Here is a 115,343-nt window from a genome sequence, read left to right on the forward strand (position 1 = left end):
CCTGAATGAGGTTCTCGGTCTCAGTATCGATGTTGGCCGTAGCCTCATCAAGCACTAGTACCTTAGGGTCGGTCACCACGGTCCGGGCAAAGGAGATCAGCTGCCGCTGACCAGAACTAAACTGGCTGCCACCTTCAATCACCTTGGCGTGGTAGCCGCCCGGTAACTGTTCAATAAAACCGTCCGCCTGCACAAACTTAGCAGCGGCTTCAACCTGGGCGTCAGTAATATCTTTGTTATACAGACGAATGTTGCTACTAATATCACCATAAAACATAAACGAATCCTGCAGTACCAGCCCAATTTTGCGCCGCAGTTCCGCGGCCGGGTAGTCCCGAATATCCACGTCGTCAATCAAGACCTGACCCTGACCGAACTCGTAGAAGCGCATCATGACGTTAATAATGGAGCTCTTCCCGCTACCGGTATGTCCAACCAGGGCACTGTTTCACCGGGATTGGCCACAAAGCTAATGTCATGCAAAATTTCGTGTTCACCGTCATAAGCAAAGCTGACATGGCGGAATTCAATTTTGCCCTGCTGCATGACCGCGTGCGCACCAGGATTTTGTGCCGGGGCGTACTCCTTACTATCCAGGATGTGGAAGATACGGCTGCCCGCAACCACCCCATCCTGCAGGAAGGTCAGGTTATCCATCATGTTGGTCATCGGGTTAAAGAAGTTCTGCACGTAAGTGGTAAACGCGTAGACCATTCCTGCAGCCACAAAGCTGTGCAACGAGGTGACCCCAAATGCGGCCAGTACCACCACCAACGCCAGGCTGTACAGAAAACTGATCATGGAGCCGAGGAACACACTGTTGGTACGGATCATCATCCGCCGCGAACGCAAGTAATCCGAGTTGATTTCTTCAAATTCATCGCTGATCCGGTGCTCTTGCCGGAATTGCTGAATAATCTGAATACCCTCAATTGATTCATTGAGCTTAGTGTTCAGTTCTGATAACCGTTCCCGCATGTGCCGGTAAACGCGGCTGGCAAAGTGATTGTAGTACCACACCACAAACATCAGGATGGGCAAAAAAAATCAGTACGAGAGCCGCTACTTTGGGGGCCATCACCATCATCGTGACAAACGAAGTGACGATGCTGGTCAAACCCACGAGTACCGTCAGCCAAACGTTCGCAAAATCTGCAAAGGTCATCGTGTCATTAGTCACCCGTGATACGATCGAACCGGCAGGCGTCTGGTCAAAGTAACGCATGCCCAACTGGTGCAGCTTGGCGAACAGTTGCCGCCGGGCATCTTCTAGGCCCCGCTCACTGCCCATTTGAAACAGAAACGACTGGAAAAACTGGGTGAAGGCTTGATAATCGTGCCCATACCGTAGAGGCTTGCTACTCCCAGAATAACGGCCGTGGTCGCGGACATGTTCCGCAAGTAGCGGTCCATGTATTCTTGCAGAATGAACGGCAAGGCAATATTCATGGCGGACATGCCAATCACACCGACGATGGCGCACCCAAACTGCCGCTTGTACGGTTTGGCGTACGTAAACATTCGGCGAATTATTTTAAATTGTTCCCGCGCGGGGATACTTTGCGACCATGCCGACTGGTATTGATCCTTATCCGGCATCAGTGTCACCCCCTTCAACCTTGTTCGCTAATTGTTGCAACGACCACATTTGTGCGTACCAACCGTGGTTAGCTAGCAGCTGTGCGTGCGTCCCCCGCTCGATAATGCGCCCACCGTCCATGACAATGATTTGGTCGGCGTGCATCACGGAGCTGAGGCGGTGCGCCGCAATGATTGTGGTCTTGTTTGCCCGGTCCGTCTGCATGTGGTCCAGAATTTCTTCCTCCGTACGCGCATCGACCGCCGACAGCGCATCATCAAGGATCAGCAATTCGGGCCAGCCAATAACGGCCCGGGCGATGGCCAAACGCTGTTTTTGCCCACCGGATAGGCTGACCCCATGTTCACCAACCACCGTGTGGTAACCCTCCGGAAAGCCCAGAATGTCATCGTGCACCGCGCTAGTACGCGCCGCTGCTTCTACCGCCGCCGCACTCTCGTTGTAAGCACTGAAGCGGATATTATTCCCCACGGTGGTGGAGAACAGGAAGTTGTCCTGCGGTACGTAGCCGATAGCGTCCAACAATGCGTCCAGTGAGTAAGCCCGAATATCGTGGCCACCAAACTCGATCACGCCATCATAGTGGTCAAATTCGCGCATCAAGAGCTTAAAAATCGTACTCTTGCCTGCACCAACACGCCCAACAATCCCCAACGTCTGGCCAGCGTGCAGCGTAAAGTGTACGTCAACCAACGCGGCGTGATCATCACCGGGGTAAGTAAATTTGTTGATGGCATAGCGGATGTCGCCCGCGGCCGGCGTCGTGATTGGCTGCGGTGCTTCCACCACGGCACTCTTTTCCGCCAGCAACTTTTCTACGCGGTCATAACTGGCGTTCCCCCGCTCCAGAATGTTGAACAGGCGGCCAATGGCAAACATGGGCCAGACCAACGCGGCGACGTACGCCACGAAGGAGACCAACTGGCCGATGGTGATCTGCCGCTGCATGACGAGATAGCCACCAAACACAATCGTAATCAGGTACGTGATACCCATGATCAACGTCGTGGTGGGATCAAACAACGCGTCGATCATGTTCACGCGCCGGTTGATTTTGATCGTCCGGTCAACGATGTTATTAAAGTCCTCAGTGTCCTCTTTGTCCTGGCCAAACGTTTTGATGACCTTGATGCCCGTCACCGATTCCTGGGTCTTGTCGTTCAACCGGGAAAAAGCCGCCTGCGACTCAATAAAGGCGTCGTGTAGGCGCCGCCCCAGTTTCCGGGCCATCACGGCCAGTAATGGCATCGGCAAAATCGCCACCAGGGTCAGGCGCCAATCAACGACCAGTACCATCGCGATCAAAGTCGTACCCCCGGTCAAGAACGAGTCAAAGAGGGTCAGGATACCACCACCAGCAACGTTTTGAATCGCGTTCAGGTCGTTGGTTGCGTGGGCCATCAAGTCCCCCGTGCGGTGACGCTGATAAAACGTCGTGTCCATCCGCATAAAGTGCCAAAACAAGCGCGTCCGCAATGTCCGCTCCAGTGTGGCCGCCCCACCCCAGATGTGGGTCCGCCAACCATACCGAAAGAGGAACTGCAGGATGGCGGCAACCAGCAAGACACCCAGCCATAGTAGTAATTTGGCCGCCGTGACGGTGTGATCGTTCATCGCGTCAACCATGGTCCCAATAATTTTCGGTGGCACCAGGTTCATGAGTGAGGTCATAAACAGGGCCAGAATACCCACTGCGTAGTTACGTCGCTGTGCGCGGAAAAACCACCCCAAGCGTTTAAAGATACCCAACTGCATCAACTCCTCTCCATCACGTACATCAATTAAGCAAGTGTATAGCGGGTTAAAAATAAATTCAAGACTTAAAACAAAATTAAAATGTCATTAGTTTTTGGTCACGGGCCCACACGTCAATCCGTTTGGGCGAGCCATAGCCCCAACCGCCACCCTACTGCCGCCGGCGTATAATGAGGGTGCGGACGTTAGTTGCACCACTAGAGGAGGCCACCATGATGTTCTCATTACAAAACGCCATTGATCAGGCTAATCACGTGTGTTTTATGACCGGGGCCGGCGTTTCGACTGCTTCGGGGATTCCCGATTTTAGGTCCCCCACCGGCATCTACAGCCAACACCCGGAATATTCCTTGTCGGCTGATAATCTGCGGGACCATCCGGCCGCTTTTCACGACTTCATGATCCACCACATGTACTACCCCCAAGCCCAGCCAAACATCATTCACCGCCAGATGGCGGCTATTACCAACCGTAAAGGCACGGTCGTGACGCAAAACATTGACGGGCTCGATCGGCAAGCCGGGACCAAGCACCTGGTCGAATTTCATGGGAACGAATACGACCTGTACTGCACCCAGTGCGGTCAGCCGTTCACACTGGCGGAGTACCAGCAAAGTTATATTCACCAAACGGACCACGGCCTGATTCGTCCCCGGATCGTGTTGTACGGCGAACCCATTGACGAACAGGTGGTACAAGCTGCCATCCAGGCTATTACCGCTGCCGACCTCATTGTGGTTGTCGGCACCAGTCTGGCAGTGTACCCGTTTGCCGGATTGATTCAATACGCTGGCGCTAACGCGGTCATTGCCGCGGTCAACCGCACGCCATTGCCCTTGCCAGCGGGTGGGCACATGATTATCGGCGACGCCACTGAGGTGTTTGCCGCCCTGCAGTGACCCCCACGACCCACAAAAAGGCGCTGATTATTCCTCACGGAATCGTCAGCGCCTTTGCTTGTTCATGATGCGGTACCAGACTACTTGTTGCTACGCTTTTGCGCCTGCTTCATCTGGTTCATCATCTGGTTGAGCTTCTTGGCGGATGGCTTCTGCCCCATCTGCATCATCATGGTGCGCATCATTTCTTCGTTAATTGGCGGGTTGTCCTGGAAGTACTTCTTCATATACGCACGCGCACCGAAGAAACCACCAATCAAACCAACAATAGCACCAATAACAATTCCTAAGATCAACATACCAATCATGCCGGTAAATCCTCCCCACAGTCGATGAATGACTTAAGCTTACCATAGTTGGGCCCAAGTTTGACCAAAAAAAAGGCGACCGGAACGGTCGCCTCGAAACAGCTTTAACGACGCTTTTCGCGAATACGAGCTGCCTTCCCACGCAGTGCGCGCAGGTAGTAAAGCTTGGCGCGACGGACGGCACCGTGACGAACAACCTCAATCTTCTCAACCCGTGGTGAGTGGAGTGGGAAAGTACGTTCAACGCCGACCCCGTTTGAAATCTTACGCACCGTGTAAGTAGCGGAGATACCAACGCCGTGGCGCTTAATAACGACACCTTCAAACAGTTGGATACGTTCGCGGTCGCCTTCGACGATCCGGGCGTAAACACGCAACGTGTCACCAGGACGGAAGTCAGGAACGTCATCCCGCAACTGGGACTTAGTAATATCACTAATCAATTGATTCATAGTTCTTTCTCCTTTGCCGACATTCAATAACCACCCTCTGTGACCAGCGGAATATCGTTGTTAGTGGCGTACCACAATGGTTAAGTCTACCATCTGCATCCGCGGCTGTAAAGGGGCACACCTTGGCAAATACCCCTAGACCTCCGGATGAACATCATCATGAGTATCATCGCTGGCTTGCAGCCGGGCCGCCGCCTGTTTGGTGGCTTCTTCACCACGCACCTCACGCAGCAACTTCTGCGCCTCCGTGCTTAGCGTCAACCCCGTGAGTAGGTCTGGCCGTCGTAAGTATGTCCGGCGTAAACTCTCCTTCAGTCGCCACCGGTTAATTAACTGGTGGTTACCATTTTGCAAGACTTCAGGCACACGCATGCCCCGGTATTCCGCCGGTCGCGTGTACTGGGGATATTCCAGTAACCCATTTTGGAAACTATCGGTTTCGGGGGACACGGAGTTGCCCAAAACCCCGGGCACAAGGCGCGCTGTGGCGTCAATCATGGCCATCGACGCAATTTCGCCGCCCGTGAGCACAAAGTCGCCGAGTGAGAACTCGTCGGTCACGAGCGTCCGGATACGCTCATCGTACCCTTCATAATGCCCACAAATAAAGACCAGGTGTTGCTCATGTGCCAAATCATCGGCGGCAGCTGGTTGAACTGCTTACCCGCTGGATCGAGCAGGATGACCCGTTTAGGGCCCGAATCCTGCGCGTTCACCGCGTCCATGGCCTCAAACAGTGGGTCGGGCTTGAGTAACATCCCGGCACCCCCACCATAAGGCGTATCGTCCACGTGCTGATGCTTATCGTGCGTATACTGCCGAAAGTTGATCAAGTTCAAGTCAAGCAACCCGTCCTCCACGGCTTTGCCAATAAGCGATTGCGTCAACGGGGCAAACATCTCGGGAAATAGCGTTAGTACATCAATTTGCATCTTCTGGATCCAACCCTTCTGGTACGTCAACAATGACCTGTTGGTGCGTCAAATCAACGTTCAACATCACCGAGTGCAGGTATGGTAACAACAAGTCTTGGTGCCCGGGACGATCCACCACCCACACATCGTTGGCACCAGGACTGAGAATTTCTCGCACGGTACCAATGGTGTGGCCGTCAGTATCAACGACGGTTAGACCAATCACATCTTTGTACATAAACTCATCGTCTTCGAGCTCAACGTCAGGCGTGCCAGTAGCCCCCAGCATGGCGCCTTTGAACGGCAGCACCTGGTTGATATCGTCGTAGCCCCGGAACGTCAATAACGGCAACCCTTTGTGAATGCGGACGCTGGCAATCGTCACCGTCACCGGCGGGGTGGTCAAAACTACCAACTCAGCGCCTGCAGCAAAACGTTGGGCGGCAAAGTCGGTGTTGGGCATCACCTTCACCTCACCACGGATTCCGTGGGTATTGACAATTTTACCTACGTGTAAGTATGCAGACATATTTTCTCCTCGTCACCAAAGTGGTGAAAAAGGGGCCAGGACATTGTCCCGACCCCACTGTATCAGTTTACATGCGCTCTATGCATCGACCACGTTAAGCCGTACCCGTTTAGAATACGGACTCTTAGCGGCATACACCACCGTGCGAATAGCACGAATAACCTGGCCACCGCGACCAATCACGGCACCAATATCGTGGGCATCCACGGTGAGGTCAAACACCATAAACCGTTCTTCTTCACGTCGCGTGATCTGAACCGCATCGGGATTGTGCACCAGCGGTACAACTAAATCACGGATCAACGATTCAATTGAGACCATGATTACTTACTGTAGCGTGCTTCGTGATACTTCTTCATGATACCCTGGGCGGACAGCAAAGTCCGAACAGTATCTGAAGGCTGAGCACCCTTCTGCAGCCAGTTGAAGACAGAGTCTTCGTCCAACTTAACCGTAACGGGTTCAGTCAATGGGTTGTAGTAACCAACCTCTTCGATGAACCGGCCGTCACGAGGTGAGCGGCTGTCGGAAACGACGATACGGTAGAATGGGTTCTTCTTGGAACCCATGCGCTTCAAGCGAATCTTTACAGACATGTGTATTATCCTCCTACTAATTCTTAACAAGCAATAGTGTACCAGACGTAGAGAACGGTGTAAAGGTTTTTTTTCTTTACGGCAGAAAATGACGCCCCGCGGGAAGAACGCGAGAACGTAAGTGCAGGCTAGTGAGAGGCCCACACTTGCTTGCCTGACTGCCTGGCAGGCTTGGTACGTGTCAAGCATATATTCTCTCGGCTCGTGGGGCCGGTGGGCACACTAGGACTTGTGATGCTTGATCTTGAGGCGCTTCTGCTTGCGTTTTTTTTCTGCTTTTTGACCATCGACCGCATGGCCATCTTGCCAATGCGGCCGCGGATGCCGCCGCCCATCAGCTGGTCCATGCCGCCCATGTTCCCCTTGCTCATCTTATTCATCATGTCGCGGGCCTGTTTGAACTGCTTGATCATGCGGTTCACTTCCAACACCGGCCGCCCAGAACCAGCAGCAATACGGCGCCGCCGTGACGGGTTGAGAATGTCTGGGTGCGTCCGTTCCTGCTCGGTCATGGAATACACGATGGCTTTCATGTGATCCATATCTTTGGTGTCCACGTGCATGTTCTTGATCTGGGGGTTGTTGGCCATACCGGGGATCATCTTCATGATGTCCTCAATGCCACCCATTTGCTGGACTTGATTCATCTGGTCGATGAAATCATTAAAGTCAAAGGTGTTGGCCTGAATCTTTTCCGCCACCTCGGCGGCCTGCTTTTCATCAAAGTTCTTCTGGGCCTTGTCGATCAGGGTGAGCATGTCCCCCATGCCCAGAATCCGGTTAGCCATGCGGTCCGGATAGAAGACGTCCAGCGCGTCCATTTTTTTCACCCTGACCAATAAACTTAATTGGCTTGCCGGTAACCGACCGGATGGACAGCGCAGCACCACCACGGGTGTCACCATCCAACTTGGTCAGCACGACCCCCGTGATATCTAGTTGGTCGTTGAAACCCTGGGCCACGTCCACTGCGGCTTGCCCGGTCATTGCGTCAACGGTCAGTAAGATTTCGTTGGGGTGCGCGATTTCCTTGATGTCCTGCAATTCCTGCATCAACTTGGCGTCAATTTGCAACCGCCCAGCCGTATCAATCAACACATAATCATTATGGTTCGCCGCTGCTTGGGCCATCCCCTGCCGCACGATTTCGCGGGGATCAGTGTCCGTGCCCATTTCAAAGACAGGTGCCCCAACCGACGCGCCTACTACCTGTAACTGCTTAATGGCAGCCGGACGGTACACGTCGGCGGCAATCAGCAACGGCCGTGCGTGGTCATTTTCCTGCAAATACTTGGCCAATTTACCGACCGTAGTCGTTTTACCAGCACCTTGCAGCCCTGCCATCATGATCACAGTGGGAATATGCGGGGCTTTATTGAGGGGTACCGCGGATTCCCCCATCGTCTTGACCAATTCGTCATTGACGATTTTGATGATTTGTTGGGCTGGCGTTAAGCTTTCCAGCACCTCCGTGCCCACTGCCTTGGTCCGCACTTCCTTTACGAAGTCCTTGACCACCTTGAAGTTAACGTCGGCTTCAAGCAAGGCCAACCGAATTTCGCGCATGGCATCACGCACGTCACTTTCGGACACCTTACCCTTGCGCCGTAACTTACTAAAGGCATTTTGTAACCGTTCCGTTAAACCTTCAAAAGCCATAGTCTTCCCCTTTTATTCTTCAGCCACACGGTTTTCAACCCGTGCGAGTAATTGTTGTAACTCCTGATCGTCCGCATAGTGACTGCGAACATAGGCGCCGAGCGCATCTACGGCCGCGTTTTGCGCTTCAAAGTCGGCCAGCATGTGTAGCTGCCGCTCGTACTCTTCCAATGCAGCGGCACTGCGCCGAATGTTATCGTACACCGCCTGACGACTAACGCCGAACTCCTCCGCAATTTCGCCGAGGGAATAGTCATCGCCGTAATACAGCTCAAGGTACTCTTGCTGCTTGGCCGTTAACAACCCGTGATAAAAATCGAATAGGCTGTTCATCCGGTTAGTTTTAGCTAGTTCCACGCTTCTCAGCCCCTTTTTGTACTTATACAATTCTACCGACGGGGGCGACGACTTGCAAGCGCGAAAGTTCACGTGGGTCCGCACACCAAAAAAAACGCAACTGACCACAGTCAGTTGCGTCACAATTAAAATCGCATTAATCCATCAGCTGGCGGCCATGTTTCTTAGCCTCATAGCGCGCAATCATCGGCATCACGAACCCTAAACCAAACAGCACCACGACGGAAACGCAGTTCATCAACAGTTGGTGGGTAAACGCGTGGGTGCCCCACGCAGCCTCTTGCGGCATAAAGCCATTGTCGCACACACAAAGGTGAACAACAGGCACCAGCCACCAACCAGCATGGCGCCGGGCTTGTTCTTAATGAACGTGTACCCCGACTGGAACTTGTCCGCTTGAGCTCGTAGCGCCAGGAAGGCGAAGAACACCCAGCAAGTTTTGTATGGCGATACGATTCCGTTCAGGTTGAGTAACCAGTTAAAGATGGTGTTGATGTTGGGCAAGGTGCTACTCAACAATAAGAGGAACAGACACAGCTCGCCGTAAAGATGTAAGAATGAATGGGCCGGCCTTGACGGTTCTTTTTGAGTAACCACTGCGGCATGAACCGCGCGGCGGTATCTGCCGACAGCACCCGGCTGGCCGCGTCGATCAGCACCGCCAGTTGGGCCAACATGAACACCAATTGCGTCCCCGCAAACATGTACATGAACAGGTTGCCAACGCCCCATTGTTCACCCAGGTAGTGGAAGGCATAGTAGGAACCGTTCATCTTCAAGTCGTTGGGAAGGTGGTTGGCATCGAAGTACACCCCGAGTGCCAGCGACCCAAAGATGATGAGGAATCCCGTCATGATGGCCAGCATCCACATGGCTTTGGGAAACTCCTTCTTCGGGTTGCGTACTTGCTGAATGTACGTCGCCCCTAATTCCGCCCCCGAAGTAGCAAAAATCAGCAACCCCGTGGTGGAGAAGTAGTGCGTGGAGAAATGTGGCTTGTACGCACTCAGATCAAACAAGTTGCTGGCTGGGTGGTAGCCTTTGGCAATTCCTGCCGCGGCAAGCGCCACGAACAGCACGGCCATCAAGAACATGGCAGCCCCGCCAATCAGCGACATCACTTCCATCGACCGGCTGAACACATTCTCCAAAATAATGAAAATCAAAATTACCAGGAAGGTGAAAATACCGAACCACAACGTCGACATGTGTTTGTCCAGCGTGTTGTTACCCAATACCAACCAGGAGATCGCCACGATGACCGAGTTGGAAACATCAATCAGGTACGGTAGCGTACTGGACCAATACATCCAACTAACGACGTAGCCCAGCGTGTCCCCAGAAGTGTGGCGCACCCACGTGGCCAGGCCACCACCATCTTGGGTAAAGGTAGTCCCAATCTGAGCGGAAATCAGCGCGTAGGGGATAATGTACGCTAGTAGCAAAAAGATCCAGGAAAAAAAATGACCGACAGTCCCTGATTCTGGAACGGGTACAAAATATTTTCGAACCCGATTACCGTCACAAAGACCAGTAAGCCTAGTACTGGCCACGCCATATACTTTTGGCGTGGTTGACCCAACATTGGTGCATCTTGCATAATATCTTAACCTCGTATTCTCAAATGCTCGTCAACACGACCAACATTTACGCACACGGCGGCTTATTGTGAAAATATCCGTAACTTATATTCACTTCGCTCACCTAAATATGTATTCTAGTGGTTGTATAGCATCCAGCGACCACAAACCGTATCACTGCTGCCACAAATTCAATCATTATCCGATAACCGTCATATTATACCCGAATTTTATACTACAGTATATATTTTCTGAAAGGTCCTGATTAATTTATGTATCTCAAGCTTGGAATTACCGCCGCCGCGGCGCAACAAGCCCCGCAAATTACCGGCACACCCCTGCACGACCTGGTGCCTGGCGCCATAGGGGCGGCCATCATTACCGACGATGACCGCGAAGCGTGGGCCCAGCTAACCGCCACGGCCCTCCCCATCCCCACCTTTGTACTCGGCACACACGACCTTGGTGATCCCCACAACCTGCAAGTGACCCCGGTTGCCGTCAACCAACTCACCATGGCAGCCGTAACCGCGGCGGCGGAGAAATACGAAGCCGCCCAGGTGCCGCCGTTTCTGCATGACTTGCTGCAGTTTAGTCACGCCAACCCCACAACCTTTGCTACCCCGGGACACCACGCGGGCCACTACGACGACCTCGCGCCGGCCGGTTACCTCTTTCACCAGGCATACGGCGACACCTTCTTCGCCAGCGACACCAGTGATGTGGTCACCGCGCTGGGCGACATGCTCACCCACGGTGGCACCCCACTCGCCGCGGAGCAGGCCGCCGCTAAGCTGTTCCATGCCGACAAGACCTACTTCGTCACGAATGGCACCACTGGCAGCAACAACATTGTCGCGAGTGCCGCCCTGCAACCAGGTGATCTGGTGCTATTCGACCGCAACAACCACAAATCCTTTTATAACGGGGCGTTGGTCCTTAACGGCGCCATCCCGGTCTACCTCGACACTCTGCGCACCAGTCAGGGACTGATTGGTCCCGTCGATTTGAGTACGGTAACCACGGAGAGTTTACGGGCGGCGGTACGCAAAGTTGCCCCGGAAAAGGCCAACCGCGCGCGCCCATTCCGGCTGGCAGTCTTGGAATTGGAAACCTTCGACGGCATCGTGCCCGACGTCCGCATGCTCCTCGACCAGTTTGGGCCGCTGTGTGATTACATCGCCTTTGACGCGGCCTGGGGTGGCTACGAGCCGTTCATCCCGGCCATGCGCCCTACCGACCCCCTCCAGTTGGAACTAGGTCCGGATGACCCGGGTATTTTCGTTACCCAATCAGTCCACAAGCAACAGTCCGGGCTAGCCCAAACCTCCCAGATCCACAAAAAGGACCATCACATTAAGGGTCAGGCCCGCTACATCAGCCACGCACAGTTTAACCACGCGTACCTTAAACACGTGACCACGAGTTACTCCTACCCCGTGTACGCCTCGCTGGCCGTGAACGTTGCCCTCAACGCAGGCGACCACGGCCAAGCCATTTGGCAGCGGGCCGTTATCGACGCGCAGCAATTTCGTCGCGATCTGCAATCTACGCGCCTATTCTGCGCCCTTAATGCTCCTAGCTTGCTGACCACGCCCGACGACCAAGCCGTCACGGACCCGGCAGTGTGGGCGTTGGCCCCCAACGACGACTGGCACGGTATGCACCAACTACGACCCGGCCAGGCTACCTGGATGCCGGCAAAGTCACGATTACATTGCCGCACACCCATGAACTGGGGGTGTCGGGCTGGGTGCTGGACCGATACTTGCTCGACCACAACATCGTGCCTGAAAAAGCGGACCCAAACTCCGTCTTGTTCCTGGTTACCCCAGGTAGTGGGCATAAGGACTGGCAGCAACTGCTCACCGTTTTGCGCCAATTTGAAGACGACTACTTTGCTGACCGGACCGTGGCTAGCGTGCTTCCCCAATTGGTGGCCGAAACCGGTGACCGGTACGCCAACATGACCTTGCGGCAACTCGCCCAGGAGCTATCCGACTACTTTAACGACCACCACCTTGCAGCTCAACAAGCCGTGCTATTTCAGGGTAGCAATAATCATGACAGCCCGCTGCGGGCCGCGGACGCTGATGCCGCGTTTATGCGGGGTAACTTTGAGACCATCCCCCTGCAATCGGCGGTGGGTCGCATTGCCGTCGAGGGTGCACTACCATACCCACCCGGCATTTTCGTCGTGGTTCCCGGCGAGACCTGGACTGCCGCAGCGGTGCACTACTTTACCACGCTCTACGGCGCCGTGGCACGATTCCCCGGATTCACTCCGGAAATTCAGGGCGTGACCGTCGCTGCCGACGGTACCCCGATGGTCCATGTCGTCCGTCATTAAATAAACCGTCAGCACAGCAAAGGCCCGGTGAGACTGCCACTACATGGTGGCGACCTCACCGGGCCTTTGTGAAACTAATGCAACTAACTGAAACTGATTAGAACACGGATTGCAGTGTGGAAACAATCAACCACACGTTCAGAATCGTGAGCACGATCGCGATGGTCCAGGCCGTGTACTTGACCCAGGCACGGTTGGCGAACTGCCCCATGATTTTTTTTATCACTGGTGAACAGCACCAACGGCACGATGGCAAACGGTAACGCCACACTGAGAAAGACTTGCGAAATGGTCAGCAGACTTTCGATCTTCGCCTCATTACCATGATAGATAAACGCGAAGATCAACACTGGTGTGATGGACAGCAGCCGGGTCAGCAAGCGTTGCGCCCACAGCGGCATCTTCAGGTGAATGAATCCTTCCATGATGATCTGTCCGGACAACGTCCCGGTAATGGTGGAACTTTGACCTGATGACAACAGGGCCACGGCGAACAGCATGCTGAGCACCGGACTGGCAATGGCACCCACGATCTGCGGGTTATTCAGGGCGTGAAACAAGTCCACGAACCGGCCCAAGTGACTGTTAGTCCCAAAGAACAATGCGGCACCCAGGATGAGCAGTAAACAGTTCACGATAAATGCTACCGTCAACTGTATGTTGGAGTCAGTCACCGTGAAACGAATCGACCGCGCGACGTGTTGCGGGTTACTCCGGTCGATCTCCCGCGTTTGGGAAATTGACGAACCCAGGTACAGGTTATGCGGCATCACGGTTGCACCCACAATCCCCAGTGCCAGGTACAACATGGAGGAATGGGTCACGATGTTGGGATCTGGAATGTACCCGCGGAGAATGCCGCCGATGCTTGGCTGCGACAATAGTACTTCGTAGGTAAAGACGAAGAGAATCACCGCCACCAGGGTCGCAACGATCGCTTCGATCTTACGAAAGCCCAACTTCATCAGTAACAGAAGAATCAGCACGTCCAGCGACGTAATGGCAATACCAATAATTAACGGGATATTGAACAACAACTTAATAGCAATCCCAGAACCGATAATTTCCGCCATATCGGTCGCCATGATGGCTAATTCCGTGACGATCCACAAGAAGATGCCCATACCCTTTGACGTCCGCTCACGGGTCATCTGGGCCAAGTCCTTACCGGTCACGATACCTAACCGGGCCGCCATGGCTTGGAGCAACATCGCAATCAAACTAGAAATCAGGATTACAGATAACAGTGTGTACTTGTAACTAGCACCACCGGCAATCGACGTAATCCAGTTCCCGGGATCCATGTACCCGACGGCCACCAAGGCTCCCGGACCAATGTATGCTAGTAAGGTCTTCCAGTACCCACCATCCATGGGTACGTTAACGGAACCATTAACTTCCGCCAAACTCTTTGACGACTCCGTAGTTTCGGTCGCAAAGTGGACACGCTTGTCGTTCACCTGCTTGTGCTGACGAGCTTTTGATTCATTTTTCAAAATGGTTCCCTCTTTTCTATTGGCTTAGAATTGAGTGCCCCGTTTGGGCGATTCATCGGTGTAGCGGCAAGTATTGCTACACCTACCAACGGATAAACATTATAACATCTCGAGAACTTAGGCAACCCTGATTTCTAGTATTTTCAACTGATTGGACGAGAAACAACCCACAATCAGGCCATTACGTGACATTTGGGGAGTAGTTGTCGCACTTAATCAGTCCCTCTGCCGGTCGGTTAGTGCTAATTAATGCCGGGAGGTTTGCCTATGACTGATTTACGCACACAACGCACCAACCGGTTGATTGAAACCGCCTTTGTGGACCTGGTCAACCAAACCGGATTTGACCACATCACGATCACGCAACTGGCGCATACCGCCCATGTCAACCGCCAAACCCTTTACCGTCATTACGCGGACAAATACGCGCTGGCTGAACATTTAGTGCGTCAAACCGTCGTTGAATTTGATCGTGCCATTTCTGCACGGTTACAGTTATCCGCCAACCACGACCATGACCAACAAAAGTCGTTGCGGGTCGTGAGCAACCTCGTGCACACTTACGTGGCTGCCCACACACCACTGTTAACGGCACTAATGACCCTCCGCGGATCCTCACTGGACTTCCGGGACCGCCTCCAACGCCAAATTGAACACCGTTACCGGCAATACTTTGCTGATGTGACCCCTGACCAGGAAGATTTGGCCATCCAGGCCAGCCTGTTCAACGCCCTAATACTGGGCACGTTGGATTTTATCCTTACCCATCAAAAAAATGCCCACCGCCGCGCGGATGTTGCGCAATATTCAGCAGATCAGTGCCACCCTGTTCTAAAACGCGCGATGTCCGTAAAAGTTACCGCGTAAACCCCTCGAACCCCAAGACCAAATCTGGGCCTTGCGGCTCCAGCGCCTGACGTTTTTGCTTTTGACCGCGGGCTCGGCTCCCTACCAAAACAGCGTGCTTCCTTCGGGAAACACGCTGTTTGTGTGTCTAGTGTTGATCAAAGAAGGTGCTCTGCGCCGCACCAATTGTCGCTAGCTTAACGTGGGCGTACGTTAAGCCCCCCTGCAAGTAGATCGTATACGGCGGCCGAATGGGCCCATCACCAGAAAATTCGATCGTAGCGCCTTGCACGAAGGACCCACCGGCCATAATCACTTCGTCCTCGTAGCCAGCCATCCGCTCTGGAATCGGCGTGACGAAGGAATCCACCGGCGAGTTAGCCTGAATCGCCTCGGCAAAGTGCACCATGTCTTCACGGTTACCAAAGTTAACGGTCTGCACGATGTCTGTTCGCGGCGCATCCCACGTTGGGCTGACGCTCATGCCTAGCGCGGCAAACAAAGCTGCCTCAAAGATGGCGCCCTTAATGGCATTACCCGTGGTTTGTGGGGCAATGAAGAACCCTTGGTACATATCGGGTAAGGCCGACACCGTGGCCCCCTCCGCAGCGCCTAACCCCGGCACCGTGAAGCGGTAACTAACTTTTTCCACCAGGTCGGCATCCCCGACGATGTACCCACCGGTCTTAGCCATGCCCCCACCCGCGTTCTTAAATAAGGACCCGGCCATGAGGTTGGCCCCAACTTGTAGAGGCTCCACCGTCTCGGAAAATTCGCCATAAGCATTGTCAACAAAAATGGTCACGTCTGGTGCGACGGCCCGTACCGCGTCGATCATGGCTTTGATCTTAGCAATAGTGAAGGAATCCCGCGTCGCGTACCCGCGTGAGCGCTGAATGGCCACCACCGTAGTTTTGGGGGTCACGCGCCGCTGCACGGCGGGAATGTCAACCTCGCCGTTCGGCAGCAGGTCTACGTAATCTACCCCAATACCATATTCTTTCGGAGTACCCACACCGTTGCCCGCGAGCCCCAGCACTTCCTGCAAGGTGTCGTAGGGCTTGCCGGTGATGTAAACAATTTCATCACCGGGCCGGACGAGCCCTAACAACGACACCCCAATGGCATGCGTACCCGAGACGATTTGTGGCCGAACAATAGCATCCTCACCACCGAGCACGTCAGCATAAATGCTTTCCAATACGTCACGGCCCTCGTCACTGTGCCCGTAACCAGTCGAACCGGTCAAGTAACTTTCCGCCACGTGGTGCTTGCGGAAGCTTTGCAATACTTTGTTCTGGTTCTCGACAATTTGGTCATCAATGGCCGCCAACCGGGGTGCAATTTGCGCATCCACCTGGTCCACCAACGCCACTAACTTCGGGTCAAACTGATCCCGCCAACTCATTTTTCTACCTCACTTACCTTCTACCTGATCCGTCGCCGCCGTCTCGTCTGCCGGTGGCGCGTCAATCAAGCCCTTAAACAGTCCGTAAACAAACTTCGTAGGGTCAAAGTCAGCGAGGTCATCCATACCTTCACCGAGGCCAACAAGCTTAACGGGTACGTGCAACTCGTTCCGTACCGCCAACACGATGCCACCCTTACCGGAACCATCGAGTTTGGTCAGTACAATCCCCGTCATGTCGGTCGTCTTGTTAAACTGTTTGGCTTGGGACAAGGCGTTTTGTCCCGTCGTAGCGTCGACCACCAGCAAAACTTCCTGCGGTGCGTCGGGTAATTCGCGCTGAATGACCCGCTTCATTTTGGCTAGCTCGGTCATCAAGTTGACTTTGTTCTGCAACCGCCCGGCGGTATCCACAATCAGGACGTCAAAGTTTTCGTCCTTGGCCTTCTTCACCGCGTCAAAGACGACGGCCGACGGATCACCGCCTGCTGGGCCAGCTACCACCGGCACGTGGTCACGCTCGCCCCAAACCTGTAACTGTTCGATGGCGCCAGCCCGAAAGGTGTCACCCGCCGCCAAAAGGACGGAGTGACCCTCCCGTTGTAGCCGGTTCGCTAACTTACCAATGGTAGTCGTTTTGCCGGCCCCGTTCACGCCGACGAATAAGAACACGGTCGGGCCCTGGCCCTCAGGGGCAAAGTGGAGACTGTTATCCTCGTCCACACCAGCCTCGTCGTACAGGTCAACCAGCTTCTGCACAATGACCTGCACAACCAGTTTGGGATCACGCGCATTCTTTAACTTCACTTCTTCGCGAAGTTCATCCGTTAGGCGCACCGCGGTGTCAAAGCCGACGTCCGCCTCAATTAGCGTATCCTCGAGGTCATCAAAGAAATCTTCGTCCACCGTCCGAAAATTTGCGAACAGCGCGTTTAGCCGGTCACCAAAGCTTTGCCGGCTCTTGGTGAGCGCTTCATCATACTTCGCCGTTTCGGCAGTTTCTTCCTTGCCGGAAAAAGCGGCCTTAATTCGATCAAATAATCCCATCACACACACTCCTTTGCTTCCGGCCTACTCACACTTGCGCATCCATCCGTACGCACAGGAACCTAACCGGCCTGATGCTCAGCACCAACGGCCGCCGCCGCATCATCCAGGCTCACTGAAACCATCCGGGATACGCCTGACTCCTGCATGGTCACCCCGTAAAGGATGTCAGCAGCCGCCATGGTCCCACGCCGGTGGGTAATAACGATAAACTGGGTGTTACTCGAGTAATGCCGTAAGAAATCGCCAAAGCGGTCCACGTTAGCTTCATCCAAACTAGCCTCAACCTCATCCAGCACAGAAAACGGTACCGGCCGGACCTTGATGATGGCAAACAATAACGTGATGGCGGTCAACGCCCGCTCACCACCGGACAGCAACGACAACCGCGTATGGTTCTTCCCCGGCGGCTGGGCCACGATTTCGATGCCCGTCGTTAACAGGTGTTCCGGGTCCGTCAGTTGCAATTCAGCATGTCCACCGCCAAACATCTGCGGGAAGATCTCACTGAACGCCGTACTCGTCGCTTCAAACACCGCGGTAAAGCGTTCCTGAACCTCTTTGTCCAGCTCACCCATGGTGTTCAATAACTGTGCTTTGGCGTCTTCTAGGTCATTCTGTTGCGCCGTGAGGAAGTCATAACGTTCCTTGACCTCCTGGTACTCGTCGATGGCGTTCATGTTGACGGGCCCCAGTTCGTCTAAGCCCCGTTTCAATAGTTTCAGCTGACTTTGCAGTTCAGGAATTCCCACCGGATCCGCCGGCACGGCCGCAATAGCCGCCTCGTACGTGGTCTGATACTCTTCGCTTAACGTGGATAATGCGGTATCCAGGTGCATCTTCAACTGGTTAAGCTGGACCGACTGGGTCTCACTGGTGGCCATGACTTCCTGCCGCTCATTGTACGCCGTCGTGATGCTGGCGGAAACCCGACTCAATTCGGTCCGGGCCGTAGCTTTCTGTTGGTTTAACTTAGCCTGTTGTTCTTGCAGTTGCTGAATGTCACGTGCCAGTTGCGCCAGCGTGGCCCCACGTTGTTCCTTTTCCTGTGCAGTTTCATTCGCGGCCTTTTCAATGGCGGCGATGCGTTGCTCCAGACGGTTAGCGGTCGTTACGGCCGTGCGTTCTGCCTCCTGCCACTGCGCTAACTGGGCAGCAGCGGTCTTCGCAGCTTCCTGCTTGACGGCCAGTGCCGTTTTGAGTTGCGTCAGCCGCTCTTGGTGATCGGCCGCCCGGCTGTTTTGATCCGCCAAAGCGGCACGCAGATCCGTCATGGTTTGTTGCAGCTCGGCCAAGTGCTGCTGAATAGTGTCACCCTGTGCCGTCAACTCGGCTTGACGGTGCGCGTAATCATCCTCATCCTGCGGGAGGTTGACCCGCAGCGCCGCCACCTGTTGCCGCAGCTGCGTAACCTGCTGCGCCACTAGCTGACTGTCTGCCTGCGCACTGTGGGTCTGGTCGCGCATTGTCGTGAGGTGATCACTAGCAGCACGTAACGTGGCGTCTGCCGCGGTGCTTTGCTGCTCAAGTTGAGCCAAGGTTGCACGTTCTTCATCCAGTTTGGTAGCCATTGCCGCTAACTGCTTGTGTAGCCGCTGTGCTTCCTGTGTGCGCGCTAGCGGCGAACTACTCCCCCTGTGTTGCGCCCCACCTGACATCGAACCACCAGCATTAAGGATATCCCCGTCGAGGTCACCAGCCGGTAACGGTGGTGCAAGCTGTTGGCAATGGGCACCGCATTATCCAGGTTGTCGACCACAATTAGCGTGCCAATTAAGCTGGCAATCACGTTGGTTAAATGCTGATCGAAGCCAACCAGGTCGATACCCACACCAATAAAACCTCGTTGCCCAGCCACCTGATTGCGAATACTTTGCGGTAGCTACGCGGGCGAATCACATCCGCCGGCAGGAAAGTCGCCCGCCCGGCGCGCCGTTGCTTCAAAAAGCTAATGGCGCGCTTGGCGGCACCTTGATTCGCCGTCACGATTGCCTGCAAACTGCCCCCAATGGCCTGATCAAAGGCGACCTGGTACCGTTCAGGAATTTTGAGCAGTTCCGCCACGGCCCCAACGACCCCGGGTAACTTGCCCTTATTCTTCAACACCGTCCGCACCCCGGAATAAAAGCCCGCGTAGTCATCGTTCAGTTCCTTGAGCGTTTTGTAGCGCGCGCTGGCCTGGGTATACGCCTGACTGTGCTCCATTAGTTGCTGGTTAAGGCGCTGATATTGTTCCTGATCATCACTGAGTGCGGTTTCCGCTGCCCGCACCGCGGCTGTAGCCTGATTCTGCTCGGCCTGGGCTGCTTTGAGGGCGGCATCCGCAGTTTCCTGCTTGGCGGTCAACTGCTTGATTTGCGCATTCAACTCTGCCAACCGGCTTTGGGTCGCCGCTTGTTGGCTCGCTGCCAACTGAGCCTCTTTGGATAGCGCCGCAATTGCATTACGGTTATTGGCTTGTTGCTGCAACGTATCAATGTAATTTTGTTGCGTTGTCTCCAGCTGAGCATTGAGCTCCGCCGGCGTGCTGGCGGCTTGTTCTACAGTCCGCAACTGCGCCCGGGTCGTCTTAATAGCCTGCGCCAGCTCGTCTTGCTGCTGCTTCACGTCCTGGAGGTGTTGCTGGGCGTCCTGTTGGTCCGCTTGGGCTTGCGCCAGTCGTTCCCGCAGATCGGCCAATCGTGACGTGGCATTTTGCACCCGCTCGTTGCTGACGTCCTCTTCACCATTAAGGCTTTGCTGCTTCATGGACTTTGCGAGCAGGTCGTCGTTGACCTGGGCCAACTGATGATCGAGGTCCGCCGCTGCTTTGGTTCGGCGATCCGAATCAGCTTCCAAGCCCTTAATCTTGCCGTTCAGTTCCTCAATGCGCCGCTTAGTGGCCTTAGCCGCGGTTTGCACTTCCCGTTGCTGGGCGACCATGCTTTGCACCTGCCGTGCCAGTAACTGCTGGTGTAACTGCGCGTACTCTGTGGACTGGCGCTGGTACTCCCGCGCCATGGAACTCTGTTCCGCGAGGGGTTCCAGCCGTACCGCAAGTTCATGCACAATATCGTGCACCCGGTCCAGGTTATCGTCGGTTTCGTCCAGTTGAGCCTGGGCCTTGGCCTTCTGGTTCTTGTACTTCAGTACCCCGGCAGCCTCTTCAAAGATGCCGCGCCGGTCTTCGGGTTTGCTGTTAAAGATTGCTTCAACCCGCCCTTGGGAAATGAACGCAAAAGAGTCGCGCCCCAGTCCACTATCCATGAACAAGGTCACGATATCTTTGAGCCGCACTTGCTGGTTGTTCAATAAGAATTCACTGTCACCATTACGGAAAAGGCGCCGGGTCACACTGACCTGGCTTGGTTGTTGCTCCAGGTACCCGTCGTCGTTATTGAAGACCATCGTTACTTCCGCCCGGTTCAGTGCCGGGCGCGTGTCGGTGCCGGCAAAGATGACGTCACCCATGCGCTCACCACGCAGGCTCTTGGCACTTTGCTCCCCGAGCACCCAGCGAATGGCTTCCGTAATGTTACTCTTACCACTACCATTGGGGCCCACGACCCCGGTCAACCCGGGATCAAATTTAATTTGGGTTTTATCCGCAAATGATTTAAAACCATTGATTGTCAGTTCCTGCAGGTACATCCAACTACTCCTCGGGCCAACCTAACGCTACGCTAAGGTTGCTAACGCGCGGTGGGCCGCATCTTGTTCCGCATGCTTCTTGCTGGTACCCGTTCCCCGGCCCAACTCGCGTCCGTCAGCAGTGACGGCCACGGTAAACAAGCGTTGATTATTTGCTGCATCCTCTTCGGATAAGAGGTTATACTCGATATCGACATCACCACCACGCTGCAGGCGTTCTTGCAACTTGGTCTTGAAGTCCCGCGTATCCTCAAACTCGCCCGCGTCGATGTGTGGCCAGATAATTTGCTCACAAAACTTGATTACGGCTTGGCGTCCTTGATCCAAAAACAACGCGCCACAAAAGGCCTCAAATAAATCTTCAAGCAAGGTATCCCGCTGCCGCGCACCGGCGTTTTCCTCACCGTGCCCCAGGCGGATGTAACGGTCAAAGTGGGCCTCACGGGAAAAACGCGCAAAGCTCCGGGTCTGTACCGCTGCAGCCCGCATCCGGGTCAACTTACCTTCGGGCACATCGGGGTACTTTTTGAACAGGTACTCCGACACGGTCAGTTCCAACACGGCATCACCAAGAAACTCTAACCGTTCGTTGTCGTGCACCCCTAATTCACGGTGCTCATTAGCATAACTTGAGTGGGTAAACGCCTCCTCAAGGATCTCAACGTGATCAAAATCGATGCCAAAACGACTATGTAATTCACGCGTAAACTCTATCGCGACCATACGTTGCCTCCTCCAATACTGTTTCTCATTATACTAAATATCACCCGTAACTAAAAGGTTGCGGACGCGCTGTCGCAACTCCACCAGGTCTAGGCAAAAAAGATGGCCGGATTCCAAAGAATCCGGCCATTGATTGCATGCTTAATTTATTTATCCGACTGGTGCGCGGCGATGTAATCGACCGCATCCCCGACCGTCTGGATTTGCTCAGCGTCCTCATCCGGAATCTCGGCGTTAAACGTATCTTCTAACTCCAAGACAAACTCCACGATGTCAATTGAATCGGCATCCAGGTCGCGCTTAAAGTTTAAGTCACGGGTAATAGTACCCGGCTGTAACTGAAAGTGGTCCTGCAATAACGATGAGATCTGGTCAAAAATTTCTTGTTCGCTCACGGTAAACCTCCTCACTAATTACCGAACCACTATATTCTAAAAATTCCCGGATGTCCATAACTTTTCCACGACAACGCCGAAATTACTTCTCTTCGGGCACTGCAATTTTGTGCGCATCAAAATACTGCACAAACTTCGTAATGGTCTGCTTAGAAACCATGTCTGCCACCTGCTTGATGGTGTAGTACACCGTCCGGACGTCCGCTGCCCCATGTGCCTTCACCACCGGCGCCTGGAGGCCGAGTAGTACCGCACCACCATACCGTGAAGCGTCAAACTTGTCCGCAACCCCGCGGATCTCGTTTCGGAGCAACAAACCACCCACTTTGCCCTTGACCCCACTATTCATGATGGTGTCCTTGAGCGCGTGCAACAGCGTGTGGGCCGTCCCCTCAACCGCTTTGAGGCCGCATTGCCCGTAAAACCGTCAGTCACGACCACGTCGGCCACGCCGTCCAACAGGCCCGTGGCTTCCACGTTACCGACAAAGTTTAGCCCGGACGCTTCCGTCAACAACTGGTAAGCCGCCTGGTGCAACTCATCACCCTTGTGGGGCTCGGTGCCGTTGTTGAGCAATCCGACCCGCGGGTTAGGGATTCCGCGCACATCCTTCGCGTAGAAATTCCCCATAACCGCGTACTGGTATAGGTGTACCGGGCGGTTATCCGCATTGGCGCCGACATCCAGCATCACGAAGCCATGATCGTTAGTAGCTGCCGGCAAAGTCGGCATGAGCCCCGGCCGGTCAACGCCCTTAATACGCCCAACGATAAACAGTCCCGCGGCTAACAGCGCTCCCGTGCTCCCCAGGGACAACAAAGCGTCCGCCTCGCCGTCTTTGACTGCCCGCGCGGCCCGCACCATGGACGCATCCTTTTTGCGCCGGATGGCCTGCACTGGTGCCTCGTTACCGGAAATTTCCTCCGTGGTCGGCACCAGGGTGATGCGCTCGTCGTTTTGGATCAGGGGACGCACCCGCGCCTCGTCACCAAACAGCAAAAATTCCAGCTGCGAATCTTCGTCCCGGGCCCGTTCGACACCCGCAACGACTACGTCAGGGGCGTTGTCACCGCCCATTGCGTCAACAGCAATTTTCATCGAATTATCCTCCTAATTAAGGCTCTCGGCTTGGGCCAAACGCCTGTGCACATATGTGGCCAGCGTCACGTTTGCGGGCGCCTGTAAGTCTGGATCGGCGGCAAAAATCGCGGCCGCGACCTTATTAGCCGTATCCAAAATGTTGAAGTCACCCACGGGTCCCCCAACCGAAAGTCAGGTAACCCCGACTGCTTAGCACCAAAGATATCACCTTGGCCCCGCAGTTCAAGGTCCCGCTGTGCTACTTTGAACCCGTCATTGGTGGCCACCATCGTCTCCATCCGGCTCACCCCGGTATCGTTCTTGGGGTCGGCCACCAGGATACAGGTCGCCTGTTTATCACCACGGCCGACCGCCCGCGTAACTGGTGCAATTGTGCCAAGCCGAACCGGTCCGCGTCCAGAATCAGCATCATCGTGGCGTTGGGAACGTCCACACCGACTTCAATGACAGTCGTGGACACGAGCACGGCGGTCTTGCCCGACGCAAAGTCGCGCATGATCGTGTCCTTTTCGTCCGGTTTCATTTGCCCATGCAGTAAGGCGACCGTGGCTTTACCCGCAAAGGTCTGCTGCATATCCGCGTACACCGCTTCGGCGTTCTTGAGGTCCACCGCTTCGGATTCTGCAATCAACGGCGTGATGACGAACGCCTGGCCACCAGCCGCGACCGCAGCCGCGACCATGCGGACCGCCCGTGGCTGTTGCTGCTTGTGCAACCACAGCGTTTTAACCGGTAGTCGGCCGGCGGGCATTTCGTCAATCGTTGACACGTCCATCTCACCGTACGCCGTGATGGCGAGTGTCCGCGGAATGGGCGTGGCAGTCATCGATAACACGTCTGGTTTGAGTCCCTTAGCCCGCAAAATTTCCCGTTGCTTCACCCCAAAACGGTGCTGCTCGTCAATAATGGCGAAACCAAGAGCGTTGAAGTCCACCCCTTTTTGAATCAGGGCGTGCGTCCCAATCACAATGTCCAGGGCGCCAGACCGCAATCGGGCCAGAATGTCCTTCCGGTCGGCCGCACTGGTGGCCCCCGTTAGCAACGCCACACTCACGTGCTGTGGGGCAAACAGGCGACTCAACTTGGCGTAATGTTGTTCCGCCAACACTTCCGTAGGGACCATTAAGGCGGCTTGAAAATGGGCCGTCACCGCCGCGTACATACAGATCGCCGCAACGATGGTTTTCCCACTACCAACGTCCCCCTGCAAAAGCCGGTTCATATGCTTCGTACTCCGCATATCCGCGCAAATTTCGTTGACCACCCGTTTTTGCGCGTTCGTCAAAGTAAACGGCAAGGTACGGATGAAGGCCCGCACCCGCTGGTTATCAAACGGAATGCGTAAGCCGTTAACCTGCGCCGTATCGCGCTGCTTAATGGCCTGTAATTGCGCCTCAAACAGGAAAAATTCCCGAAAAATGGCGGAGCGTCGTGCTGCGGTCGCCTCCGCCGGGTTGGCGGGAAAGTGCATTTGCCGCACCAGTTCCCGGTCCGTCAGTAACTGCAACCGCTGACGGTATTGCTCGGGTACCACCGAATGAATCTCGTCCGCGTAGTGATCAAACGCCGTTTTAATGGCGCTCACCAAAAATTTCTGGTGCACCGACTGACTCAACGGGTAAATGGCGGCCATTGAGGGCGCATCCTGGTCCTGCGTGGCCACTAGCCGCATGGCCGTTAAGGCGTTCCGACCCGCATTCCACTTACCATAAATAGCCGCTTCCTGTCCCCGATGGAACCGATCCTTCAACCAGGGTTGGTTGAAAAAAAGACACCAGGATCACGGTCCGGTCGACCTGGAGCCGAATGGTCACCCGCACCTTATGGGGACCAAACCGTGCAATAACGGGATCCGTGACCACCGTTCCTTTGACCGTCAGCTTTTCACCGTCCACCGCGGTTGCGAGGTCCCGCTCCTGCAGATCGTCATAACGAAAGGGAAAATAAAAAAAGCAGGTCGCCGACCGTGACGATACCGAGATCCGCCAGGGCCGCGACCCGTTTAGGGCCAACACCAGGCAGAACTCCGACCGTATCGCTAAGTGGCATGGTCAACGCCTCCTTTCTTACCTACTGCCAGCGTGGCAATAGGGTGTTATCATCAAAAAAATGGCTGGTGCTAGTCCTGCTACTCGACGGAAATCAAGTATGGGTACAGCGGCTGGCCCCCGTCGTGGATCTCCACTTCAAGGTCATCGTGCGCGTTTAAAATCGCTGCTTCAATCGCCTCAGCCTCCGCTTCTGATCCTTCGGTGCCGACAATCAACGTGATGATCTCAGCATCTTCGTCAAGCATGGCTTCAATCGTATCAACCGTCGTCTGTTGCCGGTCCTGCCCATCCACCTTGATGTCACCATCAATGAGGCCGATCCAATCTCCGTTGTGAATTGCCAAGCCCCCAATATTGCTATCACGAATCGACTGGGTAATTTCACCACTAACCACGTTGCCGAGCGCTTCGGTCATCGCCGCGGCGTTCTCAGCGAGGCTCCGCTCCGGGTTATATTCCAGCAAGGAGGTCAGGCCCTGGTTGACCGTCTTACTCTTTACGACGGCCACATCCACACTGGCTTCCTTCGCGGCCGCATCGGCAGCCATGAAGATGTTCCCATTGTTAGGCAATACGATTACGCGCTTAGCGTGGGCCTGCTTAATGGCTTCCAAGATGTCGTTGGTACTTGGGTTCATCGTCTGCCCACCGGACAGCACGTACGTAACTCCAAGACTCTTGAACAATTTGGCGAGTCCGTCCCCAGAAGCAATGGCCACCACCCCAAAGTCGGCCAGCGGCTTGGCTGCTTCCGCCTCCGCATTATCACGTTCAATAATGCTTTGGTGCTGCAGGCGCATGTTATCGATCTTGATTTTATCCAAACTACCAAACTGCGCACCATAACGGAACACTGCCCCGGGGTGCTCAGTGTGGACATGCACCTTGACCACTTCGTCATCGGCAATTACCAACAGGGAATCACCGTAATCAGCCAAGTAGTTGCGGAATGCATCATAATCAAACTTTTTGGTGGCACCGTTTTGGCCCAAGCCCACCATCATCTCGGTACAGTAGCCGTAGACGATGTCATCGGGGTTCAGTTGGGTTTGCGCATCAACCGCATTGACCATCTCCGACATTTCGTTATCATCAGGCACGTAATTTTCATCCGCCTGTTCACCTGCCAGTCCGGCACGGAACCCTTCGTACAAGAAGGTCAGTCCCTGGCCACCAGAATCAACGACCCCCACCTGCTTTAAAACGGGGAGCTGGTCGGGCGTCTTTTTCAGTGCAACTTTGGCTGCATCGACCACGCTCGTCATGACTTCCAATGTATCGGTGGTAGTCTTGGCAGACTTCAACCCCGCCTTGGCTGCTTTGCGGGCCACGGTGAGAATCGTCCCTTCAACAGGCTTCATGACGGCGTTATAGGCCGTCTCGACCCCACCAGCAAAAGCATCAGCCAGATCCTGGGCATTGAGCGTCGACTTGTGAGCAACGCTCTTCGCAAAACCGCGGAACAACTGCGAGCTAATAACCCCCGAGTTACCCCTGGCGCCCATCAAGAGCCCCTTACCCAAATGCTGCGCAAGGCTCCCACGGACGTATCGTCACTTTCCAGGACGGCCTTCGCCCCGCTTTGGAACGTCAGGTTCATGTTCGTCCCGGTATCCCCATCAGGAACGGGAAATACATTTAACGAGTTAACGAACTGTGCATTTTTATTGATCCGGTGCGCTGCGGCACGAATCATGTTTTGAAATTCGGTTGCAGAAATTTCCGTGACTGTCACAAATAGTTCCTCCCTAAAAGGCCCCCACATGTTTGGGGGTCATATAGCAACAAACGCCGGCCAACGCAAAAAGCGCACTGACGGCGGCGTCGGTGCTGTTAGTCTTCGCCAATTACCCGGACGCCCTGCACGATAACCGTGACGGCGTGCGCGGTGAGGCCAAGCATGCTCTCCAAATTGTACTTTACTTTGTCCTGCACGTTGCGGCAGACCTCAGAAATCTTAGTACCATAACCAACGATAATGTTGACCTCAATGGTCACCCCATTATCCTCCTGGCGAACGACCACCCCACGGGAATAGTTCTCCCGGTTGAGAATTTCGTTCAGGTTGTCCCGAATCTGGTTCTTGCTGGCCATGCCCACCACCCCAAAAATCTCGGTAGCTGCACCGCCGACAACCGTCGCGATAACGGCATTGTCAATGTCGATAACGCCGTACTTGGTCTTAATCTTAACCGCCATGATTTGCCTCCTCAATGAGCTGGTTCATAATTAGTGGGTACCTAGAATGGGCCCACTAGGACCATTAGTCCGTTGCATAGATTTTAGCATAGCCCAGTAACTAAGGAAAGTTTGCAGGTGTCAATGATTATTACTTTACAAAACCCTTGCAATGCCCGCCCCGCTATGATAACCTAATTTTTGTGAATAAATCGGGCAGACGTCCGATGAAGCAAGGAGGTCATACTTTGGCAGTTGATGTAATTACCGGCCGTCACACCCAGTTCGGCAACAAGCGCTCACACGCGCTGAACAGTTCTCGTCGCTCCTGGAAAGCAAACCTGCAGAAGGTACGCATTCTGGTTGACGGCAAGCCAAAGCGTGTGTGGGTTTCTGCTCGCGCCCTGAAGTCTGGAAAAGTGACTCGCGTATAAAACCAACGATGAAGGTGCTGCGAAAGCGGCGCTTTTTTTTGTTGCGTAGCGAGTAGACTAGCCTAGAGGCGCAGTCCGCTAACTCGCGGTCGCCAAAACAAACACAACTTTGCACAACACAATGGCCCTGACGACATCCCGTCGTCAGGGCCATTCTTGTCTACTTAACTAATTATCAACTTGCTGTCCGTGGTGATCGCGGCTATAAATAATGGCCACCACCCCACGCGCACACTGCACGGTCATGGGCGCAGCCCCCACAAATTCGTTGGAGGCAAAGCTGACCGGACTATCACCATCATAGTGGGCCAGCTGGTACTTGGCCCCGGTAATGTTCAGATCGCGTACCGCCGTCAAACTGGCTACGCCCACATACCGGTACCCGGTCCGCGGCAAGACCGTCAACGGTTGCCCACCATCCAGGTACTGGACGTAGTTATCCCGGTCGATCAGATGCATACGCCGAATAAACGGACGAAAACGTCGCTCGGTCGGCAACCAATAATTCGCCAATGCGTGATCCAACCGGCCACCAGTTGCACCGTAAAGGAACACCTCGTCTGCGTGCATGACCATCAAGCCATGCTGGAGTGCCAACTGGGTATCCGTATCATCTTTTTCCGGTTGGTGCCGCTCCACTGTGCCCATGGCGGTTTTGACCCGGGTAAACTCCGCTGCGGTGAGTGAATCAAAGTCACCCACCACGTATGCTGGCCGCATGCCAGCGTCCAATAACGTGAGCGTACCACGTCAATGGCCACCCATTGACCGGGTACTTGCGTCCAGTCCGTCGGCAACAACGCCCGGGGGCCACCAGCCATGAAGTTTAACCGCATTATTCAGCCTCCGCCGCCAACTTTTGCAGGTGGTGTAGGTTATCCGCAGGGTTACCACCATTGTAAACGGCTGACCCCGCTACGGCGATATCCACCCCGTGCTTGGCGGCCAACTTAATGGTTCCCGGGTTAACGCCGCCATCGATCTCGATGCCGAAGTTCAACGATTCATCACGGTCACGAATCGTGGCCAGCTCGTCGGTCTTTTCCAGCATTTCGGGGATAAACTCCTGCCCGCCAAAGCCAGGGTCAACGGTCATCACCAGCACCTGTTTAACGATGGGCAACACCATGTCAATTGCATCGACCGAGGTGCCCGGGTTGATCACAACGCCCGGATCCATCCCCGTTTGTTTGATCAACGATAACGCCCGGTGAATGTGCGGCGTGGCTTCGAGGTGCACCAGCAACATGTCCGCCCCCGCGTCGGCAAAGGTGCTGACCCATTCTTCAGGGTGCTGCACCATCAAGTGTACTTCGAGGGGCAAGGTAGTTTCTTGCCGCAAGACCGAGACAATTTGCGGGCCAAAACTCAGGTTGGGCACAAAGCGGCCGTCCATCACGTCAATATGTATGCGGTCCGCGCCCGCCTTTTCGACCGCATCGACGGCCCGCGCCAAATGGCCAAAATCCGCGCTTAAAATTGATGGTGCAAGTTGCATAACAATCAACTCCCGTTTCCAATCAAGATTTATTATACTCATCATACACAAATGGCGGCGTAGTTGAAAGGGCTTCACCCATCATCTCGCCGCCGTGTTGGTGAGGACGCCGCTGCCGCTTTTAACCGCAGGGTTACGCTCTCTATCCAAAACGAGCTCCACCCCACAAAAGCTAGCGCGTAAACCACTCGCCCCCAAAGGCTAAAACCGGCCTTTGCGGGCAAGCGCCTTACGCTTCCGCTTTTAACCGTGGGGTTACGCTCTCTCTATCCAAAACGAGCTCCACCCCACAAAAGCTAGCGCGTAAACCACTCGCCCCCAAAGGCTAAAACCGGCCTTTGCGGGCAAGCGCCTTACGCTTCCGCTTTTAACCGCGGGGTTACGCTCTCTACCTTTTTTTTCTTATCATACACCGGCTTCCGCGCCGCTAGCTCGGCGTGGAACTGGCAATAATTATCATAACGACTTTGCATGATCTGCCCAGCCGCCACCGCGGCCTTAACCGCGCAGTGCGGCTCCTGCAAATGCTGACAGCCACGAAACTTGCAGTCACCGGCAACCGCCACAAATTCCGGGAAACGGTCCCGCAACGCGTCCGTTTCCACATCCAACAGTTCTAACGAGGAAAAACCTGGCGTGTCCGCCACCAACCACCATACGCCCGATACAGGGTCGTCTTGCGGGTCGTGTGCTTGCCGCGATTCAAACTCTTGGAAATTGCCGCCGTCGCTAACGACAGGTCTGGTACGAGGTGATTCAACAGGGTCGACTTGCCAGCGCCGGTCTGGCCCGTAAAGATGGTCAGACGTCCATTCAGGACCGACCTTAACGCTTCGAGATCAGCCGCACCAAACGGCTGGCGGGGTAAGTGAACCTGATAACCAATGCGCTCGTAACCGTTCATCACTGCTTGCAAACGCGCAAACGCCGTGTCATCCAACAAATCCGTCTTGGTAACCGTAATCACGCCTGCAATCCGTTGCCCGGCTAAGTACACCAGGAACCGGTCCAGCAAGTTCGTCGCAAAGGTCGGTTCAGCCGCAGCCGTAATTACCATGGCCTGATCCACATTGGCCACGGGTGGCCGCACCAACGCGTTCCGCCGTGGTAACACGCGCGTGAGGTAGCCCAGCTCGCCGTTATCCGGCGCCGGAGTGAACTCCACAAAATCTCCTGCAATTGGAGAAACCTTCTTCTGCCGTAAATTGCCGGCCGCCCGCGTCCTAATGACCTGGTCGCCCACCGCAATATCGTAATAGCCGCTGAGCAGCTGAATGACTTGTCCCTGCAAAAATTACCTCCAAAAGTAACGATCAACTTTAACGACTAGTTACTACTGTTGTTGGAACTGGCCGTCTGCGCCGAGGAAGCAGTACTTGAACTCTGAGCGCTTGGCGCAACCGCCGGGGTCGATGAGCTGGCCGCTCGTTGCGTCGACGACGAGGAACTACTGCTACTACTCTTCGTCGACGAGCTACTACTGCTGCTTTCTTTGCTCTCATTGTTATGATTATGCTCATCCGGCTGGGTGGTAGTTGTGGTCTGCGTACTGCTACGCCCAACACTGACGTATACCGTCAGTGTGCTGCCCCGCTTAACCTTTTCGCCGGCCTCAATACCCTGCGACGTAATACGTCCGTATGCCATGCTGCCAGTATCATCGTCATTTTGGCTGAGCATGATGTCATGGTCAGCGGCCCACGCTTCCGCAGTACTGAGATTCTTACCCACAAAGTTAGGGATTTTCACCAACCGGGTCTTCTTGGCCACGGTCAAAGTGATGGTGGTCTTCTTCGGGTTCACCTTGGTCCCGGCAGCAAGATCCTGTTTCAGGATAGTGCCAGTAGCCTTGGAACTCGACTTGACCTTCTTCACCACCGTAAAGCCGGCCCGCTTGAGGTCGTCACGTACTTCGTCGTAGCTGTCACCCTTGTAGTCGCGTACGGTAAATCGGGATGAACCCTTACTGATGACCAGGTTCACGGATGAATCTTCCTTGACGCTACTGCCCTTAGTGGGGTCCGTCAATATGACGTGCCCCTTAGTCACAGAACTAGACGCCTGATACTTAGTATCCCCAATCTTCAAGTGGGCTGCTTGTAGCTTGTTGGTGGCAACGGCCACGGTCTCATCCGTGACGTCGGGTACCGTGGCATCACCCTTGCCAAAGACCGCGATCATCCCCGCAATTAGGGCAATCAACACCACGGCTAAGCCACCAATAATCAGCGCCCGCCGACGCCGTGGATGACGTTTTTTTTGTGGGCTGCTGGTCCGCTTTTTTTGTCCGCATCTTCCCGCGATGGATGGTCTTCCTGATCACCGGCCGCAGCAGCTGCCGCAATGGCAGCCGACTTCACCGCCGGATCGATACGCTTCGTCGCCGCTAAACTATCGTTGTTACCTTCAGGCACGAACCGTGGCTCGTTGGCCCGACTCGCATCCAATGACGTGGCCAGGTCACTAGCCATGGCCGCGGCGCTCGGGTAGCGCTGTTGCGGATCCTTAGCCGTCGCCTTCAGCACCACGTTTTCCAGTGCCTGGGGGATTCGGGGGTCAAAATCACGAACAAACGGAATGTCTTCCTGAAAGTGTTTCAACGCAATGGTGACGGCCGAGTCGCCTTCAAACGGCACTGAACCCGTCAACATTTCGTACAAAATCACACCTAGGGAGTAGATATCACTCTGCTTGGTGGGGAGCGAACCGCGCGCTTGCTCTGGTGACATATAGTGCACGGAGCCCAACAGCGAGTTGGTTTGCGTGACCGCCGTTTCAGACAACGCCACGGCAATGCCGAAGTCGGCAATTTTTACGTTACCATCGCGATCCACCATAATGTTTTGGGGCTTGAGGTCACGGTGAATGATGTTGTGCTCGTGGGCCGTTTCAATGGCACCAAGCACCTGGGTCATCATCGCCACAACCTTCGTGTAGGGAATGGGGAAGTGTTCCACAATGTATTGTTTGAGGTTTTTACCGTCAACGTACTCCATAACTAGGTATTGCTGGCCCTCAAACTCACCCACGTCATAGATACTAACAATGTTAGGGTGTGATAGTTCCAAAGTCGCCATGGCTTCACGCCGGAAGCGCCGCGCTGCGTCCGGGTCACTTTGCAGGTCTAGGCGCAGAACCTTGACCGCCACGTCACGATCCAAGATTAAATCGTGCGCTAAATAGACGTTCGCCATGCCACCCTCACCGAGGGTCTTAAACAATTGGTAGCGTCCGTCCAGCGTCATCCCTGGCTCAATCATCACCGTCACCCCCCTCATTGTTGTAAATCAATAGTGCGGTCACGTTATCCGGACCACCGGCCTCATTGGCCGCTTGCACCAACAGTTTGGCTTTGGTAGCTAACGTCTCCTTCGCCCCCATAATGGCGGCCAGTTGGTCGTCCTCCACGGTCTTAGTCAGACCATCAGAGCACAACAAGAGCATATCGTTAGCTTCCATATCGTAAATGGTCACGTCGGCATCTACATCCGGCGCGATACCTAACGACCGCGTAATGACGTTCTTACGGGGAAAATTCTTGGCCTCTTCGGGGGTCAGGTCCCCACTTTTAACCAACTCGTTGACCAGACTATGGTCCTCCGTAATTTGCATCAACCGCCCGTGCCGGTACAGGTAGGCGCGCGAATCGCCAATGTTGGCGATCACAAAGCGGTGACCAATCATCAGGGCAGCCACGATGGTCGTGCCCATCCCGGTCAAGTCCTTAAACTGCTGACCGCGGGCGAGAATCTGCTCGTTTTCCTTCTGCAGTTCATACATTAACCATTTCACGACGGTTTCCGCATCGCTGCTCTCGGTCTTTTCAAAGGCATAGCCAATGTGAGAGACCGCCATTTCACTGGCAACATCCCCACCTTGGTGGCCACCCATCCCGTCGGCAACAATAGCTAACGTCGCGTGACTGTGGTTATGAAAAAGGCCAACGTAGTCCTGGTTATTAGGCCGTACCCGACCGACATCCGTTTGGTAGGCAAATTTCATTGCTTGCTGTTCTCCTTACTCCACGCGTTCCAGGCAAGCAATGAAAAAGCCATCGCTGCCATAATCATGTGGCAAAATCTGCAGGGCCGGGGCCGCGTGGTTATGGGTCACCGGGGCTAAAGTCGGTACCGCCACCTGACGGAATCCGCCGTGCCGCTGCAAAAAGGCTGCCACCACGTCCTGATTCTCTTCATGAGTAATTGTACACGTACTGTAGGTCAACCGGCCACCAACTTTGACCGCCGGGGCCACGGCGTCCAGAATACCGGCCTGTACGCGTGCGAGGTTCTGCACGTCATCAATCGTTTTATCATACTTAATCTCGGGCTTGCGGCGCATCAGCCCCAGACCCGAACATGGCGCGTCCACCAGTACCTTGTCAAACGATTGCTCACCAAACGTTGTCACCGCCTGACGCGCATCCAACGTTCGGGCCGAAACGCGGTCAGCAAGGCGCATACGCGTGGCGTTTTGCTCAATCAACCGCACCTTGTGGGGGTGTAAGTCTAAGGCCGTCACGTGCCCGCCAGCTGCGGGGTCCAGCCATTCCGCAATGTGCGTCGTTTTGCCACCCGGAGCCGCGCACGCGTCTAAAACCTGGTCACCCGGTTGTAACGCTAAACTGGGAGCGACTAGCTGAGAACTTTCGTCCTGCATGGTCAACAGGCCGTCCGCAAACTCCGGCGTACCCGCGAGGTGGCCACCTGGGGCAACCACCCCACTAGTAGCAAGGGTGCTCGGCCGCACGTCAGGGAACCGATCCTGTAACCGCGTTACTAACGCCTCCCGCGTCGTCAGGGTCCGGTTGACCCGGGCCGACGCGTGCGGCGCGGAATTAATGCTGTTCAACAGGGCAGTTGCTTCCAGTTCACCCCACTGGTCGAACAACTTTTGCACCAGCCACGTTGGTACGGAGGCCGCCACGGATAACCGCTTCACGGGATCCTGGATGGCGCTGACGTCCCGCAACCCTTTGCGCTGAATGTTACGCAAAATGGCCGTCACGAACTTGGCAATGCCCGTGTGGCCCTTCAGCTTGGCGATTTCGGTGCTATCAAAGAAGATGGCCCGTTCCGGCACCTTATCCAGGTAGTGCATCTGGTACACCGCGGTCCGCAGCAATTGGCGCACCCACGGGTCCAGCTCCCGGCGCCCCACAAATGGCGCCAGGTAGTAGTCTAACGTCAGTTGGTGCTGAATGACCCCGTAAACGATGTTGGTCAACAGTGCCGCGTCCCGGTCCGCCAGGTGGCCCTGCCGAATGGTGCTATCAACCGTCAAGTTGGAGTAGCCACCGCGGCCACCCACTCGACTCAACACCTCTACCGCCAGCAGGCGCACATTATTCTTCTCCATTAGTTATCACCTGTGCGCCAACTTCCAGCTGACGTCCCGTTCCGTTCATGTACGCACTAATTGGCTGCCGCGCTTTACCCGCCGGTTGCAGTGTGTTGATCTGTAACGTGGTACCCTTACCAGCAGCCAGCACTAGACGCTTTTTGCCCAGTGCGACCACGGTGCCAGGTGCTTGGGTAGTCGTGTCCGCTAACGGCGTGACGTCCCACAGCTTGACGCGCTGGCCGTTGAGCCTGACCCAACCACCAACATGTGGCCGTAAACCGCGCACCCACTGGTCCACCTGGGTGGCAGGTAGGGTCAAGTCAAGGTGTTCCTGGTCCTTGGTAATGTTGGGTGCAAAGGTGACCTGGTCGGGATCTTGCGGCGTCAAGGTCGCCGTCCCGTCGATAATGTGCGGTAAAGTTTGCAACAATAAGTCACGACCCAGAAGGCTGAGCCGGTCAAATGCCGTGCCGGTATCGTCCGCACGCGTTAAGGATAAGGCCGCCTGGGCGTACATCCCCCCGGCGTCCATCTGCTTCACCATTTGGATGATAGTGACCCCGGTCTCCGCGTCACCGTTGATGATGGCGTACTGAATTGGCGCCCCACCCCGGTACTTCGGCAACAGGCTGCCATGCACGTTGACCGCCGTAACTTTGGCCGCGTTCAAAAACTTGGTGGGCAAAAACTGGCCGTAAGCGGCAGTGACAATCAAGTCAGGGGCCAACGCGATCAGTTGGTCCAATTCCGGGCTGCCACTGAGTTTAGCCGGCTGAAACACCGGAATGCCCAGTGCCGTCGCCGCTACTTTGACCGGTGACTGGTGCAACGTGTGCTTACGCCCGACCGGCTTGTCCGGTTGGGTCACCACGGCTAGTAGGTCATAGTCCGCCTCCACTAACGCGTGCAGGATTGGGACTGCAAACTGCGGGGTACCCATAAAAATGATTGATGTCATGCACAATCCTCCATAACTTTCATTATTACTAAAATACTAAACAAAGCTCAACGGTTCACGGTCAAAGGCAATCTGGAAGACGTTGCGACTCCCAACCTGGGTGGTCGTTAATAACCGTTCCAGGGTCTCGTGCAACTGGGGTTCTTTTTTTATACTTAATCACAATTTGATAATAATAACGCCGCTTCAAGCGGGCAATCGCCCCGCGCGTCGGGCCTAACATTACGGCCTGATCCGACAATGACTGTTTGAGTTCCGCAGCCAACTGGTAAATGGCTTTGGCCGCCAGTCGGTCTTCAGGGTGACTCACCGTCAGCTTAAACGTGAAGTAGTACGGCGGGTAACCGGAACGGTGCCGAATGCCCATCTCGGTGACAAAGAAGCGCTCGTAATCGTGATGGCGCGCTAGCTGAATGGCGTAGTGGTCCGGGTTATAGGTTTGCACGATAACCGCCCCCGCCTTATCGGCGCGTCCGGCCCGGCCACTGACCTGGGTCAGCAACTGGAAGGTGCGCTCACTAGCCGAAAATCGGGTAACCCTAATGACGTATCCGCATTGATGACCCCAACCAGCGTGACGTCCGGGAAGTCGAGACCCTTAGCAATCATTTGGGTGCCAAGCAAAATATCTGCTTGGTGCTGACCAAACGCCTTCAGAATCTTGGCGTGCCCACCCTTGCGGCGGGTCGTATCAACGTCCATCCGCAGCACTCGCGCCTCTGGCAGAATCTGGTGCAACGTCTGTTCAACTTTTTCCGTCCCGGTGCCGTAATAACGGATGCGCCGTGACCCGCAACTTGGGCACACCGTGGGCACGGCTTCCTCATGCCCACAATAGTGGCACCGCAGTGTATGCGAGTCGAGGTGCAACGTGAGCGAAATGTCGCAATTGGGACACTTAGCCACGTAGCCACACTCCCGACACATCACAAAGGAAGAAAAGCCCCGCCGGTTCAACATCAAGACACTCTGTTCGTGCCGATCCAACCGCGTGCGCAAGGCGTTAAGTAACACGGTCGAAAAATCACCAGACGCAGAGTCCAACTGTGCCGAACGCATATCTACCACCTGGACGGGTGGTAACGGCCGCTGATTAGCGCGTTCCGGCATGAGCAGGTACGTGTACACTCCTTTGGCTGCCCGAGCCCGCGATTCCAAGCTGGGCGTAGCCGATCCCAACAGGACGGGCGCATGGTTATAAGCGCCCCGCCACTGCAAGACATCACGCGCATGGTACCGCGGGGCATCATCCTGCTTATAACTGGTTTCGTGTTCCTCATCCATGATCAACAAACCAATGTTGGTCAGCGGGGCAAAAGCTGCCGAGCGGGCACCCACGACCACGCGGGCCTCGCCGCGTTCGATGCGGCGCCACTCGTCAAAGCGTTCCCCATCGGATAACGCGGAGTGCAACACCGCCACGTCTGCACCAAAGCGGCCCTTTACGTTCCGGACCATCTGCGGCGTCAACGCAATTTCGGGAATCAACATCAACGCGTTACGGCCCCGGGCCAACGTGGCCGCAATGGCCTGCAAGTAGACTTCCGTTTTGCCCGAACCCGTGACCCCCTCAAGCAAAAAGGTCCGGTCCTGCTCCGCCGTGATTGCCGGAATCAGTGCGTCCAGTGCCCGTTGTTGTTGCGGTGTCGGCGTCAGTGGTTGCGTGCGCGCCTGGGCGTCTAGCTGGGCGTATGGCCGCCGGTAAAACTCCCGGGATTCGATGCGCAACCAGCCCTGTTTGGCCCCCGCAGTGACGGTTGCCCGGTCAAAGGAATCTGGTCCAACCACGGCGTGTAAGCGCGGTTCATCGTGGCTAGCTGCCCACTGGGCGAGGGCCGTCAGCAACTTGATTCGCCGGGTGGCGTTACGTCGTTGTTGCTCTGCTAACGTAGTGTACTCATCTGGGGCCAATAGCGGCACAATAAAGTCCTCCGTGGCTACGTGCCCGCGACTTCCCACGGTCTTAGCCCCGTTAGCGAGCCACTTGGTATCCGCGTGCAACGCACTAGGCAACATGGCCTGTAAACAGGTGATCCAAAACGCGAAGGTATCGTCCGCCAGCCACCGCGATAACGCCAGCAACTCGGCGTCTAAAATCGGGTGGTCATCCAGGACCCGCAGTACGGGCTTCAATTCACCATCAAAGTCCTGCTGGTCCGTGGTCGCTACGATCACACCCATTACTTCACGCGTGCCCTTACCAAAGCTGACCACCACCCGCACGCCGGGTACCGCTTGGTCAACCATATCCGCGGGGATCGCGTAATCGTAAGGCTGATTTGTTTGCATTGTAGGCACATCCACCACTACTTTAGCCACCGTGGCCACACTGATCCCCCCTCGTCTTGTCATGCTCACATTATACCAAATCTTAGTACTGATTATGCCGACCACCACCGCAAAACGGCGGCCAGTCAAGCAATAAAAAAAGGATGTAACTAACGTCACATCCCCAACCGGACCGCAGCGCAAGCGCCACGGTCGCCTTCATTAACTTCTAAATTAATGTTCGTCGTGACCAGCATCGTCATTAGCGTCATCACGCAGTTCTTGCTGGTGTTCCAACCGCTCGGCGTCACGCTCGAGCAACTTGGAGTCGGGATCGATCACCACGTCACCCGCAGCAATTTCTTCCAGGGCCTGACCCACAGTTCGTGGTGACTGGTATTCAGCCAGCATCCGTAACGAACCAGCTTCCAGCTGGTGTGCACGCTTCGAAGCCAGTACGGCCAACGAGTAACGTGATGGCACGTTGGCCAGCAGCTTATCAATTGATGGGTAAACAATCATATCTTCGTTCTCCTTTAATCGCCCGAGGTAGCTTTCTTTATCATATTAGCATACTTTTCGGCCACGCGCTGAACGCGTAAGTGTTCACTCTGAATAATGTGCTCAATCCGGTCAACCGCCAGCGGCACTTCGTCGTTCACGACCGCGTAATCGTAATTTTGCATCATTTTGAGTTCGTCGACGGCTTTGTTGACCCGCTTCTGGATCGTAACGGCATCATCAGTCCCGCGACCAACCAGCCGGTGACGTAATTCGTTGAGGTCGGGTGGCGTGAGGAAGATGAAGACGGCGTCCGGGCACTTGGCCCGGACCTGCATTGCCCCTTTGACCTCAATTTCTAGCAGCACGTCCTGACCAGCATCCAGCTGTTCGTTAACGTAGTGTAGCGGCGTGCCGTAGTAGTTGTCGACGTACTGTGCGTACTCCAGCATCCCACCATTGGCGATTTCCTCTTCAAACTGTTCCTTGGTGCGGAAATAATAGTCGACCCCATCAACTTCACCGGGGCGCATCTTCCGCGTCGTCATGGACACCGAATAATGGAAATCCCGGTAACCTGATTTCAGCATTGCTTGACGTACAGTACCTTTACCGACCCCGGACGGGCCTGACAGCACAATGAGCATACCGCGTTCGCTCATGTCTCATCCTCCCAAATTCTACACATAAAATTATAGCCTCTATTGTGCCGCTTTTAGCCCAATAAATCAAGCATTACGCCCATGGTTGGGCGTATATTGGCGCCAAAAACAACAGCGCTGACCAAATTTTTGGTGCCCGTGGGTTGCAAAAGCGAACGGATGTTCGTATAATATGAATTGCAAACAAACGTTCGGAGGCGGACAATTATGGACATGATGAAAACAATGGGCACCTGGGAACGGCTCGGCCACTCCCTTGCCGACACGTACCACCAACTTTTTGACCTTGATTTTGATCAGCCATTACCCACAATGCCAACCAGCCAGGTGCAGTTGTTCACCGCTCAGGCCCTGACCAACCACTACCTGGTCGCTCTGCGCCTGCGTGCCGTTGACCGCCCCGTGGTGGGCCACCTACAGCGGCACCTGGATCACCACCGCCTCCTGCTCACGGAATTCAACAGCAATGTGGTGCGCATCGTCGACCCACGCGACTGCACCTATATCCAACGGGTGCAGTAGCCAGCACTGGACGTTCAACCGCTGACAACCCAGCATTAAAGACAATTAGGCCCCAAACCACTACGGTGAAAGTCATTTTCATCATAGTGGTTTGGGGCCTAATTTACGCTACCCGTCTAGTTGACTACGCGTTTGCTCCGCTAGTTGCAGGAGTTCCTGGGCGTGCTCCCGGGTGAGCTGCGTTACCGCCGTCCCAGCTAACATGCGCGCCAGCTCATCCACGCGTTCGCGCTCACTCAACCGAGCCACCGTGGTCATCGTCCGCCCATGGTGGACCGACTTAACAATCTTGAACTCGTGATCAGCCATCGCCGCTACCTGTGGCAGGTGCGTGATGCACAGCACCTGCGAGTGGCTAGCAATACTACTAATCTTGTTGGCAATGGCCTGCGCCACCCGCCCAGACACGCCAGTATCAACTTCATCAAAGATGATGCTCGTCACGCCATCAGACTCGGCCAAAATCGTCTTAATGGCCAACAAGATCCGCGACAGTTCACCGCCACTGGCGATGCGGGCCAACGGCTGCGCTCGCTCACCGGGGTTAGTCTGAATGTAAAATTCGACGACATCAACCCCATTAGGCGTGAACGCGTCGGGAGCGTGATCGGCAAAGTGGACGCTGAATACGGTCTTGGCCATGTACAACGCCTGCAGTTGTTGGTGCACCGCGGTGGTCAACTTTTGCGCAACCTGCTGCCGTACCTGCGTCAGTTGTTGGCCCAGTTTAACCAACTGGTCGTACAATTTTTGCACGCGGCCGTCAAGACCCTCAGCGTCCGAAGTCGTGGCTTCCATGGTGGCTAATTCCTTGTGAGCCCGCTGACCGTACGCCAAAATCTCGTCCACCGAATCACCGTACTTACGCTTCAACTGCTGAATCAACGCTAACCGTTCCTCAATTTCATTGAGACGGTTTTCGTCCCACTCCAACCCGTCAATTTCTTTGGACAGGTCCGCCTGCGCGTCCTGTAGTGAGTAATAGGCATCACTAATCGTCTCGCTCAGCGACCGGTATTCGTCCCCCAAATCGGCGATGCTTTCCAGTTGCTGCATGGCTTCACCCAGCGCGTCCACCGGGTTGTACTCACCATTATCAAACACGTCGTAAGCCGCGGCCAGGGCGTTTTGAATGCGCTGAAAGTTGGCCAAGCGCTCACGTTCGGATTCCAACTCGTCTTCTTCACCACTGTGCAAGTCGGCTGCGTCGATCTCTTGGACCTGAAACTTTAACATATCCAACCGCTGGGCCCATTCCTGCTCGTTTTGCTGCTTCTGACGCAACGTTGACAACGATTGCTGGTAGTCCCGATATGTGTGCCGATACTGCTGCAACAAATCGTGTACAGCCCCATCGGCATACTGGTCCAACATCCCCAAGTGCTTTTCGGGATGGTTTAATTCTTGGTGCTCATTTTGCCCGTGAATATCCACGAGCGTTTCACCCACGGAGCGGAGGTTGCCCGTGGTGACGATCTTACCGTTAATGCGGCACACGCTCCGCCCCGCACGCGTTAGGTCACGTTCGAGCAGAACCTGCCCGTCATCCGGCGCCAAACCTAAAGCCGCCAGGGCAGCGATGGTGTTATGGTTGTCCCCCACCAAGAACTGCCCTTGCAACGTTGCTTTGTCCGCACCGGTACGAATAAACTCGCTGGAACCGCGCGACCCCGCCAGTAGCGAGACCGCGTCAATGATGATCGACTTCCCCGCCCCGGTTTCACCCGTAAGCGCGGTCATCCCGGTCTCAAAGCTCAGGTCCAGTGACTCAATAATTGCAAAATCACGAATAGAAAGTTCCTGTAACATGGTTTCACCCCACCATATCTTGCAAGGTATCAGCTAGCTGTTCGGCCGCCACGTCACTCCGGCAGATAATGAGGATACTAGCGTCGGCTGGAATCATGGCAAAGATACGCCCGTCAGTCTGCGCCGCTAACAGCGTCGCCACCGCCGGCCCGGACCCCGGTACCAACTGCAAATTAACGAATTTATCCAGAACATCGATACTAGCGTACACACCCCGCAGCGTCCGTTCCAACTTCTCCGTGGGCGAAGCTTGTTGCGCGGGCGGTAGGCTGTACCGGTACCGGCCGTTAGCGACTGGCACCTTGACCAACTGCATGTCCTTGATGTCGCGCGACACTGTCGCCTGCGTGACCTGCACACCCGCGTCGGCCAACAGGTCAACTAACTGACCCTGCGTTTCGACCGCGTACGAATTTAATATCGTTTTGATGATATCCTGGCGTGCTTGCTTGTGCATGGCGGTGTCCCCCAAATGAATTAATAATTTACGTACATTATACCAGTCAATGGTGCAGCTTGCGCCACCACCACGCTAGGATTTCAGTTCGGCGTACGCCGCGTCGATCACCTGGTCTACATCGACCGTGGGCTCAATATGGGCGTCCGTCGCGTTAACCTCGTTACGCAGGTGGACGAGGAACTCAATATTGCCACCGCCACCAGTAATTGGTGAGAAGTCGAGGCCTAAAACTGAGTAACCATTCTCTGCCGCAAAGTTGACGATCCGCGTCACCACGTCATGGTGAACCTGCCGATCACGCACAATGCCATGCTTACCCACGTTTTCCGGACCCGCCTCAAACTGGGGCTTGATGAGCATCACGGCGTGCCCGCCCGGCACCAAGATGGGCCGCAGTGGCGGCAAAATTAGCCGCAACGAAATAAACGATACGTCAGTCACCGCAAATTCTACCGGACCATACTGGAAATCATTAGGCTTGCAGTAACGGAAGTTAACCTGTTCCATCACGTGCACCCGCGGGTCGGAGCGTAACTGCCACACTAACTGGTTCGTCCCCACGTCCAGGGCGTAGACCTGCTTGGCCCCATTTTGAAGGCAAACGTCAGTAAAGCACCCGTACTCGAACCAATGTCGAGCACCGTGGTATCGGTGACGTCAATGTTAAAGACCTTGAGGGCCTTGGCGAGCTTGAGCCCGCCCCGACTCACGTAGGGCAACTTCTTCCCCTTGGCGTGTAGTTGGGTATCGGCATCAATTTTGGTGCCGGCTTTGTCCAGCCGCTCATTATTTTGGTCGTAGACCTCACCGGCCATAATCGCGCGCTTCGCCTGTTCCCGGGAAGTAAACAGTCCCTGAGCTACAGCCAGCACGTCAACTCGTTCTTTCATTACGTTCACCTAGCCTAACATTGCTACAATATCGATTAATAGGGGGGCCGGAACGGATAGGCGGTCCAGCGCACGCCGCGCCGCCTGTAACTGCTCGGTCAAGGCCGCCTGGGCCCCCGCTAAGCCCAACAGGCTAACGTACGTGTTTTTACCGGCAGCCGCATCCTGACCCGCCGTTTTACCAAGTTCCGCCGACGACTTCGTGGCATCATTAATGTCATCACGAATTTGAAACGCCAGTCCAAACGCCGTGGCAAAGTCATCCAGGGCCTCAGTATCGCCATCACTGACTGTCGCAACCGTGGCGCCCATACGGACCGCAGCCAGTAACAACGCTCCCGTTTTGTGGGCGTGCATGCGCACCAGCTCGCCCCGCGTCAATGGGGTGCTACTACCGGTGGCCGCAATGTCCATCATCTGCCCCGCCACCATGCCACGAGAACCAGCACCAACCGCCAGCTGGGCGGTCAACGCACTGCGTACCGCCGCTGGTAACGATGCCCCCGCAACCAAGGCAAAAGCATCCGTCAGTAATGCATCACCCGCGAGGATGGCCGTGGCCTCATCAAACTGGATGTGGTTCGCCGGTTGCCCGCGGCGCAACTGGGCGTCATCCATGGCCGGTAAATCGTCATGAATCAATGAATACGTGTGGACGTATTCAATTGCCGCCGCCACGTGATCCAGTGGCGTAGCGGTTACGCCCATGGTCGTCGCAACGGCGTACACCAGCAGGGGCCGTACCCGCTTACCCCCAGCAGCCAGCGAGTACTGCATGGCCGCCGCTAGCCGCGGTTGGTGGGCTTGCTGCGCATAGTCCAGCATGAACCGCGTTAACGCGGGGATGTGTTCGTCCGCAAACGCCTTAATCCTCTTGCTCTGGTTCAAAGTCCTTCAGCTCCCCATCGTCAGTCATTACCTTGGCCACCGCCGTCTCGGCGTCTTTTAACGTCCCGTCTAGCTGCTTGGCCAACGCCACACCCTGCTGAAACTGAGTCAACGCCTTTTCCAGCGGCACGTCACCCTTTTCCAGGGTGGCGACGATCTGCTCAAGCTCTTGCAGCTGCGTTTCAAAGCTCGGTTGTTGTTCGTCACTCATGATGTTTTTCCTCCTCGATGTTCACCGTCTTGATTGTCGCGTCCACCGACCCGTGATCAGCGTGAATCGTGACGTCCGCACCCACCACGTATTCGTGGGCGGTGCGTAATACATGCCCCTGGCGTCGGTCGTATAGGCATAGCCCCGGCTCAGTGTCCGTAAGGGGCTAAGGCTATCCAAAGCCGCCGCCAGTTGCGCCACCCGTTGTCGCCGTTGTTGCACGGTCGCCCGCGTGGCGGCGCCTAGCCGCCGCTGGAGGTTCGCTACGGTAACCTGGTTACTACTAATGCGTGCTGCCAATCCCGACCGCTGCAGGCGACTTTGCGCCAAATTTAACCGGCTGCGCAATTGGGCCAGTTGCGCCGGAAAACTGCGGAATAAACGTGACCGCAGTAAGTCCAATTTTTGCATCTGCCCGTCATATAACCTTGATGGTTGTGTGAGCACGACACTTTGCCGCGCCCGGTCGAGCCGGTACCGCAGGCGCGCCAGGATTGCTGACTGGGCCCGCACCAAGCGTTGGGCCAATTTGGTCACGTTTTGCCCCGCCTCCGCTGCGGTCACCGGCGTCACGTATTCGGCCGCGGCCGTCGGGGTGGCAGCGCGATAATCGGCGGCGTAATCCGCAATGGTCACGTCCGTTTCGTGACCCACGGAGGAAATTACCGGTATGTGCATCGCCACGATGGCTCGCGCCACCGCTTCCTCGTTGAACGGCCACAAATCTTCGAGTGAACCACCACCACGACCAATGATCACGGCGTCAAAGCCGCCGTACTGGTCAACGCGTTGTAGCTGCCTGACGATATCGGGTGCCGCCGCATCCCCCTGCACCTGCGCTGGAAACAACGTAATCGCTAATTGGGGGTAACGCCGACGCACGGTAGTAATAATATCGTGAATCACCGCGCCACTAGGACTGGTGACCACCGCGACTTTACGCGGATACTGGACTAACGGTGTGTGGTCGTGAATAGCGTACAGGCCCTCTTTGCGCAGCCGTTCGTTGAGCTGTGCATACGCCAACGCCAGCACCCCCTGCCCCGCGGGTTCCAGTCGCTCAATTGTCAGCTGGTAATTACCCGAAGGCTCGTACACGGTCACACGCCCCACGGCCAGCACCGCCATGCCGTCCTCCAACTTGAAGGCCAACTTTTGGAAGGCTGATTTAAACATGACGGCGCTGATCTTGCGTGCTCATCCTTCAGGGAAAAGTACTGGTGGGCGGGACGCAACCGGAAGTTAGACACTTCACCCGCGACAAACACCTGCTTCAAGTACGGATCAAAGTCAAATTTTCGCTTAATGTACCGGTTCAACATGCTGACTGATAAGTATTCACTCGCATCAGGTGTTGCCATCTGCATCCCCTCCATACCTATAGATTTCGCGTTTATGTAATAAAGGCCCGGGACAAAAGCAATCGTCTCGAGCCTTTTTTATTGTCACGCCCACCGCGTAGGCGGCTTGGCGTTACTCTTGCTTAACAAAGTTGCCCAACACCCCGTTAATAAACTTCACGGCGCTGTCATCACTGTACTGCTTGGCTAATTCGAGCACTTCGTTGACGGCCACCTTATCGGGCACGTCATCTTCAAACTTAATTTCGTACAGGCCTAGCCGTAACAACACTAGATCCGGCTTGGACAGGCGGGCCATCGTCCAACCTGACCGTAGTTCTGGCTTGATAGCGGCATCCAGCTCATCGCGCTTAGCCAATACCCCATTGACCAAGTCAAACAGGTACTCTGGGGCAACCTCATTTTTGGGCAAAGCCGCCTTATACGTCATATCCCGGTCCCCGTCTGGATTCAATTCCAGCGCAAACAGGGTTTTGAAAGCAGCTTCACGAATTGCGTGACGCGTTAACATCAATCGTCTTCCTCTGTTGTTTCGTCTTCCTCATCGTCCTTAAACAAGTCCGTCTTGTCGACCGCGGGCGCCTTTTCGGGCACCACACCGACAACGTGGACGTCGACCTGGGCCAACTCCAGATCCGTCATGAACAATAGTTGTTCACGTAATGTTTTCTGAATCGCCAGGGCAACTTTAGGGACACTCACGCCATAGTTCAGATAAACGTAGACATCGGCGTGCACCTGGTCGCCATCAACGGTGACCGTCACCCCTTTGCCCCGGTTAGCCCGGCCAAACCACGCATTGATGCTCGAAGCCAGCGACCCACGCATCTGATAGACACCATCCACGTTTACCGCCGCGATGCCCAAAATTACTTCCAGTACTTCCGGGACAATTTCAATGGTCCCCGTACTGTCTGGACGACTTGCTAAAACAATATTTGTGTTTTCAGCCATGAGGCTTACCTCCCGTTTCTAAACGTTACGCACGAGAAATGTACGTGCCATCCGTCGTGTTAATGGTCAGCACGTCACCAACGTTAATGAAGAACGGTACCTGGACAACCAGACCGGTCTCCAAAGTAGCGGGCTTGGAACCACCAGAACTGGTATTACCACGGATGCCCGGTTCCGTTTCAGTTACCTCAAGGTCAACGGTCTTCGGCAATTCAACACCCAGCGTTTCGGAACCGTGCATGATGATGCTGACCATCATGTTTTCCTTCAAGTATTTCAAAGCGTCGCCCAACTGATCGGCAGTGAGGCTTAACTGTTCATAGGTATCGTTATCCATGAAGTAGTAACTGTCGCCATCGGCGTACAGGTACTGCATGGATTTGGTATCGATTTGGGCCTGTTCCACTTTTTCGGTTGAACGGAAGGTCTTTTCCTGAACGGCACCCGTCCGCAGGTTTTTCAAGGTTGAGCGCACAAAAGCACTACCCTTGCCTGGCTTGACGTGTTGAAATTCAACGATGCGCCACAGGTCATGGTCAACCTCAATGGTCAAGCCGTTTTTAAAGTCATTTACAGAAATCATGCATGGTCCTCCAACTAATTATTCTCAACCAATGATACCAATGACGGGGCACGGTTGCAAGGTTAACCAACCCGAACCGTCGCCGGCACAGCCATTACGTACACCAATCAGCCACGCCCAACAATAACGTAGTCCGACCCTTGCCGTCCTAAATATCCAGGTGTAGCAACTCGGCCGGTGCTGGTGTTGACAACTGCTGGACGCCACTATCAGTCACGAGCAAATCATCTTCGATGCGCACCCCACCGATACCCGGCAGGTAGATTCCGGCTCATCGGTCAACACGTTACCAGCAACAATCGGTGTTTCCATATAAACGCCCCAGGCACCAGGACCCTCGTGAATATCACGCCCGATACCATGACCTGCCCCGTGACCAAAGTTCTGCTGGTAGCCCGCCGCATCAATAGGCTGGTGCGCCTGGGCCTGAATGTCTTTGCCTAATACTCCGGGCCGCATCATTGCCGCCACCCCCCGATTAGCCTGGTAGACCAACCGGTAGATCTTGTCCAACTGGGGATCAGGTGTACCAATTGCAAAGGTGCGCGTCAGGTCCGACATGTAGCCGTGGTAGGTACAACCCCAGTCCAACGTCACAACGTCGCCCGCTTCAATCGCCTTGTCGTCCGCAAAGCCATGGGGCAAAGCCGACCGGTAACCGGAGGCAACGATAGTGTCAAAGGACACACCTGACGCGCCTAATCCCCGCATGTAAAAGTCGAGGTCGTTAGCCACTGCGCGCTCCGTCATCCCAGGACGGATAGTAGCCAGGACGTGGCGGTACCCGTCTTCGGCAATGTCCACCGCCTTCTGAATCAAGGCCACTTCCGCTGGCGACTTCACTTCGCGCAGTCCCGCGACCAGGTGGCGGGTACCCCGTAGTTGGGCCGCGGTGGCCCCCGCGAGGACTTGATAATCAGCAAACGTCATATACTCGGCTTCAAAGCCTAACTCCTTAACGTCATCCTGGTCCGCCAACTTGCCCACTGCTGGGAGCAGACCGTGATGATGCTCCACCACGGTGGCCGCGTGTATTTCGTGCTTAGCCACCTCAATGAACCGTGAGTCCGTCACCAGATATGCTTGTGTCAGCGTCACCAATAACGCACTTTCGTCGCCACTAAAGTCACTGACATACGACACATTCACCGGGTCGGTTAAGACGATTGCTTTGAGGTCCTGATCACGCATCACCCGACGTAATTCTTCAATTTTAGCCATTAATTGTTGCTCCCGTCTAAATTAATTATGTATGAGAAATTCATTACACAACCATTGTAGCAGAAAGCCGTCCCGATGAACGTTAGCGCACGCGCACAAATAAATTTTTGGCGGTACGGCGGTGTCAGGACCAACAGTGGCCGTCCAAAAGTGTTAGCTTAATTTTTCTTGCCACTTGCCAATTTGGCCAACCGAGATGTAAACAGCTTAGGAATGGCAGGACGTATGAATTGGCACAAAAAAAAACGCCCCCCAAGGGACGCTTCATCGTTCTAATTAGTCGGCAGCTGCTTCAGCAGGGTAAACCGAAACCTGCTTGCGGTCGCGGCCCAGACGTTCGAACTTCACGATGCCGTCGCTAGTGGCGAACAACGTGTCGTCACCACCACGGCTAACGTTAGTGCCTGGGTGAATCTTAGTACCGCGCTGACGGTACAAGATGTTACCAGCCTTAACGAACTGGCCATCGGCACGCTTGCTACCAAGACGCCGACCAGCAGAGTTACGGCCGTTAGATGTGGAACCGCCCCCCTTATGGTGGGAGAGGAATTCAAGGTTTTGCATTTCCATGAGTGTTACACCTCCGTGTGTAGAGTACGTTAATTACTTAACGTTAATGGCGTCGATCGTCACCTTAGTGTAAGGCTGACGGTGGCCCTTCTTCTGGTGCTGGTGCTTCTTAGGCTTGTACTTGTAAGTAACAACCTTCTTCTGGCGGCCCTGCTTCTCGACCTTACCAGTGACGGTTGCACCATCAACGAATGGAGTACCAACCAAAGTGTTGTCACCACCGACGAAAACGACTTCGTCAAAGGTAACAGTGGCGCCTTCTTCAGCGTCAAGCTTTTCAACGTAGACAGGTTCGCCCTGTTCTACCTTGTACTGCTTGCCGCCAGTTTTAATAATTGCGTACATGAGTACACCTCCTACGTGTCCGGAAACCGGACGTTTTCCCTGATTACTCGCCAAACTGGGTGCTAGGCTTTGATACCCAAGTCCGTGCGGTTGCAGTCGCAGGGTGCAAATACAACGTGTTGATTATAGCAGGGACCGCCAGGAAACACAAGCATCCGCCCATAATTAAAAGCCACCATCCCCAATGATAGTGACCCACTCACGCCCTAAAACTGCCACGATGTGCCAAGCGAGAGTCACATGCTATGGTTATCCTAAGGAATAAGGCAAGGTGGGCATACTGCGATCAGACCATTTCACACTTATTTCACATAACTCACAACTGTTTAGTTACATACACCGGACCTCGTTTTACTTTCCCATCAACAATATCATTTTAGGAACACAACAACATTGGGACCTTGCTAACTTCTCTTCCTGCCAAAATGCCTGCGGGCACGTATGTGTGCTCTACTTCTTCTTTCGTGGATCGGGTTCACCGGTCACAGCTTCCATGCCTTCTACAGTGACAATGATTTCACGGCCGAACTTTCGCCAACTACCTGCCGGCCACTTATCCGGATTTTGGCGTAAGCTCGTACGCACATACGTTTTGTTCTTACCCCATATCTCTGCAGCTTCCGTAGATGTTAATAAATCTGCATCATTCAAATTAATTTTTGCCATAGTTCACCATCCAAAAAAACAATCACAACAATCAGTGCCAAAGAAGAAACGTCCGCCGCTGTTGAAATAGCCGAAATGGAAATTGAGAGCACATGGTCAACAAACGACCAAATATTAAGTGCGCCCGTTATTAGCGCTACCACCAGCAAAACGATATTTTTATTCATGGAATTCGAAATGAAGGTACCGACAGCAAGAGGTGTTGGCCCGTTGCCTGAAGCTTATTTGTCTTTCTTCTTCTTGGACGCGGCTCTCAGTGCTGCTATGCTGGCGACTAGACTTGCAATTCCCGCAGCTACATTCTTGAAGATTTCAGACCAACTAACGGCGTCCTTCATCTTCTTGCCTTCTTTCATCTGTGATAGTAACCCTTCTGGGCGTTAGCGTCGACTCCTTGAAGAGTTTTTTTTCTTTACAAAAAAATAGCTCCACCCCGATTCCGGAGTGGAGCAAACATTACTTAAAGCTGCCAAGAGCCTCATTGCTGTGGGTATAGTCACGGCAAGCCACGTAGTACGTTTAGCCTTTAGTGGCATGGTAAGCCACATGTAGATAGGAACCGTTGCGCACGTAACCGTAGTACTTAACACTCTCGCCAGCATAAAACTTGGCCCCGGTAGGCTCGATCCCCGGATAGTACCACACTGTCAATGTCCCGTCAGGTAAAAAGTACCATTCTCGCCCGTGATGGTGTATTTGCACTCCTTGTAGGTCTTGGCTACGAACCTAGCAGCAGCCAAGCGTGCGGCCACATGGTCCACAACGCTGTCACCGCCATTGCCACCTGTTGAAGTCCCCAGATTACCACCAACATTAATAGCTGGTGTGGACGGCTTTGGCCGGTTGCTCGTGTTGCTCGTGTTGTCAAACAAAAACTTGCTAACGTCTGCTTCTTTGAGCGACTTTGGCAAATCATCAATTCCAGACAACTTGCCGTCTTTATCCAATTTCAGCGTGTCCACATCTAATAGTACCCGCACAGCCTTACTGTTTCTGGCACCTGCCTGAGAATGGATACAGGCAAAAGTGTGAAATGACATGTGAAATAGAGCCTGATTATAGCAAATTTGCGCACTCATTTCGCATTCTATTTAACAGTTTTTGTTTGTCTTGATTTTTCATTGCGCTACATTGCGTTGTAACACTAGTTTATGTGCCAAGCGGGGTTCGAACCCGCGACAAATGGTTTAGAAGACCATTGCTCTATCCAGCTGAGCTATTGGCACGAATAACGGATAATATTATAGAAACAACCCGGTCGCCCTGTCAATCGCCATGGTATAATGAAACTCCTTGGCAGGGGCAAGCGACACCGGTAATTTAATCGGTGCCGCTCTTTTTGTTGTGCCGGTGCATGTAACCCCGCAAGCCGTACAGCCCGCCCACGATTAGGACCATCCACAACGCTAGGAGCAACAGGAACCAGCTCCAACTGAAGAGGACCAGGGTAATGGCAGCAATCACGCAGCCAATGATAACCGCCACAATCAGGTTGAGCGGCTCGTGCAAAGCAGTAGTGACGGTAAAAAGCAACCCACCGACAATTAAGAAAATGAGTATATCGATAATCATGGCAATCCTCCCGTTAGTAGTATAGCGAAAGCCTGGGTCCCGGGGCAAATATTTTGCGCCCACCAACCCACGCGCTATGCTCACCCGCAAAACGATCACCGCCCCGCACCCACAGAATGACCTGGCGACCCACGCAGACACACGATCACGAAGGGTTCGTCGTACCGGTCACTTGTTCTCATTACTAATTACCATTACACTGGCTATAACTATGAGATGATTATGAGGAAAGAAGGATTCTGCCATGCATCTTTACCAATTTGGCCGCATTGCGACCGACCTAGCAACCCAGAAACAGGAACTACAAACCATCGGCTTTCCCATTCGCGCGCGCAACCTCAGCAAATTAGCCCGGATGACGTTTGCACTGCTAGAACCCCAAGCACACGGTGACGTCGCCACCCATGAAGCGTGGGCTAACCGTGCCGTCGGTCCCGAAACAGACCTCAACACCTGGTTAGCTACTAACCGTGACGTTATCAAGCGGGACGACTTCTACAACGTGGCGTTGCAGTACCTCGGCTTCCAACCCCGGGTCGATTTTGACACCGCGCACCCCCGCACGTTCATGCGCGAAACCGGCTTGCCCTACCAGGACGCCGACATTAACAACCAAGACAAATTTGTGCAGGCAATTTACCTCCTCCTCAACACCCGCACCGCTAACGTGGTCACGCTGATCAACGCCCTGGCCGCCAAGGGGTTGCTGGCACACCTACCCGAACGATTTACCTTCTTCAACGGCAAGACGCTACCAACTTTTAATACGCACCAACTGATTCGGGAAGTTGTCTGGATCGAATCTGACCTCGACACGGATGGTGACGGTAAGCGGGACATGCTGGAAACCACCATCATCCGCCCGGCCGCAACGAATGCGGGGACTAAGGTACCAGCATTATTCACCGCTAACCCTTACTTCCACGGTACCAACGACCAAGACGTGGAAGCTGCGACCCACGTACCGGAACCCACCTTGGCGGTCAAACAACCAGGTACCCAGGCACCGGCAACCACGCAGGATTGGTACCCAGAGCGCCCCGATTTGCCGCACCGCCAGGCCAAAGATGTTGCCACTGCCGGTACCGTTTATGGTGACGAACCGGGTATTTACTCGCTTAACGACTACTTTCTTGCCCGCGGCTTTGCCACGGTCTACTCGGCCGGCATCGGTACCCGCGGCAGCGATGGCCTGCGCTCCACCGGTGGCCCGGACGAAACTGCTAGTGCTGTCGCCATCATCGAGTGGCTCGGCGGCCAGCGGCAGGCATTCACCACCCGGACTGGGCACACGGCCATCAAAGCTTGGTGGTGCAACGGCAACGTCGCGATGACCGGCAAATCCTACCTGGGAACACTCGCGGTGGCCGCCGCCACCAGTGGCACCCCGGCACTCAAAACGGTCATCTCCGAGGCGGCCATTTCGAGCTGGTACGATTACTATCGCGAACAGGGGCTCGTGGTGGCCCCAGGTGGGTTCCAGGGCGAAGATGCGGACGTCCTTGCAATCGACACCTACTCCCGCCAGCAAGCACCCGGTGATGCGCAGCGCGTTACCAAACAGTGGCGTAATCGCCTCGACGAATTGGCCCGGCGGCAGGACCGCCAATTTGGCGATTATAATGCCTTCTGGGATGCCCGCAATTATCGCCACCATGTGGCGCAAATTAAGTGTGACTTTGTCAGCGTCCACGGACTCAACGATTGGAACGTCAAGCCCCGCAACGTCATCAAACTACATGAAGCCCTGCGTGCGGCCGGCAGCAAAATACACCACAAAATATTCTTCCACCAGGGCCAGCACGTGTACCTAAATAACATCCGCTCGCTCGACTTTGCCGACCAGATGAACCTGTGGCTAAGCAATAAACTGCTCGGCGTCGACAACCATGCCGTCTCCGTGCTGCCTGACGTCGAAATTCAGGATAACGTTACTGCCCAAACGTGGGTCACCACGCCCGACTTTGGTGCGGGTCCTGGGGTCACCCCCAAAACCTTGCCCCTAGCCACCACGACCGACCAGACGCAAAGTTTCCAGGACCGTAGTACCGCCATTTTTAACGACCAGCATGACGACAGTGCCGGGTTCGAGCAGCACATCATTCAGCCGCAGTCGGCCTACGCGGATGTGCGCCTCTGGCTGCCACTGCTCCAACCGGATCACGACGTGGTGCTGGAAGGGACCGGCACCATCTACCTACGGGTCAAAGCCGACGCCGCGACGGCCATCATTAGTGCACGGCTAGTCGATGTCGGGAGTGCTTTTCGCTTGCAGCCCACGGCCAGTACCGTAGCCCGGGGCAACTACCCCCTGGGCTTTGACTGGCAGTACGAAAACACCTTGGAATTTGCCGCTCGCAGCCACCCCAACGACGCTCAACTGATCAGTTTCAGTCATGCGAACCTGCAAAACCCCGTTGATGGTGCCACAGCCATCGCGGTCAGTCCGGGCCAGTGGGTCGACATGCAGTTGCAGCTGCAACCGACCCGCTACCACCTACCAGCTGGCCGCCAATTGGTACTGATCATCCATGGTGCCGACATGGCGCAAACCATCCGGCCTACTGCCGCTCCGACCATCACGGTCGACCTTAGCGCTAGTCACCTGGACATCCCGTTCCGGACGGCTGCACAACACTAACTAACATCGGTAACATAAAGGCACGGCCACTTCCGCTTGGAAGTAGCCGTGCCTTGTTAGTTTCAGTGAAATTAATGCTTAGTACAGCTCCAGGTACTGCTCGCGTTCCCACTCGCTGACTTGCTGCCGATAAGCAGCCCACTCAACGTTCTTGGAATCCAAGAAGCTGTGGTACAGGTGGTCACCCAGCGCACCCTGAACGACCTCATCGTTTTCCAGATACTTCAGCGCGTTGTGCAGCGTGCTTGGCAGGTCCTGAATGTGGTTAGCCAACCGTTCCGCTGGTGCCATGCGGTAAATATTACGGTCAACCGCTTCTTCAGGCTGCAACTTTTCTGCAATTCCATCCAGGCCGGCCGTCAACATGGCGGCAATGGATAGATACGGGTTAGCCGATGGGTCAACACTGCGCATTTCCAAACGGGTAGAAACACCGCGACCGGATGGCACCCGAATGAGTGGGGACCGGTTCTTACCGGACCACGCGATGTACACCGGTGCTTCGAAACCAGGAACCAGACGCTTATAGGAATTAACGATTGGGTTGTTGATTGCCGTCAACGCCCGGGCATGGTCGAGTAGCCCCGCCAGGAAGTGCAAAGCCGTGTCGGACAATTGGCCGTCACCCTTGGCGTCATAAAAGGCGTTCTCCTGACCGCGGAACAACGACATGTTCATGTGCATCCCACTACCGTTGATGCCGTGTAGCGGCTTAGGCATGAAGGTGGCATACAAACCATGCTTGCGCGCAATGGTCTTCACTACCAGCTTGAAGGTTTGAATGTTGTCCGCAGCTTCCAGGGCATTAGCGTACTTAAAGTCCACTTCGTGCTGGCCGGGAGCAACTTCGTGGTGTGATGCCTCGACTTCAAACCCCATCTTTTCCAGCTCCAGCACGATGTCGCGCCGGCAGTTTTCACCAAGATCCAGTGGGGCCAGGTCAAAGTAGGAACCCTTGTCATTCAGCGTGGTCGTTGGCCGACCGTTCTCATCCATCTTGAAGAGGAAGAATTCTGGCTCAGGGCCAATGTTAAAGGAGCTAAAGCCAGCGGCCTGCATCTTTTCAACGACCCGCACCAGGTTATTACGGGGGTCACCGGCAAATGGCGTACCATCCGTCATATGTACCGAGCAAATAATCCGTGCAACTTTGCCGTGCTCACTGCCCCACGGGAAAATCATCCAGGTCGACAGGTCAGGGAACAGTAACATGTCACTTTCCTCGATCCGAACAAACCCATCAATACTGGAACCATCCATGGTAATCTTATTGTTAAGCACCTTTTCCAGCTGACTGATCGGCACCTCCACGTTTTTGATAATCCCGTTAATATCAGTGAACATGAGGCGCAAAAACTGAACGTTCTCCTGCTTGACGATCGTACGAATCTCATCTGCGGTGTACTGTTTACGTGCCATTAAATCAATTCTTCCTTCCTAGTTAAATCCTTGTCCAAATGGGCCCCTACCCGTTTGTGTAAAACCAGATTGGTTCAGGATGTCATCTTGGAGCATCTTCCGCGCATCCGTGTCCGTCGTCTGCCGGGCTTTCACCGCCCGCATCCGCCGAATCTCACTCAAACTGAGTCCCGATTTGCGCTGCTGTACAATACTCAACAAGACGTCTACATCTGCCAACGAAAACATGCGGTGGTTGCCCGCATTTCGTGCTGGATGCACGAAGCCCTGCGTTTCGTAGTAGCGTATCTGGCGCGCGGTCAACGTCGTCAAATCCATCACTGTACCAATCGGCAGAACGGCCCGCCGCCGCAAAATTTCTGAATTGGCCATGACCATTCCCCCCTTGATGTTGTTAAGTATAAACCACTCATAAGGGGGGTCAACCGTTTATGTTAGCTAAGCTGACATAAAGTGTGACTGGTAAGTTATTGTGCCGAACGGCCTATACCATTAATGAATTCGGCGACCCGTTGGCGCAAGGACGCGTACGTTTGTGGCTGGGTAACCAGGTCATACCAATCCGGTGCCATCTGGTTACGTAAGTAGGTCAACTGGCGTTTGGCGTACCGCCGTGAATTACGCTGTATCAGACTTACTGCGGTCGCCAAATCATACTCCCCCGCAAAGTAGGGGACCAGTTCCTTATACCCAATCGCCGCCAAGGCCTGGTTATCCGTACCGTAACGGTCGATGATGGCCCGCACCTCCGCCACTAGTCCGTGGGCAACCATTGCTTCCACCCGCGCGTTGATTCGCTGGTACAACAATTGGCGCTCCGTGGTCAGACCCACCACCAAGGTTGTATACCGTGGACTGGGGGCGGGTTGTTCGGAGAACCGGTGACCAGTTTGGTCAATGACCTCCAAGGCGCGCACCGTGCGTCGGACGTTCGCCACCGGAATCTTCCTGGCAGCAACGGGATCCCGTTGCTGCAGTGCCGCCCACGCCGCCTCGGCACCGTGCACGTCCACGAACGCCTGCCACTTACGCCGCTCAGGCTACTGCCCGCTGTCCCTAACGGTAACCCTAGGCGTAACGCGTTTAAGTAAAAGCCGGTACCACCCACCAAAATAGGAATTCGCCCACGCTGCTCAATATCGTTAATCGCCTGTCCCGCCAGCTGCACAAATTTGGCTACCGAGTACGGCTCACCAGGAGTCAGGATATTGATCAGGTGGTGGGGCACCGCTGCCAGTTCTGTCGCTGTCGGCTTGGCCGTGCCAATATCCATCCCCCGGTAAACCTGGAACGCATCCGCATTGATGATCTCGCCGGCTAAATCCTGGGCTAGCTGGATCCCGGTTGCCGTCTTGCCCACCGCGGTCGGACCCGCGACCATGATAATTTTTGGTTTGAAAGCGTTCATATTATCACCTGTATGAATTATAATAAGAAATGTAAACAATGCACCCCACCAAAGGAGGTAGTGACCATGACCCATAAATTTGCTAGGGGCTTCTTCACCGGTCTGCTCACAGCAGCTGGTGCCGTTGCCGGAACCATATATGCATTTAAGAAACTTACGTTGACCCGGTCGAGGACAAAGCGGAAGAAATTGATGCCAACCGCCGTCGCGCAGTACGCAAGTCCAAGGGCGCCCACCAGGGTTAAACACTCAGCAGGTTGGAGTTGCAGCAGTGATACTTGTGATTCCGCCGCAAACATTTTGAACATGAGCGGCACCACCAACGCGGTGGTGCCGCCCTTTTTATGTGCACGATCAGCAACCACAAAGAAGCACCCGCCTTCACCGTTCCCGGTTAATCTGCGGGTGCTTCTTTGTGAACCATCACCAGGGCGTGATGCTGGCCATGCCAATACACCACCGCCCGCGACGGCTAATACTTATTTTTCTTAGTCTTACCAGACCAGTCAGCATAGCCCTTCTTCAGCCAGTAAACGTGCTGGAAGCCCGCCTTCTTCAACATCTGAGCAGCACGGATCGACATGGCACCGGTTGTATCGTACAGGTAGACTGGTAAGTCTTTGCGTAGGCCAGTCATGCGGTCCTTAAACTGAGTCAGCGGCATGCTACGTGCACCAAGGATATGGCCACCATCAAAGTCGTTGGTTTCACGCAGATCAATGATCTGCGCCTTACGCATGTTCTCCTCGAACTCATCCGCATTGATTTCGCCACCGATGCTGCGTAGCGCCGGGTCACGATATACTTGTAAAACCAGTTGGCCGCCCAAAAAAATCAGGACGATTCCAATAGCGATGATGATTGCATTAATAATTGATAATCCTTTGGCAAACATAGCCAGACCTCTCCTTTACAACTCCATGATTTTACTTTAGGGCTAACCGGGCAGCACCAAGCACACCAGCACCGTTGCCCAACGTAGCCAGCCGAATTTCCGTCGTGTTACGCACGTTGTTAAACGCGTACTGCTTGAAGTACTTTTCGACCTGGCTACGCAAGAATTCACCAGCGGCACTCACACCACCACCAATGACCACGTAACGTGGGTTCATGGTGTTGGCAACGTTAGCCAGAGCCAAACCGAGGAAGTAGCTCACCCGGTCAACCACTTTGATAGCCAACGGGTCACCGTTTTTAGCGGCATCAAAAACGATCTTGGACGAAATTTCGTCACCATCATCCAACGTCTTCTTGATGGATGAGTTACCGGAGTACTCCTCGGCCATTTCACGGGCAACGCGAACCACGCCGGTGGCACTCGCAACCGTTTCCAAGCAGCCGTGGTTGCCACAAGTGCACAGGTAACCGTGCGGGTCGACACATACGTGCCCAATCTCGCCAGCCGAACCACCGACCCCGTGTAACAGGTGGCCGTCAGCAATGACACCCCCACCAACACCGGTCCCCAGCGTCACGAAGACCACATCCGGTTCGTTTTCACCGGCACCGCGCCAGCGTTCACCGAGAGCGGCCACGTTGGCATCATTATCGATGGTCAACGGCATGTGCGTGCCAGCTTCAATGTCCGCCTTGACGTTCTGAGACGTCTTCCAGTTCAGGTTGTACGCACCGGTCACCGTACCCGCTTGAATATCCACGGAACCGGGTGAACCCATGCCAATACCAGCAAAATCGGCGGGCTGCATCTGGTACAAGGCTAGGTGTTCGTTAATGCTATCAATAATATCTGGCACAATGTGAGCACCATCGTCCAGGACGTTAGTATCGATGCTCCAACGTTGCTGGATTTCGCCATCGGTAGTGGTGATGGCAAACTTGGTGGTGGTACCGCCAAGGTCCACACCGATTAATTTTTGGTCAGTCATTACTATGTTCCTCCGAATGTGTTTTTTTTGCGGCAGCTTCAGTGGGTGCCGTAGCTCCTCTTCGTGTGCGTGGTTTAACACCACTTTGGCCGTCGCGTAGGTCTTGCGGTCAATTAACCCGGCTTTGGCCAGCCGGTCCAACTCGATCGCTGCTAATTCCATGTCGTACAACCGCTTGCCAACGTGGATGTACGTGCCAAAACGCTTTAACAACTTCAAGACGTCATTATACGTTTCCATTACATTATCCCCGTTCCATCAACTATGAACAAGATGATTGGGACCGCAATTAGTAGTACGCCCATGAGCACCCGCTTGACCCGGCGAATGGTCCCGACCCGGGGCACACCCACCGCACCAGCGATCAAAAAGCCACCAATAAGGCCGGCAATGTGCCCAGCAATATCGATCGACGGCTGGGTGAGATCAAAGACGAGGTTGATCACCACCACGATGGCGAACTGACGCACGGCTGCATTGATCGCCGGATTATGGCGAAAGTTATCACCCAACATCAGAAACGCACCAAGGAGACCAAACAGTGACGTCGAGGCCCCGGCACCAACGGAATTGGCGCTGTCAAAGATCATCCCACCAAAGTTACCAACGATACCGCTGACCAGGTAGATGGCCAAGAAGCGCCAGTGACCAAAAACAGTTTCGGTCATCCGCCCCAAAAACCATAGCGACATCATGTTGACTAGGAGGTGCACAATGCCAATATGCAGGAAGATGGGGGTGACCAGGCGCCACCATTGCCCAAAGAAGGCAATGTACGGGTTGTACCGCGCACCTAACGCCACCAACACCTTAACCTGGGTACTACCACCCATGGCGGTTTCTAGCATGAACATACCAATCGTCACCACCAACAAAACGTAGGTGATCACCGGTTCGTTACGCCACACACCGCTAAAACGGGAATTTCGCATTGCTGCCCCCTTCCGCACTAGTTGTGCAAGCAACTCTTACAATTCTACCAATTTATTGAGCGCTTTCCAAGCCGGCGCCCGTAAAAAAAACCAACAATTCCGTCCTGAAGCGGCCGAGACCCAAAGGAAAAAAACCGCCGACCCCTTGAAGGCCTAACGGTTTCCTACTCCAACCACTCCCAACCACACGCGACGCACGCCCAGATTGGCGTTACCCGTTAATGGTCGACTGGGAAGTCGAGTAATTACTGTCCTTTTTAATGTTGTGTAACTTGTAATAATCCTGAATGATGTCGTGCGCCATGGCGGTGTTTTCCTCGCCCGCCGTCGACGTCAGGTTAGGAATGACCAGTGCGACCGCGATCTGCGGGTTCTTTGCGGGCGCAAACGCAATCAAACTGATCGTGGTGGTTTCCACCATGGACGAACTGGAATCGGTCGGATCCGAGTGGGCAAACGTCTGCGCAGTACCAGACTTTGCCGCAACCCCAGGATTGAGATCGTTCAACGCACTCACGGTCCGGTTACTATCAGACCCATGCACGGTCATCCACATCCCCTGCTTAACCAGGTTGACGTCAGCCTGCGTAGCACCAATTTTGCCCATTACTTCCGGTTGGGTGACTGATAGCACGGACTTGCTCTTGCTACTCCTACTGCTATCCGTGATCGACTGTACGAGGTACGGCCGCATCCGGTAGCCGTTGTTAGCCACCGTGCTGACGTAGTCCGCCAGTTGCATCGTGGTGTAGGCATCGTAGTTCCCGTAGGACAAGTCCAATGCGGACCCAACGGCCAGCGCGCCGTAACTATTGTGTGTGGCCCCTTCCAGCCCGGTGACTTCACCTGGCAAATCAATGCCGGTTTTGATACCCAGCCCGAACTCACCAAAGTACCGCCGCATTTTGCTAAAGATGTCGTTGTCCATATTGAGGTAACTATTGGCCGCGTACTTTGCGTGCCCTTCCTTCATGGCCAGCCGCATCATATAGATGTTACTAGAAATTTCGAGGGCGTGTTCAGCGTCAACGAACTGTACGCACCAATGTTGTACCAGGATTTCTTCACGGGTGTGCCTTTCAGGTAGATTGGCACGTCGGGTTGCGTATTATTGCTGGTGGTGATGACACCGTCTTCCAACGCCCCCAGAACCATGGCGGGCTTAACGACGGACCCCATAACGAAGGTCTGGTTAATGGTACCCAAAGCATTTTCAGTAATGGTGTTCTTCTTAAAGTTGTGCTTATAACCCGTCATCGCGAGAACCGCCCCGGTGCTGGGGTTCATCACCACGCGTAGGCCCCATCAGACAAACTAGCTGCCCCAGAACTAACCGCCGACTGGTAGTATTTCTTCACGATGCCAGCCACATCATTCTGGAACTTAGAATCAACCGTCAGGTTCAAGTTTTCACCCGCCGACCCTGCGTATTGTTTGACCGCGCTGGAAACTTGATTATTACTGTTGACCGTCACCTTGGTCTGGGACTTGCTCCCCTTGAGAACGTCTTCGTACTGCTTCTGCAGGTAGGAAGTCCCCACCCGGTCGTTACGCGAGTAGCCTTCCGTCAGGTACGCGGACAATGAATCCTGTGGTAACCCCTGCTTGGACGTGCTGACCGAACCAATAATACTCAGCATGCTCTTACCGTTAGGGTACGAGTTCGTCCAGTCCGTACCCAGGTTGACGCCGGGCATACTCGACAAGTGTTCACCCACCTGGGCAACTTCCGTCGCGGTGACGCCCGTTTCCTTCAGGTAGACCGTGGAAAACTCACTAGCGCTGTTCATCTTGTAGTATAGGGCGGCGGCAGTCTTCTGCGTACTCGTTAGTCGCGGCATCACCCGTTTAGCTGCACGCAGTTCCACCTTGTACAATTTGTTGGCACTCAACTTCAATTGCTTCTTGGTGAGTAGCTTGTTAACGCGCTTTAGGTGTTGCTTATTCGCTAGGAAGTAATCCAGTTCTTGGCGTTTGGTCAGGGTGCTCGTGTCCGCCTTAATGTACGTGGCTAAGACGTTCGCCACCTTTTCCATCTGGGCGGAGGTCACCGACACGTTCTTCGTGTAGGTAATCGCCTTATTAGCCTTATTAGAAACCATGATGCGGCCCTCAGAGTCATAAATCATCCCCCGGGGGACGGTGCCTTCGACCGTCGTGCTGCTACTACTATTAACTTCTTCCGAGAACGAACTGCCGTTAATAATCTGCAAGTAAGCTAATTGCCCCACCAACAGAGCAAACAGAACAAAGACAAAAAAAAGAATAGCAAATTTAACCGAAACGGAATCCGAGATTTTGGTCGTTGTGGTCGTGGTGTACGTATGTACTTCAACAGTGGCGCTCCTTCGTATTTTCTGTAGTTTAGTGTAACAAAGAAACCGGGCAAACACCACGGGCGTAATTTCTGGTATGCTGGTCAGTGAACGCGGTGATTCGGGCTACCAGGGGCATATAACGGCGGCCGCGTGAGCCTAATACCATTACCAAAACGGAGAGGTTTCTATGCACTGGTTTAAATCAATCAAACAGCACCCACTAACCGTAGCATTTGTCCTACCCATAATGATTATGGGGATTTACTTTGCTGTGTGCCAACACGTCTATCCCTTTGGTAATAGTAGCTTACTCACCGTAGATATGGGGCAACAATACATCGATTTTTACGCATACTTTAGACAAACCTTGCTGGGCCACCCCGGCCAGTTTTTCTACGCGTGGAACAAGGCACTGGGCGGTGACATGATCGGTGTCTGGGCGTACTACCTCATGAGCCCGTTCAATTTGGTCCTCCTGCTCGTCCCCAAATCGGGACTGGACGTCGGCATCTTGGTAATCACGCTACTGAAGTACGGCGCGGCGGGCCTCACCATGGCCTACTACTTGCAGCGGCGGGGCCTACGTAGTTGGGCACTACCTGCTTACAGTTTGGCGTATGCGCTCTCTGGTTGGATGATTGCCAACCAGTTGAACCTCATGTGGTTCGACGGTGCCATCATGTTGCCACTGGTAGCCGACGGTGTGGACCGGCTGGTCGCGGGTGAATACCGGCGCTACCCGTTACTATTAGCCGCAACCTTATTGGTCAACTATTATATTGGCTACATGGTTTGCCTGTTCATTATCGGTTACTTCTGTTTCGCCCTGGTGCGCGCCCAGTTACGCCGACCCGCCGCGTTACGGGCCACCCGCCATTTTGCCCTGACCAGTCTCCTCGGGGGTGCACTCACCGCCGTCCTGCTAGTGCCGACCTTTTTTTCAAATCACGCAAAGTAAGGGTACCTACACCACCACCAGCGTTAACTGGCGGTTCGAATATAACCCACTGCACCTCCTCAGTAAGTTGGTCGCGGGCTCCTTTAACTTTGACCAAATGCCGTCGGGACTCCCCAACATCTTTGTTAGCTCGCTGGTGACCCTCGGGGCCATCGTCTACTTTATGAACCGGCGCATCCGCTGGCAAGAACGCTTGACGGCCGGTTTGTGGAGCCTAGTACTGTTAGTATCCTTAATGTTTGAACCGTTAGACCTGCTCTGGCACGGCCTCCAATTCCCAGTTTGGTACCCCTACCGCTTCTCGTTCGTGGTCACCTTCTGGTTAGTATTGCTGGCCGCGCGGGGCTTTCAACACCTGCCCGATGGTATCAGCGTCGTGCAGATGGTGGTACTGGTTACTTTCAGCGCGGCGACGGATCTGTACGTGTGGTTGAACCTGGACCACTTCAGCTACCTCACTAAGGAGCAGGTGCTACTGACTGGACTACTAAACCTCCTAGCCATCGTGGTCCTCAGTTTGCGGGGCAACGCCCACCGCGGAACCTACATCATTATTTTACTGCTCAGCATCGCCGACATGGCCAGCAATGCGGCCTTGACCCTCAACCAGCTGGCATATGTCAGCCACTCGGACTATCACACCTACACCGAAGCTTTGCGCGCAGGTGCTCAACAGGTGCAACAACGCGACCACGGGTGGTACCGCATCGGCAAAACGGTCGGTCGGACTAAAAACGACGCCATGGAAGTCGGCTTTAATGGCACCGACCAGTTTAACTCCATGTTCGAACCGCGCGTCCCGACCTTCTTTGGCAAAATTGGCCAAGCAGACGGGGATGGATTTGTCGCGTACACGTACGGGACGGAATTTACCGACGCCTTGCTGGATACGCGCTACTGGCTCACCAAACGTGCCGGGAGTACTGCCTTTTTGCCGACCGAAAGTACGCGCGCTGACGTTGCCGACTACACGGGCATTGCCCACACCAGCAACCTGAACGTTTACCGCAACGATAACGCGTTGGGGATCGGCTTTGGGGCCAGCAAGGACATCCTGAAAACTAAGCTTACCACTGGCACCCCGCTAACCAACCAGGATCGGATCGCCTCGGCACTGACCGGCGCGCACACCACCTTCTTTGAACCGCGGGCCTTTGAATCCATCACCATGACCGACAATGTTAAGGCTATGGCCGGCGTCGGGGGCACCACCTACACCGTCAAAAAGGGCGGTGCGGCCACGTTGACCTACACGTTTATTGCCAACACCACCGAGCCGTACTACCTGACCGTAGACAGTTCCCTGACGGACAACGCCGCCACGGTGCGTTTGAACGGGCAAGAAGTGCACCTGGCCGACTCCTTCCGTAACACCGGGGTGCTTAACGTCACACCCGCCCAAGTAAATAAGGTCAACACCATTACGATCACCCTCAACAAGCAGTCCCTGTTCATCGGCAACGTAGCCTGTACCAGCTGGACACCACCAGCTTCCACCGGGCCATTAAGCAGCTACAAAGTGAGCCCCTCCACGTGACACACCACGGGAGTAACAGCTTGCGCGGACACGTGACCATCAAGCGACGGCACCAGGTACTGATGACCACCATTCCGCAGGTGCCGGGCTGGCACGTACGGTCGATGGGCACACTGTGCATCCCCACAGAGTACTGGGCCTGTTTATGACCATCCCGCTGTCCAAGGGGCACCACACCATCAAGATGTTCTACGTTCCGCCATACCTGGTGACCGGACTGTTGATCACGTTAGCAGCCCTATTCATTGGTTGGATCTGGCTCTGGCGCAACCGGCCGCGCCACGCAGCGGTGCCACGGTTCAACCACCGTATCCAGCAACTGCTACGCCGGCCACGGTAACACGCTGAAAAAGACTGGCCTTACTACTAATTGGTAGTAAGGCCAGTCTTTTTGTTGGCGGGTGCTATTCACCAACATCATTATTGGGGGCACTCACCTTGCCGTGCCGCACCGCGTACAGCGCCGCCTTGGTCCGGTCGTCGACTTCCAGTTTAGCAAGAATGTTAGACACGTGCGTTTTGACCGTCTTTAACGTAATGAACAGCTCGTCAGCGATCTCCTGATTACTTTTGCCCTGAGCAATCAAGTCCAACACTTCCCGTTCCCGATTGGTCAGGTCGTCATACAACGCCATGTCCGCCATGGCTTCATCCTTATGTTGCAACTTGTCATTGACCTCCGGAGCAATAGTACTTTGTCCACGCATAGTTTTACGAATAGCATCCGCAATTTCCGCGGCCGTGCTGGTCTTGAGGATATAACTGGCCGCGCCAGCAGCCATCGCCGGATACACCAGTTCATCGTCGATAAAACTAGTGAGGATAATCACGTGGGCTTGCGGCCAAGCAGCCAAAATTTCCTTAGTGGCCGTGACCCCATCCATTTTCGGCATCTTCAGGTCCATCAGGATGACGTCGGGCCGCTTGGCGAGCGCCTGATCACGACCGTCTAGCCCGTTCTCCGCCTCACCGATCACCTCAATATCGTCCTGGATGCCTAAGTACGACGCAATCCCCAAACGAACCATTTCGTGATCATCAACAATTAATACCTTAATCATGGTGCTCCTCCTTCGTTGTTAACGGCACCCGCACCTCGACGCTGGTACCCTGGCCGGGAAAACTAATTATCTTCACGGTGCCACCTAAACTGTGGGCCCGTTCCTCAATATTGTTGAGCCCGTAACTACCGGCATTATCAGCGGTGGTGGTGTCAAACCCCACCCCGTCGTCAATCATCCGTAACACCACGTTGCTACCAACCGTGTTAAGGTATACCTCTAATTGCTTGGCCTCGGCGTGACGGAGCGTATTACTCAACAGCTCCTGGACGATTCGAAACAAGTGATCCTCAGTGGTGGTCGCCAAATGGACATCAGCAATGTCCCACTTAATGGTGATATTGATCTTGGTCTGGAGTTCCTTGAGCAAGCCAATAATTCCGGTTCGTAGCGGTTTACCCGCCAGCGAGGTGGGCCGCAGGTGCAGTAACAACGCTCGCATTTCCGACTGGGCCGCATTGATCACCCGCTCAATCGTATCAAGTTGCTTAAGCAAGCCGCCATCGGCTAACGCCGGTTTAGCCTCCACAACCGCCCGCATGGTTGAGAGCAACATCATGGCCGCAAAGAGTTGCTGGGACACAGAATCGTGTAGCTCCCGCGCAATACGTTGCCGTTCAGCGACGACAACCGCCTCTTTGCTTTCTCCCTCCACGAGGTCAGGCTTCTTGCTGTAACGTGCAATTTCCTCTTGTAACCGAATCAATTGTTGTTGGATTGCCCGCAGTAACCGGGCGTTATCGTGACCAAACACCTTGGCGTTGACCGTCGTAGCGTTATCCGTGTCGGTATCCAAAAAGTCGCGTAACAACCGGCCCAATTCTGTTGCCATTCGCCGTTGGGTCACCCGCACGACCAGCCACACGCACGCCGTTACGACAACCCCGAGGAGGCAGGCCGCAATCACCGCAAAGATGGCCACAGGCACACCCGCAACCGGATATGACAATATGCGCCAAACGTATGCCCACTTGTGCGCCACGACTACCATCCACATCAGTACAATTTCGAGCAGAAATATTAACAAGCTAATGGCGCCCAGAATGCAAGCATAGCCCTTCTTGGTCATACCGTCACCACCTCCAGGTCACCAATCAACGCGCTAGTAATGATGCGCAACCGTCGTGGCGCGTCATCATACCCCGGAGTTGCTAAATGAATGGTTTCGTTAGCAAGGTGAAAGTCCTCCCCCGCAAAGCTGACCTTACCCGCTAGCGCCGAATGGTTCAGCTCAATACCGACCCCCAGCGGCACCAAGACGCGGGTCCGCCCAAAGCCTTTGCGGATCACCACCACGTTATCGCGTTGGGGCAAAATGGTGTTGCCCAGGTCGACGATGGTATCACCCGCCAGTACGGTAATGTTGGTGTCCTCCCACTCGAAGACAGAACTGCCAATGGTGGTATCACCAAACCATGGCTGGCGGCGGGGACGACCGGCGTTAGCGCCAAAGCCGTGCACAGACACGAACTGCTTGTGGGTCCAGGGCGTCCACTTGCCGTTCCGCGCCCGCCGCCGCAGACTCAGAAGTAACATAATGCCCCCAAACGCCAACATCCACCAGAACGCGCCGTGCACCGCCACACTGACGGTAACCGACACCGTACCAAAAACTAGGAGGAACGTGCGCCAGAAACCACTTTGACGTCCCCGCGCTATGACTAACGCGACCGCGCCCACGATCAAGAAAATCAGCGTGGGCAGATCGCTAAATAAACTAAAGCCCAAGCACAACGCCAAAATAAATTCAACGATGGCGAAAAAGTATATTCTTGACGACATGTTCCACCTCCTGCGTATATCATACCCTAACCACCCCAAATTTCGTGGGTCTCCAGACTGATTTCAGTGCGGAGAAACGTCCCCAATCGTGGGCAACCTAAAAGCGGCGGTCCTGTATGCACAGGGCCACCGCTTTGCATGAGCTGAATGGGTTTTACTTAACTGCCGTAATCTTGACTTGCATCTCACCACCAGGGGTTTGTACCGAAACGGTCTCACCCAACTTGTGGCCGATCAAGGATTCACCAATCGGGGATTCGTTACTGATCTTACCCGCCATTGGGTCCGCTTCAGCAGCACCAACAATCTGGTAGGTCTCGGGGTCGTCTTCACCAACCTCGATGAACGTGACCGACTTACCCACGGACACTTCGTCCTTGGCCACGGCGTCACTATCAATGATCTCCGCGTACCGCAACATCTGTTCAACCTGTGCGATCCGCGTTTCCAATGATGACTGCTCGTCCTTAGCGCTTTCGTACTCGGAGTTTTCGGACAGGTCACCGAAACCACGGGCAACCTTGATCCGGTTAATGACTTCCGGACGCTTGACCGTCTTTAATTCTTCCAATTCCTTTTCCAATTTGACTTTGCCATCCGCCGTCATTGGGTACGTCTTGTCTGCCATGCTAATTTACCTCTTCCTTATCTACTTAACTTAAGCCGCGCTGGTCCAGAATTGCCTGCACCTTGGTGACCAATAAATCCACTGCTACTTTGTTCTGACCACCTCGGGGATAATCAGGTCCGCGTACCGCTTGGTTGGTTCCACAAACTCGTGGTACATCGGCTTAACCGTACTCTGATACTGCTGAATAATGTCGTCCAGCGAGCGGCCCCGCTCCACAATGTCCCGCTTGATGCGGCGCAATACGCGGATATCATCGTCCGTGTCGACAAAGATTTTGATGTCCATCAACTCACGCAGTTCCTTCTCGGCGAGGATCAGGATGCCTTCAAGGATAATGACGTCCGTGGGCTCTACGTGAATCGTCTGGTTAGTCCGGTTGTGGTCGGTGTAATCGTACACCGGCTTTTCAATCGGCTGCCGGTGCAACAACCGTTGCAAGTCCGCCACCAGTAAATCGTTATCGAAGGCGAGCGGGTGGTCGTAATTAATCAACTTCCGCTGGGCAAAGGGCAAGTCACTGTGCTTGTAGTACGAATCCTGCGCAATGAGGGTCACCGACCGCGTAGCTTCAAAGTGGTCAAAAATTTTGTGCGCCACACTCGTCTTGCCAGAGGCCGAACCCCCAGTAATCCCAATCACAATGGGCTTTTGCTGTTCCATTACTTATTCATCCCCACTAGAGTTACTTGTTACTGATTGTCGCTACCAATTGCCTTAATGTTGGCATTCTGTTCCGCCAAGGTCCGGGCATACAGAATCTTCCCGGTCTTGAGGTTGGCCACAAAGTACAAGTAACCAGCACTACGGTCAGACGGATTCAACACCGCCTGGATTGATTGTAAACTGGGCTGGTTGAATGGCCCCGGGCCAAAACCAGTGTGTTTATACAAGTTATATGGAGATTTAACCGCCGTATCCTTGTTGGTTAGGTGGGTTTTATGGGTATTGAGTGCGTACATCACGGTGATATCCGATTGTAGCGGCATGCCCGCGTCCATCCGGTTGAAGAACACCCCAGCAATCTTGCGCCGACTCTTTTCCGTCACGCCTTCACGTTCAACGATCGAAGCCAAGGTGAGCACATGCTGGACGGTCAGGTTCTTTTGCTTAATGGTAGCGTAGTACGGCTTCAAGACCGTGTTGGTTTTAGCCACCATTTGGGTGACCAGTTGCTTCATGGTTTCACCCGAACTTACAGTATACGTGGCCGGGAAGAGGTAACCCTCCAACCGGTACCGCACCCCGTGCGCCTTAGCCGCTGATCCCAGTAATTGCGGGTACTTTTTGGCTAACTGCTTGAAGAACTGTTGGTCACGCATCAACTTCATGAAGCTGCGCTTAGAGATGTTACCGTTCTTCTTGGTGTACTTATCCATGCTGCTGGCAATCGTTTCGACGGTCACCCCTTCACGCACCAACACCTGGGTGCCGGCCGTGCTGCCGTTACCCATCAACGTGTTCACGACGTGCTTTAAGTCCATCGACTTAGCGACCTGAAAGGTGCCCGCCTGAAAATCACTGTAACTATTAATCTTCGCGTACAGTGCAAAGACGGTTGCGCTCTTGATGACACCCCGCTTGGCCAGCACGTCGCCAATTTGCTTGGTGCTGGCCCCACTCGGAATACGCACGCTGACGTCCTTGGTCGCGTGGGGGTCAACGGCAGCTAACGAAGTCGTGACGTACCGGTACCCCATGAACCCGACCACGGCAACGAGCGCGACCACAATGCCGATCACCCACCAAACAATACGGTGGACCATACGGTTTTGTGCGTCCCGAAACGCCCGCTTATCCAGCGACGTACCGGGGATTTTTTTGATGCTCTTGCTGTGAACCAGCCACAATCAGACCTCCAAAACGTTAATTATCTCGACCATTATATTAGAAACAACCTTAAAAAGCGATAGTTACTAACGAATTTTAGCGTTTACTTCAGTCTTGAGGGCCGCTTCCACTGCCGCCATGGCTTTTTCCACGGTCTCCTCAGTCAACGTATCATCATCACGCCGGAACGTCAGCGTGTAGGCCAAGCTGCGCGTTGCTGGTGGTAACTTTGGCCCAGCATAAACGTCAAACAGGTGCACATCCCGCAAGTAAGCCCCAGCGTTTGCCCCAATCACGGCTTCCACCGCGGCGTTGGTCGTCTTGCTGTCCAACAGCAGCGCTACGTCACGCGTCATTGCCGGGAATTTTGGTGCTGGCTTGACGGTCTTATCTGCCCGCGCGGCTGTGAGCAACGGCTCCAAGTTCAGTTCGAACACAAACGTTTGTGGGAGGTTATGCGCCGCTTCGTACTGCGGGTGCAACCGCCCCAGCAACCCAATGCGGGCGTCGTCCAACATGACGTAGGCGGACTGGCCGGGGTGCATGCTGGCCGGCAAGTCGGCAGTGGTGTAGGTCACCGTGCCGTCGAGGTTATAATCATCCAGCAACATGGCAACGATCCCCTTGGTGACGTAGAAATCAACTGGCTGCACCGGCTGGTTCCATTCCTTGTTGGCAAAGTTGCCCGTCAACACACCCGCGACGTAATTGTGTTCGGCTGGCCGGTGCTGATCCTGCTGCCGAATGAAGACCCGCCCCTGTTCGTACAGCGACGTCAGTTTCCTTACGGGCTACGTTGTAGCGGACCGCGTCCAGCAATCCGGTCAGCATGTTTGCCCGCAATTCCTGGTGATCAACCGTCATTGGCCAAGCTAACTTAGTCGTGGCGTTTCTTTCCAAACCAAATTCGTTGGCCTGGCCTTCCCCGCGCAGTGAGTAGGTGATGGCTTGGTCCAACCCGGCTCCCTGTAGCAACGTCCGGTTCCGCCGTAACCGCCGCTGGACGGAGTTCAACGTCCCCACCGTCATGGTTGCTGTGGGTAAGGTAGCGGGTAAGTTGTCGTAACCGTAGATCCGAGCAACTTCCTCGATCAGATCGGGCACAATAAAGATATCCCAGCGCCGAGCCGGCACTGATACCTGCATCTGGTCACCCTCGCCGGTCACGCCAAAGCCGAGCCGGTCAAAGATGCCTCGCACCGTCGCCGCGTCGAGCGTAGTCCCCAGCACGTGGTTAATTTGGTCAGTGGTAATGGCAATAACTTTAGGGGCACCGCTCACACTGGTAGCCGTGGCAATGCCATGCGCTACCGTACCGCCACCCAGCTCAGTTGCCATCCGGGCTGCCGTATCCAGGGCGGTAATAATGCTGGATTCGTCGATCCCCTTTTCAAAACGGGAACTGGCCTGACTACGCAAATCATAGCGCTGCGCCGTTTTGCGGATGCTCGTCCGGTTAAAGACGGCCGATTCAAATACCACCGTCGTCGTGCTGCCCGTAATTTCGGAGTTCAATCCACCCATCACCCCAGCTAGAGCTAGTGGGGTATCGCCGTTACTAATAACAATGTCATCCGGTGTCAATGTCCGGTCCGTCCCGTCCAGGTGGTCAATGCTTCACCATCCGTAGCACGGCGGACCCGGACGGTCCCGTTACCGACTTTGTCGTAATCAAACGCGTGCATTGGCTGCCCAAAGTACAGCATGATGTAGTTCGTAATGTCCACAATGTTGTTGAGTGGCCGAATACCGGCATTCCATAAGCGCCGCTGAAGCCACAGTGGGCTGTCTTGGACGTGCACACCCGTCACGACCCGCAAGTTGTAACTAGGCGCATCGTCGGGGTCATCAACGCTCACCTGAAGGTAGTCACCAACCGGCTGACCGTCGTCCACCACGGGCTGATCATCAAAGTGCGGCTTGTTGCCGTAAGTGGCACCAACTTCCCAAGCTACACCGCGCATACCTAAGGCATCGGCACGGTTGGGCGTGATGTCAAAGTCGAGCACGGCATCGTGCATGCCGAGCACTGCCATAGCATCCGTTCCGGGCTTGATGTCTTCGTTCAAAACGTAAATGCCATCGGCGTACTTCTTTGGTGCCACACTGTCGCTAAAGCCGATTTCCTGCAAAGCACAAATCATGCCGTCGCTCACTTCACCACGCAACTTGCCCCGCTTGATCTTCTGGTTATTGGCAATACGTGCCCCAGGCAGCGCCACGATGACCGTCTGCCCGGCCGCCACGTTGGGTGCACCACAGACAATCTGCCGCAACTCATCCTCGCCGGTATCCACCATGCAAATGTGCATGTGGTCGGAGTTGGGGTGCATACGGATACTCTCAATGTGGCCGACGACGATTTTCTTTTTCCCTTCATCGCGCCGCGTGACACTAGGAACCTCGATCCCGGTCCGGGAAACTTTATCCGCCAACTCTTCGGGGCCAACGGGCACATCAACTAACTCTGTTAACCAATCATATGAAACATCCATGAATTAACCCTCCGTCTTGAACTGGTGCAGGAACCGTACATCATCCGTGTAAAAACTGCGAATGTCGTCGACCCCATACTTCAGCATGGCCAAACGGTCAGGCCCAACGCCAAACGCAAAGCCGCCGTAAACGCTACTATCAACGCCTGCAGACTTCAACACGTTGGGGTGCACCATGCCGGCCCCCAAGACTTCGATCCAGCCGCTATACTTGCAGACCGCACAACCTTTGCCGCCACAACGGAAGCAGGAGATATCAACCTCCACACTTGGTTCCGTGAATGGAAAGTAGCTTGGCCGTAACCGAATTTCGCGATCCGCACCAAAGACGTGGCGGGCCATGGCCAGCAACGTGCCCTTCAAATCCGCCATCGTGATGTGCTTATCCACGACTAGACCTTCCATCTGGTGGAACTGGTGACTATGCGTGGCGTCATCCGTATCGCGCCGGTACACGCGGCCGGGACTAATTTCTTTCAGCGGACCCTGACTGAAATCGTGGCTCTCCAGCGTCCGTGCTTGAACAGCACTCGTTTGCGTGCGCATGAGCAAGTCGTGCCCCAGGTAAAAAGTATCCTGCATGTCACGTGCCGGATGGTCTGGCGGAATGTTCAACTTTTCGAAGTTGTACTTATCTTCCTCAACCTCGTAGCCATCGACGACCTGGTAACCCATACCCATAAACAGATCCTCAAGGTCATCAATAATTTGTTCAATCACGTGCGCAGTCCCACGCCGTACTGGCGTACCCGGCAAGGTAACGTCAACCGTTTCGGACGCAATTTTGTGCGCCATAATTTCCTGCTCGATGTCCGCCCGTTGCTTTTCGATGGCCGCTTTCAGGTCATCGCGAACCTTGTTGGCAAATTCACCGACTTGTGGCCGTTCTTCGGGTGACAAATCACGCATGCCGCGTAGCACTTCAGTGATGGGACCTTCTTGCCGAGTAACTTAACACGGATCCGGTTTAACTCGTCCAGGTCGGACGCTTTTTGAATGCGGCCGCGATTTTCATCGGCCAGTTGTTCCAATTTATCCCTTAAACTCATGGTGGTGCTCCCTTCTGGTTAGCTACTAGTGACACAAAGCTGGGGTTGACGACGGCGAAAAATTCCGGACAGGGCACGAACAGGTGGGTACTCTTTTTACCTACGAAGCGCCGCAATTTAGTCGAGTGGCGCCCCGCAAAAGGGGGTTGTGCCCTGTACAAAAAAAAGTCCCTAACCGTCATAAACGGTTAGGGACGACTTTGGCCGCGGTACCACCCTAGTTCACGACCACAACACACATGGCCGTACACTCAATCAGTGGGGTAACGGACCACTCCGGAACATGCCGCCGTAGCTAACAAGTCAACTCAGAAAATGAATACGAGTAGCTTACACCGAGGAGCCTTCCAGTCGCTGGACTCCACTTCCTGACAGCTGCCACTACTTGCGTTTTCTTCCACGTCTTTGTGTCAATCTGTCATTAGTGTAACGGTCTTAGGCAATCGCGTCAACACACTCTTCATCAGTCAACCACTGGTCGCCCCAGGCGTGGGCAGCCGTCAACACGGTCTTCAAACCCTGGCCCTTGTTGGTCAGCTGGTATTCAATCAGCGAGGAGTTCGCGTGCGTTACACGGTCCACAATGCCTTCGCCTTCCAGCTCCTTCAACCGTTCAACCAAAACACGATCAGAACACTTAGGAATTGCACCAGCAATATCCTTGAAACGGTGCGGTCCGTCAATCAACACCTCGAGAATCAGACCGTTCCACTTCTTGCCCAGAATCGCGAAAGTCTTCTGGAAGTGTGGACATAGATCCTTCCCCGTTTTGTTTTGCGTACAGTTAACTGTTTTCACCGTTGCCATAATACTCCCCTCACATTATCTATAAAACGCCCGTTCTAAGCGTGCTTATTTATAGTTAGTATACCGCAAACGGTAGAAAGTGCAAGGTAATACTCACCTAAAAGTAGGTTTGTGACACGACGGTCCACTGCTGATTCGTATTATCATCCTTCACTTCTAGCTCCCCCTGCCCGTTGACCCGGTAGGTTGCCATCAGCTCACGCTTACCCGAGGATGCCGTGTATTCCTCAATTTCGGCGTAACCATTGCGAAAATGTTGTTCAAACGAATAATCATCAGCCTCATAACCTTGACTACCCTGCTTGATAACCGCGCGGACCCAGTGCTCCAATTGCGCGCTGGTCAGATTTAATTGATCAACCCACCAGATGAAGACGCACTAGATTGGGGGGCATGCGTTTCGACCTCATCCACGGCCGTATCATCGACTGTTAACCGCCAAGTTATAACGTTGCCGTCAGGATCTTTTGCCGACCAAGTCGGTGTCACCAACTGCCCATCAACGACCTTATAGGGAATGTTCCACCCGTTGAGATGGATGAATTGTTTATCAATTGAGTACGGCTCAGAATGGACATAAAAGTAACCTGGTACACCACTAATCCGCGCAGTACTGGCGGTTTTAAAGTAGCCCAAACGGCCGCCATCATGTACCGAATTCTGTGGGGCACGCCCTGCATCCATCGCCGCATCAATGTCCTCCCCGTTAAATAGTATCGGCATGATTCGGAAACCAATACCCACAACGCTAGGTATTGGTGTAGCTGCTTGTGACTGGCTCACCTTGGCTGCACCCCTAGCGGCAGGATGCACCTTTCTGCGCGTCTGCGATACTTTCTTACTCTGTAGTGCGCGGCTGCTTTGTGCGACGTGACTCGTCGCCATGTGTGTTCCGTGATTCATGTACCACCAGCCGCCCCCGAACACGACCAGCATCCCTACTACCACCAACACGACACTTAACGTCACCCGTAAACGCGAACGGCGCCGACGTATTGCACCCCGTGTGGGCATAGCTACCTCCTCCTTCACCTGAGACAATAATGCCAGGCTCAAATAACATCACATATGCCACCCGTATCATACCACTGACGGCCACTGGGACATATAACTAATAACGCGTAAATCCAAAAAAAGCACCCAGGCTGGTCAATAAGCTGACCAACCTGGGTACCACAAATTCAATATCTATCGACTACTACACAAACTACTATTACTCCCGGTGCTGCTTGCCCGCGTTGCGCGCCCGCAACTCGGCAGCACTCGGCCCAGTCGTCGTGGTGTCATCATCGTGGTGCTCGGGATGCGCCATCCCCATGCTTTCCATCGCACCCATGGTTGACGGCATCGGGGCCCGACTAGTAATGGAACCATCCTCGTTGAACATGTCCGGTGTAACCACCTGTACGGGTGGGGTCTCCGCCATTTCTTTGTCAAGCCGTTCCCGGATAGCCGGCAGCATGACAAACGTCACGATTACCTGCTGAACCAACATAATCAGCCCGGTACCCAAGAAGTAGAGCCCCAAACCAGCTGGCGAAACGATACTAATGAAGAACGTGAACAACGGCGATAGCCACATGGACGTGCGCATTGCCTTCCGTTGCTCTGGCGTTGAACCCAGCAACATCAGGTAACCTTGTGCAACGTAGAATAGCGTGGCCACGATGGTCACGGCTAAATTCGTGTGGCCCAAGGCAAAACCGAGAAACTTGGCGTTAGCAATATCCTTAGAATACGCGACCGCTTGGTACAGCCCCGAGATAATCGGCAACTGCACGATCATCATCATGCAGCCCATCCGTGGCAACATACTGCTGCCATTTTTCTTATATACATCCTGCATGAGACCGTTGATCTGCATAGTCGTTGTTTGGTCTTGGGAGACCTTCGCAGCCTTTTGGAGCAGCGTCAACTGCGGCTGCAATACACGCGTCTTTTCCTGCTGCTCGGTCATGTTCTTTTGCTGCCGCAACATAAACGGCATCAGCACCAACCGGACCACCAAGGTAATCAGTAAAATGGCCCAGCCATAACCGCTACCCGTGCCCAGCATGTGGCAATACCGTCCAGCAAGTGCGAAATGGGCGTCGAAATGTACTTATATAGCGAGCCATAAAAAAAAGCCGGTTGGTGGCGTCCGGGTCACAATCCCCGACTTGGAAACATGCTGGGCGCTGCCGCTACATGCAGCGAGGACCAACGCTAGCGCCGTCAGCCCCGCACCCATGCCGAAACGTTTGAACTTTTTATTCATTGGTAGTAATCCCTTCAACTGTAATATCGTTGTCCACTATACTCGCACTGGGAACGGCTATCAATATACAACGTTAAATCCGTTATAATCCGGTACATCCGTCATCGGCGTTTCTTCATAAGTGGATACGCGGGCGAACTGTGAAGGGCCCTGCTTAATGGCTTCGCGAAAAGCTTCATTTGCGTCGGACTACCCACGGCGTGAATTAAAACCGACCCGTCGGATTGATTGCGTACATCCCCACGAATCTGCATCCGCATCGCCACCATCTGGGTCGTAGCCCGAAAGCCGACACCTGAACACGGCCGTTCACCCTGATTGTATATGCTGTATCTGCCAATTGAACGTCCTCCTTTGCGGGCCGGAAAACACGCTCGACCCGTGCGTTGATACGTCCATTTTAACACTGGTCCGACCAGTGTGGGCGGATAGTCACCCCTGCGTGGCACCCAGCTACAAATCAAGCAGAATAATTTGGCGTCGGGGTCATAGTAAGCCTATCAACGCCGCGTATGTGGTACAATCCTAGCAATGGGAGGTATTCCAAATGGAAACCATTATGTCACCAAAGAACGATAAGATTAAGCGTGCCAAGAAGCTAACGCGCCGTAAGTACCAAAAGGATTACGACCGCTACCTGCTGGAAGGACCACACTTAGTGCGCGAAGCCATTGCTAGTGGCGCACAGCCAGAAACCATCTTTGTCACCAGCAAGTACCTACACGAACAAGCGGTCCGCGATTACTACGACCAGACCATTGAAATCAGCAGCGAAGTGGCGCAACACCTGGCGGAGACGCCAACGCCACAGGGGATGTTCGCCATTATGCCCCTACCACACGTTGAACTACCCACCAACCTTGCGGGCAGTTTTCTCTTGTTGGACGCCATCCAGGATCCCGGCAATGTCGGCACGATGGTCCGGACTGCGGACGCCGCGGGGATTGATACGGTCGTGCTGGGCCACGGTACTGCCGATGCGTACTCGTCTAAAGTCTTGCGGGCTATGCAGGGTAGCCAGTTCCACGTCCCCGTCGTGAGCGCCAACCTCAACCACTTGATACCAAAACTCAAAGACGCCGGGGTACCCGTCTACGGTACCGAACTAAACGACCAGGCGTTGCCTTACACGGACGTTGCCCCTACGACCAATTTTGCTCTCGTTATGGGTAATGAAGGTAACGGGATGGATCCAGCGCTACTGGCACAAACCGACCAGAACCTTTACATTCCAATGCGGGGCCGGGCTGAATCGCTTAATGTCGGCGTTGCGGCTGGGGTGGTTTTGTTCCACCTACTGGCCTAACTACTGAATCATTATAAATTAGTTACATTCACGTATTAGGGTGTGTACCGTTATTAAACCTGCTATAATTGCGTTAGAAAAAAATTCGAAGGAGATGTGTCCATGGAGAAATATCGGCAGTGGGAACACGACCAGACCTATCGTGCCCTGGTTGATGATTTGCTAGCGGAGCCAGCGGTACAAAAGTTGGCCAACTACACCCAGCACCACCATTCCAACCGTTTAGAGCATTCCATCCGCGTATCGTATACTAGCTACTTGATCGGTGTGCGGATGGGGTTGAACGTGCGCGCGCTGGCGCGTGGCGGCCTGCTGCACGATTTATTCTACTATGACTGGCGCACCACTAAGTTTGATAGTGGGACCCATGCCTACGTCCACCCCCGTATTGCCTTGCATAATGCTGAACACCTGACTGAACTTTCACCGATGGAGCGCGACATTATTGTCAAGCACATGTGGGGCGCGACCCTGGCGTTCCCACGCTACCGCGAAAGCTACGTTGTTTCACTGGTTGACGACTACGCGGCGGTAGCGGAATTCATGCATCCCTGGCGCATGAAGATTTTCGGCGAACACTTCGCATCGTAATTTATTAGCAATAGCAAAGGGTGACTTCACCATGAAGTCACCCTTTTTTGGTACACATTATCTTAAGCTAAGTTGCTTTTATCCAGATCCTCCGGCTTCAACGGTGTTGGTTTCTCCGCTTCCTGCCGCCGCTGATATTCAGCGACCTGCTTTTCGGTCAACTTGGGCAGCGAAATACGGAAAATTGAGCCACTACCCTGGACGGATTCCACGCCGATCGTGCCGTGGTAACCGTCAATCAGTTGTTTAGCAATGGACAAGCCTAAACCGTTACCACCCTTCTCACGGCTCCGAGCCTTATCGACGCGATAAAACCGGTTGAAGACACGATCCTGGTTTTGAGGCGCAATCCCCTCACCAAAGTCCTGTACCGCCAGGTCAACGGAATCGTCGGACGAACCAACCGAAACGTGAATTTCCTTCCGGTCCCGGGAATACTTCACGGCGTTGTCGACCAAAATGATCAATACCTGTTCCATGTGGTTGCGGTAAAACTGCACCCATGTGGGACCGGGTAACTCGTCTTCCAGCGTAATAGTAAAGTCCGGATGAATCATCTGCATGTCGTTGGTGACCTGCTCGACGACTTCATTGACTTCCGTGACCGCGTTGACAAACTGGGTCTCGACCTGGTCGGCACGCGTCAAATCAAGCATTTCTTGGATGAGACTCTTCATCCGGGATACTTCCTGTAGTGACGCCTTCAGCGATTCGTCCAGCACTTCCGGATCATCTTTACCCCACCGATTCAGTAGGTTGAGGTGTCCTTCCAAAATGGCCACCGGCGTTCGTAGCTCATGGCTCACATCCCCAACAAAGTCGGTCTGCTGGTCGATAAACCGCTGAATCCGGTCCAACATCGCGTTAAACTCATTGATCAAGTGCGATAGCTCGTCGTTAGTGCGTAGCGCCGGAATACGGGCATCACTCTGCGGCTCACTATTAATCTGATCAATCGTACTACTAATGCGGCGAATCGGCCGCAGAAAACGGCTCGCCAGGAAGAAGCCCATCATCGCCGAAATCACGAGGGCGGCAAAACTGACGACGTAGATCGTGTTGGTAACGCGGTTCATCGTCCGGTGGTAGCTCGTGAGCGCATTCGTGACCTGCAAGTAGCCAATTACCTTGCTGGTATGGGCACTGACAATTGGGGTCCGGGCCACTAGCCCATCGAACCGGCTGGCACGTTCAGTCGTCACCCGTAACCGGGACGTGTTCTTCAAGGACAGTGGTGCAGGCCGCGAACTAAATACCTGGTGACCACTTTGATCATAAACCGTCACCGTGACGTCCTCACGTGAAAGCTTCTGCACGATGGCATCTGAAAAGACCGAACCGTGGCTATTACCAGACTCAGTGGCAACCGCACTCCCATTGTCGGTAGCAACATCAATTTTGGGAAAAACCGTCCGTGCGGTTAAGCTGGAACTGATTGGTTCGAGGCGTTTCTGCACCGAATTAACGGTATCGGCAACCGTATTTCGTTCCTGTGCCAGCAGCGTCTGCCCCATCACCCCATAAATTACAAGTGAAAAGACCAAGAAGGTCAGGAAAATCACAAACGCGACCGCAAAGGCCCACGTCCATCGTAACGAGACAAATCCACGCTGTCGGCGAGGCTGACGTCGGCCCCCTTTGCGTTTAAACATTAAGAGCGCATAACGTAGCCGGTACCACGGACGGTTTGGATGTAGCTCGGCTCACCCGGCTTGTCAATCTTGTTACGAATGTAGCGAACATAAACATCCACCACGTTGGTTTCAACGTCAGAATCGTAACCCCAAACCTTCTTCAGCAATTCGTTACGGTCCTGGACCACGTTGACGTTTTCCATCAGGGTCAGCAACAGCTCATATTCACGCTTCGTGAGCTCAATAATATCGTCCCCACGGCGGACAATGCGGTTTTCCTTTTCAATCGTCAGGTCGCGATACGTTAACTTCGTCTGCTTGGTCTGGTTGGAAGCGTTCATCGAGTTGACTCGACGTAACAACGCACGCAACCGCGCCAACAATTCCTCAATGGCAAACGGCTTGACGATGTAGTCGTCGGCACCATGGTCCAACCCGGAAACCCGGTCAATAACGGAGTCACGGGCGGTCATCATGATGATCGGCATATCCTTCACGGCCCGAACCCGACGGCAAATCTCGAGGCCGTTCAATTCTGGCAGCATCAGGTCCAGCAAAATGGCATCCCAGTCCTCCGCCAACGCGGCATCCAACCCCTGGCGACCATTACCGTAAACGGCGGTTTCGTGACCTTCGTGCTTCAATTCCAAGTCAACAAACCGCGCCAGGTTCTTCTCATCTTCAATAATCAAAATTTTACTCATATTGTTTTTGCTCTCCTTAGGCCGTGGCCGCCGCAACGACCCCTTTACTTATTGTTTTACAATGAATTCTAACATAGAAAAATGAGAAAAACCACACAGAGCGGGGGGACTTAAACACAGTCAGCTGGGTAGTCTGCTTGTGGAAGAACACAGAGCCGTCCCCCCAAGCACCAGTCAGACAAGAAACTTGGGGGACGGCTACCCGGCGGACTTAGAGACCGAAAGGTCAAGTAGTAGACGACTTTCTGAGCAATCAGCGTGACACGTGGCCATGTGTGTCAGCACCGTATTTGCAGGTAAAAGCAAAAACAACTCAAATTCCCACGCATGGTAACACGGGCAAGTCTGTGCCCGGAAGGAGATATCACACATTACTGTACTCCTACACCAGTAAATGGGTAGACTGTGTATGATTCTGAGCTGCTTAGAGACAACTGACAACAATTAGCAAAGAACTGAGACAAAAAGAACTGAGACCAACGGTAACTAACAGCTAGTCTGCCTTATCCCCAGCCAATGTCCGGCTCCGCATGTTTAGACAGTAGTTGCTGGCAATGCTAGTCCACCAGCTCACCCATGCGGACCATTTCATACATAATTGTAGCAGTATTACCTGGCTTATTACCGCTGGCGCCAGCTTCATATTTTAGCGCTACTCGCTACTATTGAACCTTTGAGTGTTCTTACTTTGGACAAAAATGTTTCATAGCCTGCTCTTGTAAAACTATGGGGCTACCTACTTGGTCCCAAACGTAAACATCCGCACACTTCTTGGCGGGAATGGTGCTGGACACCTGCATGTTATACGCGCTTTTTCCCCATAGCTATCGCCGCAGGTGCCACCAACTTGAGTCACAGCAAACTTGTCAGAGTTATCAGCATCAAGACAACTTGGGCGTCATTATGCACTGACAAATCTACCCGAATATCACGTACATGCACTGAATGGTGGCGGACCAACAATTTCCAGAGCTAAGGCTACCAGTAGCAATACTTACTTAGCTTGTGCTTGGTCATTTTCTAAGTACCCCTTACCTCATGGACGGTACTAATCAGGTTGTGAATTTTGTCTTGTAAGTCTAACGGCTAGTACTGCACCCCAATTCGTTGTTAATGTGCACTAAGCAAGCGTTTTTACTTGTATCTAAAAAAAGAGGACTGTTATTTACAGTCCCCCATTATGGGTCAAAGACACAATTACATATACATTCCTAAGGTGATACATTGTGTTACGTTGAATTTTTATATTTCTGCAATTTTTTTGTGAGAGCATGATGGGAATATATGTTAGGGAACTCTAAGCCCTATTGGGTGGCATTACCACCAAATTGTCTCATACCTGTCGACTCCATGTTGATTATACTCACACTTGGCTCCAAAGTCTTTACATATCACTAACGTAAGCTGTGTGCAGTTTCACCTAAAGAACAACTAATTACCGTTCTCGCTATTATCATCACTACTCCAGAGCTCATTCCCACCGTGATTTAAAGAGATGGACAGGCGACTACCAGTCTGACTGGCATCACCAAAAAAAAGTTGCCATATACATGCGTCTGACCAGGCTTTAGCACAACCTCGCCATCAGCCAATATGTCACTAGGCATATCCACGAACTCTGAGTCGACCATGAGTAGAATAGCATCAGTATTAATGGTAATGGTCCGATCCGATATATTCGTAAAAGCAAAGTTTTCATACTGACTGCCGGGCGTAACTTTGATGCTTGCACTAGTATCCTCACCAGGTGTTGATTCAATACTTGAATCAGCGGCCGAGTCCGTATCGCTACTATTATCATCATCTGGTGTATTCATGGCTATCAATTTTTTATCGGTTAAATTTTTAGAAGTCACACCACCATCTTTATACGCGCGATAGCTATAGGCTAGCTTGTAGTCTAGGTTCAAATAACAAAAGGCACCGGTGTCAACAAAGTTCTGGTTATTGAAGTCTGAGAATAGCCCTACCACATTCTTACTGGTATTGGGTTTAATCGTTAACACCCTGGTCTTGTCAGACGTAACTGGATCAACATCGGAGTTGGGCATGAGCCAAACAATCTTTGACTCATCCAGCTTCACTGTTTTGTCAGACTTATTCGTCACCTGCATGTCTACCGTGTAAGGCGACGGCGCATTTTGTGCTTGACCAGAATCAGCGGCTGTAGTGTCGGAGGAAGCTTGGAAGGCAAATGTTACTTCTTTGCGTTCAGCTGTATTCAGCTGATGGTAGTACACCGTTTTTGAAGCAATACTTACTGCATCCTTTTTCTTATTTCTGGACGACTCAACAGCTGAGCTGGCAGACTCGCGCGACTGCTGTAACTTCTCGGCGTTACTCATGTGGTTTGAACTGCAGCCGACTAATCCCACAGAAAGTAGGCAAACAATGGCAATTTGTTTAAACATTTTATCCTCCCAGAATCTTACTATCCAAACAGGCATATATTAGCTAAGGACATCGCCATTTATTGCCTTATGCGCCCAACTTCAACCAATCTTTCTCGAGTTGTTCGCGAGTTTCCCTCATCATCAGTAGCATCATCGGTGCAATATATCGTTTTCTTGAATATCCCTGAAGTCTTTGTTACCCAATAAGAACGCGGCCCCATAATGGGATTACCCGGCGACTCTACAATGCAAGACCATTGGGTAAAGAGATAGAAGAGCCATCATCGCCCGTATCCCAATACAGGTGATGAGATTTATAAGCATTGGTTAGGTCAATGGCAATTTCTCCCTCTTTATTCAGCTCTTCTATGTCGCCCTTTTTTTTGATCCAAATACCAGAGAACACCAAAATTATCCTGCTTGCTTCCAAAAGCTATATAACCGGTCGGTGACCACTTGTCATAGGGACGCAAGTACAATTGATATGAAAATATTTTTCCCTCAAGCACGTTTGAAGTATTGGGGGTTCTGTTCAAATGCCAGAAAAAAAAGCAGCATGCCAATCAATAAAACAATCTGAAGACCAAGTAGCTTAGACCTCAGCGTTAGTCCGTTACCCTCTTCCATACCTCTTCTCCTCCAAGTTTGTATACATTTGTATGCATAGGTTACTCCAAATAATACCACACAATGTCAGTATAGATATTATATTTATTTTCATATCTGTACAATCATTCACCGCTTGAAACCGTTGCGAGAAGCTTTGACAAAAGCGGTGGAAATTATGCTACCAATGGAAATCGAAACCCAAGTTCGGAAAAAAATTAACGCAAAAATGAGTTTAGTACAACTAGCGAAGGCCAGCAATACCTCCGTCGCCCTCATCCCAAGGATTGAGCGCCCGCTACCGAATCTGTGGGGTTGGCAAAACTGTGGGACGTACTCAACGTTCTAGACATGATGCCTTCAGATTTTTTTTGGCATGTTAGCGTTAGGTAATGATGAAATTTCGCTTTGGGGCGTTTTGTATAGCTTACCCGCTGATGAGCGGGACGGTAAAATTGCCGCTGTATTCGAACTCCTTAAAGAAGTACCCATAGTCATGATCACCGGCCTTGTCGTTCGCGTAGAACTTTTGACTAACAAACTTTTCCGAGTAGTTAAAAGCAGGGGCTTTATGGGCCTTCCTGTTGGCACGGAACTTGCCCGGAAGAGCAGAGCAGAACGGAGGCATCCTTTACTTAGCGGTTAGGACCCCGCGCAGTGCGACTTGCAACCCAAAACTGCACAGCCAGATTAGAAACCGAGGCCTACCTAGTTCGCCTAACAATTGGTAAATAAAAACGCCATTGTCACCAATGGCGTCCAAACATCTATCTTTAATTTGACGAACCGACTTAAATAATGCGTCCCAACAGCCAAAGCACTAACCATAAAATCAAGCCCGACCACATCGGATCCAACCGCGGAAACGCCCGCTGGATGGCATTGAGTGCCGGATCAATGATGCGACTCAGCCACGCAAACGGGGCCGTGCGCGTGGCGCCAGGAATCCAACTCATGATGCAATAAATTAGAAACGCCAGTCCGTACAGGTAAAGCAAATAACTAATCAAACTGAGTAATAAATACATGGGTGTACCTCCGTTGTTCGACCTTGCCACTAACGTATTAGTTGCCGCACCTGTTTACCCAGAACCATCCAGTAAACGTACGTGAGCGCAACTGCAAAAATGCCGGCTACCATCAACGACCGCCACTCGTGTTCATTGGTGAACACTTGCACCCAGGTCCACACGCTAAAGCCTAGTGCCATGACGCCTAGAACAACAAACGCACACGCCAACAGCTTGCCGACCAGGCCGGCCGCCTGCGCCCGGCGACGTCGATTCACGGCGACAATGAGACTAATGATTCCCACCGCTAACACAACGTCCACAATATACATCCACACTGGTTTAACCCCCATCATTGCTCACCGCCGAAATGGTTTCAGTAAATATAGTATAACCCTTTTGCAAACCCTACGGCCAGGATGGAAACGTATACCGGCCTGGCCAGGGGCAAAAAAAAGTGGGAATATACAGTAAACTACACTGGTAACTGCCTAACTAGACAAATGTGTTGTTGGCCAACGCAAAGCAGACTGTCACCAGGTACACGCTGCCGGGCGGAACAAAAATGACGTTCCGCCCAATGTTCCCCTTTCGGAGCCTACTAAAGCCAATTCAAGCCAACTCAAAAAACCGGATGGCGAACGTAAATGCCCGTTTGACGCCATCCGGCTTGTTTTTAGTTGGTATTAATTGTTACTGCTCGGTGTACCAAGTGTAGTGGAAGACCCCTTCACGGTCAGTCCGGTTGTACGTGTGGGCCCCGAAGTAATCACGCTGTGCCTGCGTCAGGTTAGCCGGTAGCACTTCTGCACGGTAACTGTCGTAGTAGCTAATGGCAGCGGAGAACCCTGGTACTGGCACCCCAGCCTTGACGGCCAAACCGACCAGATCACGAACAGCCTCCTGGTAGTTGCGGGCAATGTCTTTGAAGTAGTCATCAAAGAGCAGGTTCTTCAGTTCCGGATCCTTGTTGTAGGCATCCGTAATGTTCTGCAGGAACTGCGCACGGATGATGCAGCCGGCACGCCAGATCTTAGCCAATTCACCGTACTGCAGGTTCCAGTCGTAGTGCTCGCTGGCAACGCGCATCTGCTCGAAGCCCTGGGCGTAGCTCATCAACTTGCTGAAGTAGAGGGCCTTGCGAATCATCTCAATCGTGGCCTGCTTGTCGATCTGCACGTTACCCACTGGCTTGGGCAATACTTTGCTGGCAGCCACACGTTCGTCCTTCATGGCACTGATGTACCGCGCGTAAACGGATTCCGTAATCACACTCTGGGGTACACCCAACTCAAGGGCGGACTGTGAACTCCACTTACCAGTCCCCTTGTTGCCGGCTTCATCCAAAATTAAGTCCACGATTGGCTTATCGGAACCCAAGTCGTCTTTGCGGGTCAAAATCTCGGCAGTAATGTCGATCAGGTAGGAACTCAGTTCACCCTTGCTCCATTCCTTGAACACATCGGCAATTTCCTCGACCGACATGCCGACCAGGTTACGCATCACGTTGTAGCTTTCGGCAATTAGTTCCATATCGCCGTATTCGATCCCATTGTGGACCATCTTGACGTAGTGACCAGCACCGTTAGGGCCGATGTAGGTGACACACGGTTCACCATCTTCGGCCTTAGCAGCGATCTGGTTCAAGATTGGCGCAACCAGGTCGTAAGCTTCCTTCTGGCCACCCGGCATCAATGATGGGCCTTCAAGGGCACCCAGCTCACCACCAGAAACACCCATACCAATGAAGTTGATACCGGACTTGTCCAGTTCAGCGTTACGGCGCATGGTGTCACCAAAGAAGGTGTTCCCACCATCGATCAACACGTCACCCTTGTCCAGCAGTGGCAGCAACTGACCAATCACAGCGTCAGTCGCCTTGCCCGCCTTAACCATCATAATGATGCGGCGCGGCTTTTCCAATGATGCCACAAAGTCTTCAACGGTGTAACTTGGAACCAACTTCTTATCTGGGTGGTCCTCAACGACCTTTTTGGTCTTCGAACCAGTCCGGTTATAAATCGCGACGGTGTTGCCCCGGCTCTCAATGTTGAGGGCCAGGTTCTTCCCCATTACGGCCATACCAACAACGCCAATTTGTGGTGTATCCATATTGTGACTTACCTCCTAGGTAGTTCCGTCCGCAGACGGTGCAAATTGCTCTTCCCTTATCGTATCAGAATTGTGACCGATTGCAACGTGTGACCTTTACTTTTTGTTAGCGTCATCGTCGCTGTCGTCAAACATCCCCGCTAACTTGGCAAAGGGACTCCGCGCTTCTTTGGCCGCCTGTTGCTGCTTTGCGTACTCCTCGTCAGTGATCAAGCCCCAGCCATCCCCACTTGGTAGTGTTGTGGCATGCTGCTCTTCGGCGGTCAATACCCGGCTGGGCAGTGCCAGCAATAGGTTGTCGCCAACGCTCGGTAACAAGTCCAGGTGGTCCGCCGCTAATGGCAACACCAAGTCATCTTCGTCATACTGGTCAGCGTGCGCCGGATTCGTCAAGTACACTTCATCATAGGTAAAGTGCAATGGCACCTGTACCGGCGTCAGGCTGCGCGTGGAGGGCAGGGTCACCGTCGTGGTGATGGTGACGTTCACCGCAAAGTCCCCGCGACTATAAAAGACGTACCCGTCAACTAGGACGGCTGCCAGGTCCAAAATATCCGCGTTCCGGGACATCAAATCCTGTTTGATGTCTACGGTCTCCTTAAATTTTAACGGTTCATCTTGGTACTGAGTTAACGTACTCGTTGACCAATTAAGCATTATTTAAATCCTCCATGATGGGCACGCGCCCATAATTCTGTTCGTACCCCGTCAGGGTACTGATCAAGCGTCCGCCCGGTCGATTAAATCAAACGATCCGTCCGGCTTCAGCATATCACGGCTGACGCGGCTCACTAAGGGCAATGGAGCTTGCTTCTTTACTTGTTTCAGGTAAGCTCGCCCGACCGCGTTAAAGCCCAAAATATGCACGTTGCGTTGACGGCGGGCCGCCACCACGTCCCCGTGCCGCAAATTCAACGTGATGGCCAAAGCCAGTCGCCGCAACCGCGCGTAAGTATAACGTTTTGATTTTGCCCGCCGGAGCAGGTCGTCAAAGTCATGGGCACCAATTGCAGCGGCGCGCAACCGGTGCTCTAGTCCCTCGGTCGCCTGGTCAATGGTAGCCAATTCATCAAGGCTAGCAGTTTGTAACCGGTAGCGTAGTAAGGGCCATAACTGCCGCCACGCCAAGATCGGACCTTGGCGTAACGCGGTGGCCGTAGCGGCCGGAACTAATGCCCTAACATCAGCCCCAGCGTGTACTCGCTCTCGGATGGCGCTGGCACTAGCCATAGTGGTGCCAGCCACAGCTTGGGGCTTAGCGGCATCGTGGTCAACGCCCGCCCGGCCAAACGGTAACAGCGTGAGCGGATGAGTCAACGCTAAATTAGCCATCGCGTAACTGACGCCCAACATCTGGTTGGGCGCCTTCACTGCATGACCCGTAACAGCCGTCATCGCTGCGGCCAACTGGCTGGCATAGGTCTGGGTATAGTCGTGAAATTCGTCACGCCGTTGACCCATCATGGCGTGCATCCGCTCGGCCAACTGCGCGTAATCCAACTCGGGCGCTTCAGTCCCAAAGGCTAGTTGCGACACACCCAACGCGCTTAATTGGGCCAATGCACCAGCCGCAAACTGATTGCCCGACTGCACGGCATCATACACGGGCAATTCCACCACCAGGTCCGCCCCAGCAGTGAGGGCCAAACGGGTGCGTGTCCACTTATCCAGGATGGCCGGTGCGCCCCGCTGCACAAAGTTGCCACTCATCACCACCACCACGACATCCGCAGCGGCCCGCCGACGGGCAACCTGTAGGGCGAACACGTGTCCGTTATGGAGCGGATTAAATTCAGCAACCACGCCTACAGCCTGCATGGCTTTCCCTCCTAATACCATGGTTCAATAAGTTTAATACCAATAAATTAGCCCTTAACCGCACTGAAAAACCAGCGGGTACTATCGGCGGCAACCGCTTGGCGGCCAAAATCTGCGGTCACCTGAATATCAGTAAATCCAGCCGCCACCAACGCGTCCGTGAAGTCACTAATGGGATACGTTCGCTCCTTATGCGTTTCAATGAAGGGCTTGTAGGCATCCAGGTTCTCCTCATACACAAAGAACGTCAGGTCGTGCTCGACCGAGTGTGGTACCTCGCCAACGTAACTGTGCCACATGAAAGCATAATCTTCGGTCTGATAGTTGTACATGTATCCCGGGAAAACATCGTCCATCTGGTGTAACGAGTGGGCATCAAACATAAAGCGCCCACCCGGACGCAGCACGTGCGCCACCTGCCCAAAGGTGGTCTGTACGTCCGCCAGATCTGGCATGTAGCATATTGAGTCATCAAAACACGTCACCACAGCATAGGGACCAATGTCGCCCAAGTAGCGCATATCGGCCTGGATGATGGGCAAGTCGACTCCGGCGGCATCCATCTTAGGACCCGCCAGCGTCAGCATATCCTCACTGAGATCGGATAACGTCACGTCGTAGCCCGCTTGTTGTAATGCCACCGCCAGGGTGCCACTACCACCAGCCAGTTCCAGCAATGGTTGCCCGCTGGGTGCCACCTGCGCGCGCACGTAGTTTAGCCAGTCATCGTAGAGGGTGTCGTCCATTAACTGGTCGTACACCTGTGCAAAGCTGGTATAAATCATTCAGCAGCCATCCATTCCTGTACGTCGACCATTGGGCATCCTGCCAGAACTGTTCCAGGTTGTACTGCTTACGTTCGTCTGGGGTAAAGACATGAATGACTACGTCGCCAAAGTCCATCAGGATCCACTTGGACCCCTTCCGGCCCTCAATACTGCGGACTTGCACACCATCGATGGCCAACTGGTCCTCAATATTGTCCACAATTGCCATCACCTGGCGCTCACTGTTACCCGTGATGATGAGAAAGTAGTCGGCCAAGAGGCTGACCTTACTCATGTCCAATGCCACGATGTCCTCACCGCGCTTATCGTCAGCCGCCTTGACGGCCGTCGCTAAAATCTGCTTACTATCTGTCATTTGTTCTCCTTTGTGACTAATGCGTTAAATGTTTTCAAAGTTAGGGGATACACTAATTGATGCCGTCCGATCAAGTACGTCAGGGTGCTTGGAGTTCCGCAATGGTCGCGGCTGTCAGGCTATGTTGGGCCAACCGCCGCGCTTGTACCTGCATCGGTAGGTGCCGCAATGGCTCGATGTAATCCGCGACAAACGTCGTCATGTCCAGGGGCGTCATATGCGGGTTCCCCGTCGTGTGACGTTCAATGGCTTGCAATACCTGCGCATCATCGATACCTAGCTCCCGACGAATGAAGTACGTACCAACGACCCCGTGCCAAATCCCCCGGTTGTACCGCAACAGCTTATCACTATAATCTTCCCGTTGAATCACCCGCAGGTAATCAGCAACTGGAACCTGTTTGGCGTAGTCGTGCAACAAGCCAGCAAGTCCGGCCCGGTCCACGTCCAAGCCAAAGCGGACAGCCAAATCACGAGCCGCCGCCTCCACGCGCACGCAATGATCAAAGCGGGATTGGTCCAGCCGGTCGTGCATCCGCGTCAAGATTTCCGTCCGGCTCAAGCCGTGCGTCAAAGTCGAGGGATAACTAATCTTCGTCAAGGTATAGTCCCTCCTTCCGGATGTAAGCCTCCACACAGTCGGGTACCAGGTAACGGATGCTCCGCCCCTTGGCAACCCGGTGCCGAATGGCTGTAGAAGTAATGTCGAGTAACGGGGCGTCGACCCACAGTACCGGGTACTTGCTGTTAGGCGGATAACCCGGGCGCTTGACCCCCACAAACTGCACCATTTTAGCCAACTGGTCAATGTTTTTCCAGGTCGGCAGGTAGTTTACCATGTCGGCACCAATGATGAAGTAATAATCGGTGTCGGGATGCCGCTGGCGCAGATAGCGCATGGTGTCGTAAGTGTAACTGACGCCACCACGCTCGACCTCGCACAACTCCAAATCAAACAACGGGTTATCATGAATCGCCGCTTGTAACATCTCCACCCGGTACTTCGCATCAATTGCCGTCTTGGTATCCGCGTGCGGTGGTGTGGCATCCGGCATGAAGTAAACTTTACTCAAGCCCAACTGGTTAGCAACCTGATCCGCCATGACGAGGTGACCGGTGTGCACTGGGTTGAAGGTGCCCCCAAACAAGCCCACCTGCTTGCGGTGATTATCACCCAGTACCTTAGCCCGGACCTCGGCGACCACTTCCGCACTAATTAGCGGCTGCGTTAGCTTGACTGTCTGTGATTGCATCCGTGCCGTCATGTTTAGCGCCCCAGTTCGTTGACCTGTTCTGACAAGTGCCGGTGGTCGGGATTAGCCGCCACTTTATACACCACGACCATGCGCCCGATCGTCTGCGCAATTTCCAACCCGGGCAAAGCTGCTGGAGGTAACTCCCCACGTCTTTGGCCCATACTCAGCCGTCTGCAGCAAACTAATCTTGACCAACTCGCGTGCTTCAACAGCCGCGGCCACTGACTGGACTAACTGGTCGGTCAGCCCGTTTTTGCCCACGTTGACCAAGGGTTTCATGGTCATGGCGCGGCTACGCAGAAAATGCTTTTGTTTTCCCGTTAACATAGTTTCTTTGCTCCTCTAATGGTGCTCATTGTCATTAATTAAATCAACGCCGGACGTATCAGTACGTCGACCCCTTCCGGAGCGTAGCCGGCAACGGTCACACCGGCTGGCACCGTGATCCAGCCTAACCCGGCAAAAACGAGGTCAGATTCTTCTTTGGGGGTGAACTCCGTCCGCACCAATGGCGGGAAGTCCGCCAAATCCTCGGGACGCGGCGGTTGTAATAACTGCCCCCGCTGGCGGTCATAGAAGTCGTCGGCGTTACTCAACTTGGTGCGGTGCACCAACAACTGATTATCCACGTACGCGGTAAAACCTGACCGCGGACCGTGCACAAAGTCAAAGCGGGCCAGTCCCGCCAGGAACAGGGTTTGCCCCGGCTCGAGCTGGAAGGTTTTCGGCCGAATTTCCTTGGTTGGTGCCACCAGCTTGAGGTCCTTAGCGCTCAAGTAATGCGCCATCTGGTGCCGGTGAATGATCCCCGGGGTATCTACCAACATGACCATCGTCCAACGCAATGCGAATGCGGTCCAAAGTCGTGCCCGGGAACCGTGAAGTGGTGATGAGGTCCTGCACCCCGCTGGTTTGTTTAATAATGCCGTTAATCAGGGTGGACTTGCCCGTATTCGTGACACCCACAAAGTAGACGTCCCGATCCCCGCGGTACCGGTCGATAACCGTCAACAAGCGGTCAATATCCGCCGGCTTTTTAGCACTCATCAGCACGGTTGACACTGGCCGAAGTCCCTGACTGTGTGCCTGAACTTCCAACCAGTTGCGCACGCGCCCCCGCCGGATGGAACGGGGTAACACGTCAGCTTTGTTGCCGACCAGAATCACGGGGTTATCACCGACGAACCGGTGTAGCCCGGGAATCACACTGCCATTAAAGTCGAAGATATCCACGACGTTAACGATCAGCGCGTCTTCCTGCCCAATCGTGTTTAGTAGCCGCAGAAAGTCGTCGTCCGTTAACGATACCGGTTGAATCTCATTATAATGGCGTAATCGGAAGCAGCGTTGGCAGTAGATCTCCGTGTCGTCAGGGGTCACTTTGGCCAACCTGGCCGCCGGTAAATACCCCGCCGCTTGCGGGTCGGTCGTCTGTAGGGCCGCCCCGCAGCCAATACAATACAGCGTTTCGGTGTTACTTTCGGGCATTAATATCCTCCTTGTATTCCAAGCGTCCGCGCAGACGCATTCCCAACATGATAAATTGCTCAAAGAACCGGTTAATGCGCGTGTTCCATTGGTCAGTCTGCACTAACGGCCGCACCAAGACAGTCCGCACGTGCGCCAGGTTACCCGCAATCATGTCGGTCAAAATCTGATCCCCAACCATAATGCATTCGTCCGGCTGCAAGTGCAGACGCCGCATCGCCTGTTTGATCCCCGTTGGTAACGGTTTGAGCGCCCGCGACTGGTGGGGCAGATCTAAGCGTTGTAGCGCACGGCTCACCCTCTCCTCGTTATTGTTAGAAACCACCATGACGATGATACCAGCCGCCTGCATGGCTGCTAACCAGTCACGCAGTTGCGGGGTACCGTCGGGGTTATCCCATGCAATCAGCGTGTTATCCAGATCAGTCAGCACGGCTTTAACACCCTGGTTTTTTTAGCGTTGCCGGCTTGATGGTGTAAATGGCACCGACCAGCCATGTTGGGGTTAGTAATGACAAAGTTCTTTCTCCTCGTCTATCTATACATATATCACTTCATTATACCCAATAACCTCGTATTGTGCGAACCCCGCAACCACGTGGACCCACCCGCGCATCCACACAACTAAACAATTGGTTGAAACCACCCAAAAATGCAATTAGCCCGTGTGAATTACTTGGCCCCGTCCCCGCAATAGGTTATGATGATGGTAAGCGGTTACAGTGACGTAAAACCGCCCTAGGAGGTGCACATTATGTACGCGACTATTTTATTTGACATCGACGGCACCATTATCGATACCGAGGACGTCATCATTGGTGCGCTGCAAGACGCGCTCGTCCAAACGATCGGAATGCACAAGACCCACGATGAGCTACTTTATTCTTTGGGGATTCCCAGTGACCAAACGCTGAAAGCCCTCGATCTCACTGCAACCGAGCAGAAGCAAGTCGACAAGGTGTGGACCGAATTAACTGCGGACCGGCAGACACAAGTTCACGTATTCGCCAACATGCGGCGGACCCTGGCCCACTTGCAACACCGTGGGATCATGATGGGTATCATCACCGCCAAAACGGCGAGTGAGCTGGAACACGAATTTACTTGGTTTGGCCTCAACGACTACTTCGACACCATCGTCACCTACTCACCGGACATTGCGCCCAAGCCGGCACCCGATCCGTTGCTCCGCGCGCTGGCGGAATTGCCAGCTGACCACGGCCGGACGTTATACATTGGTGATACCGTGACGGATATGCAGAGTGCCAAAGCTGCACACGTCGACTTTGCCGTGGCCACCTGGGGGGCACATAACCTGGCTGGCTTCACGGATGCCGACCATTTTCTCACACGGCCAGAATCAATTCTCGACCTGGCTGATATGACTGCACACGTATAACGAAGAAGGAGATCCATATGTTACGCTTCGGTTTCAATCAATTTGGTGGGCCTGAGGTCTTTACGACCATTGAGGCCCCAATTCCCCAACCCCATGATGGCAGGTCCAAATCCGCGTTTTGGGTTTTGGCGTCAACCCTTACGATGCTGCTTTGCGTTCAGGCGCTGCCGCTAAGGACCGGCCCCTAGATTTCCCCATTGTGCCCGGCGTTGATGTGGCGGGAATCATCACTGCGATTGGCCCCGGCGTCACTGACCTCACCGTGGGTGACCAAGTGCTGAATTACCGGCCACTCGGTGGTTACAGCGAGTACGTGCGCGCAAGCGTGAACAAAGTCGCCCGCATCCCTGATGGTATTCCTGTGGTTCAAGCTGCCGGGTTACCACAGTCCACGGTGGTGGCCCACACCATTCTCCGTGAGCTGCTCCAAATTCAACCCGGCAACACCATCGCGGTCATCGGAGCCGCTGGGAGTGTCGGGAGCATCGTGCTCCAACTGGCCCACTACCTGGGGCTCCGGACCATTGCCATTGCCCACAGCCACCACCACGAGACCCTGACTAGGTTCAATCCGGACGAAATTGGTCATTATGATCTCGAAGACGTCGGTGCGCGCTTTACCAACCAGGCAGACTACGTGGTCAATGCCAGTGCCGGGGGTAACGATCATGGTGTCGGGGTACGAATGCTGAAACGCAAAGGGCAATACGTGAGTGTGGCCTTCAGCACCGTCGATAAGACCGTCAAACCCAGCGCGACCTACCTGCAAGTAGGCGTGGGGCCCCGGCCTGATGTACCCGCGGCGTTTGCCCTCTTACAAGCCGCCAGCGCATCCGGCGAAGGTATCCGCCTACCAATTGCCACCAAGTTGCCGATGACGTTGGCCGGCGTCATCGCGGCCCACGAATTGATTTTAACCCGCCACGGCGCGGGCAAAATTGTATGCGTGGCCCCCGAACTAGAGGAAACCGACTAACTGGCAACGAGCGCACACCCGCAATTACGTCTTGGTTGACTGGGTAAAAAAATTAATTTGATCATTACCAAAATTTATACTTGACACCTAGTTTGGGCCCTGCGTATACTAGGGCCAATTAATCAACGAAGGAGGACGTCACGATGCGTAAACACACACAAAGTTCAATCAACCTTTCATGGCAAAGCTGGCGCTAGTCGGTTGTGTTCGTTTCGGACGGATACAGCCTGGCAAACAGGATTGTATCCGCGCCGGCAACTTTTGTGTGACATACGCACAAGCCTGTCCGCGGAATCCGCGGCAGACTTTGGCGGCCCGAACAATGAGGGGCAAACCAGAGTAACTGCTGGTTTGCCCCTTTTTTGTACCCACAAAAGTTGGTCGTGATCAATCGGGGGTGTCCACCCCGTCATGGAGGAAAATATGATGAAGAAGTTTACTACCGCACTACTGACCATTACTACCCTGGCCGTGGCCGCCTTGGTCGGCATCCACACGCAAGACGTTCGTGCCACTAGTGTCCCCACCGTCGGCATCTTGCAACAGCTAGAACACCCCGCGTTGGACCAAATCCACAAGGGCGTAATCAAAGGTCTGGCTGAAGAGGGCTACAAGGGTAACAAGGTCAAGATTCACTTTCAAAACGCCCAGGGCGACCAGAGCAACATCAAAACTATGAGTGACCGCTTTGAAAGCCAGCACGTTGACCTTACCGTCGGCATTGCGACTGCCGCGGCGCAGGGCCTCGCTAGCGCTGCCAACGGTCAACATCCCGTCATCCTGGCCGGCATCACCGATCCAGTGGGCAGCAAGCTGGTCAAGTCGGATCAGCATCCTGGGGCCAACATCACCGGGACGTCCGGTGATTCCCCTATCAGTCAGCACCTGAAATTAATTAAAGAAATTGTACCGCACAGCAAGCAAATCGGCATCATCTACACCACGTCGGACCACGGCGGAACTTTCAACGCCAAACGCATGGCGGCACAGTGCAAGCAGGAAGGGCTCAAATACAAGCTGTACGCCATCAGTAACACCAATGATATGCAGCAGGTTGCTAGTAAGATGGCTAGTGAGTGCGACGTGATCTACGCACCACAGGACAACGGTGTAGCTGCCGCCATGAAGACCCTGGTCAACACCGCCAACAACGAGAAGGTCCCAGTCATTCCGGCGGCCGACACGATGGTCAAAGACGGTGGCGTGGCTGCCTACGCGGTCAGTCAATTCAAACTCGGCGAAGAAGCCGGCAAGATGGCTGGTAAGGTCCTGAAGGGCAAAAAGACGGCTACCTACCCAGTCAAGATGGTCACCAAGGGCCACTACGTCATCAACCGAAGTGAGGCCAAAAAGTTGGGGCTAAAACTACCCGCTAAAATCGTGAATGGCGCCAAGAAGAACGGCGAAGTCTTCTAACACGCGTAATCTAGTTAGTGGATAATTCTTCAATTACCAAACCGCCGCGCGACGCGTACCTACCAACCCCTACTGGTAGCGCGCGTGACGCGGCGGTTTGTTTGTGGTTGCGCTAGGGCCCCCTGACCCCACAAGCTAAAGTTTTAACACCAGGGAGGCCTGCGCAGCCAGCCCAATCGATAATCAATTATATTAATTATCCAGTCCGGATTCATCCACCTTCATGGCCGCATCGGCCTGAACACTGCCATCCGTATAGTTAAACTGGTAACCCGGCTGCACGTTGAAGATGTACACGTTAAAGTTCAGCGAGCCGTCCGTCGACAGCGCCTGCGCCCAGTACCCTCGTGGCATTAATTCATCGCCACGGAAAACGGTCGTTACCTGGTAAATCACCTGCTGACCATCTTCCAGCGCCTGGCGCACTTTGCCCTCGTAGATCTGCATCAACACTTGATTGGCGTAGGCCGATTGTGTCGCTAGGTTCTTCGGGTTGTCTGAACTACCCTCGGCCCCCTGCTCATAATGGCCATCAGCGTTGATGTTAAACGTTAAGGTGTACGCAATCAGGTGACCGCGATTATAGATTTCGGTTTGACCGCTACGGTTATAATGCCAACCAGTCGGCGTCCACTCCTGGCTTGGCCGGCCAGCGCTTTTACCAAGATTAGTTTTATTCAGGTACGCCGTATTCGTGGTGGTGCGGTTCAGCCGGTCCAGATTGCCATAATCAATGTGGCTATTCTTCCAGGTACTGGCGGTCAAAGTACTCTGGCCGTGGTTGACCTGAATGACGGGTTTGCCGCCCGAACTAAAGGTCAGCTGAGCCAATTGCTTATAGGCCTTCTGATCCACCGCGTTGGTGCCAGTGGTCTGCGCGGTAATACTACTGGTAAGTCCGACCCGGTTCAGCACGCCGGCGAACGCGCCACTACGGTATAACCCAAACAATACAATTAAAATGACGGCAATAATGCCGCCAATCCGGCTTTTACGCGCCCGTCCGCGTCGTCTACGTGCCATGCTGTTTGCCCCCAGAAAATTGATACCTTCATCATATCACGGACACTAGGATTATGCGCCTACCTCAGTGCGGACAAGAATCACGGTCGTCGAAACGTCGTCCCCCCAAACCAAGTGATACCGCGCACTGACGAGTGATGGCTAGACAGCCAGCAAACTGCGGTATCAAAAAAAGCGCATTCCCTCGGGGAATACGCTATTCATGCTGCCAACCAAAGCAATTGGCACCACGATTTGATTACTTGATGGCTGCCTTAGCGGCATCAGCGACCGCCGTAAAGCCGGCTGGGTCGTTGATGGCTAATTCGGACAACATCTTACGGTTCATGTCGATGCCGGCAACCTTCATGCCGTGCATCAACTTGCTGTAAGAAATGCCGTTCTGACGCGCAGCCGCGTTGATCCGGGCAATCCAAAGAGAACGGAATTCGCGCTTCTTTGCACGACGGTCCCGGAATGCGTAACGGTATGAAACCATCAACTGGGTGTGAGCGGCCTTAAACAAACGGTGCTTAGAACCACGGTAACCCTTAACGAGCTTCATTACCTTCTTGCGGCGCTTACGAGTAACTGTTCCACCTTTAACACGTGGCATAATTTATTCCTCCTAAAAAAAACATGAACTACGAGCAGTAATTGTCGGAACAATTACTTGATACCGGAAACCATCTTCTTGATCCGACGCATGTCACTAGTCGATACCAAGCCAGACTTACGCAACTGACGACGCTGCTTCTTCGTCTTACCGTGGAAACGGTGGGATGTGTACGCGTGGCCACGCTTCAGGAGACCACTGGCAGTACGCTTGAAACGCTTGGCAGAAGCGCGGTGAGTTTTGAACTTAGGCATGATTTTTCCTCCTAAAAATATGTGTTACTACTTGTTGTCCTGGTCAGCCTTCGGGGAAAGCACTAAGAACATGCTCCGCCCGTCCATCTTTGGGTGCGTCTCAACCGTGGCAATATCTGCCGTGGCGGCCGCAAACTTTTCCAGGACTTGACGCCCAATTTCCTTATGGGTAATGGCACGCCCACGGAACCGGACAGAAGCACGCACCTTGGCGCCCTTCTTCAGGAACTTAACGGCATTGTTAAGCTTGGTGTTAAAGTCGTTCTGCTCAATCACAGGACTGAGCCGAACTTCCTTGATGCTGACGGTCTTTTGCTTCTTACGGGCTTCGCGTTCCTTTTTCTGTTCTTCGAAACGGAACTTCCCGTAATCCATGATCCGTGCTACCGGTGGCTTAGCCTTCGGTGCGACAAGGACCAAATCCAAATTTGCATCGTCTGCTAACTTCAAGGCATCCTGCTTGGACTTTACGCCCAGCTGGTCACCATTTTCGGCAATGAGGCGTACCTCGCGGGCACGGATCCCATCGTTAACCATCATATCTCTAGCTATAACGATTCACCTCCACTTAGTTTACCGAGAAAAAAACAAAAAGATGGCGGGGCATAAGCGTCCCGCCATCCATGTATATCCGTACATTAGAGCCTAGAGGTCAGTGACGTGGGCGAGAAGCGGGCAACTTCTGCTTTTTCTCAACAAATAAAAGCATACCTGACCACCCCACCAAAGTCAAGCAGAACCTGAAAGTGGCGCCTGCTCCCACCAGTTGGGCTCACTGCCCCGCGTGCACGTCGGCGACCTCAGCCGAAATAATCAGTGCGTGCACGTCCAAACTGTGAATCAGCCGCACCACATCTTTGTATTCCGGCTGGTCCGTCACGACCAACAAAACGTCCCGACCGTCACCGGCGTCATCTCCTGCTACCAATACCGTCGTCACCGCCGCACCGTACGTGTCCGTAATGACCCGCATAATGGTCGGCAACTGGCGGTCACTGACCACGTGCAGCATCCGTTTGCGATCTAGCCCGGTGGCAATATAATTCATCACCATCCGCGTAATCAATAGGGAGAAGGCCGCCAAAATAAAGGCCTCCCACCCCGAAACTATAATGTTCAGTGACGACACCACGACGTCAATAACGAAAAGACTATTTTCCGTCCGTATGCCGAAGTGCTTCTTCAAAATCAGTGGCGGCACCGTCGTCCCGCCACTAGAGGCATCCACCATGTACAACATGGCAAAACCGATGGCAATCAAAATGCTGCCCACCACGATGGCGAGCAACTTATCCTGCACCACTTTGGTAATGGGTAACACCGCCATAATGACCGGCAACATTAAACTGCCATACAGGATGCGGACACTGGTGGCGCGGTCCACCAGGAAGTAAGCCAGAATGAGTAAGGCCACGTTAATGCCCATCGTGCTCAAAGCAACGGGCACGCGCCAAACTTCAAATAGAATGATAGCCAGACCGGTTGAGCCACCGGCCGCGACGCCGTGCGGGGCAAAGAACAAGTTGATGCTCACCGCAATCACCGCTAGCGCCACCGTGATAAACCCTAATCGGTACCACGCGTTAGTTTTGATTGTGCGCATATCGTCACCTCATTGGTGCTGTGCGTTGCTATTTCCTACTCCTAATTTTAGTTTACCAAGGCCAGGTGGCAATCGCCAGCGGGCATGAGCAAACAGTGAGAGACACGTGCTACCAGTAGGACCTAACTCGATCTGACTACCGATTAATACCGGGCCGCAGTCTCTCGGACTAGCTCCGCGAGTCCTCCGAGTGTCAGCGAGTACGCCCTAGGATATTCTGTTACCTAACTCGATCTGACCACCGATTAATACCAGGCCGCAGTCTCTCGGACTAGCTCCGCGAGTCCTCCGAGTGTCAGCGAGTACGCCCTGAAGGGCTACTCGCTGATCAAAACGCCGGACCCACCTCCCCAGATGGACCCGGCGCTACGCTTATTCGTCGCGGGTGTTTATTATTAGCAAATACTGTTAACATTAGCGGGCCCAAACCATGCGGTTGACCGTCCCTGACAGACACGTCTGCAAGACAATTTGTTCGCCCTGGCTAGCACTCACAATATGGTTCCATTCATCACGACCGGTATGAACATCATACCCCTGGTCGTTGACATCAGCCGTACTAGTCACGTGGTACGTCCGTACCTGACCATTAACATCGGTCACGGTCACGGCACTACCAACGCCTAGCTGGATAATTGCACCAAAGTTCGACGTGTTGTGGCCAATGATGTGGGTCGACTGACCGTCACTCACTGACAGTCGCGTCTGCCCACCCCAGGTTTCCACATAGTTACCTGCGGGCGCCGTGGTAGCACTCATGCTGCCCTGAAGAACGGGCATCGTGATACCCAGAAAGCTGATGCGCGGTCCTGCCGCGCGCGGCGTCGGAGCCGGCGTCGGTGCATGCTGGGCTGGTGCCCGAGTGGCACTCGGTGCTGGTGTCGACGTGGCTGGCTTGGCTGCGGTCGTGGTGCCAGCCGTGGGGCTCGTGGCCCCACTGGCCGTCGTTTGACTACTACTTGAAACGTTCTTGGTACTGGTGGTGGCGCCATGAATCTGACCGGCCGGGACGGTCTTGGCGTTGCCCTGACCATGCGCCTGCGTGGCGGCATTCTTGTTCGCCAACTGAACGGATACCGCTTGCTTGGTCGCCTGTTGTTGCGCACGGCGCTGCATCAGTGCGTGTGCTAATAGGTTGTCCGTGGGTGCAGGCGGTTGGAAACGACTGGTGCGGGTGACTACCGGTGATTGTGTCTGTGCATGCGGTTGACCCACCCAGAGTCCAACGGAAGCAACCATCAAGGTTACTGTACCTAATACTGCATATTTAGTTTTCATAAATAACACCCCTAAACTCACACCCCGGCGAGTTGGTTCGCGGGAATTCCGGTGTTCCCCAACACCTCCTTTGAACACCCTAATCATACTGGGCCTAGCTTATCGGAACAACTTATTTTCTGTAAGGATTGTGATAATCCGGTAAAAATGCGTAAAAAAAATTGCCCTACCATAACGGTCAAGGGCAATCCCGCACAAGCTACCAGCACGATTATACCGGCAACTAATGCAACTATTATTCAAATCAGTAATTATTGTTGTGCGTTACAAAGCACGCTTACTTTTGCGCGCGCGCATCAGTCCGTGAGTAATTGGCCACATCGGCCGCAATAGCCGAAACAAACATGTTCACTGACTGGCTCATCGAATCCTGTTCGCCATACCGACGAACCGAAACGGATGCGGAGGCCAATTCGTCATCCCCAACCACGACGGTGTACGGCACCTTCTGGGTCTGGGCCTCACGAATCTTGTAACCCATCTTTTCGTTGCGGTCATCGACCTTCACACGGATCCCTTCAGCAATCAACTTAGCCCTCACGTTGTTAACGTAGTCCAAGTGGGCCTCGTTGTTAACCGGAATCATGACAACCTGGGTTGGTGCTAACCAGGTTGGGAAGGCACCCTTGTAGATTTCAGTCAGGTAGGCGATGAAGCGCTCCATCGTGCCCACGATTCCACGGTGGATCATCACTGGACGGTGTTCCTCACCATCGGCACCCACGTAGCTCAATTCAAACTGTTTTGGCAGCATGAAGTCCAACTGGATGGTCGACATCGTTTCGTCGTTACCCAAAGCCGTCTTGGTTTGGATATCCAGCTTGGGGCCGTAAAATGCGGCTTCGCCTTCGGCTTCGTAGTAGTCCAAGCCGAGGTCATCCATCGCACCCTTCAGCATGCTCTGGCTACGGTTCCACATCTCGTCATCGTCAAAGTACTTGGCGGTGTTTGCTGGGTCGCGGTAGGACAGGCGGAACGTGTAGTCGGTAATGTTGAAGTCGGCGTAAACGCTCATGATTAGCTGCAAGATCTTCTTGAATTCATCCTGCACTTGTTCCAAAGCCACAAAGGTGTGACCATCATTCAAGGTCATTTCACGTACACGCTGCAGGCCGGACAAAGCACCTGACTTTTCGTAACGGTGCATCATCCCAGTTCGGCGATCCGCATTGGCAGGTCACGGTAAGACCGGATGTGGTGCTTGTAAATCTGGATGTGACTTGGGCAGTTCATTGGCCGCAGTTCCAGCATTTCGCCATCACCCATGTCCATTGGTGGGAACATGTCCTCACGGTAGTGCTGCCAGTGACCGGAAGTCTTGTAAACATCCAGGTTGGCCAGAACGGGCGTGTAAACGTGCTCGTAACCGTCAGCTACTTCGCGGTCAATGATATACCGCTCGATGGTCCGACGAATTGTGGCACCATTAGGCATCCAGTATGGCAGGCCCGCACCCACTTTGGGGTCAACGAAGAACAGATCCAGGTCACGACCAATGACACGGTGGTCGTGTTCCTTAGCTTCCTGACGCCGCTTAGCATCGGCTTCCAGATCGGCTTCCTTGTAGTACGCCGTCCCGTAGATCCGTTGCAGCATTGGGTTGGAAGACTTGCCTTCCCAATAAGCACCAGCAACACTCAGGAGGGCAAAGTGCTTGAGGGGCTTCAGGTCAGGCAGCAGTGCGCCCTCCTGGAAACCAACAAAGTCGCCCAACTGGTGCGCGGCAATTGGGTCACCAGCGGCCTTAGCCAACTGGCTACGGTAAGGGTCATCGCTAAACTTAGCGACCGCGTCGGCCTGGCTCAAGCTAACCGCCTTGATGGGTTCATTAGCGGCGATGATGGCCTGCATCTTGTCCTTCACGGCGTTCAACTCATCAACAGAGATTTGGGCGCCATCCTGGTCAGTATCAACGTAGAACCATCTTCGTCGGCGTGAGCTTCACCGAAACGCATCTTGGGGTTGAGCTGAGACAAAGCTGCAGCTAACACGAAGGCCGCGGTGTTCCGCAGAACGGCGAGACCGTCGTCACCATCTTTGGTGACGATTTCGATGGCGCCATCGTGAGCGAGTGGGGCGTTCAGGTCAACGAACTGACCGTCCAGCTTACCGGCGATGGCCTTCTTGCCGAGGGTGCTACTGATTGACTGGGCAACGGCCAAGACGGTCGTGCCATCATCAAAGTTTTTGACGTTACCATCAGGGAATTTCAATGCAATTGACATATGTAACTCTTCCTTTCTTTTTTGACGGGCAACAAAAAATCCCTGACGTCATTAATGACGTCAGGGACGAATTCACTTCGCGGTTCCACCCAGTTTGGCACAGCACGACACTGTGTCCACTTGTTCACCCGTAACCAGAGTTCAGGCCCTACGGCAGTCTCGAGAAGTGGTGCGGATCCTGCATGTGCGAGTTCCAGCTACTGTCGCACTCTCTGAAGTTGCAGTTCCTTTTTGCTTCCGTCTTCGATACCTGTATTAAAACACACTTGTTTATGAAAGGCAAACAAAATTTAGGGAGTAATTCCCCGCGGTTCAAAGCAATAGCGTAAGGGGCTTTGGGTAAAAGGCCCGAACCTGGCCCTTTATTCAGAGCACCTTATGTAGCAGCCTTTGCGCGGAACCGCTCGTTGCAATACCCCATGGTAGCCACCAAGCACCACCGCACCGCTACTGTGGCCGCCGGTTCCGTCCACCGACCACTACCTCATGGCTTAAGAAGCGGATGCGCTGCATGATTCGCTGGGCCTTGACGGTCTCGTTATTGCCCTGCTCCCGACCGGCCAGAAAGTTCTCCAGTTCGGCCATCGTCTTGTTGGAACTAAAGCAAGTCGCAAGTCTTCCTGCATCCGGTACTGCAAAATGACGCCCAGCACGTCATCACGCAGCCAAGCACTCCAGGACTCCGCGCCAATGTCATCCAGCATCAGCACTGGTGCCCGCTTCACCCGGTCAATTTCGCTAGTGACCGTGTTAGTGGCAATACTACCCTTCATGTTCACGGCAAAGGTGGGAAAGTGTAGCAACGTCGTCCCCACCCCAAAGTCAGCTAAACTGTTAGCGATGGCCCCAAGCAGGTAGGTCTTACCGACGCCAAACGCCCCTGTGAGGTACAGGCCGTGCACGTGCTCGTGGTCCGGTTTAACGACCGCATTCACGAACATCGTCGCTGCCGCCAAAGCCTCGGTCCGGTCCGTCTGGTCGTACTTAAGGAGGTCGGCATCCCGAATGTCCTTCGGCATGTTCATTACGGTCACCAAATTACTTTTGGCCCGCTGCGCATCCGCCGCTACTTTGGCCGCCGTGGGCTGATAAGCAATATCAATCTGGTGGTTGCTAATGACCAACTGGGGTTCATATCCCGGGATTGGCGGTGTCGCGCCCGCGTCGAGCTCCTCGCGCAATTTAACGTACTCAAAGAGCTTCGCCGCGCCAGCATCCACCGTGGCTTCCGTCAGTTCGTGCGCATGGCTCCGCAAAAACGCCTGCACGTCACTATTATGTAAGACCCGCTCAATGGTCTGCTGGTAACGCTGCCCCCAATCATGATCGGCAAAGTGGCGTTGGAGGTACGCCGATAATCGTTCAAGTTGTGCCATGAGTTACTCCTTCTTCTGCTGCCGCTTGCGAGCCAACTCCTGTAACTGTGCGTTGAGCTTGGCCTGGGCATCCGCTGAAATTTTTTTCCTTGGGGGCCACATAGTCCTGTTGGGCCCACTCAGGAACTGGCTCACTGCGCTTACCCCGCCGGTTGCCCGAACGCTGCTGGACCCGCTGTTGTTGCTTGGTGTTTCCCGCTGCATATTGGTGAATCTGCGTCAGCGCTTGTTCCGGCGTATGCACCCCAGCGGCTGCCCAACTGTTGGCCAAAATGTCCAAGAAGTTGGCGCTGACGTTGCCATTATCACTGGTACGCAATGCATAATCCACCATAACGTTGATTGTCGCCGGCGAGAAGATCCCGCGCTCGGCCAAATGCTGCAAAGCCTTGATCTCACTACGACTAGCAAACATCCGACTGTCCTGTGCCTGCTTCGCGGCGTTAATAAACTCCCGCGGGGTCATCGACTTGGCGCGTGCTAACATTTCCTGCTCCCGCTCGTCAGTTGGTTGACTTGGTTGTAATGCGGTCGCGGCCGCACTGGTTGCGGCCGTTGCTTCACTACCCCGGGCCCAGAAATGGCTACCGTGGACCCGTTCAAACTGCTGCTCCACGTTACGTCGCAATAGCCGCATATCCAACTTACCGGTCAGTAAATCCAAAGCCTGACCAATTTGTGCCGCCAACGTGGGCTCGTCCAAACCGTAGAACCCGGCCAGCTGCTGCAAGGCATGCTGGTTCTGCGACAGCGTGCCACTTTGGATGTTGGTATTACTCAGTAAGTTCCGCAACAGCTCCCAGTCTAACTGCACCCCAGAAATTTCCGGACTCGCCGTTCCGGCTGACACCACGGCCGACTTGCTGGTACTCACGGTAGCTGGTGGCGTCGTCGCCTGAGCCGTAACAATATCAAACACGTCGCTGAACGCCAACGAGATATTGTGCATGTCGGGCCGGCGGACGGGGGTCAACTCAAACTCGTGCACAAGCTCGTCGTACCGCGTCTCACCGACCGTATCAAACAACAAAATACCCAGCAGATCGTCCGCAAAAAACTTACTCGGGGCCACCGGTGCATGTAATTCATACACGTAGTGACGCGCCGTATCGACCTGGGTAAAGGTCTGCACAAGCTGTAACGCCTCCAACCGAACCCGAGCGTCGTACAACTCATCGATACCGACCCCCAACATCCCCATCAACCGCGTGTGCGGGTGCCGATCCTGCGAAAAGACCGGGTGGCGCTTACTTTCAGCCACAAACTGGTGTACAACGCCGTTGCCACCGGTCCCAGGATCGGTTGGTAGAGGTACGTCAGGGTACGCCGATCCACGTCGCTGTATTCCGTTGCCTGCGTGGCTAAATAATCGTCCTGCGGCATAAAATTTGCTGGTTTACGCACGTACCCACCTCCTTGAAAGTTGGTGCCCAATGCACCTTAAATCAAACCACTACATAAGCGCACGGGCGCAACCGGATCAACCCCGTTCACGCCCGTCACTTTTCCTGTTTATCCTTTTGTTCCCGCTTCATCATGCCTTGGAGCTCATCCATAAAGACCGACATGTCCTTAAACTGCCGGTAAACACTGGCAAAGCGAATGTAAGCAACATCGTCAACGTCCGCCAACTTTTGCATAACGAACTCACCGATACTTTGACTAGAAATTTCGTTCTCGCCAATCGCCCGAATCTTGGCTTCGACCTGCTCGACGATCTGCTGCATCTGTTCCATTGTAACCGGGCGCTTTTCAGCCGCACGAATCAGCCCCCTGAGGACCTTTTCCCGGCTGAACTCCTCACGGGTACCATTTTTCTTAATGACCAGGAGTGGGGTTTGTTCCACCCGTTCAAAGGTGGTGAAACGAAAACCACAATTTTCGCACTCCCGCCGCCGCCGAATTGCTTCGCCACCCTCAGTTGGGCGGGAATCAACGACGCGCGAACTATTTTTATGACAATGTGGACACTGCACGTTCATACCCCCACAGAATATTCGACCGCCGTGACGTCATGCGTGACGCCACGGAACACCCGTCACGCTCATTATACCAAAACCTACAAGCTTTGCGTGTTGAGGATGTGGGCGATGAGTTGTTGGACCTCCACCCGCCGTAACTCAGCGGGAACGTCGGTGTTGATGGCAAAGTTGGCGCGCGCCACTTTTTCGTCCAGTGGTAGCTGGGAATTGATCCGCGCCAGGGCTTCATTCACCGTCAACCCATCACGCACGGCCAGACGTTCTTGCTGCCGCTGCGCGGGTACGGTCACCACCGCGATTCCGTCAAAGTAATCCTCATAGTGCTGTTCGTACAGCAACGGCACGTCAGCCACTACCAAGTCGGCCCCGGTACCGACCGCACGCTTCAGTTCACGTTCAAACTGGGCACGAATAGCAGGTTGCATGATGTCGTTAAGCCGCTTAAGGCGCCGGGGGTGACCAAACACCACTTTAGCTAACAGGCCGCGGTTTAGGGTCCCATCACCCTGGATGATCATGCTACCAAACTCATGTTGTAGCGCCGCTAGAATTTTGCTGCCGGGCACCGCTACGGCACGCGCAATGCCGTCCACGTCAATGACGGGGTACCCGGCCGCGCGAAAATCGTTCGCAACCGTAGTCTTACCCGTAGCAATACCACCAGTAATGCCTAATTTATACGTCATGCCAGTTCCTCCGCTGGTTATTCTGCGCTCGTGGGCGCAACCTGGCAGTGCGGACAAAAGTGCGTACCACGACCGCCGACTTTGATCTTTTCAATTTTCGTACCACACCGCGGGCAAGGTGTGCCCTGATGCCCATAGACAACGAGGCGGTCTTGGAACCCACCCTGTTTGCCCTGGGCATCCACGTATGAGTGCACCGTCGTACCGCGCAGCTTGATCGACTCCGCCATGATGGCAATGATGGCATCATGGAGGCGAGTCACCTCGGCGGGCGTCAATGAGTTAGCGGGCCGTTCGGGATGAATGCGGGCACGCCACAAACTTTCATCCGCGTAAATGTTACCAACCCCGGCCACCGTTGACTGGTCCAAAATCACCGACTTAATGGCCTTCTTATGCTTGGCCAATTTAGCACTGAAATCGGCCACAGTAAAGTCTGTGGCCACCGGTTCGGGCCCCATTGACGCCAAGCCACTAATCGCGACGTTTTCCGTACCCGTTCGTACCACGTTCATGCGGCCAAACTTGCGCGAATCCATGTACCGCAATTCTGAACCATCCGCAAAGGTAAACCACACGTGCGTCCAGCGCGCGTGCGGCGACTCATGGTCGGTCGCTAACATGTACTTACCTTCCATACGCAGATGGCTGACGAGAGTCCAACCGCCGGTCAGCCGCAACAGCAGATACTTGCCGCGCCGGTCGACCCCGGTGAACGTTTGGCCCACTAACCGTTCGCGCACTTCATCCAGTCCGTCACGTAAGATGGCTTCCCAGTCCGTGCCAATGGCGACAATTTGCTTACCCTTGATCAACCCGGTCAGCGTGCGCCGCACCGTTTCTACTTCTGGCAACTCTGGCATACAATGGTCCTTCTTTCGTTCTGCGTTGTTAACTACTTAGCGTCAAACCACGTCCGCCCGTGGTTCGTCTCGACTTTGAGCGGCACATCTAGCTTAATGGCCGCATCCATCACGCCAGCGACCACATCTCGTAGCTGATCCATCTCGGTGGCTGGCGCCTCAAAGATGAGTTCGTCGTGCACCTGCAGTAGCATGCGCGCTTGCAAGTGGGCAGCAGCCACCGCCGCGGGCATCCGCACCATGGCTACCTTGATGATATCGGCGGCGCTCCCCTGGATGGGGGTGTTCATCGCGGTCCGTTCCGCAAAGCTGCGCAGGTTAAAGTTACGGCTATGAATATCATGCAGGTACCGACGCCGGTGGAGCAACGTTTCCACGTAGCCCTGTTCGCGGGCCGTGGCGACCATCTGGTCCATATACTCCCGGACCTGCGGATACTGCTCAAAGTAACCCGCGATAAACGCCTTGGCTTGAGCGCGGGTAATACCAATGTTCCGGGCTAACCCAAAGTCACTGATACCGTACACAATGCCAAAATTAACGGCTTTGGCCTGCCGGCGCATGTCGGGAGTGACCTCATCGGCACTCTTCAGGCCAAAAATCTTCATGGCCGTGTTGGCATGGATGTCCCGGTCCTCTTTGAAAGCCTCCTGCATGTGCGCATCACCCGAAATGTGGGCCAGCACGCGCAATTCAATCTGCGAATAATCCGCACTGAACAGCTCCCAACCAGGTTCACTAGGCACAAAGGCGTGCCGCACCTGCTTGCCATCACCGCGTGCCGGGATGTTTTGCATGTTGGGGTCAACTGAGCTCAGACGTCCAGTCTGTGTTAAGGTCTGCAGATAACGGGTGTGGATCTTGCCGTCAGGCTGAACCGCGTCCTGTAGCCCCACGACGTAGGTGGACTGAATCTTGCTAATTTTACGGTAAGTCAAAATCTTCTGAATGATGGGGTGCGCGGTCTGCAACTGCTCCAGTACCGCCACACTCGTTGAATACCCAGTCTTGGTCTTCTTCACCACGGGCAGTCCCAGGTCTTCAAACAATACAACACCCAGTTGCTTAGGCGAGTTGAGGTTAAATTCGTGACCGGCATCAGCATAAATCTGTTGTTCCAACACGGCCAGCGAACCACTTAACTGCTTGCCCATCTCGGCCAAAATAGCGGTATCCAAACTAATACCGTTATACTCCATGTCGCCCAGGACCCGCGCTAACGGTAATTCCAGGTCGGTAAACAGCTTGGTTTCGTCCTGATTAGCCAACTCGGTGGTCAACCGCGGCCGCAACGCCAGTAATGCCGCCCCCTTTTGCGCCAGGTGATTACAGAAAACGTCACGATCGGGTAAGTGTAACTTGGCCCCCTTGCCGTAAACGTCCTCATCAGCTGGTAGCGCATCATAATTATGTTCGCGCGCCAGTTGCCCCAAATCATTACTATTTTCGTCCGGATTCAACAAGTACGAAGCCAGCAACGCATCAAAGTCAGGATGTAAGTCCAAACCGAGGTGCCGACCAGCGACCAGATTACGCTTAGCGTCAAAGACGGTTAGTTGCCGCGCCGGGTCCCCCAACCAGAGGGCAAACTCCATGTCTTGCAACAACGACGTATCCGTCGACACAAAGGTGTGCTCCGCGTCAGCGACCACGAAACCCTCAACCTTGGCCGTGTGGTAATTTTCGGTCAACATTTCCAACTCAAACGCTACCGGCGCGTGTAACTGCATGGCTGCGGCCAAATTATCGGCCGTGAGCTCGGTGTATTCCACCTGCGCCGCGGGGGCCGTACCCTGGCCACCCATCCGCTTTAAGGCCTGGCGCATGTCCATCCGCTGGTAAAACGCGCGTAGTTGTTCATAATCCGGGCCCTTGAAATCAATGTCATCCAGACCAATGGTGAGCGGAGCATCCTGCCGAATCGTCGCTAAGTCCTTGCTCATCACGGCTTGATCATGATCGGCAACGAGATGTTCCTTCATCTTGCTGGCCTTAAGGTCGTCCAGGTGCGCGTAGAGATCCTCAACTGACCCGAATTGTTTGATCAGTTTAATGGCCGTTTTCTCCCCCACCTTAGTCACACCGGGATAGTTATCCGATGTATCGCCCATTAACCCCTTGAGATCAATAATTTGGCGGGGCGTCACGCCTAACTTTGCCTGTACGTAAGCTGGTGTGTACTCCTCAAGTTCCGTGACCCCCTTCTTGGTCACAGCAACCGTCACACGGTCAGTGGCCAGTTGCGTTAAGTCCCGGTCACCAGTCACGACCAATACGTGGTCGCCGGCCGCGTCTGCTTGCTTGGCCAGCGTCCCAATAATATCGTCGGCCTCGTAATTAGCCAGCTCGTAGTGAACAATGCCGTGTCCTTCGAGCATTTCCTTGACCAGGGGGAGTTGTTCTAACAGTTCATCGGGAGTCTTTTGCCGGCCAGCTTTGTAATCACCATATTTCGCCGTCCGGAAGGTTTTGCTGCCCGCATCAAAGGCGACCAGAATCTTGTCAAAGTTTTGACTCGCCAGTAAGTTGTCCAGCATGTTATTCACACCCATGATGGCGTTGGTGTGCACCCCGTCGCTGTTAGTGAACCGGTCCAGCGACGTATAGGTCGCGTAAAACGCCCGGAACGTAATTGAATTACCATCGATTAATAAAATATTGTCAGCCACGGTGCGCACTCCTTTGCCAATCACGAGTAATTTACTAATATCATTGTACCAAAAGCCCGTCCTCGCTAATAGGGGTGCACAGCCAGTAGCTCTTTTGCGCGTACTTGGTGCCACGCAGCGGCTTTGTGCAGCTCACAGTCCGAATACCTGAGGGGCATCAGGGTAGGCACAATGACGCGTCGACGTTGCTGTCACAAGATGAACGTAGTGATGTATGGCACGACGATTTCAAACACTGACTGCCGCCATGGAGCAGTTCACCAAGCCGTAGTAGCACAGCACACGCAACATAAAAAAAAGCACCCCGGCCAGCGCGGCCTAGGTGCTCATCAAGCAATTACTGTTGTTAGTTACGGTTCGAACCGACCCCGAAAATTTCGAGAATTGTCAGGAACAGGTTCAGGAAGTCCAGGTACAGCGCAACGGCGCCCGAAACGGCTAACGAGTTCACCGACATAACGCCTGAGCATCCGCACTCGCGTATAAACGCTTGAGCGTCTGGTTATCGTAAGCAACCAGTACGATAAAGATGGCCAAAATGATGTAATTCAATAACATGCCCATGCCCGTAGAGCGCAGGAACATGTTCACCAAACTCATCAAGATGACGCCATACAGACCCATGATGGCAATCGAACCAGCACGGCTAAGATCCTTTTTACCGAAGATACCAACTAGCGCCATGGTACCGAATACGACTGCCGTCGTCAGCAGCGCCGCAATCACCGTCGTCCCATTGTACATTGACATGATCAGCGCTAACGTGAAGCCTTCACTCGCCGCCAGCAACAGGAAGAATACCAGTGCGCGCCCGGCGTGGGCCACGGAACGACCAGTATTACCTAAAATCACGAAGATCAACGGCATAAAGGCCATAACGTAAAATACCAACGAATTAGAGGCAATAAAGTTAAAGTACTGTTGACGGAAAACGTAACCCAACAGGTAGGTAACGATGGCCGTCACGACCATCCCCCCGCCCATAACTCCGTAGACACGCCCAAAGAATTGGGACAGTCCCGCTTCATTAACGGCACGACGTTCTTGCATATCATCAAATCCTTTCATTAACACGTTGCAGTGCTAATAATTCTACCTTGAAGAACATTGTAACATTATTACCAATAACACCCAATGGTACTTAAGACCGATTTGCCTTCAGTGCATCCTCGTAGGCACGCTCGTATTTCTGCACGTCACCCGCGCCCATGAATACTAGCACCGCATCATGGAACTCTAACAGTGGCTGCATATTGTCCAACTGTAGCACCTTGCCGCCATCGATCTTAGCCGCTAGGTCCTCAGCACTAACACTACCACTCTTTTCCCGTGCAGAACTAAAAATCGGCGTGATAAAGGCGTGGTCCGCGGTGCCCAAAATGTCCGCAAACTCGTCCAGGTACGCAATCGTCCGGCTAAAAGTGTGTGGCTGGAACACCGCCACGATCTCTTTGTCTGGGAATTTCTGCCGGGCAGCGTCCAACGTGGCCTTGATTTCACTTGGGTGGTGGGCATAATCATCAATCACGGTCATGTCAGCTACATCAGTCTCGGAGAACCGCCGCTTGACCCCATCAAAGGTGGCCAATTCCCGTGCAATCAGACTAGCGGACAGGTGCTCCGTGTAGGCGACCGCCACAACCGCCAGCGAGTTCAAAACGGCATGCTCACCATACAGGGAGATCTTGAAGTGACCAATCAAATCGTCTTTGTGGTACGCATCGAACTCGGATCCAGCCGGCCCGCGCTGCACGTTCCGGGCGATAAAGTCATCGGTATCTTTCAGCCCGTAGTAGTAGACCGGCACGTCGACGTCCAGGCGCCGTAGCCACTGGTCGTCACCCCAAGCAAAGATGGCCTTCTTCACCTGCTTACCCTCGGTTTCGAAGGCATCATACACATCCTCAATTCCAGTGTAGTAATCAGGGTGATCAAAATCGATGTTGGTCATGATCAGATAGTCAGGGTGGTACGCCAGGAAGTGACGCCGGTACTCGTCGGCTTCAAAAACGAAGAACTTGGAATCCGGGACCCTTTGCCACTACCATCGCCAATCAGGTAACTGGTCTTGGCAATGCCGCCCAGTGTGTGGGCCAGCAGACCGGTCGTGCTGGTCTTCCCGTGCGCACCAGCCACCCCAATACTCGTGTAGTCATTCAGCAATTTACCCAGATACTCGTGGTACCGGTAGATGGGCAGTCCCAGCTCCTTGGCCCGCACTACTTCGGGGTGCTCGTCGGTAAAACTATTACCCAAGATGACCGTGTAGCCCGCCTTGAGGTTAGCCGGGTCAAACGGCAACATCTCGATGCCAGCATCCGCCAGTCCTTTCTGGGTGAAAGTGTACTGCGTGATGTCACTACCCAGCACTTGGTGACCCAAATCATGCAAAATCAACGCTAATGAGCTCATACCCGAGCCCTTGATACCAATAAAGTAATCTGTTTCAGTCATACGCTCAATCTCTTTTCCATGTTCCACGCGGTGCGGCAGAACAATATGTAGTGTGTCGTGATTTCCATGACACTTTACCCTCTATAATAGCACACGCCACCCACTAGAACGAGGCTTTGAAAACCAGCAATCACCCGCGGGCGTAAGGCAATATCCGCCCGACCCCGCCACATCAAGCCATAGCTTGAACATGAACGTTACCCATGGCAAGGTGAGTAAAATTTACCGTGCGTTTTCAGGAGCCTCGGTTTAAAACCAACGCGTGTCATCAACGAATTTGTAACCATGGCGATGTCTCCACCTTGAAGGTCAAAAAGTGCCCGCCCAATCGAAATTGAGCGGACACTTTTTTTGACCAAACACCAAGTCAATATCCATGCTGACTAGTGTCCCCAACCAAACTATACGTCATTACAGGCGCTCGTTCAGTTCCTTAGTCTGTTCTTCATAGCCAGGACGACCCAACAGGGCAAACATGTTGGACTTGTAGGCTTCAACACCTGGCTGGTTGAATGGGTTAATCCCGTTCAGGTAACCAGATACGGCCACAGCAGCTTCAAAGAAGTAGATCAGGTAGCCCAACGTGTATTCATCCTGCTTCGGGATGGAGACAGTCATGACTGGCACACCACCATCGGTGTGGGCCAACACAACACCTTCGTAAGCCTTGCGGTTAACTTCAGCCATCGTCCGGCCTTCCAGGTACTTCAAGCCGTCAAGGTTATCAGCTTCAACCGGAATCTTGATGTCGCGCTTCGGCTGTTCAACCCAAACAACGGTCTCCATCAAGTTACGCCGGCCTTCCTGGATATACTGGCCCAAACTGTGGAGGTCAGTCGTGAAGTTCGCGGAAGATGGGTAGATACCCTTCTGGTCCTTGCCCTCAGACTCACCCATCAGTTGCTTCCACCATTCGCCGAAGTACTGGAGGGTTGGTTCATAGTTTTCAAGTAATTCAGTCGTGTAGCCCTTACGGTACAAAATGTTCCGCAAAGCAGCATACTGGTATGCTTCATTGTCCTTGAGGTCGGCGCTGCTGTATGCTTCGCGACCATCAGCGGCACCTTGCATCAGAGCATCAATGTCGTAACCAGCAACGGCAATTGGCAGCAAACCAACGGCGGACAGTACGGAGAAGCGACCACCCAAGTCATCAGGCACAACGAATTCTTCGTAGCCTTCTGCATCGGATTCAGTCTTCAAAGCACCCTTAGCGCGGTCGGTCGTAGCGTAAATACGCTTAGCAGCTTCTTCCTTGCCGTACTTGGCAATCAACTTAGCCTTCAATACATGGAAAGCGATGGAAGGTTCAGTCGTGGTACCGGACTTACTGATAATGTTCAGAGAGAAGTCACGGTCACCGATGATGTCCAGCAGGTCAGCCAGGTAGGTTGAGCTGATGGAGTTACCAGCAAAGTAAACTTCTGGTAGCTTCCGGGCTGGGTCAGCGTTACGGAACGTGTGGCTCAGAAAGTCGACGGCTGCACGCGCACCCAAGTAAGAACCACCAATACCAATGGCAACAAAGACTTCGGAATCCTTTTGGACCTTAGCGGCAGCCTGTTTGATACGACTGAACTCGTCCTTGTCATACGCAACTGGCAGGTCCAAGAAACCACGGAAGTCGTTGCCCGCACCGGTACCCTCGCGCAGCTCTTTATCTGCGGCCGTGACCAATGCCTGCATTTCGGACAGTTCGTTGTCGTGCACGAACTTGCCCAGCTTCGATGAATCAAATGAAATATGAGCCATGATAAATCCTCCTAATTTGTACTAAACCATCAATAACTCTATCCGTAATATCCCTAAAATGCAAGGGCTCACAAACACGTTTGCCGCAAAAAAAACGTTGCCCGTCAGCAACGTTTTAACTCCATAGCTTCTA

89 protein-coding genes, 1 tRNA gene and 29 pseudogenes (1 of these 119 cut by a window edge) are annotated in these 115,343 nt (G+C 53.9%); 14 read left to right on the forward strand and 105 right to left on the reverse strand.

Annotated elements, in window-relative coordinates; all coding sequences use genetic code 11:
- Nucleotides 1–1,599: pseudogene (locus JCM13996_RS02790) on the reverse strand (ABC transporter ATP-binding protein); it reaches 200 nt to the left of the window's first position.
- The gene (locus JCM13996_RS02795) at nt 1,589–3,349 is read right to left on the reverse strand and encodes an ABC transporter ATP-binding protein (protein ID WP_054749674.1); all 1,761 of its coding nucleotides are present in this window, start codon (nt 3,347–3,349) and stop codon (nt 1,589–1,591) included. Before JCM13996_RS02795 ends, JCM13996_RS02790 begins: the two are co-directional and overlap by 11 nt.
- Before the next feature lie 221 nt (nt 3,350–3,570).
- Between JCM13996_RS02795 and JCM13996_RS02800 the strand changes: the two genes are divergently transcribed.
- Nucleotides 3,571–4,254, forward strand: coding sequence for an NAD-dependent protein deacylase (locus tag JCM13996_RS02800; protein WP_054749497.1), 684 nt, complete (start codon nt 3,571–3,573; stop codon nt 4,252–4,254).
- Nucleotides 4,255–4,334: 80 nt separating this feature from the next.
- Here JCM13996_RS02800 and JCM13996_RS02805 read toward each other — a convergent pair whose 3' ends face one another.
- The 9 genes and pseudogenes from JCM13996_RS02805 to JCM13996_RS02845 all read right to left on the reverse strand — a co-directional run bounded on the left by JCM13996_RS02805 (nt 4,335) and on the right by JCM13996_RS02845 (nt 10,654).
- Nucleotides 4,335–4,562 (reverse strand): YneF family protein, encoded by a 228-nt coding sequence (locus JCM13996_RS02805; RefSeq protein ID WP_054749498.1) that lies wholly within the window; start codon nt 4,560–4,562, stop codon nt 4,335–4,337.
- A gap of 104 nt (nt 4,563–4,666) precedes the next feature.
- Nucleotides 4,667–5,014, reverse strand: coding sequence for a 50S ribosomal protein L19 (gene rplS, locus JCM13996_RS02810; RefSeq protein WP_054749499.1), 348 nt, complete (start codon nt 5,012–5,014; stop codon nt 4,667–4,669).
- Between the two features lie 135 nt (nt 5,015–5,149).
- Nucleotides 5,150–5,946: pseudogene (gene trmD / locus JCM13996_RS02815) on the reverse strand (tRNA (guanosine(37)-N1)-methyltransferase TrmD).
- Nucleotides 5,936–6,457: a ribosome maturation factor RimM gene (gene rimM / locus JCM13996_RS02820; RefSeq protein WP_054749500.1), complete on the reverse strand. Its 522-nt coding sequence runs from the start codon at nt 6,455–6,457 to the stop codon at nt 5,936–5,938. The pseudogene trmD and the gene rimM overlap by 11 nt, the downstream one beginning before the upstream one ends.
- A gap of 78 nt (nt 6,458–6,535) precedes the next feature.
- Complete coding sequence (locus tag JCM13996_RS02825; protein WP_054749501.1) at nt 6,536–6,778, reverse strand: KH domain-containing protein; 243 nt, start codon at nt 6,776–6,778, stop codon at nt 6,536–6,538.
- 2 nt (nt 6,779–6,780) lie between these two features.
- On the reverse strand, nt 6,781–7,053 hold the full coding sequence (gene rpsP, locus JCM13996_RS02830) for a 30S ribosomal protein S16 (RefSeq protein ID WP_054749502.1): 273 nt from the start codon (nt 7,051–7,053) through the stop codon (nt 6,781–6,783).
- Nucleotides 7,054–7,307: 254 nt separating this feature from the next.
- A pseudogene (gene ffh, locus JCM13996_RS02835) lies at nt 7,308–8,712 on the reverse strand (signal recognition particle protein); the annotation flags it as partial.
- 12 nt (nt 8,713–8,724) lie between these two features.
- Nucleotides 8,725–9,069, reverse strand: a complete 345-nt coding sequence (locus tag JCM13996_RS02840) for a putative DNA-binding protein (RefSeq protein WP_054749503.1) — start codon at nt 9,067–9,069, stop codon at nt 8,725–8,727.
- A 136-nt stretch (nt 9,070–9,205) separates the two neighbouring features.
- A pseudogene (locus JCM13996_RS02845) lies at nt 9,206–10,654 on the reverse strand (APC family permease).
- Nucleotides 10,655–10,921: 267 nt separating this feature from the next.
- Between JCM13996_RS02845 and JCM13996_RS10355 the strand changes: the two are divergent.
- Nucleotides 10,922–12,999 (forward strand): annotated as a pseudogene (locus JCM13996_RS10355) (Orn/Lys/Arg family decarboxylase).
- Nucleotides 13,000–13,096: 97 nt separating this feature from the next.
- On the opposite strand, the pseudogene JCM13996_RS02855 reads toward JCM13996_RS10355, so the two are convergent.
- Nucleotides 13,097–14,459: pseudogene (locus JCM13996_RS02855) on the reverse strand (Nramp family divalent metal transporter).
- A 303-nt stretch (nt 14,460–14,762) separates the two neighbouring features.
- On the opposite strand from JCM13996_RS02855, the gene JCM13996_RS02860 reads away from it, so the two are divergent.
- The gene (locus JCM13996_RS02860) at nt 14,763–15,362 is read left to right on the forward strand and encodes a TetR/AcrR family transcriptional regulator (protein ID WP_054749504.1); all 600 of its coding nucleotides are present in this window, start codon (nt 14,763–14,765) and stop codon (nt 15,360–15,362) included.
- Between the two features lie 127 nt (nt 15,363–15,489).
- On the opposite strand, the gene JCM13996_RS02865 is transcribed toward JCM13996_RS02860, so the two are convergent.
- The 11 genes and pseudogenes from JCM13996_RS02865 to JCM13996_RS02905 all read right to left on the reverse strand — a co-directional run bounded on the left by JCM13996_RS02865 (nt 15,490) and on the right by JCM13996_RS02905 (nt 27,895).
- A complete protein-coding gene (locus JCM13996_RS02865) occupies nt 15,490–16,749 on the reverse strand; it encodes a methionine gamma-lyase family protein (RefSeq protein WP_054749505.1) in 1,260 nt (419 codons plus the stop codon).
- A 9-nt stretch (nt 16,750–16,758) separates the two neighbouring features.
- Complete coding sequence (gene ftsY, locus JCM13996_RS02870) at nt 16,759–17,796, reverse strand: signal recognition particle-docking protein FtsY (protein ID WP_054749506.1); 1,038 nt, start codon at nt 17,794–17,796, stop codon at nt 16,759–16,761.
- A 62-nt stretch (nt 17,797–17,858) separates the two neighbouring features.
- Nucleotides 17,859–19,454 (reverse strand): coiled-coil domain-containing protein, encoded by a 1,596-nt coding sequence (locus JCM13996_RS11475; protein ID WP_439646456.1) that lies wholly within the window; start codon nt 19,452–19,454, stop codon nt 17,859–17,861.
- On the reverse strand, nt 19,412–19,627 hold the full coding sequence (locus tag JCM13996_RS12285; RefSeq protein WP_263848845.1) for a hypothetical protein: 216 nt from the start codon (nt 19,625–19,627) through the stop codon (nt 19,412–19,414). Before JCM13996_RS12285 ends, JCM13996_RS11475 begins: the two co-directional genes overlap by 43 nt.
- Complete coding sequence (gene smc / locus JCM13996_RS11480) at nt 19,591–21,426, reverse strand: chromosome segregation protein SMC (protein ID WP_263848846.1); 1,836 nt, start codon at nt 21,424–21,426, stop codon at nt 19,591–19,593. Before smc ends, JCM13996_RS12285 begins: the two co-directional genes overlap by 37 nt.
- Nucleotides 21,427–21,453: 27 nt before the next feature.
- Nucleotides 21,454–22,149 carry a ribonuclease III gene (gene rnc, locus JCM13996_RS02880; protein WP_054749507.1) on the reverse strand — a complete coding sequence of 232 codons (696 nt, stop codon included), beginning with the start codon at nt 22,147–22,149 and terminating at the stop codon, nt 21,454–21,456.
- 146 nt (nt 22,150–22,295) lie between these two features.
- Nucleotides 22,296–22,544, reverse strand: coding sequence for an acyl carrier protein (acpP, locus tag JCM13996_RS02885; RefSeq protein ID WP_054749508.1), 249 nt, complete (start codon nt 22,542–22,544; stop codon nt 22,296–22,298).
- Between the two features lie 82 nt (nt 22,545–22,626).
- A pseudogene (plsX, locus tag JCM13996_RS02890) lies at nt 22,627–23,642 on the reverse strand (phosphate acyltransferase PlsX).
- A 12-nt stretch (nt 23,643–23,654) separates the two neighbouring features.
- Nucleotides 23,655–25,694 (reverse strand): annotated as a pseudogene (recG, locus tag JCM13996_RS02895) (ATP-dependent DNA helicase RecG).
- Nucleotides 25,695–25,773: 79 nt separating this feature from the next.
- Nucleotides 25,774–27,431, reverse strand: a pseudogene (locus JCM13996_RS02900) (DAK2 domain-containing protein).
- Between the two features lie 98 nt (nt 27,432–27,529).
- Nucleotides 27,530–27,895: an Asp23/Gls24 family envelope stress response protein gene (locus tag JCM13996_RS02905; protein ID WP_054749509.1), complete on the reverse strand. Its 366-nt coding sequence runs from the start codon at nt 27,893–27,895 to the stop codon at nt 27,530–27,532.
- Nucleotides 27,896–28,122: 227 nt separating this feature from the next.
- Here JCM13996_RS02905 and rpmB point away from each other — a divergent pair, with 227 nt between their 5' ends.
- Entirely contained in the window at nt 28,123–28,308 is a 186-nt protein-coding gene (gene rpmB, locus JCM13996_RS02910; protein WP_054650255.1) for a 50S ribosomal protein L28, read from the forward strand.
- 168 nt (nt 28,309–28,476) lie between these two features.
- Here rpmB and JCM13996_RS02915 read toward each other — a convergent pair whose 3' ends face one another.
- The 10 genes and pseudogenes from JCM13996_RS02915 to gmk all read right to left on the reverse strand — a co-directional run bounded on the left by JCM13996_RS02915 (nt 28,477) and on the right by gmk (nt 39,538).
- Nucleotides 28,477–29,028: a thiamine diphosphokinase gene (locus JCM13996_RS02915; protein ID WP_263848847.1), complete on the reverse strand. Its 552-nt coding sequence runs from the start codon at nt 29,026–29,028 to the stop codon at nt 28,477–28,479.
- 115 nt (nt 29,029–29,143) lie between these two features.
- Nucleotides 29,144–29,806 (reverse strand): ribulose-phosphate 3-epimerase, encoded by a 663-nt coding sequence (rpe, locus tag JCM13996_RS02920; RefSeq protein WP_054749510.1) that lies wholly within the window; start codon nt 29,804–29,806, stop codon nt 29,144–29,146.
- 353 nt (nt 29,807–30,159) lie between these two features.
- Nucleotides 30,160–31,097: pseudogene (gene rsgA / locus JCM13996_RS02925) on the reverse strand (ribosome small subunit-dependent GTPase A).
- 35 nt (nt 31,098–31,132) lie between these two features.
- Nucleotides 31,133–33,066 (reverse strand): annotated as a pseudogene (gene pknB / locus JCM13996_RS13090) (Stk1 family PASTA domain-containing Ser/Thr kinase).
- Nucleotides 33,059–33,808, reverse strand: a complete 750-nt coding sequence (locus tag JCM13996_RS02935) for a Stp1/IreP family PP2C-type Ser/Thr phosphatase (RefSeq protein ID WP_054749511.1) — start codon at nt 33,806–33,808, stop codon at nt 33,059–33,061. Before JCM13996_RS02935 ends, pknB begins: the two are co-directional and overlap by 8 nt.
- A gap of 15 nt (nt 33,809–33,823) precedes the next feature.
- Nucleotides 33,824–35,164: a 16S rRNA (cytosine(967)-C(5))-methyltransferase RsmB gene (rsmB, locus tag JCM13996_RS02940; protein ID WP_054749512.1), complete on the reverse strand. Its 1,341-nt coding sequence runs from the start codon at nt 35,162–35,164 to the stop codon at nt 33,824–33,826.
- A complete protein-coding gene (fmt, locus tag JCM13996_RS02945) occupies nt 35,151–36,107 on the reverse strand; it encodes a methionyl-tRNA formyltransferase (protein WP_054749513.1) in 957 nt (318 codons plus the stop codon). The genes rsmB and fmt overlap by 14 nt, the downstream gene beginning before the upstream one ends.
- A gap of 36 nt (nt 36,108–36,143) precedes the next feature.
- Nucleotides 36,144–38,459, reverse strand: a pseudogene (gene priA / locus JCM13996_RS02950) (primosomal protein N').
- A gap of 150 nt (nt 38,460–38,609) precedes the next feature.
- A complete protein-coding gene (rpoZ, locus tag JCM13996_RS02955) occupies nt 38,610–38,897 on the reverse strand; it encodes a DNA-directed RNA polymerase subunit omega (protein WP_054749514.1) in 288 nt (95 codons plus the stop codon).
- 14 nt (nt 38,898–38,911) lie between these two features.
- The gene (gene gmk / locus JCM13996_RS02960; RefSeq protein ID WP_054749515.1) at nt 38,912–39,538 is read right to left on the reverse strand and encodes a guanylate kinase; all 627 of its coding nucleotides are present in this window, start codon (nt 39,536–39,538) and stop codon (nt 38,912–38,914) included.
- Between the two features lie 207 nt (nt 39,539–39,745).
- On the opposite strand from gmk, the gene JCM13996_RS02965 reads away from it, so the two are divergent.
- On the forward strand, nt 39,746–40,060 hold the full coding sequence (locus tag JCM13996_RS02965; RefSeq protein ID WP_054749516.1) for a hypothetical protein: 315 nt from the start codon (nt 39,746–39,748) through the stop codon (nt 40,058–40,060).
- 108 nt (nt 40,061–40,168) lie between these two features.
- Here the strand turns inward: JCM13996_RS02965 and recN are convergent, their stop codons facing one another.
- The 16 genes and pseudogenes from recN to JCM13996_RS03045 all read right to left on the reverse strand — a co-directional run bounded on the left by recN (nt 40,169) and on the right by JCM13996_RS03045 (nt 51,590).
- A complete protein-coding gene (recN, locus tag JCM13996_RS02970) occupies nt 40,169–41,869 on the reverse strand; it encodes a DNA repair protein RecN (protein WP_054749517.1) in 1,701 nt (566 codons plus the stop codon).
- Nucleotides 41,870–41,873: 4 nt separating this feature from the next.
- Nucleotides 41,874–42,326 carry an arginine repressor gene (locus JCM13996_RS02975; RefSeq protein ID WP_054749518.1) on the reverse strand — a complete coding sequence of 151 codons (453 nt, stop codon included), beginning with the start codon at nt 42,324–42,326 and terminating at the stop codon, nt 41,874–41,876.
- Nucleotides 42,327–42,401: 75 nt separating this feature from the next.
- A pseudogene (locus JCM13996_RS02980) lies at nt 42,402–43,219 on the reverse strand (TlyA family RNA methyltransferase).
- Between the two features lie 9 nt (nt 43,220–43,228).
- On the reverse strand, nt 43,229–44,107 hold the full coding sequence (locus JCM13996_RS02985; RefSeq protein ID WP_054749519.1) for a polyprenyl synthetase family protein: 879 nt from the start codon (nt 44,105–44,107) through the stop codon (nt 43,229–43,231).
- The gene (locus JCM13996_RS02990) at nt 44,085–44,318 is read right to left on the reverse strand and encodes an exodeoxyribonuclease VII small subunit (protein WP_054749520.1); all 234 of its coding nucleotides are present in this window, start codon (nt 44,316–44,318) and stop codon (nt 44,085–44,087) included. Before JCM13996_RS02990 ends, JCM13996_RS02985 begins: the two co-directional genes overlap by 23 nt.
- Nucleotides 44,311–45,679, reverse strand: a pseudogene (gene xseA, locus JCM13996_RS02995) (exodeoxyribonuclease VII large subunit). The gene JCM13996_RS02990 and the pseudogene xseA overlap by 8 nt, the downstream one beginning before the upstream one ends.
- Before the next feature lie 112 nt (nt 45,680–45,791).
- A complete protein-coding gene (gene nusB / locus JCM13996_RS03000; protein WP_054749521.1) occupies nt 45,792–46,190 on the reverse strand; it encodes a transcription antitermination factor NusB in 399 nt (132 codons plus the stop codon).
- Nucleotides 46,190–46,633: an Asp23/Gls24 family envelope stress response protein gene (locus JCM13996_RS03005; protein WP_054749522.1), complete on the reverse strand. Its 444-nt coding sequence runs from the start codon at nt 46,631–46,633 to the stop codon at nt 46,190–46,192. The genes nusB and JCM13996_RS03005 overlap by 1 nt, the downstream gene beginning before the upstream one ends.
- A gap of 25 nt (nt 46,634–46,658) precedes the next feature.
- On the reverse strand, nt 46,659–47,216 hold the full coding sequence (gene efp / locus JCM13996_RS03010; RefSeq protein WP_054749523.1) for an elongation factor P: 558 nt from the start codon (nt 47,214–47,216) through the stop codon (nt 46,659–46,661).
- Between the two features lie 213 nt (nt 47,217–47,429).
- Complete coding sequence (locus JCM13996_RS03015; RefSeq protein ID WP_225353422.1) at nt 47,430–48,437, reverse strand: M24 family metallopeptidase; 1,008 nt, start codon at nt 48,435–48,437, stop codon at nt 47,430–47,432.
- A gap of 276 nt (nt 48,438–48,713) precedes the next feature.
- Nucleotides 48,714–49,007, reverse strand: a complete 294-nt coding sequence (gene rpmA / locus JCM13996_RS03020) for a 50S ribosomal protein L27 (RefSeq protein WP_054749524.1) — start codon at nt 49,005–49,007, stop codon at nt 48,714–48,716.
- 33 nt (nt 49,008–49,040) lie between these two features.
- The gene (gene rplU / locus JCM13996_RS03025; RefSeq protein ID WP_054749525.1) at nt 49,041–49,352 is read right to left on the reverse strand and encodes a 50S ribosomal protein L21; all 312 of its coding nucleotides are present in this window, start codon (nt 49,350–49,352) and stop codon (nt 49,041–49,043) included.
- A gap of 450 nt (nt 49,353–49,802) precedes the next feature.
- Nucleotides 49,803–50,018: a helix-turn-helix domain-containing protein gene (locus JCM13996_RS03030; RefSeq protein WP_054749526.1), complete on the reverse strand. Its 216-nt coding sequence runs from the start codon at nt 50,016–50,018 to the stop codon at nt 49,803–49,805.
- A gap of 647 nt (nt 50,019–50,665) precedes the next feature.
- The gene (locus JCM13996_RS03035; protein WP_082383775.1) at nt 50,666–51,097 is read right to left on the reverse strand and encodes a phage scaffolding protein; all 432 of its coding nucleotides are present in this window, start codon (nt 51,095–51,097) and stop codon (nt 50,666–50,668) included.
- A gap of 73 nt (nt 51,098–51,170) precedes the next feature.
- Nucleotides 51,171–51,244 (reverse strand) — tRNA-Arg (locus tag JCM13996_RS03040).
- Nucleotides 51,245–51,338: 94 nt separating this feature from the next.
- The gene (locus JCM13996_RS03045; RefSeq protein WP_054749528.1) at nt 51,339–51,590 is read right to left on the reverse strand and encodes a hypothetical protein; all 252 of its coding nucleotides are present in this window, start codon (nt 51,588–51,590) and stop codon (nt 51,339–51,341) included.
- A 244-nt stretch (nt 51,591–51,834) separates the two neighbouring features.
- Between JCM13996_RS03045 and JCM13996_RS03050 the strand changes: the two genes are divergently transcribed.
- A complete protein-coding gene (locus tag JCM13996_RS03050) occupies nt 51,835–54,231 on the forward strand; it encodes a Xaa-Pro dipeptidyl-peptidase (RefSeq protein WP_054749529.1) in 2,397 nt (798 codons plus the stop codon).
- A gap of 78 nt (nt 54,232–54,309) precedes the next feature.
- On the opposite strand, the gene glnA is transcribed toward JCM13996_RS03050, so the two are convergent.
- The 3 genes and pseudogenes from glnA to miaA form a co-directional block, all read right to left on the reverse strand.
- Complete coding sequence (glnA, locus tag JCM13996_RS03055; RefSeq protein WP_054749530.1) at nt 54,310–55,650, reverse strand: type I glutamate--ammonia ligase; 1,341 nt, start codon at nt 55,648–55,650, stop codon at nt 54,310–54,312.
- Between the two features lie 18 nt (nt 55,651–55,668).
- A complete protein-coding gene (locus JCM13996_RS03060) occupies nt 55,669–56,022 on the reverse strand; it encodes a MerR family transcriptional regulator (RefSeq protein ID WP_054749531.1) in 354 nt (117 codons plus the stop codon).
- A gap of 95 nt (nt 56,023–56,117) precedes the next feature.
- Nucleotides 56,118–57,058 (reverse strand): annotated as a pseudogene (gene miaA, locus JCM13996_RS13095) (tRNA (adenosine(37)-N6)-dimethylallyltransferase MiaA).
- Between the two features lie 66 nt (nt 57,059–57,124).
- Between miaA and JCM13996_RS10765 the strand changes: the two are divergent.
- Nucleotides 57,125–57,303 (forward strand): annotated as a pseudogene (locus JCM13996_RS10765) (DUF3042 family protein).
- Between the two features lie 227 nt (nt 57,304–57,530).
- Here JCM13996_RS10765 and JCM13996_RS03075 read toward each other — a convergent pair.
- The 5 genes and pseudogenes from JCM13996_RS03075 to JCM13996_RS03090 all read right to left on the reverse strand — a co-directional run bounded on the left by JCM13996_RS03075 (nt 57,531) and on the right by JCM13996_RS03090 (nt 62,211).
- Nucleotides 57,531–57,932 carry a rhodanese-like domain-containing protein gene (locus JCM13996_RS03075; RefSeq protein WP_054749677.1) on the reverse strand — a complete coding sequence of 134 codons (402 nt, stop codon included), beginning with the start codon at nt 57,930–57,932 and terminating at the stop codon, nt 57,531–57,533.
- A 52-nt stretch (nt 57,933–57,984) separates the two neighbouring features.
- Nucleotides 57,985–58,944, reverse strand: coding sequence for an ROK family glucokinase (locus JCM13996_RS03080; RefSeq protein WP_054749679.1), 960 nt, complete (start codon nt 58,942–58,944; stop codon nt 57,985–57,987).
- Nucleotides 58,945–59,016: 72 nt separating this feature from the next.
- Nucleotides 59,017–59,184, reverse strand: a pseudogene (locus JCM13996_RS11485) (YqgQ family protein); the annotation flags it as partial.
- A complete protein-coding gene (locus JCM13996_RS03085; protein WP_054749533.1) occupies nt 59,184–59,876 on the reverse strand; it encodes a rhomboid family intramembrane serine protease in 693 nt (230 codons plus the stop codon). The pseudogene JCM13996_RS11485 and the gene JCM13996_RS03085, both read right to left, overlap by 1 nt.
- Before the next feature lie 211 nt (nt 59,877–60,087).
- A pseudogene (locus tag JCM13996_RS03090) lies at nt 60,088–62,211 on the reverse strand (peptidoglycan D,D-transpeptidase FtsI family protein).
- Between the two features lie 170 nt (nt 62,212–62,381).
- On the opposite strand from JCM13996_RS03090, the gene JCM13996_RS12305 reads away from it, so the two are divergent.
- Nucleotides 62,382–63,152 carry a YfhO family protein gene (locus tag JCM13996_RS12305; RefSeq protein ID WP_054749534.1) on the forward strand — a complete coding sequence of 257 codons (771 nt, stop codon included), beginning with the start codon at nt 62,382–62,384 and terminating at the stop codon, nt 63,150–63,152.
- Nucleotides 63,139–65,029 (forward strand): annotated as a pseudogene (locus JCM13996_RS11490) (YfhO family protein). The gene JCM13996_RS12305 and the pseudogene JCM13996_RS11490 overlap by 14 nt, the downstream one beginning before the upstream one ends.
- 64 nt (nt 65,030–65,093) lie before the next feature.
- Here JCM13996_RS11490 and JCM13996_RS03110 read toward each other — a convergent pair.
- From JCM13996_RS03110 to JCM13996_RS13100, 14 genes and pseudogenes are all read right to left on the reverse strand, one after another.
- Nucleotides 65,094–65,750, reverse strand: coding sequence for a response regulator transcription factor (locus tag JCM13996_RS03110; RefSeq protein WP_054749537.1), 657 nt, complete (start codon nt 65,748–65,750; stop codon nt 65,094–65,096).
- Nucleotides 65,743–66,819: a sensor histidine kinase gene (locus JCM13996_RS03115; RefSeq protein ID WP_054749538.1), complete on the reverse strand. Its 1,077-nt coding sequence runs from the start codon at nt 66,817–66,819 to the stop codon at nt 65,743–65,745. The genes JCM13996_RS03110 and JCM13996_RS03115 overlap by 8 nt, the downstream gene beginning before the upstream one ends.
- Nucleotides 66,816–67,532, reverse strand: coding sequence for a cell wall-active antibiotics response protein LiaF (gene liaF, locus JCM13996_RS03120; RefSeq protein ID WP_054749539.1), 717 nt, complete (start codon nt 67,530–67,532; stop codon nt 66,816–66,818). Before liaF ends, JCM13996_RS03115 begins: the two co-directional genes overlap by 4 nt.
- Nucleotides 67,533–67,686: 154 nt before the next feature.
- A complete protein-coding gene (greA, locus tag JCM13996_RS03125) occupies nt 67,687–68,160 on the reverse strand; it encodes a transcription elongation factor GreA (protein ID WP_054749540.1) in 474 nt (157 codons plus the stop codon).
- A 25-nt stretch (nt 68,161–68,185) separates the two neighbouring features.
- Nucleotides 68,186–68,823: pseudogene (gene udk, locus JCM13996_RS03130) on the reverse strand (uridine kinase).
- Nucleotides 68,824–68,852: 29 nt separating this feature from the next.
- The gene (gene mltG / locus JCM13996_RS03135) at nt 68,853–69,926 is read right to left on the reverse strand and encodes an endolytic transglycosylase MltG (protein WP_082383794.1); all 1,074 of its coding nucleotides are present in this window, start codon (nt 69,924–69,926) and stop codon (nt 68,853–68,855) included.
- A gap of 150 nt (nt 69,927–70,076) precedes the next feature.
- Nucleotides 70,077–72,485, reverse strand: a pseudogene (gene pheT, locus JCM13996_RS03140) (phenylalanine--tRNA ligase subunit beta).
- A 3-nt stretch (nt 72,486–72,488) separates the two neighbouring features.
- Nucleotides 72,489–73,534: pseudogene (gene pheS / locus JCM13996_RS03145) on the reverse strand (phenylalanine--tRNA ligase subunit alpha).
- Between the two features lie 435 nt (nt 73,535–73,969).
- Nucleotides 73,970–74,344, reverse strand: coding sequence for a winged helix-turn-helix transcriptional regulator (locus JCM13996_RS03150; protein ID WP_420836027.1), 375 nt, complete (start codon nt 74,342–74,344; stop codon nt 73,970–73,972).
- 94 nt (nt 74,345–74,438) lie between these two features.
- A complete protein-coding gene (locus tag JCM13996_RS03155) occupies nt 74,439–74,672 on the reverse strand; it encodes a hypothetical protein (RefSeq protein WP_054749542.1) in 234 nt (77 codons plus the stop codon).
- A 17-nt stretch (nt 74,673–74,689) separates the two neighbouring features.
- Entirely contained in the window at nt 74,690–75,355 is a 666-nt protein-coding gene (locus JCM13996_RS03160; protein WP_156321831.1) for a hypothetical protein, read from the reverse strand.
- Nucleotides 75,356–75,554: 199 nt separating this feature from the next.
- Nucleotides 75,555–76,397 carry a membrane protein insertase YidC gene (gene yidC / locus JCM13996_RS03165; protein WP_054749544.1) on the reverse strand — a complete coding sequence of 281 codons (843 nt, stop codon included), beginning with the start codon at nt 76,395–76,397 and terminating at the stop codon, nt 75,555–75,557.
- Between the two features lie 45 nt (nt 76,398–76,442).
- The gene (locus JCM13996_RS10775; protein ID WP_156321832.1) at nt 76,443–76,598 is read right to left on the reverse strand and encodes a hypothetical protein; all 156 of its coding nucleotides are present in this window, start codon (nt 76,596–76,598) and stop codon (nt 76,443–76,445) included.
- Nucleotides 76,599–76,699: 101 nt separating this feature from the next.
- Nucleotides 76,700–77,047 (reverse strand): acylphosphatase, encoded by a 348-nt coding sequence (locus tag JCM13996_RS13100; RefSeq protein WP_439646460.1) that lies wholly within the window; start codon nt 77,045–77,047, stop codon nt 76,700–76,702.
- Between the two features lie 98 nt (nt 77,048–77,145).
- On the opposite strand from JCM13996_RS13100, the gene JCM13996_RS03170 reads away from it, so the two are divergent.
- Entirely contained in the window at nt 77,146–77,904 is a 759-nt protein-coding gene (locus JCM13996_RS03170) for a TrmH family RNA methyltransferase (protein ID WP_054749545.1), read from the forward strand.
- A gap of 102 nt (nt 77,905–78,006) precedes the next feature.
- Entirely contained in the window at nt 78,007–78,495 is a 489-nt protein-coding gene (locus JCM13996_RS03175) for an HD domain-containing protein (RefSeq protein ID WP_054749547.1), read from the forward strand.
- 62 nt (nt 78,496–78,557) lie between these two features.
- Here JCM13996_RS03175 and JCM13996_RS03180 read toward each other — a convergent pair whose 3' ends face one another.
- From JCM13996_RS03180 to JCM13996_RS03255, 17 genes and pseudogenes are all read right to left on the reverse strand, one after another.
- Nucleotides 78,558–80,147 carry a HAMP domain-containing sensor histidine kinase gene (locus JCM13996_RS03180; protein WP_054749549.1) on the reverse strand — a complete coding sequence of 530 codons (1,590 nt, stop codon included), beginning with the start codon at nt 80,145–80,147 and terminating at the stop codon, nt 78,558–78,560.
- Entirely contained in the window at nt 80,147–80,833 is a 687-nt protein-coding gene (locus tag JCM13996_RS03185) for a response regulator transcription factor (protein ID WP_054749550.1), read from the reverse strand. Before JCM13996_RS03185 ends, JCM13996_RS03180 begins: the two co-directional genes overlap by 1 nt.
- A 1,487-nt stretch (nt 80,834–82,320) precedes the next feature.
- Entirely contained in the window at nt 82,321–83,244 is a 924-nt protein-coding gene (locus JCM13996_RS03190) for a hypothetical protein (protein WP_054749553.1), read from the reverse strand.
- Between the two features lie 223 nt (nt 83,245–83,467).
- The gene (locus tag JCM13996_RS10780; protein ID WP_156321833.1) at nt 83,468–83,632 is read right to left on the reverse strand and encodes a hypothetical protein; all 165 of its coding nucleotides are present in this window, start codon (nt 83,630–83,632) and stop codon (nt 83,468–83,470) included.
- Nucleotides 83,633–84,623: 991 nt separating this feature from the next.
- Nucleotides 84,624–84,860: a YggT family protein gene (locus JCM13996_RS03200; protein ID WP_054749557.1), complete on the reverse strand. Its 237-nt coding sequence runs from the start codon at nt 84,858–84,860 to the stop codon at nt 84,624–84,626.
- Between the two features lie 29 nt (nt 84,861–84,889).
- Nucleotides 84,890–85,180: a hypothetical protein gene (locus JCM13996_RS03205; protein WP_054749559.1), complete on the reverse strand. Its 291-nt coding sequence runs from the start codon at nt 85,178–85,180 to the stop codon at nt 84,890–84,892.
- Nucleotides 85,181–85,535: 355 nt separating this feature from the next.
- Complete coding sequence (gnd, locus tag JCM13996_RS03210) at nt 85,536–86,954, reverse strand: NADP-dependent phosphogluconate dehydrogenase (protein WP_054749561.1); 1,419 nt, start codon at nt 86,952–86,954, stop codon at nt 85,536–85,538.
- 96 nt (nt 86,955–87,050) lie between these two features.
- Entirely contained in the window at nt 87,051–87,611 is a 561-nt protein-coding gene (locus tag JCM13996_RS03215; RefSeq protein ID WP_054749563.1) for a DUF177 domain-containing protein, read from the reverse strand.
- Nucleotides 87,612–87,674: 63 nt separating this feature from the next.
- Nucleotides 87,675–88,772 (reverse strand): nucleotidyltransferase family protein, encoded by a 1,098-nt coding sequence (locus tag JCM13996_RS03220; RefSeq protein WP_225353425.1) that lies wholly within the window; start codon nt 88,770–88,772, stop codon nt 87,675–87,677.
- A 47-nt stretch (nt 88,773–88,819) separates the two neighbouring features.
- Nucleotides 88,820–89,557 carry a class I SAM-dependent DNA methyltransferase gene (locus tag JCM13996_RS03225; RefSeq protein ID WP_054749565.1) on the reverse strand — a complete coding sequence of 246 codons (738 nt, stop codon included), beginning with the start codon at nt 89,555–89,557 and terminating at the stop codon, nt 88,820–88,822.
- Nucleotides 89,554–89,915 (reverse strand): annotated as a pseudogene (gene rsfS, locus JCM13996_RS03230) (ribosome silencing factor). Before rsfS ends, JCM13996_RS03225 begins: the two are co-directional and overlap by 4 nt.
- Nucleotides 89,916–89,994: 79 nt before the next feature.
- Nucleotides 89,995–90,516 (reverse strand): bis(5'-nucleosyl)-tetraphosphatase (symmetrical) YqeK, encoded by a 522-nt coding sequence (gene yqeK / locus JCM13996_RS03235; protein ID WP_225353426.1) that lies wholly within the window; start codon nt 90,514–90,516, stop codon nt 89,995–89,997.
- Nucleotides 90,503–91,168, reverse strand: coding sequence for a nicotinate-nucleotide adenylyltransferase (locus JCM13996_RS03240; protein WP_054749683.1), 666 nt, complete (start codon nt 91,166–91,168; stop codon nt 90,503–90,505). Before JCM13996_RS03240 ends, yqeK begins: the two co-directional genes overlap by 14 nt.
- Before the next feature lie 14 nt (nt 91,169–91,182).
- Nucleotides 91,183–91,332: a hypothetical protein gene (locus JCM13996_RS11500; protein WP_225353446.1), complete on the reverse strand. Its 150-nt coding sequence runs from the start codon at nt 91,330–91,332 to the stop codon at nt 91,183–91,185.
- Between the two features lie 61 nt (nt 91,333–91,393).
- Nucleotides 91,394–91,498: pseudogene (locus tag JCM13996_RS12780) on the reverse strand (YhbY family RNA-binding protein); the annotation flags it as partial.
- A 38-nt stretch (nt 91,499–91,536) separates the two neighbouring features.
- Nucleotides 91,537–92,659 (reverse strand): annotated as a pseudogene (gene yqeH, locus JCM13996_RS03250) (ribosome biogenesis GTPase YqeH).
- Nucleotides 92,646–93,177, reverse strand: a pseudogene (locus JCM13996_RS03255) (YqeG family HAD IIIA-type phosphatase). The pseudogenes yqeH and JCM13996_RS03255 overlap by 14 nt, the downstream one beginning before the upstream one ends.
- Nucleotides 93,178–93,413: 236 nt before the next feature.
- Between JCM13996_RS03255 and JCM13996_RS03260 the strand changes: the two are divergent.
- The 3 genes from JCM13996_RS03260 (at nt 93,414) to trpX (ending at nt 96,450) form a co-directional block, all read left to right on the forward strand.
- On the forward strand, nt 93,414–94,058 hold the full coding sequence (locus tag JCM13996_RS03260; RefSeq protein WP_054749567.1) for an HAD family hydrolase: 645 nt from the start codon (nt 93,414–93,416) through the stop codon (nt 94,056–94,058).
- A 109-nt stretch (nt 94,059–94,167) separates the two neighbouring features.
- Nucleotides 94,168–95,034 (forward strand): NADP-dependent oxidoreductase, encoded by an 867-nt coding sequence (locus tag JCM13996_RS03265; protein ID WP_082383778.1) that lies wholly within the window; start codon nt 94,168–94,170, stop codon nt 95,032–95,034.
- A 423-nt stretch (nt 95,035–95,457) separates the two neighbouring features.
- The gene (trpX, locus tag JCM13996_RS03270) at nt 95,458–96,450 is read left to right on the forward strand and encodes a tryptophan ABC transporter substrate-binding protein (RefSeq protein WP_054749571.1); all 993 of its coding nucleotides are present in this window, start codon (nt 95,458–95,460) and stop codon (nt 96,448–96,450) included.
- A 192-nt stretch (nt 96,451–96,642) separates the two neighbouring features.
- On the opposite strand, the gene JCM13996_RS03275 is transcribed toward trpX, so the two are convergent.
- From JCM13996_RS03275 to JCM13996_RS03355, 17 genes and pseudogenes are all read right to left on the reverse strand, one after another.
- The gene (locus tag JCM13996_RS03275) at nt 96,643–97,473 is read right to left on the reverse strand and encodes a DNA/RNA non-specific endonuclease (protein ID WP_054749573.1); all 831 of its coding nucleotides are present in this window, start codon (nt 97,471–97,473) and stop codon (nt 96,643–96,645) included.
- Between the two features lie 238 nt (nt 97,474–97,711).
- Nucleotides 97,712–98,068 (reverse strand): 50S ribosomal protein L20, encoded by a 357-nt coding sequence (rplT, locus tag JCM13996_RS03280; protein ID WP_054749576.1) that lies wholly within the window; start codon nt 98,066–98,068, stop codon nt 97,712–97,714.
- A gap of 53 nt (nt 98,069–98,121) precedes the next feature.
- Nucleotides 98,122–98,322: a 50S ribosomal protein L35 gene (rpmI, locus tag JCM13996_RS03285; protein ID WP_054749578.1), complete on the reverse strand. Its 201-nt coding sequence runs from the start codon at nt 98,320–98,322 to the stop codon at nt 98,122–98,124.
- Nucleotides 98,323–98,349: 27 nt separating this feature from the next.
- A complete protein-coding gene (gene infC, locus JCM13996_RS03290) occupies nt 98,350–98,880 on the reverse strand; it encodes a translation initiation factor IF-3 (protein WP_156321835.1) in 531 nt (176 codons plus the stop codon).
- Nucleotides 98,881–99,094: 214 nt separating this feature from the next.
- Nucleotides 99,095–99,925 carry a YitT family protein gene (locus tag JCM13996_RS03295; protein WP_054749580.1) on the reverse strand — a complete coding sequence of 277 codons (831 nt, stop codon included), beginning with the start codon at nt 99,923–99,925 and terminating at the stop codon, nt 99,095–99,097.
- Nucleotides 99,926–100,339: 414 nt separating this feature from the next.
- The gene (locus tag JCM13996_RS03300; RefSeq protein WP_054749581.1) at nt 100,340–101,203 is read right to left on the reverse strand and encodes a sortase domain-containing protein; all 864 of its coding nucleotides are present in this window, start codon (nt 101,201–101,203) and stop codon (nt 100,340–100,342) included.
- A gap of 277 nt (nt 101,204–101,480) precedes the next feature.
- Nucleotides 101,481–103,428: pseudogene (thrS, locus tag JCM13996_RS03305) on the reverse strand (threonine--tRNA ligase).
- Nucleotides 103,429–103,875: 447 nt separating this feature from the next.
- A pseudogene (gene dnaI, locus JCM13996_RS03310) lies at nt 103,876–104,804 on the reverse strand (primosomal protein DnaI).
- A complete protein-coding gene (locus JCM13996_RS03315; protein ID WP_156321836.1) occupies nt 104,791–106,065 on the reverse strand; it encodes a DnaD domain protein in 1,275 nt (424 codons plus the stop codon). The pseudogene dnaI and the gene JCM13996_RS03315 overlap by 14 nt, the downstream one beginning before the upstream one ends.
- Complete coding sequence (locus JCM13996_RS11100; RefSeq protein WP_054749585.1) at nt 106,005–106,208, reverse strand: hypothetical protein; 204 nt, start codon at nt 106,206–106,208, stop codon at nt 106,005–106,007. Before JCM13996_RS11100 ends, JCM13996_RS03315 begins: the two co-directional genes overlap by 61 nt.
- A gap of 95 nt (nt 106,209–106,303) precedes the next feature.
- Nucleotides 106,304–106,780: a transcriptional regulator NrdR gene (gene nrdR, locus JCM13996_RS03325; RefSeq protein ID WP_054749686.1), complete on the reverse strand. Its 477-nt coding sequence runs from the start codon at nt 106,778–106,780 to the stop codon at nt 106,304–106,306.
- Between the two features lie 83 nt (nt 106,781–106,863).
- Nucleotides 106,864–107,472 carry a dephospho-CoA kinase gene (gene coaE / locus JCM13996_RS03330; protein ID WP_054749587.1) on the reverse strand — a complete coding sequence of 203 codons (609 nt, stop codon included), beginning with the start codon at nt 107,470–107,472 and terminating at the stop codon, nt 106,864–106,866.
- Nucleotides 107,473–107,489: 17 nt separating this feature from the next.
- Nucleotides 107,490–108,335, reverse strand: coding sequence for a DNA-formamidopyrimidine glycosylase (mutM, locus tag JCM13996_RS03335; RefSeq protein ID WP_054749588.1), 846 nt, complete (start codon nt 108,333–108,335; stop codon nt 107,490–107,492).
- Between the two features lie 32 nt (nt 108,336–108,367).
- Nucleotides 108,368–111,004, reverse strand: coding sequence for a DNA polymerase I (gene polA, locus JCM13996_RS03340; RefSeq protein ID WP_054749590.1), 2,637 nt, complete (start codon nt 111,002–111,004; stop codon nt 108,368–108,370).
- Between the two features lie 447 nt (nt 111,005–111,451).
- Nucleotides 111,452–112,054, reverse strand: a complete 603-nt coding sequence (locus JCM13996_RS03345) for a Bax inhibitor-1/YccA family protein (protein ID WP_225353428.1) — start codon at nt 112,052–112,054, stop codon at nt 111,452–111,454.
- Nucleotides 112,055–112,145: 91 nt separating this feature from the next.
- Nucleotides 112,146–113,458: pseudogene (gene murC, locus JCM13996_RS03350) on the reverse strand (UDP-N-acetylmuramate--L-alanine ligase).
- A 411-nt stretch (nt 113,459–113,869) separates the two neighbouring features.
- The gene (locus JCM13996_RS03355; protein WP_054749592.1) at nt 113,870–115,210 is read right to left on the reverse strand and encodes a glucose-6-phosphate isomerase; all 1,341 of its coding nucleotides are present in this window, start codon (nt 115,208–115,210) and stop codon (nt 113,870–113,872) included.
- Nucleotides 115,211–115,343: the final 133 nt, after the last annotated feature.

The sequence above is a fragment of the Lacticaseibacillus thailandensis DSM 22698 = JCM 13996 genome (assembly GCF_001312865.1).
Lineage (GTDB): Bacteria > Bacillota > Bacilli > Lactobacillales > Lactobacillaceae > Lacticaseibacillus > Lacticaseibacillus thailandensis.

Excerpts from the sequence above, each read along its gene's own strand:
- efp (WP_054749523.1), bottom strand. The coding sequence starts at position 47,216 with ATGATTTCTGTAAATGACTTTAAAAACGGCTTGACCATTGAGGTTGAC.
- JCM13996_RS02935 (WP_054749511.1), bottom strand. The coding sequence starts at position 33,808 with ATGAAATTTGCCTACCAAACGGATGTCGGTCGGGTACGGCCTAATAAC.
- JCM13996_RS03185 (WP_054749550.1), bottom strand. The coding sequence starts at position 80,833 with ATGAGTAAAATTTTGATTATTGAAGATGAGAAGAACCTGGCGCGGTTT.
- JCM13996_RS02965 (WP_054749516.1), top strand. The coding sequence starts at position 39,746 with ATGGACATGATGAAAACAATGGGCACCTGGGAACGGCTCGGCCACTCC.
- JCM13996_RS02800 (WP_054749497.1), top strand. The coding sequence starts at position 3,571 with ATGTTCTCATTACAAAACGCCATTGATCAGGCTAATCACGTGTGTTTT.
- JCM13996_RS03115 (WP_054749538.1), bottom strand. The coding sequence starts at position 66,819 with ATGACCAAGAAGGGCTATGCTTGCATTCTGGGCGCCATTAGCTTGTTA.
- rpmA (WP_054749524.1), bottom strand. The coding sequence starts at position 49,007 with ATGGAAATGCAAAACCTTGAATTCCTCTCCCACCATAAGGGGGGCGGT.
- JCM13996_RS02975 (WP_054749518.1), bottom strand. The coding sequence starts at position 42,326 with ATGCACAAGCAAGCACGCCAGGATATCATCAAAACGATATTAAATTCG.
- yidC (WP_054749544.1), bottom strand. The coding sequence starts at position 76,397 with ATGCTGGGCACGGGTAGCGGTTATGGCTGGGCCATTTTACTGATTACC.
- rnc (WP_054749507.1), bottom strand. The coding sequence starts at position 22,149 with ATGGTCGCGATAGAGTTTACGCGTGAATTACATAGTCGTTTTGGCATC.
- JCM13996_RS03240 (WP_054749683.1), bottom strand. The coding sequence starts at position 91,168 with ATGCAATCACAGACAGTCAAGCTAACGCAGCCGCTAATTAGTGCGGAA.
- JCM13996_RS03300 (WP_054749581.1), bottom strand. The coding sequence starts at position 101,203 with ATGAAAACTAAATATGCAGTATTAGGTACAGTAACCTTGATGGTTGCT.
- JCM13996_RS03200 (WP_054749557.1), bottom strand. The coding sequence starts at position 84,860 with ATGTATTTATTACTCAGTTTGATTAGTTATTTGCTTTACCTGTACGGA.
- rsmB (WP_054749512.1), bottom strand. The coding sequence starts at position 35,164 with ATGGAGAAGAATAATGTGCGCCTGCTGGCGGTAGAGGTGTTGAGTCGA.
- JCM13996_RS03355 (WP_054749592.1), bottom strand. The coding sequence starts at position 115,210 with ATGGCTCATATTTCATTTGATTCATCGAAGCTGGGCAAGTTCGTGCAC.
- recN (WP_054749517.1), bottom strand. The coding sequence starts at position 41,869 with ATGTTACAGGAACTTTCTATTCGTGATTTTGCAATTATTGAGTCACTG.
- JCM13996_RS03175 (WP_054749547.1), top strand. The coding sequence starts at position 78,007 with ATGGAGAAATATCGGCAGTGGGAACACGACCAGACCTATCGTGCCCTG.
- JCM13996_RS03085 (WP_054749533.1), bottom strand. The coding sequence starts at position 59,876 with ATGCGAAATTCCCGTTTTAGCGGTGTGTGGCGTAACGAACCGGTGATC.
- fmt (WP_054749513.1), bottom strand. The coding sequence starts at position 36,107 with ATGACATCAATCATTTTTATGGGTACCCCGCAGTTTGCAGTCCCAATC.
- ftsY (WP_054749506.1), bottom strand. The coding sequence starts at position 17,796 with ATGGGATTATTTGATCGAATTAAGGCCGCTTTTTCCGGCAAGGAAGAA.
- rplT (WP_054749576.1), bottom strand. The coding sequence starts at position 98,068 with ATGCCACGTGTTAAAGGTGGAACAGTTACTCGTAAGCGCCGCAAGAAG.
- JCM13996_RS03050 (WP_054749529.1), top strand. The coding sequence starts at position 51,835 with ATGCATCTTTACCAATTTGGCCGCATTGCGACCGACCTAGCAACCCAG.
- JCM13996_RS02825 (WP_054749501.1), bottom strand. The coding sequence starts at position 6,778 with ATGGTCTCAATTGAATCGTTGATCCGTGATTTAGTTGTACCGCTGGTG.
- JCM13996_RS03220 (WP_225353425.1), bottom strand. The coding sequence starts at position 88,772 with ATGCAGGCTGTAGGCGTGGTTGCTGAATTTAATCCGCTCCATAACGGA.
- JCM13996_RS03005 (WP_054749522.1), bottom strand. The coding sequence starts at position 46,633 with ATGGCTGAAAACACAAATATTGTTTTAGCAAGTCGTCCAGACAGTACG.
- JCM13996_RS02915 (WP_263848847.1), bottom strand. The coding sequence starts at position 29,028 with ATGCGGCCAGCATACGTGGTGGGTGACTTTGATTCACTCACCGCAGCG.
- rplS (WP_054749499.1), bottom strand. The coding sequence starts at position 5,014 with ATGAATCAATTGATTAGTGATATTACTAAGTCCCAGTTGCGGGATGAC.
- glnA (WP_054749530.1), bottom strand. The coding sequence starts at position 55,650 with ATGGCACGTAAACAGTACACCGCAGATGAGATTCGTACGATCGTCAAG.
- trpX (WP_054749571.1), top strand. The coding sequence starts at position 95,458 with ATGATGAAGAAGTTTACTACCGCACTACTGACCATTACTACCCTGGCC.
- JCM13996_RS11500 (WP_225353446.1), bottom strand. The coding sequence starts at position 91,332 with ATGGGCCAAAGACGTGGGGAGTTACCTCCAGCAGCTTTGCCCGGGTTG.
- gmk (WP_054749515.1), bottom strand. The coding sequence starts at position 39,538 with ATGAGCGAACGCGGTATGCTCATTGTGCTGTCAGGCCCGTCCGGGGTC.
- gnd (WP_054749561.1), bottom strand. The coding sequence starts at position 86,954 with ATGGATACACCACAAATTGGCGTTGTTGGTATGGCCGTAATGGGGAAG.
- JCM13996_RS03275 (WP_054749573.1), bottom strand. The coding sequence starts at position 97,473 with ATGGCACGTAGACGACGCGGACGGGCGCGTAAAAGCCGGATTGGCGGC.
- rpmI (WP_054749578.1), bottom strand. The coding sequence starts at position 98,322 with ATGCCTAAGTTCAAAACTCACCGCGCTTCTGCCAAGCGTTTCAAGCGT.
- greA (WP_054749540.1), bottom strand. The coding sequence starts at position 68,160 with ATGGCAGACAAGACGTACCCAATGACGGCGGATGGCAAAGTCAAATTG.
- rimM (WP_054749500.1), bottom strand. The coding sequence starts at position 6,457 with ATGTCTGCATACTTACACGTAGGTAAAATTGTCAATACCCACGGAATC.
- mutM (WP_054749588.1), bottom strand. The coding sequence starts at position 108,335 with ATGCCAGAGTTGCCAGAAGTAGAAACGGTGCGGCGCACGCTGACCGGG.
- JCM13996_RS02990 (WP_054749520.1), bottom strand. The coding sequence starts at position 44,318 with ATGAGTGACGAACAACAACCGAGCTTTGAAACGCAGCTGCAAGAGCTT.
- nusB (WP_054749521.1), bottom strand. The coding sequence starts at position 46,190 with ATGTTAACGCGTCACGCAATTCGTGAAGCTGCTTTCAAAACCCTGTTT.
- JCM13996_RS12305 (WP_054749534.1), top strand. The coding sequence starts at position 62,382 with ATGCACTGGTTTAAATCAATCAAACAGCACCCACTAACCGTAGCATTT.
- liaF (WP_054749539.1), bottom strand. The coding sequence starts at position 67,532 with ATGTCGTCAAGAATATACTTTTTCGCCATCGTTGAATTTATTTTGGCG.
- JCM13996_RS10775 (WP_156321832.1), bottom strand. The coding sequence starts at position 76,598 with ATGAATAAAAAGTTCAAACGTTTCGGCATGGGTGCGGGGCTGACGGCG.
- JCM13996_RS03170 (WP_054749545.1), top strand. The coding sequence starts at position 77,146 with ATGGAAACCATTATGTCACCAAAGAACGATAAGATTAAGCGTGCCAAG.
- JCM13996_RS03180 (WP_054749549.1), bottom strand. The coding sequence starts at position 80,147 with ATGTTTAAACGCAAAGGGGGCCGACGTCAGCCTCGCCGACAGCGTGGA.
- JCM13996_RS03015 (WP_225353422.1), bottom strand. The coding sequence starts at position 48,437 with ATGGCTAAAATTGAAGAATTACGTCGGGTGATGCGTGATCAGGACCTC.
- JCM13996_RS02865 (WP_054749505.1), bottom strand. The coding sequence starts at position 16,749 with ATGAGTTGGCGGGATCAGTTTGACCCGAAGTTAGTGGCGTTGGTGGAC.
- rplU (WP_054749525.1), bottom strand. The coding sequence starts at position 49,352 with ATGTACGCAATTATTAAAACTGGCGGCAAGCAGTACAAGGTAGAACAG.
- JCM13996_RS03345 (WP_225353428.1), bottom strand. The coding sequence starts at position 112,054 with ATGCAAGAACGTCGTGCCGTTAATGAAGCGGGACTGTCCCAATTCTTT.
- JCM13996_RS02805 (WP_054749498.1), bottom strand. The coding sequence starts at position 4,562 with ATGATTGGTATGTTGATCTTAGGAATTGTTATTGGTGCTATTGTTGGT.
- JCM13996_RS11475 (WP_439646456.1), bottom strand. The coding sequence starts at position 19,454 with ATGTCAGGTGGGGCGCAACACAGGGGGAGTAGTTCGCCGCTAGCGCGC.
- rpoZ (WP_054749514.1), bottom strand. The coding sequence starts at position 38,897 with ATGATTGTTTACCCATCAATTGATAAGCTGCTGGCCAACGTGCCATCA.
- JCM13996_RS03045 (WP_054749528.1), bottom strand. The coding sequence starts at position 51,590 with ATGATTATCGATATACTCATTTTCTTAATTGTCGGTGGGTTGCTTTTT.
- mltG (WP_082383794.1), bottom strand. The coding sequence starts at position 69,926 with ATGGTCCACCGTATTGTTTGGTGGGTGATCGGCATTGTGGTCGCGCTC.
- rpe (WP_054749510.1), bottom strand. The coding sequence starts at position 29,806 with ATGCAACTTGCACCATCAATTTTAAGCGCGGATTTTGGCCATTTGGCG.
- coaE (WP_054749587.1), bottom strand. The coding sequence starts at position 107,472 with ATGACGTATAAATTAGGCATTACTGGTGGTATTGCTACGGGTAAGACT.
- JCM13996_RS03080 (WP_054749679.1), bottom strand. The coding sequence starts at position 58,944 with ATGACTGACCAAAAATTAATCGGTGTGGACCTTGGCGGTACCACCACC.
- JCM13996_RS03060 (WP_054749531.1), bottom strand. The coding sequence starts at position 56,022 with ATGGCCAATTCAGAAATTTTGCGGCGGCGGGCCGTTCTGCCGATTGGT.
- JCM13996_RS03030 (WP_054749526.1), bottom strand. The coding sequence starts at position 50,018 with ATGGCAAAAATTAATTTGAATGATGCAGATTTATTAACATCTACGGAA.
- JCM13996_RS03295 (WP_054749580.1), bottom strand. The coding sequence starts at position 99,925 with ATGCGCACAATCAAAACTAACGCGTGGTACCGATTAGGGTTTATCACG.
- JCM13996_RS03260 (WP_054749567.1), top strand. The coding sequence starts at position 93,414 with ATGTACGCGACTATTTTATTTGACATCGACGGCACCATTATCGATACC.
- JCM13996_RS03110 (WP_054749537.1), bottom strand. The coding sequence starts at position 65,750 with ATGATTAAGGTATTAATTGTTGATGATCACGAAATGGTTCGTTTGGGG.
- smc (WP_263848846.1), bottom strand. The coding sequence starts at position 21,426 with ATGTACCTGCAGGAACTGACAATCAATGGTTTTAAATCATTTGCGGAT.
- JCM13996_RS02905 (WP_054749509.1), bottom strand. The coding sequence starts at position 27,895 with ATGGCGGTTAAGATTAAGACCAAGTACGGCGTTATCGACATTGACAAT.
- JCM13996_RS03035 (WP_082383775.1), bottom strand. The coding sequence starts at position 51,097 with ATGAGTGCGCAAATTTGCTATAATCAGGCTCTATTTCACATGTCATTT.
- JCM13996_RS02860 (WP_054749504.1), top strand. The coding sequence starts at position 14,763 with ATGACTGATTTACGCACACAACGCACCAACCGGTTGATTGAAACCGCC.
- rpsP (WP_054749502.1), bottom strand. The coding sequence starts at position 7,053 with ATGTCTGTAAAGATTCGCTTGAAGCGCATGGGTTCCAAGAAGAACCCA.
- JCM13996_RS03160 (WP_156321831.1), bottom strand. The coding sequence starts at position 75,355 with ATGCCCACACGGGGTGCAATACGTCGGCGCCGTTCGCGTTTACGGGTG.
- JCM13996_RS03215 (WP_054749563.1), bottom strand. The coding sequence starts at position 87,611 with ATGCTTAATTGGTCAACGAGTACGTTAACTCAGTACCAAGATGAACCG.
- JCM13996_RS03190 (WP_054749553.1), bottom strand. The coding sequence starts at position 83,244 with ATGTTTAAACAAATTGCCATTGTTTGCCTACTTTCTGTGGGATTAGTC.
- JCM13996_RS03225 (WP_054749565.1), bottom strand. The coding sequence starts at position 89,557 with ATGATTTATACCAGCTTTGCACAGGTGTACGACCAGTTAATGGACGAC.